Consider the following 111,895-nt stretch of genomic DNA (forward strand, 5'->3'; position numbering starts at 1 on the left):
GTCGTGCTGGAAGTTTCCAACACCGTCGAGCTGAAGATCCAGAAGGGCGCAATCGCCGCCACTCTGCCCAAGGGCACGCTGAAGGCCATCTGAGCCTCGCACTCCTTCCATCATTCACGGGGCGCGCAAGGCGCCCCGCGTCATAAGCGGGCGGCGTCATGCTCAACAAATACCCTCTGTGGAAATATCTGCTGATCCTGGCTGTGCTGGCGGTCGGCTTCATTTATTCCGCGCCCAACCTCTATCCGGACGATCCGGCCATTCAAATCAGCGGAGCGAGCACGGCCTTGCAGGTCGGACAGGCCGACCTGGACAGGGTCGGCAAGGCGCTGGCCGAGGCCGGCATCGCGGTCAAGGCATCCAGTCTCTCGGCGGAAGGCAAGGGCGGCCTGCTGCGGCTGACCAGGCAGGAAGACCAGCTGCCGGCTAAGGATGTGGTACGCAAGGCGCTCGGCGACGAGTACGTGGTCGCGCTGAACCTGGCGCCGACCACTCCTCCCTGGCTGCGTGCGCTGGGGGCCAGCCCGATGAAACTCGGTCTGGATCTCTCCGGCGGCGTGCACTTCCTCCTCGAAGTGGATATGGAGAAGGCGCTGGACGCCCGTCTGAAGGTCTACGAGAGCGAGGTGAAAAGCCTGCTGCGCAAGGAGGGCGTGCGTTATCGCAGCCTGCCGCAGGCCGAGGGGGGCATTCAGCTCGGCTTCACCGACCCGGCATTGCTGGAGCAGGCTCAGGGCCTGATCCGAAAGAGCTTCAACGATTTCCAGCTGACCCGTAGCGAACGCAACGGCATGCAGGTGCTGCGACTGGCACTGACCGAGGCCAAGCTGGCGGAAATCCGCGAATACTCGATCAAGCAGAACCTGACCACGGTGCGTAACCGGGTCAACGAGCTGGGCGTGTCCGAGCCGCTGGTGCAGCGCCAGGGCGCCAACCGCATCGTGGTCGAGCTACCGGGCGTGCAGGATACCGCCGAAGCCAAGCGGATTCTCGGCAAGACCGCCAACCTGGAATTCCGTCTGGCCGCCGAGCCCGACGCGCCGCGCTCCATGACCGAGGCCTTCGAGTTCCGGGAAGCGGGGCGCCCGGCCGTGCCGCTGGAGCGCAGCCTGATCATCACCGGTGACCAGGTGACCGATGCCCAGGCCAGCTATGACGAGAACGGCCGGCCGCAGGTGAACATCCGCCTGGACGGCCACGGCGGCGAGCTGATGAACCGGGCCACCCGCAACAACGTGGGCCGCAGCATGGCCGTTGTGTTCATCGAGCAGAAGCCGGTGACCCGCTACGTGAAGCAGATGGTCGACGGCGTCGAGAAGGAAGTGCCCGTCGAGACCTTCCGCGAAGAGAAGAAGATCATCAGCCTGGCGACCATCCAGTCGCCGCTCGGCAGCCAGTTCCGTATCACCGGCTTGAACGGCCAGGGCGAGTCTTCCGAGCTGGCGCTGCTGCTGCGCGCCGGTGGTCTGGCGGCGCCCATGTACTTCGCCGAGGAGCGCACCCTCGGACCGAGCCTGGGAGCGGAGAACATCCAGCTGGGCATCGATGCCTCGCTGTGGGGTTTCCTCTTCGTCTCCCTCTTCATGGTGGCCATCTACAAGTTCTTCGGTCTGCTGGCCACGGTGGCGCTGGCGTTCAACATGGTCCTGCTGGTGGCGCTGATGTCGCTGCTCGGTGCGACCCTGACGCTGCCGGGCATCGCCGGTATCGTGCTGACCATGGGCATGGCGGTCGACGCCAACGTGCTGATCTACTCGCGTATCCGCGAAGAAATCGGCAATGGTATGTCGATCCAGCGTGCCATCCACGAAGGCTTCGATCGCGCCTTCTCGGCGATTCTCGATGGCAACCTGACCACGCTGTTGGTGGGTGGCATCCTGTTCGTCATGGGGACCGGACCGATCAAGGGCTTCGCCGTGACCATGTCCCTGGGCATCGTCACCTCCATGTTCACCGCCATTATCGTGACCCGCGGCATGGTCAACCTGATCTTCGGTGGCCGCGATATCAAGAAACTCTGGATTTGAGAGGCTCGGCACGATGAAGCGTGTTATCAATTTCATGGGCATCCGCCATGCGGCGTTTGCCGTGACTCTGCTCCTGACGCTGGCCTCCCTCGCCAGCCTAGCGGTCAAGGGCTTGAACCTGGGGCTAGACTTCACCGGTGGTGCCCTGATCGAGCTGAGCTACCAGCAGCCCGTCGAGCTGTCATCGGTGCGCGGCCAACTGGAGAAGGCCGGCTATGGCGATGCCCTGGTGCAGAGTTTCGGCGCCACCACCGATGTGCTGGTGCGCCTGCAGGGCGAGGACCCGCAGCTCGGCAGCAAGGTGGCGGAGGCTCTGCGGCAGGCCGGTGGCGACAATCCGGTGATCGTCAAGCGCGTCGAGTACGTCGGTCCTGCGGTAGGCGAGGAGCTGCGTGATCAGGGCGGTCTTGGCATGCTGCTGGCTCTGGGCGGCATCCTGGTCTACGTGGCGTTCCGCTTTCAGTGGAAGTTCGGCCTGGGGGCCGTTCTCTCCCTGTTCCACGACGTCATTCTCACCCTCGGCGTGTTCTCCTTCTTCCAGCTGCCGTTCGATCTCACGGTCCTGGCTGCGGTCCTGGCGATCATCGGCTATTCGCTGAACGACACCATCGTGGTCTTCGACCGTATCCGCGAGAATCTCCGCCTGCTGCGCAAGACTGGCTTGATCGAGAACATCAACATCTCGACGAGCCAAACACTGTTGCGGACCATGGCGACCTCCATCTCCACCCTGCTGGCGATCCTCGCGCTAATGCTGTTCGGCGGCGAGCCGCTCTGGGGCTTCTCCCTGGCGCTGTTCATCGGGGTGATGGCCGGAACCTATTCCTCGGTCTACATCGCCAACATCACGTTGATCTGGCTGAAGCTGACCCGTGAAGATCTCATTCCGCCAGTCGTCGAAACCGAGGCCGATCAGCGCCCCTGACGGCAAGCGAAGCGGAACTGCCAAGCGGAACGGCAGTCCAACTGCCAGGCACCCGCCCTCGCGAGGGTGGGGCGTGTCGAGGCAGGAGAAGCTATGAACAAGTCAATGATCGTAGGCGCTGTGCTGGGGGCGGTGGGCGTTACGGCAGGGGGGGCCTTCGCCACCTACAAGATGGTCGACAAGGGGCCGGAATATGCCGATGTCCTGGCCGTCAAGCCGGTCAAGGAAACGATCAACACCCCGCGCGAAGTCTGCAAGGACGTCACCGTGACCCATCGGCGCCCGGTCAGGGATCAGCATCAGGTCACCGGTACCGTGATCGGCGCATTGGCCGGCGGCCTGCTGGGTAATCAGATCGGGCACGGCAGCGGCAGGACGATCGCCACGGTCGCTGGCGCGGCGGCTGGCGGTTATGCCGGCAACAAGGTGCAGGAAGGCATGCAGCAGCGTAATACCTACACCAGCACCGAAACCCGCTGCGATACCGTGACCGACACCAGCGAGAAGGTGGTCGGTTACGACGTCGAGTATCGCTTGGGTGAAAAGGTCGGTCAGGTGCGCATGGATCGTCAGCCGGGCTCGCGGATTCCAGTTCGCGACGGTCAGTTGGTGCTCGCCGGTGCTGCGCAAGAGACGGCCTCGCGCTAGCAGTTTCCCGTTTTCAACGCCATCGAGTCGAACGAGGGCCCCTGTCCTGCTCCCGCAGGGCTGGGGCCTGCTTCATTCCGCAGTGCAACCAGCATGATCGCTACGGAGACAGCGGCGGCCGTCAGCAACTGGCCGACCCTCTCCGAGCTCAAGCCCGGGGTACTGTCCAGTGCGCGCTCGATGAATCGCCTCGCGGTGCGATGCAGGCCATCCACCGGCTTGTACAGATTGTCCCGGCGGTTCGGCATTGTTTCAGGCTCTCCCATCTGGGCGCCGTAAGCCCTTCTGGCCATTATCCGGTCGAGTAGGCCGGGCCGCAGATGGTGCCGAGGATGGCCTCGATGGTGGCGCGGCCGAGTCAGGGCTCGCGCGGGGTATCAGTCGCGGTGCGGAGGATGGCCCTGGCGGCGACTTGGAAAGCATGAATGGGCGGTACCGGTTGAAGGCGCCGGGCTGTCTTGTTGCGCGCCCAGTCGAGCTGCGGCGTGTTGTGGGACGGTAGCTGCACCATGGTCAGGCGCACGTGGCTGTGCTCATGGGGGTGGACTGCATCCAGGGGAGTAGGCCGCAGTGCAGCACCGAGTGGGGCGGAAGAGAAGGAGCAAAGAAAAAGCCGCTCAGTGTGGGAGCGGCTTTCCAGGAGAAACGCTAGAGCCAGGTCGATCAGCGCTTCATCGACGGCGGCAGGTACGGCTGGATGGCGGTCAGGACGGCCTTGAAGCACTTGGTGTTGCCGGCCACGATATGGCCTTTCTCGAGGAATTCGTGACCGCCGGTGAAATCGCTCACCAGGCCGCCCGCTTCCTGGATCAGCAGGGCGCCGGCAGCCATGTCCCATTCGGACAGGCCGAATTCCCAGAAGGCGTCATAACGACCGGCGGCGACATAGGCCAGGTCCAGGCTCGCGGCGCCGCAGCGACGGATGCCGGCGGTCGGGCCGACCAGACTGCGGAACATGCCCAGATAGTTGTCGAGGTAGTCGGTCTGCTCGTTGCGGAACGGGAAACCGGTCCCGAGAAGGGCGCCTTCCAAACTCTTGCGCGGGCTGACGCGCAGGCGACGACCGTTGAGCGCCGCGCCGTGGCCGCGGCTGGCGGTGAACTCCTCCTGGCGCACGGGGTCCAGAACCACGGCATGTTCGAGGCGGCCGCGGTATTTGCAGGCGATGCTCACGGCGAAGTGCGGTACGCCGCGCACGAAGTTGGTCGTGCCGTCCAGCGGGTCGATGATCCACTGGTAATCGGCGCCATCGCCGCTGCCTTCCTTCTGTCCGCCTTCCTCGCCGAGGAAGCCGTGGTTCGGGTAGGCCTTGCGCAGGGCATTGATGATCGTCTGCTCGGCGGCGCGATCGACCTCCGTCACGTAGTCCTTGGCATCCTTCTCGTTGACCGAGATGACGTCCAAGCGCTCGATGGAGCGATAAATCAGTTCCCCTGCGCTGCGAGCTGCGCGCAGCGCGATGTTCAGCATGGGCTGCATGGCGTTCACCTGGTCAGTCAAAGAAAGCCGGCCATTCTATCAGAAAGCGATCCGTATGTACGGGCGTGCGTTGCACGAGGTGGTTCTGTAAGATTTGCTCCCTTTTGAACGTTGCGTGAGAGCGGGCATTGCTGCAGAACATTCGCGTGGTGCTGGTCAATACCAGTCATCCCGGCAACATCGGGGGGGCTGCACGGGCCATGAAAAACATGGGCCTTTCACGCCTGGTGCTGGTCGATCCCCTGGACTTTCCCAGTGGTGAAGCGGTCGCCCGTGCCTCCGGCGCCACCGATATCCTGGACAGCGCGCAGGTGGTGAAGACTTTGGAGGAGGCGCTGGTCGGCTGCAGCCTTGTCCTTGGCACCAGTGCCCGGGACCGGCGCATCCCCTGGCCACTGCTGGATCCCCGTGAGTGTGCGACGACCTGCCTGGAGCAGGCGGGGCAGGGTGGCGAGGTAGCGCTGGTGTTCGGTCGTGAGTACGCTGGGCTGACCAATGAGGAGCTCCAGCGTTGCCAGTTCCATGTGCACATTCCTTCCAATCCGGACTTCTCCTCGCTCAATCTGGCCACCGCGGTCCAGGTGCTCGCCTACGAGGTGCGCATGGCCTGGTTGGCGGCTCAGGGACTGCCGACCAAGCAGGAGAAGCTCGAGACAACTGCCATGCTCAATGCGCAGCCGGCCACCATGGATGAGATGGAGTTGTTCTACGGGCACCTGGAAAGCACTCTGGTGGAGATCGGCTTCCTCGATCCGCAGAAGCCGCGGCACCTGATGTCGCGGCTGCGTCGCCTGTATGGACGCTGCGGCATCAGCAAGCTGGAAATGAACATCCTGCGGGGCATTCTGACCGAAACCCAGAAGACTGCACGCGGCGAGTCGCACAAGCGGGGAGAACACTGATGTTCGAGCGCATGCGGGAAGACATCCAGAGCATATTCCATCGCGATCCGGCGGCACGTAATACCCTCGAGGTGCTGATCTGCTATCCGGGACTGCATGCCGTCTGGCTGCACCGGGTCGCCCACTGGCTGTGGTGCGCCGACTGGAAGCTGCTGGCGCGCCTGGTATCGCACGTCAGTCGCTGGTTGACCGGCATAGAGATCCATCCGGGGGCGAGGATCGGTCGGCGCTTTTTCATCGACCACGGCATGGGGGTCGTCATCGGCGAGACTGCCGAGATCGGCGACGACGTCACCCTCTACCACGGCGTGACCTTGGGCGGCACCAGTTGGAATAAGGGCAAGCGCCATCCGACCTTGGAAGATGGCGTGATCGTCGGTGCCGGCGCCAAGATCCTCGGTCCGTTCACCGTCGGTGCCGGGGCCAAGATCGGCTCCAATGCGGTGGTCACCCGGGAGGTTCCGGCTGGCGCCACCGCGGTCGGCATTCCGGGGCGGGTCATCGTCAAGCCCGATGCCGAGCAGCAGGCCAAGCGCCAGGCGATCGCCGAGAAGTTCGGTTTCGATGCCTATGGCCTTGGCCAGGAGATGCCGGATCCGGTGGCGCACGCCATCGGCCAGTTGCTCGATCACCTGCAGGCTGTGGACAATCGCCTCGAAGGCATGTGCGAAGCGCTCAAGGCGCTCGGCAGCGATTACTGCGCGAAGGAGCTGCCGGCTCTGCGCGAAGAGGATTTCGCCGGCGTGAAGGACGAAAGCGGCAAGCCGATGGTGTAATGCGTGAGCTTTTGTCGGTTTGCTAACATGGCAGGCGCTGGCTCAGGGAAATCTGAGTAAATCGATGGGTCTTATAGTTGACCTAAATACTCGGAAATGGCATGCTTGACGCAAATCCGCTCAGCGACCACCTGGTACCTGCCATGCGACTGACAACCAAGGGGCGTTACGCCGTCACTGCCATGCTCGACTTGGCACTGCATGCCCAGCATGGGCCTGTCTCCCTGGCCGACATCTCCGAACGCCAGGGCATTTCTCTGTCCTACTTGGAACAGCTGTTCGCCAAGCTGCGGCGCAATAGTCTGGTGATCAGCGTCCGCGGTCCCGGGGGTGGATATCAGCTGTCCCGCGACATGCAGGGCATCCAGGTCGCCCAGGTGATCGACGCGGTCAACGAATCGGTCGATGCGACCCGCTGCCAAGGCGAAGGCGACTGCCATCAGGGCGACGTCTGCCTGACCCATCATCTCTGGTGCGACCTCAGTCGCCAGATTCACGATTTTCTCAGTGGCATCAGCCTGGCCGATCTCGTCGCCCGGCATGAGGTCCAGGAGCTTTCGCAGCGCCAGGACAGCCACCATCGCGGTGGCCAATGCCGGACGCCACATGCGGAAAAGATTGAAGCGTCCGTCATCGAATGAGCAGGGCGCTTGCCTGATAGGAGAGTCCCATGAAGTTGCCGATTTACCTTGATTACTCCGCTACCACGCCGGCCGATCCGCGAGTGGCGCAGAAGATGTGCGAATGCCTGACCATGGACGGCAACTTCGGGAACCCGGCCTCGCGCTCCCATGTGTTCGGCTGGCGGGCCGAGGAGGCGGTGGAGAACGCCCGGCGTCAGGTGGCGGATCTGGTCAATGCCGATCCCCGGGAAATCGTCTGGACTTCCGGCGCCACCGAGTCGGACAACCTGGCGATCAAGGGCGTCGCACACTTCTATGCGAGCAAAGGCAAGCACATCGTCACTTCCAAAATCGAGCACAAGGCGGTTCTGGATACCACCCGCCAGCTCGAGCGCGAAGGTTTCGAGGTCACCTATCTGGAGCCCGGCGAAGACGGTTTGATCACCCCGGCGATGGTCGAAGCCGCGCTGCGCGACGACACCATCCTGGTGTCGGTGATGCACGTGAACAACGAGATCGGCACCGTCAACGACATCGCCGCCATCGGCGAGCTGACCCGTGTCCGTGGCGTGCTGTTCCACGTGGACGCGGCCCAGTCGACCGGCAAGGTGGATATCGACCTGGAAAAGATGAAGGTCGACCTGATGTCCTTCTCCGCGCACAAGACCTACGGGCCCAAGGGCATCGGCGCGCTCTACGTCCGGCGTAAGCCGCGGGTGCGTCTGGAAGCCCAGATGCACGGCGGCGGTCACGAGCGCGGCATGCGCTCGGGCACCCTGGCGACCCATCAGATCGTCGGCATGGGCGAAGCCTTCCGCATCGCCAAGGAAGAGATGGCGGCGGAGAACAAGCGCATCGCCGGCCTGAGCAGGCGTTTCTACGAGCAGGTCTGCGGTCTCGAGGAGGTCTACCTGAACGGTAGCCCCACGGCTCGGGTGCCGCACAACCTGAATCTGAGCTTCAACTACGTCGAGGGCGAGTCGCTGATCATGGCCCTCAAGGACTTGGCGGTTTCCTCCGGTTCGGCCTGTACCTCGGCCTCGCTGGAGCCTTCCTACGTGCTGCGTGCCCTGGGACGTAACGACGAGCTGGCGCACAGCTCGATCCGTTTCACCTTCGGCCGCTTCACCACCGAGGAAGAGGTCGATTACGCCGCGAGCAAAGTCTGCGAGGCGGTCAACAAACTGCGCGAGCTTTCGCCCCTGTGGGATATGTACAAAGAGGGCGTCGACCTTTCCAAGGTCGAATGGCAGGCCCACTGACAGGCTCCCGCAGCATCCGAGATCAACGAGGTATCGCACCATGGCATACAGTGACAAGGTCATCGACCATTACGAAAACCCGCGCAATGTCGGCAAGCTCGACGCCGAGGACCCTGACGTCGGCACTGGCATGGTCGGTGCGCCGGCCTGCGGCGACGTGATGCGCCTGCAGATCAAGGTCAACGAGCAGGGCATCATCGAGGACGCCAAGTTCAAGACCTACGGTTGCGGTTCGGCTATCGCTTCCAGCTCCCTGGCCACCGAGTGGATGAAGGGCAAGACTCTCGACGAGGCGGAAACCATCAAGAACACCCAGCTCGCCGAAGAGCTGGCCTTGCCGCCGGTGAAGATCCACTGCTCGGTGCTCGCCGAAGACGCCATCAAGGCTGCCGTTCGCGACTACAAGCAAAAGAAGGGTCTGCTCTGACCCGCTCTGCCGACTAAGGAGTTCCCATGGCCATCACGATGACCGAAGCCGCTGCCAAGCATGTGTGCCGCTCCCTCGAAGGGCGTGGCAAGGGCCTGGGTATTCGCCTGGGCGTGCGCACCACCGGCTGCTCGGGTCTGGCTTATGTCCTGGAGTTCGTCGACGAGGCGGCTGCCGAGGATCAGGTATTCGAGAATCACGGCGTGAAGGTCATCGTCGACCCCAAGAGCCTGGTCTATCTGGATGGCACCGAACTGGACTTCGTCCGCGAGGGACTCAACGAGGGCTTCAAGTTCAACAACCCGAACGTGCGTGGCGAATGCGGCTGCGGCGAGAGCTTCAACGTCTGAGGTCGCATCGTGGCTAAGCCGTGCTATTTCGCCCTTTTCGACCTGCAGCCGGGTTTTCGTCTGGATCTGAACGAACTGTCGGCACGCTATCGGGAACTGGCGCGGCAGACCCATCCGGATCGCTTCGCCGATGCGTCGGAGCACGATCGGCGGGTGGCCCTGGAAAGAGCTGCCCAGCTCAACGACGCCTACCAGACCTTGAGGAGCGCCTCGCAGCGCGCGCGCTATCTGCTGACCCTGCGGGGGCACGAGTTGCCGCTCGAGACGACGGTGCAGGACCCGGCCTTCCTCATGCAGCAGATGGAGTTGCGCGAAGAATTGCAGGATCTGCAGGAGAGCGCCGATCTGAGCGGGGTGGGCGCTTTCAAGAAGCGACTGAAACAGGCTCAGGACCGGCTGAACGACGGCTTCGCCGATTGCTGGGAAGATCCGGCACGGCGTGGAGAGGCCGAGCGCCTGGTACGGCGCATGCAGTTTCTCGACAAACTCTCCTCCGAGGTCCGTCAGCTCGAAGAGCGCCTCGACGATTAACCTTTCGCACCATCCTGATGGTGTGTCCGATACCAGATAGTTATGGCCTTACTGCAGATCGCTGAACCTGGACAAAGCCCGAAGCCTCACCAGCGCCGCCTGGCGGTGGGAATCGACCTGGGCACCACCAATTCGCTGGTCGCTGCGGTTCGTAGCGGTCTTGCCGAACCCTTGGCGGATGCCGACGGAGAGGTGATCCTGCCCTCGGCCGTGCGCTACTGCCCGGATCGCATCGAGGTCGGTCGGCAGGCCAAGGGCGCCGCGGCCAGCGACCCGTTGAATACCATCCTGTCGGTGAAGCGCCTCATGGGGCGCGGGATCGCCGACATCAAGCTGCTGGGCGAGCAATTGCCCTACCGCTTCGTCGAAGGCGAATCGCACATGCCCTTCATCGACACCGTTCAGGGGCCGAAAAGCCCGGTGGAGGTGTCGGCGGACATTCTCAGGGTGTTGCGACGTCGCGCCGAGGAGGCTCTGGGGGGCGAGTTGGTCGGGGCGGTGATCACGGTGCCGGCCTACTTCGACGATGCCCAGCGCCAGGCCACCAAGGATGCCGCGCGGCTGGCCGGCCTGAGCGTGCTGCGTCTGCTCAACGAGCCGACTGCCGCGGCCGTCGCCTACGGTCTCGATCAGAGCGCCGAAGGTGTGGTGGCTGTCTACGACCTGGGCGGCGGGACCTTCGATATTTCCATCCTGCGTCTGACTCGGGGCGTCTTCGAGGTGCTCGCGACCGGTGGCGACAGCGCCTTGGGCGGTGACGACTTCGACCATGCCATTGCTAGTTGGATGGTCGAGCAGGCCGGCCTGTCCACCGATCTCGGTCCGGGCGAGCAGCGCCATCTGCTGCAACTCGCCTGTGCGGCGAAGGAGTCGCTCACCGACAGCGATACGGTGTCCTTGAGTTACGGTGACTGGCAGGGCTCGCTCACCCGCGACGCCTTCGAGTCCCTGGTCGAGCCGCTGATCGCCAGGACCCTCAAGGCCTGTCGTCGTGCGGTGCGCGATGCCGAACTCGATGTCGAGGACGTCGAGGCCGTGGTGATGGTCGGCGGCTCCACCCGCGTGCCGCGGGTGCGTCAGGCGGTCGGCGAGCTGTTCGGGCGTGTGCCGATGACCGACATCGACCCGGATCAGGTGGTCGCCATCGGTGCGGCGATCCAGGCCGATACCCTGGCCGGCAACAAGCGGGCCGGGGACGAGCTGCTGTTGCTGGACGTCAACCCGCTGTCACTCGGTCTGGAGACTATGGGCGGGCTGATGGAGAAGGTGATTCCGCGCAATACCACCATTCCCGTCGCTCGCGCTCAGGACTTCACCACCTACAAGGATGGTCAGACGGCCATGATGGTTCATGTGCTCCAGGGCGAGCGTGAGCTGGTCAAGGACTGTCGATCCCTGGCTCGTTTCGAGCTGCGCGGCATTCCGCCCATGGTTGCCGGGGCAGCCAAGATCCGCGTTACCTTCCAGGTCGACGCCGACGGCCTGCTCAACGTGTCCGCCCGCGAGCTGGGCTCCGGCGTCGAAGCGAGCATCCAGGTCAAGCCGTCCTACGGACTGACCGATGGCGAGATCGCGCGGATGCTGCAGGACTCCTTCGCCCATGCCGGCGACGACAAGGAGGCGCGCGTGCTGCGCGAGCAGCAGGTCGACGCGCGGCGCCTGCTGGAGGCCGTGCAGAGCGCTCTGGATGCCGATGGCGAGCGTCTGCTGAGCGCCGAAGAGCGTACGGCCATCGAGGCGCAGATGCAGCAGTTGCGCGAGGTGATGGAGGGGCAGGACGGTGCCGCCATCGAGCAGCAGATCCAGCGTCTGAGTCAAATTACCGATGCCTTCGCCGCGCGGCGCATGAACGCCACGGTCAAGGCTGCGTTGTCCGGTCGTCGACTGGACGAAATCGAGGAGTGAGTGATGCCGCAGATCGTTTTTCTGCCCAATGAGGAACATTGCCCCGAAGGTAAGGTGGTCGAGGCGAAGAGCGGCGAGACCATTCTCGAGGCCGCCCTGCGCAACGACATCGACATCGAGCATGCCTGCGAGATGTCCTGTGCCTGCACCACCTGCCACGTGATCGTGCGCGAGGGTTTCGATTCGCTGGAGCCGTCCGACGAGCTGGAAGACGACATGCTGGACAAGGCCTGGGGGCTGGAACCGGAGTCGCGTCTGTCCTGTCAGGCCCGGGTCGCCGACGAGGATCTCGTGGTCGAGATTCCCCGTTACACCATCAATCAGGTTTCGGAAAAACATTGAGGGATGCGGTCGTGACTCTGAAATGGACCGATGTACAGGAAATCGCCATCCAGTTGGCCGATACCCACGCACAGATCGATCCCCGCTATATTAATTTCGTCGATTTGCATCGTTGGGTGCTGGCGCTGCCGGAGTTCGCCGACGATCCTCTGCGCGGTGGCGAGAAGGTCCTCGAAGCCATCCAGGCGGCCTGGATCGAGGAAGCCGATTGAAGGCTTAGTCGCCCTTATGCTTTTGTCTGGAACCCGCGTATAATCCGCGGGTTTTATTTTCTGCGTCAAAAACCGATCTTTTGGAGCTATCCATGGCCATTCAACGTACCTTCTCCATCATCAAGCCCGACGCCGTTGCCAAGAACGTCATCGGCGAAATCACCACCCGTTTCGAGAAGGCCGGCCTGCGTGTCGTCGCTTCCAAGATGGTCCAGCTGTCCGAGCGTGAGGCTGCCGGCTTCTACGCCGAGCACAAGGAGCGCGGCTTCTTCAAGGATCTGGTGGCCTTCATGACCTCCGGTCCGGTCATCGTCCAGGTGCTGGAAGGCGAGAACGCCGTGCTGAAGAACCGCGAGCTGATGGGCGCCACCAACCCGAAGGAAGCCGCTGCCGGCACCATCCGCGCCGACTTTGCCGTCTCCATCGACGAGAACGCCGTGCACGGTTCCGACTCCGAAGCTTCCGCTGCGCGCGAGATCGCCTACTTCTTCTCCGCCACCGAGCTGTGCGACCGCATCCGCTGATCGCGGTTGGTCGAGGGTGAATCCATGAGCGATGCAACCGGCAAAGTGAATCTGCTGGGGCTGACCCAGCCGCAACTGGAGCGTTTCTTCGAGTCCATCGGGGAGAAGCGTTTTCGCGCCGGACAGGTGATGAAATGGATTCACCACTTCGGCGTCGATGACTTCGACGCCATGAGCAATATCGGCAAGGCCCTGCGCGAAAAGCTCAAGGCCTCTGCCGAGATTCGCGGTCCCGAGATCGTCAGCCAGGACATCTCCAGCGACGGTACCCGCAAGTGGGTGGTTCGCGTGGCGTCCGGTAGCTGCGTCGAGACCGTCTATATTCCGCAGAACGGCCGCGGCACGCTTTGCGTGTCCTCGCAGGCCGGCTGCTCCCTGGATTGCAGCTTCTGCTCCACCGGCAAGCAGGGCTTCAACAGCGATTTGACCAGCGCCGAGATCATCGGCCAGGTGTGGATCGCCAACAAATCCTTCGGCACTGTCCCGGCCAAGATCGACCGCGCCATCACCAACGTGGTGATGATGGGCATGGGCGAGCCGCTGCTGAACTTCGACAACGTGGTCGCCGCCATGAACATCATGATGGACGACCTCGGCTACGGCATCTCCAAGCGCAAGGTCACCCTGTCCACCTCCGGCGTGGCGCCGATGATCGACAAGCTGGGCGAGGTGATCGACGTGTCCCTGGCGCTGTCTCTGCACGCACCCAACGACGCGTTGCGCAACGAGCTGGTGCCGATCAACAGGAAGTATCCGCTGGCCGTGGTTCTGGACGCCTGCAAGCGCTACATCTCGCGTCTCGGCGAGAAGCGTGTGCTCACCATTGAGTACACCCTGCTCAAGGACGTCAACGACCAGCCCGAGCATGCCGCGCAAATCGTCGAATTGCTGCAGGACGTGCCGTGCAAGATCAATCTGATTCCGTTCAACCCGTTTCCGCATTCCGGTTACGAGCGGCCGAGCAACAACGCCATCCGTCGTTTTCAGGACCTGTTGCATCAGGCCGGGCACAATGTCACGGTGCGGACCACCCGCGGCGATGATATCGATGCCGCTTGCGGTCAGCTGGTCGGCCAGGTGATGGATCGCACCCGGCGCAGCGAGCGCTATATCGCCGTGCGCGAACTCAGCGAAACGCCGACGGTCATGCAGCGCCGTCAAACTAATCTGAACTGAGGATGTTTATGAGCTCGCGCGTTGCGCTGCTGTTGTTATCCGCCAGTTTGCTGGTCGGCTGTGTTTCATCCGGTAAGGTCGATCCCCTGAAAACCGAGCAGGGTCGAAGAGAGGCGCGCGATGCCTATATTCAGCTCGGCATCGGTTACCTGCAGGAAGGCTCGACCGAGCGTGCCAAGGCGCCGCTGAAGAAGGCTCTCGAACTGGACTCGTCGAGCGCCGATGCCTACGCCGCCCTGGCCTTGGTGTTCCAGACCGAGATGGAGCCGGAGCTGGCCGACAAGAATTACCGTAAAGCATTGTCCCTGCGCGCTGACGATGCGCGAATCCTGAACAACTACGGGAGCTTCCTCTTCGAGCAGAAGCAGTATCAGGAAGCTCTCGAGCGCTTCCAGCAGGCCGCTGCCGATACCCTGTATGCGGGCCGTTCGCAGGTCTACGTCAATCTCGGCCTGACGTCGCTCAAGCTCGGGCAGCGCGACAAGGCCGCTTTCTATCTGCAGAAGTCCCTGCGCCTGGACTCCCTGCAGCCGAGAGCCCTGCTGGAGATGGCATCGCTGTCCTACGACATGAAGGACTATGTGGGAGCTCGCTCCTATTATCAGAGCTTCACCCAGCTGTCGGAACAGAATGCCCGCAGCCTGCTGCTGGGCATCCGGCTGGCGCGAGTCTTCCAGGATCGTGATCAGGAAGCCACGCTCGGTCTGCAGTTGAAGCGGCTTTATCCGGGAACCGAGGAATATCAGCAATACGTGTCGGAGCAGAGATGAATACGTCGCAGAACAACAGCGTGGCGCCGGCTCCTGGCAATCCGGGTGAAACCTTGCGCAAGGCCCGCGAAGCCCATGGCTGGACCCTCGCCGAAGTGGCCACCCAACTCCGCCTGAAGGCCCAGACCCTCAGCCAAGTGGAGGCCGGGGAATTCGACCGGCTGCCGGGGCATACCTTCGCCCGTGGCTATGTCCGCTCCTACGCCAAGCTTTTGGGGATGGATCCGGCCCAGATGGTGGCCGCTTTCGACCGGTACACCGGGACCGACGCCAAGGGCAGCGAGGTCCACAGCCTGAGTACCATCAAGCAGCCCATGCGTCTTCCCCAGAGCATCCTGCGCTTCGTCAGCTTCGCTCTGCTGCTCGTGCTGATCGGATTCGGGCTGCTGTGGTGGCAGGAGTCTTCGCAGTCGGGATCCGTCCTCAATGCACTCAGTCTCGAGCACATTGAAGTCGACGGGGCCGACGGCACCACCCAGATCCATCCGCTAGACGAGCCGCAGGAGCCCTCGGCCGAGCAGGACATGCAGCCGGTCGAGCCGACTCAGCCGCTAACCGCGGAGCAGGTGGCAGCCGCGGGCGAGCTTCCGGCTGCCGCCGAAGCGCCGGCCGAAGAGGAATCGGCTGCACAGGTGCCGCTCGCGCCCGTGACCGTCGCCGCGAGCGAGAAAGTGACAGCGATTGATAGGGCGCTAGGCCAGAAGCGGGTCGAAGAAGCGCCGGCGGTGGGGGCAGTCGCCGTCGTGCCGACCTCCGGGCAAGCGGCAGGTGCGGTTAGCGCCGTTGCTGTGGAAGCCCCGGCCAGCGCAAGCGAACCGCAAGTTCCGGCATCGGCTCCCGCCATGGGTGAGGGTACGCTGAGCATCAGCTTCAGCGCCGATTGCTGGATTCAAGTGACCGATGCCAGTGGCAAGGTCCTGCTCAGCGGATTGAAACGTGCCGGCGATGCAGTCGATCTGCGTGGCAAGGCGCCTCTGGGGGTTCGCCTCGGTTACGCCCGTGGCGCCCAACTCAGCTATAACGGCCAGCCGGTCGATGTCGCTCCTTTTGTTCGCGGCCAGACCGCGCGCCTGAAAGTGGGAAGTTAGCCTGATGCATAGCGAATCACCAATCAAACGTCGCCATTCACGCAAAATCTGGGTCGGCTCGGTACCGGTCGGCGGCGATGCGCCTATCGCCGTACAGAGCATGACCAACACCAGCACTCACGACGTCGACGCCACGGTGGCGCAGATCCGTCGCCTCGAAGCGGCGGGTGCCGACATCGTGCGCGTCTCGGTACCCGATATGGACGCGGCCGAAGCGTTCGGCAAGATCAAGCAGCAGGTCAAGGTACCGCTGGTGGCCGATATCCATTTCGACTACCAGATCGCCCTGCGCGTTGCCGAACTGGGCGTCGACTGCCTGCGCATCAACCCGGGCAACATCGGTCGAGAGGATCGCGTGCGTGCCGTGGTCGAGGCGGCGCGCGACAAGGGCATCCCGATCCGCATCGGCGTCAACGCCGGCTCCCTGGAAAAGGACCTGCAGAAGAAGTACGGCGAGCCGACACCGGAGGCGCTGCTCGAGTCCGCCATGCGCAACGTCGAGCACCTCGATCGCCTGAACTTCCAGGACTTCAAGGTCAGCGTAAAGGCATCCGACGTCTTCATGGCGGTGGCTGCTTACCGTCTGCTCGCCAAGCAGATCGAGCAGCCCCTGCACCTGGGCATCACCGAAGCCGGCGGTCTGCGCTCGGGTACCGTGAAGTCCTCGGTCGGTCTGGGCATGCTGCTGGCCGAAGGGATCGGCGATACCATCCGTATCTCCCTGGCCGCCGATCCGGTGGAGGAGATCAAGGTCGGCTTCGACATCCTCAAGTCCCTGCGCCTGCGTTCGCGCGGCATCAACTTCATCGCCTGCCCGAGCTGCTCGCGGCAGAACTTCGATGTGGTCAAGACCATGAACGAGCTGGAGCAGCGGGTCGAGGACCTGCTGGTGCCGCTGGACGTGGCGGTGATCGGCTGCGTGGTCAACGGTCCCGGCGAAGCCAAGGAAGCCAGCATCGGCCTCACCGGTGGCACGCCGAACAACCTAGTCTACATCGACGGCAAGCCGGCACATAAACTGAACAACGAAAATCTGGTGGATGAACTGGAGCAGCTGATCCGCCGCAAGGCGGCCGAGAAGGCCGAGGCTGACGCGGCCCTGATCGCGCGCAGCTGATCTTAAGGAATCGAATTGAGCAAGTCCCTGCAAGCCATCCGTGGCATGAACGACATATTGCCGGAGGAGACTCCCCTCTGGCGCTATTTCGAAGGTACGGTCGCCGGACTGCTGGATGGCTACGGCTATCGGCAGATCCGCATGCCGATCGTCGAGTTCACCGAGTTGTTCAAGCGATCCATCGGCGAGGTCACCGATATCGTCGAGAAGGAGATGTACACCTTCGAGGACCGCAACGGCGACTCCCTGACCTTGCGTCCGGAGGGCACCGCCAGCTGCGTGCGTGCCGTGCTCGAACACGGTATCACCGGTGGCGGGCAGGTGCAGAAGCTCTGGTACGCCGGCCCGATGTTCCGTCACGAGCGTCCGCAGAAGGGCCGCTACCGCCAGTTCCACCAGATCGGCGTGGAAGTCTTCAACCTCGCCGGTCCGGATATCGACGCCGAGCTGATCGTGCTCACCTGGCGCCTCTGGGGGCTGCTCGGCATCCGCGATGCGGTGACCCTGGAGCTCAACAGTCTGGGCACGGCCGAAGCGCGGGCACGCTATCGCGAGGCTCTGGTCGAGTACCTCTCGGCACGCGTCGAGGCCCTCGACGAGGACAGCCGTCGCCGCCTGACCAGCAATCCGCTGCGCATCCTGGACAGCAAGGTGCCGGAAACCCAGGCCCTGCTGGTGGATGCGCCGAAACTGGCGGATTACCTGGACGAGGAATCGCGGCTCCACTTCGACGGATTACGGGCCCGCCTCGACGCAGCCGGTATTCCCTATGTGATCAATCCCAAGCTGGTGCGCGGTCTGGATTATTACGGCAAGACCGTGTTCGAGTGGGTCACCGACAAGCTCGGGGCCCAGGGGACCGTTTGTGCCGGTGGCCGGTATGACGGCCTGGTTGAGCAGATGGGCGGCAAGCCGACCCCGGGCGTCGGTTTCGCCATGGGTATCGAGCGTCTGGTGCTGCTGCTGGAAACCCTGGAGAAGGTGCCGGCGGAGCTCGCCCGGCAAGTCGACGTCTATTTCTGCGCTTTCGGCGAGAGCGCCGAGCTGGCCGCGCTGACCCTGGCCGAGCGGCTGCGCGACGAGCTGCCGGGACTGCGTCTGCTGATCAACGCCGGCGCGGGCAGCTTCAAGAGCCAGCTGAAGAAGGCCGACAAGAGCGGAGCGCTTTATGCCCTGGTGCTGGGCGAGGACGAGGTGGGCCAGCGGGTCGTCGGCATCAAGCCGCTGCGTGAAAATGGCGAACAACAAAGCATCGGCTGGGACGCTCTGGGAGAGCACCTGGCAGCCTGCCTCCAGGCGTAAACCTTTCCTACAGGAGTATCAGGGTGACCTCGCGTACCGAAGAAGAAGAGCTGACGCAACTCAAGGATTGGTGGCAGCGCAACGGCAAGCCCTTGCTTAGCGGCGGGATTCTGGCGCTGGCGGTGGCGTTCGGCTGGCAGGCCTGGCAGAAATACCAGACCAACCACGCGCAAGGCGCTTCCATGGCCTATCAGCAACTGCTCGAGTTGAGTCTGACTCCGAAGCCGGATGCGGCCAAGGTCGCCGAACTGGGCAACCGTCTGAAGGCGGACTATGCCGGCAGCCACTATGCCCAGTATGGCAGCCTGTTCGTCGCCAAGGTGGCGGTCGAGAGCGATCGGCTGGATGATGCTGCCGCGGAGTTGCAGGCGATCGTCGACAAGCCGGCGGACGAGGCCCTCGGCGAACTGGCTCGCCAGCGTCTGGCCAGGATCAAGGCCGCGCAGGGCAAGGTCGAAGAGGGGCTCAAGCTACTCGAGGGCAAGGTCGAGCCGGCCTTCTTGCCCGGCCGCGAGGAGGTCAAGGGCGATCTTCTGGTGCAGCTCGGTAACCTGGATGCGGCGCGTGCGGCTTACGAGAGCGCCAAGGCCGCGCTCCCGGAGGAGGCTGCGGTCGGCACCCTGCAAATGAAGCTCGACGATCTGGCCAAGGGAGATGCGTGACGTGAGGAGCTGGAAGTACGCCCTAGTACTTGGCTTGGCCGCGCTGGTGGTCGGCTGCAGCAGCAAGGACACCAAGGAGCTGCCGCCGGCCGAGCTGCCCAAGTTCACGGCGGAAGTCCAGCTCAAGGAGGAGTGGAGTCGCTCCGTCGGGGTCGGCCAGGGCAAGACCTACAACATGCTCCAGCCGGCAGTCGATGGTGACACCATCTTCGCCGCGGATGTGGAGGGCAAGATTGTCGCCCTCGACCGTTACACCGGTAAGGTGCGCTGGAGCAAGAACCTCAAGCGGCCGATCTCCGGCGCGGTCGGGGCGGGCTACGGTCAGGTACTGGTCGGCACCCTGCAAGGCGAGGTGATCTCCCTGGACTCGGCCAGCGGCGAAGAGCAATGGCGCACGCGAGTCACCAGCGAGGTGCTGGCGGCTCCGGCGACCAACGGCGACGTGGTCGTCGTGCAGACCCAGGACGACCGCCTGATCGCCCTCGAGGCGGCCAGCGGCAACCACCGCTGGATCTACGAGAGCACGCCGGCCGTACTGACCCTGCGCGGCACCAGTACGCCGATCGTCACCAATCAGCTGGCCATCGCCGGCCTGTCCAGCGGCAAGGTCATCGCCTTGGATACCCGCCGCGGCCTGCCGATCTGGGAGCAGCGCGTGGCGATTCCGACCGGCCGTTCCGAACTGGAACGGGTGGTGGATATTGATGGCAATCTGCTGCTTTCCGGTGGCACCTTGTACGTGTCGGCCTATCAGGGGCGTGTCGAGGCCCTCGATCTGGAGAGCGGCCGTCCGTTGTGGCAGCGCGAGGCCTCCAGTTACGGTGGCGTGGCGCAGGGCTATGGCAGCGTCTATGTCAGCCTCGCCAGCGGCACCGTCGAAGCCATCGACGAGCGTTCCTCCTCGGCCCTGTGGAGCAACGACGCGCTGGCGCGTCGCCAGCTGTCGACGCCGGCAGTGTTCTCCAGCTATGTCGCGGTGGGCGACAAGGAGGGCTATCTGCACCTGCTCAGTCAGGTCGATGGCCGCTTCGTCGGTCGCATCCACGTCGACAGGCATGGCCTGCGCGCTCGGCCCCTGGTGGTCGGCGACTGGCTGTACGCCTACGGCAACGGCGGTGAACTGGTCGCTCTGACCATCCGCTGAGTCGTCATGCCGTATCTGCCGGGACGGCCAGGCTGTACCGGCTCATTGTCCGGCCGCTGCCCCCGCGCAGCGGCCGTTGTGTTTTCTGAATATTGCAGGTGAGAGCCTTATGGTTCCCGTAATTGCCCTGGTGGGCCGTCCCAATGTCGGCAAGTCGACACTGTTCAATCGCCTGACCAAGACCCGCGACGCCATCGTCGCCGAATACGCCGGTCTGACCCGCGATCGCCAGTACGGCGAGGCCAAGTGGCAAGGCCGTACCTACATCGTCATCGACACCGGGGGCATTTCCGGCGACGAGGAGGGAATCGACGCCAAGATGGCCGAGCAGTCGCTGCAGGCCATCGAGGAGGCCGACGCGGTCCTGTTCATGGTCGACTCCCGCGCGGGCATGACCGCCGCCGACCAGATGATCGCCGAGCACCTGCGCAAGCGGAACAAGCGCAGCTTCCTGGTGGCGAACAAGGTCGACACCGTCGACCCCGACATCGCCCGCGCCGAGTTCAGCCCGCTGGGCCTGGGCGATGCGCTGCCGATCGCCGCGGCCCACGGGCGTGGCATCAACGCCATGCTGGAGCAGGCTCTCGGCATCTTCCCGAAGGACAACGCCGAAGAGGGTGAGGAAGAGGGCGAGGCCGAAGTGGTCGCCGAGGGCGAGGAGCCCAAGCGCATCCCCGGTCCGAGCGAGAAGGATGGCATCAAGATCGCCATCATCGGTCGGCCCAACGTCGGCAAATCGACCCTGGTCAACCGGATGCTCGGCGAGGAGCGAGTGATCGTCTACGATCAGGCCGGCACCACCCGCGACAGCATCTACATCCCCTTCGAGCGCGGCGAGGAGAAGTACACCCTGATCGACACGGCCGGCGTGCGCCGCCGCGGCAAGATCTTCGAGGCGGTCGAGAAATTCTCGGTGGTCAAGACCCTGCAGGCGATCCAGGACGCCAACGTGGTGATCTTCGTGATGGATGCCCGCGAGGGGGTGGTCGAGCACGACCTCAACCTGCTCGGCTTCGTCCTCGAGACCGGTCGCGCCCTGGTCATCGCCTTGAACAAGTGGGACGGCATGGACTCGGGCCAGCGCGATTACGTGAAGACCGAGCTGGAGCGTCGGCTGTCCTTCGTCGACTTCGCCGACATCCACTTCATCTCTGCGCTGCACGGCACCGGCGTCGGCCATCTGTACAAGTCGGTGCAGGCCTCGTTCCAGTCGGCGATCACCCGCTGGCCGACCAGCCGCCTGACCCAGATCCTCGAAGATGCGGTGCAGGAGCACCAGCCGCCGCTGGTCAACGGTCGGCGCATCAAGCTGCGCTACGCCCACTTGGGCGGTGCCAACCCGCCCTTGATTGTGATCCACGGCAACCAGGTGGAGGCCGTGCCGAAATCCTACTCGCGCTATCTGGAAAACACCTTCCGGCGCGTGCTGCGACTGGTCGGCACGCCGATCCGGATCGAGTACAAGGGTGGCGAGAACCCCTACGAGGGCAAGAAGAACAAGCTCACCGAGCGCCAGGTGAACAAGAAGCGCCGCCTGATGAGCCATCACAAGAAGGCGGAAAAGAAGCGCAGGGACAAGAAACGCTAACAGCGGGGGAGCGGAGCGATGATCGCGAGCAAGCTGCCGAACGTCGGCACCACCATCTTCACCACCATGTCCCAGCTCGCCGCGCAGACCGGCGCCATCAACCTGTCCCAGGGGTTCCCGGACTTCGACGGACCGCAGGCGCTGCGCGAGGCGGTCGGCCGCCACGTGATGGCCGGCCACAACCAGTACGCACCGATGACCGGCCTGCCGGCGCTGCGCGAGCAGGTGGCGGCGAAGATCGCCCGCAGCTATGGCCGCCAGGTGGACATGGACGCCGAGGTGACCATCGCTCCCGGCGCCACCGAGGCGATCTTCTGCGCGGTGCAGGCGCTGGTGCGTCCGGGGGACGAGGTGATCGTCCTCGACCCCTGCTACGACAGCTACGAGCCCTCGGTGGAGCTGGCCGGCGGACGCTGCGTGCACGTACCGCTGGCGCTGCCGGACTTTTCCATCGACTGGCAGCGCCTCGCCGATGCCATCGGTCCACGCACCCGCCTAATCATCCTCAACAGCCCGCACAACCCCAGCGGCGCGCTGATTTCCCATGCCGAGCTGGATCAGCTGGCCGCGCTGATCCGCGACCGCGAGATTTTTCTCATCAGCGACGAGGTCTACGAGCACCTGGTGTTCGACGGCGTGCGGCACGCCAGCGTACTGGCCCACGAGGAGCTGTATGAGCGTGCCTTCGTGGTCAGCTCGTTCGGCAAGACCTATCACGTCACCGGTTGGAAGACCGGCTACGTGGTGGCGCCTCCGGCGCTGTCCGCCGAGCTGCGCAAGGTCCACCAGTTCGTCACTTTCTGCGGCGTCACCCCGTTGCAGTGGGCGCTGGCCGACTACATGATCGCCCATCCGGCGCACGTCGACGAGCTGCCAGCCTTCTACCAGGCCAAGCGCGACCTGTTCTGCGACCTGCTGGGCGGCTCGCGCTTCGCCTTCCGGCGCACCCCGGGCACCTATTTCCAACTGGCCGACTACTCGGCGATCCGCGACGATCTGAACGACGTGGAGATGTCCCTGTGGCTGACCCGCGAGCACGGCGTGGCGACCATCCCGGTGTCGGTGTTCTACCGGGAGCCGCCCAAGGACCTGCGCTTGGTGCGCTTCTGCTTCGCCAAGCGCGAGGAGACCCTGCGTCAGGCGGCGGAGAAGCTGTGCCGGGTATGACTGGTAGGGTGGATAACCGCACAGCGTTATCCACCGCCGAACACCTTGGTGGGCAATCGCTGCGCGAGTTGCCCGCCCTACGTCTGCCGACGACCAAGGATTTGCGGAGACTATCCATGCGTGACTTGACCGCCTTGCCCGACCTCGAGCTGGCCCTGGTGCAGACCTCCCCGGTCTGGCAGGACCCCGCCGCCAACCACGCCCACTTCGGCCGGCTGCTGAAGCAGGCGGCGGGCGCCGATCTGGTGATCCTGCCGGAGATGTTCAGCACCGGCTTCTCCATGGACGCCGCGGCGCTGGCCGAGGAAGAGGACGGCCCGACCCGCGCCTGGCTGCTCGGGCAGGCCGCGCGACTGGGTGCCGTGGTCGTCGGCAGCGTCATCACCCATTCCGCCGACGGCAGCTACCGCAACCGACTGTACTGGGCCCGTCCGGACGGCAACTGCGCCCACTACGACAAGCGCCATCTGTTCCGCATGGCCGGAGAGCACGAGCACTACGCCGCCGGACAGGAGCGCGTGCTGCTCGAGCTCAAGGGTTGGCAGGTGCGCCCGCTGGTCTGCTACGACCTGCGTTTCCCCGTGTGGAGCTGCGACCCGCACGACACCGATCTTCTGCTCTACATCGCCAGTTGGCCGGCGGCGCGACGCAACGCCTGGAACCGCCTGCTGCCGGCGCGCGCCATCGAGAACCTGTGCTACGTGGCCGCCGTCAACCGCATCGGCGAGGACGGCAAGGGCTATCCCCATGCCGGCGACAGCCAGGTCCTCGACTTCCAGGGCGACCCCCTGGCGGCTGCGGAGAGTGCCGAGGGCGTGTTCCGGGTGACGCTCTCGGCCCAGGCCCTGGCCAAGTACCGCACGCGCTTCCCGGCCTACCGGGATGCCGACGAGTTCGAGCTGAAGCTCTGACCGCGACAGGCGGACGCACTCGCCCGTTCGCCCCTCTCCGGGCTATGGTTGAGCGGAAACGCATTCCGCCGTCAGGAGCCGCCATGAAGACCCCATTGCCGCTTGCCGATGTCTACGCCGTCCTCGAACCCGGTCCGGTGCTGCTGCTCGGCACCGCGCAGGACGGGCGGGCCAACCTGATGCCGATGTCCTGGCACTGCATGCTGGAGTTCGAGCCGCCCCAGGTCGGCTGCGTGGTCAGTGCCGGGAACCACTCCTTCGCCGCGCTGGAGGCGACCGGCGAGTGCGTGCTCAACGTGCCGACCGTGGAGCTGGCGCAGCAGCTGGTGGGCTGCGGCAACAGCCACGGTGATCATCTCGACAAGTTCGCCCGCTTCGGCCTGACCGCTGTGCCCTCGACCCAGGTGGCGGTGCCGCGGGTCGAGGAGTGCTACGCCAACCTCGAATGCCGGGTGATCGACCGGCAACTGGTCGGCCGCTACAACTTCTTCGTCCTGGAAGTGCTCAAGGCTTGGCACGATCCGACGGTCACGGCTCCGCGCACCCTCCATCACCGCGGCTACGGCAAGTTCATGGTGGCGGGCGAGGAGCTGCAGCTGGATTCGGCCATGCGCTGAGCGCCGGCTAGCGGGCAGAAGCGCCGGGCCGCGGTAGCGCGGCGATCTGCCGGTCCTGCAGCCGGCTCAGGCCGAGCATGGCTGCGCTGGCGCCGATCAGGGCGAGGAACATGTCCGACTGGGTATCCCAGGGATCGCCCTGGGTGCCGAGGAAGTCGGTCGCGCCCTGGCCGGCGAGCAGCGCCACCCACCATTCGATCAGCTCGTAGCCGGCGCTGATCGCCAGCGCCACGCAGATCGCCAGGAAGGCCAGCATGCGGCCGTGGGCGACGAAGCGGCCGCGCAACAGGATTTCCCGTGCCACCAGCGCCGGCACCAGGCCCTGCATGAAATGGCCGATCTTGTCGTAGGGATTGCGGCCGAGGTCGAACAGCTCCTGCAGCCAGAAGCCCAGCGGCACCCGCGCGTAGGTGTAGGCGCCGCCGAGGATCAGCACCAGGGCGTGAAGGGCGATCAGTCCGTAGAGCAGGTCGGTCAGCGGGAAGCGGCGGTAGGTGAGCAGCAGCAGCGGCCCGGCCAGCAGCACCGGCGCGACCTCCAGCAACCAGGTCGCCCGGTCGTAAGGGCGGATGCCGGAGGCGATGAGGGCGGCCAGGACTGCCAGACCGAGTGCCGCGTGAAGGCTGCGTCGCTGCATGCCGTTACCTGCCCGATTGCTGGAGATGGGCCTGAGTTAGCACCCGTGCGGCGGACTTGGCAAGGGCGGGCGCGCAACAGCCGGCTAGTTGGCCATCTCCCGTCCGGAGGCGTGCTGGTGGCTGGCCAGGCTCCGCTTCTTGCCGCAGCTGCTCAGGTCGACCGGGCCGACATGGGGGTTGGCGTTGCCCTGCACGCAGGCGATGTTCTGGTTGCGCCAGCGCTCCCACTCGGTGACCGGATACTGGCGGCTCCAGGCGTCGAAGAGGCGTTGTTCCTGCTTCGAGAGGCGCAGGTCGTAGCGCTCGCTCATGTACAGATAGGTGCGGGCGATGGCGCCGCGGCTGTATTCGGCCGGCATGGCGGTGCGCTGCTTGAAGTCGACGACGAAGGGACAGGAGCCGTACTGGGTGGGCTTCTCGGCCAGCATGCCGAAACCGAAGTTGTTGCGGTCGCCGTTCACCTCGCCGACCACCGGCACCAGATTGTGCAGGTCGGCCTCGGCCTGGCTGAACTGCGGGTCGTTGGCCGTGCAGTTCTTGCGTCCGCCCTGCTGCCAGCACTGGCGCTGGTGGCCGATCACCCAGGCCGGAACGATGTGCTCCCACTCGACGCGACCGGCCCGGTTGGCGTTCTTGCGCGGCACGTAGCCGCAGCTGGCGAGGTCGATGCGGTTGCCCTGGTACTTGCAGCCGCAGTAGAAGTCCACCGGCCGTTCGGCGTAGATCTTCCAGGCAGCTTTCTTCGCTTCCTTGAAGGTGTGCGGGGCATCGGCGTGGGCGAGGGAAAAGGGCAGCAGCGGCAGCAGGAGCAGGGCGTGGCGGAACATGGGCTTCTCGACAGGAAACTGTGAACTGCGTCCCTGCTCGAAAGCGCCCATGTTAGCGCTGCGCTGGCAAAAAACCAGAGTAAAAACAAAGATTTGAACAAATCAGTCGGAATTGGACGAACGGTCGCCCCGGCGCCGTACCGGGCAGACCGCCCCGAGGAAGCGGAGGACCCTGGAGCTTTCCGGAAGAATGAAAAAGGGGATGCCGATGGCATCCCCTTTTTCATTCGCCGACGGACTCAGGCGGCCCGGGCGGCGGCTTCGCGCAGGGCACGGTTGAGGGCGCTGAACAGGGCGCGGAAGCTCGCCGTGGTCAGGTTCTCGTCGATGCCGATGCCGTGCAGCGGGCGCTGGCCGTCGAGGCGGATCTCCACGTAGGCCGCGGCCTTGGCGTTGCTGCCGGCACCGATGGCGTGCTCGTGGTAGTCCATGATCTCCACCCGGACCGGCAGGCTGGCGACCAGGGCCTCCAGCGGGCCCTTGCCGATACCTCGCCAGTGTTCGCTGCGGCCCGCGGCGGCGACCTCCACGTCCACCGCGCAGGTGCCGTGCTCCTCCTGCAGGCGATGGCCCTTGAGCGCGTAGGGCGCCGTGGCCTTCAGGTATTCGCCTTCGAGCAGGGCATGGATCTGCCCGGCGCTCATCTCCAGGCCGAGGCGGTCGGTCTCCTTCTGCACCACCTGGCTGAACTCGATCTGCAACCGGCGCGGCAGGCTGATGCCGTATTCCTGCTCTAGCAGGTAGGTGATGCCGCCCTTGCCCGACTGGCTGTTGACGCGAATCACCGCCTCGTAGCTGCGACCGATGTCCGCCGGGTCGATGGGCAGGTAGGGCACTTCCCAGACTCCGTCCGGGTCCTGCCGGGCGAAGCCCTTGCGGATGGCGTCTTGGTGCGAGCCGGAGAAGGCGGTGTGCACCAGGTCGCCGACGTACGGATGGCGCGGATGCACCGGCAACTGGTTGCATTCCTCGACCACCTTGCGCACCGCGTCGATGTCGGAGAAGTCCAGCTCGGGATCGACGCCCTGGGTGTAGAGGTTCAGCGCCAGGTTGACCAGGTCGACGTTGCCGGTGCGCTCGCCGTTGCCGAACAGGCAGCCCTCGACGCGGTCGGCGCCGGCCATCAGGCCCAGCTCGCTGGCGGCCACGCCGGTGCCACGGTCGTTATGGGTGTGCAGGCTGACGATCACGCTGTCGCGCTTGGCGACATGGCGGCAGAACCACTCGATCTGGTCGGCGTAGACGTTCGGCGTGGCCGCCTCGATGGTCGCCGGCAGGTTGAGGATCAGCCTGCGCTCCGGCGTCGGCTGGAACACCCCGATCACCGCGTTGCATACCTCCACCGCGAAGTCGGTCTCGGTGGAGCTGAACACCTCCGGCGAGTACTCGAAGCGCCAGTCGGTTTCCGGATTGGCCTCGGCCAGGCGCTTGATGACCTGCGCGGCATTGACGGCGATCTGCACCACCCCGGCCTGGTCCTGGTTGAAGACGATGCGGCGGAAACTCGGCGCGGTGGCGTTGTAGTAGTGGACGATGGCCCGCTTCGCCCCCTTGAGCGACTCGAAGGTGCGAGCGATCAGGTCCTCGCGGGCCTGGGTGAGCACCTGGATGGTCACGTCGTCGGGGATGTGGCCTTCCTCGATCAGGCTGCGCACGAAGTCGAAGTCGGTCTGCGAGGCCGAGGGGAAGCCGACCTCGATTTCCTTGAGGCCTACCTGCACCAGGGTCTGGAAGAAGCGCAGCTTCTTCCCCGCGTCCATCGGCTCGATCAGCGACTGGTTGCCGTCGCGCAGGTCGGAGCTGCACCAGATCGGCGCCCGGTCGATGACCTTGTCCGGCCAGGTGCGGTCGGGCAGGCGAAGCGCGGGGAAAGGGCGGTATTTCTTCGACGGGGTCTTGAGCATGGTCATGGCGGGCCCTTGGTTCGATCTGGAGAATTGTCTGGAAACGGCGTTTGCCGTCTGTCGATGGCCCGGAACACTAGCGATCACGAATTAAACTGGCAAGCAATGTCGAAAAATTGGTGGATTCTGTCTTTTGTGGCGGATTTTGAGCGGATTCTTTCCGGATCCGGCGAAAAGATTCCGCTTGCTTGCTATGGCTTTTTGCGGCCTCATGTCGCCGCATCCGGCCGGCGGCGCGCGGTGATCGCGCCGCTCGTACACACTGGGAGTTTCGCGTGACACGGAAAGGGAACACGACGACGGCAGTCTGGCTTGGCTTGTTCGCCATGCTGATGATCCATGCCGGTCCGCTGTTCTCCGCCGTGCAGGCCCTGCGGGCCCAGTCGTTCGCTCCCGGCCTGACCCAGGCGGTCGACGGACATTCGCACCATCCGAACGCCCACGCCCACGCCCACGCCCATGGCCAGGCCGCGAGCAGGGCGCCCGCCGCTTCCGCCGTCCACCATCATCACCGCAGCAAGGCGTCGTCCGAGCCGGCCTGGGTGTCGGGCCTGACGCTCTGCGGCTATTGCGAGCTGCTCACCCTCAACCCGCCGCTGACGCTCTCCCTGGACCTGGCGCTGCCCTGGTACGCACCGACCTTCTTCGAGCCCTTGCCGGAAAAACCGCTGCAGCCGGCGTTTCGCCGTGGCAGCGGGCATCCCCGGGCTCCCCCGTTGTTCCACGTCTGACCGGCCTTCCGGCCGCCTTCCCGAGCGCCTGATCCGCCCGAGCGTACTGCGGCGCCGAGACTCGTCTCGCGCCTGCATACGTCTGTGCGAATCGCGCCCCCGGTCGTGCGCGCCGTCCAGAAACCGACAATGTGGAACAACGACCTAGATGACCTGCCATGCTTCCCGCTGGGCGGCGCATTCGCGCCCGTCCGGCCGCTTCACCCTCAACGCTTTCCGCCGTCGCTGGCTGCCGGGGCACGCGACCCTGCTCGGCCTGCTCGCCGGCGCCTCCGTGCAGGCGGCCGAACTGAAGCTCTACGACGAGAGTGCCGAGTACTACGAGATGTCGCCCCTGGTCATCACCGGGGTGGCGCCGCAATCGCCCTTGAAGGTGGTGACCGATCCCCGCGTCCCGCGCCAGCCGGTGCCGGCCAGCGACGGCGCCGACTACCTGAAGACCATTCCCGGCTTCGCCGCCATCCGCAACGGCGGGGCCAACGGCGATCCGGTGTTCCGCGGCATGTTCGGTTCGCGGCTGAAGCTGCTGACCAACGGCGGCGAGATGCTCGGCGCCTGCCCGGGGCGGATGGACGCGCCGAGTTCCTACATCAGCCCGGAGAACTACGACCAGCTCACCGTGATCAAGGGCCCGCAGACCGTGCTCTGGGGCCCCGGCGCCTCGGCCGCGACCATCCTCTTCGAGCGCGAGCCGGAGCGTTTCAGCGAACTGGGCGGGCGCCTCAACGCCACCCTGCTGACCGGCTCCCACGGCCGTTTCGACCAGCGCGTGGATGGGGCGGTCGGCGGCGAGAAGGGCTACATCCGCGTGCTGGGCAACCATTCCAAGTCCAACGACTACCACGACGGCAGCGGTCACCGCGTGCCCTCGAGCTGGGACAAGTGGAACGCCGACGTGGCGCTGGGCTGGACGCCGGACGAGGACACCCTGCTGGAGCTGACCGTCGGCGGCGGCGACGGCGAGGCGCGCTATGCCGGGCGCAGCATGGACGGCAGCCAGTTCCAGCGGGAGAGCGTCAACCTGCGCTTCAAGAAGGAAAACATCGGCGAGGTGTTCCGCAAGATCGATGCGCAGGTCTATTACAACTACGCCGACCACGTGATGGACAACTTCAGTCTGCGTCATCCCGACCCGAACGCCTCCATGGCCTCGATGCGCAATCCCATGGCCAGCAACGTCGATCGCCGCACCCTCGGCGGCAGGCTGAGCGGCACTTGGGAATGGCGGGCATTCGAGCTGGTGGCCGGGGTCGACACCCAGACCAACGTGCATCGCAAGCGGCAGTCCAGCTACGACATGATGACCGGCACCTATACCGACTACGACCGTTTCAGCCAGAACAAGGACGCCGAGTTCCACAACTACGGCCTGTTCAGCGAGCTGACCTGGCGGCTGGACCAGCAGCAGCGGCTGATCGGCGGCGGACGCATGGACCGTGCCGAGGTCAGGGACTACCGGCTGACCCAGACCAGCATGAACCCGATGACCATGAAGTCGCAGACCTGGGCCAACCCCAGCGCCGGCGAGCGTCGCCACGACATGCTGTTCAGCGGCTTCCTGCGCTACGAGCGGGATCTGCGCAGCATCCCGGCCACGGCCTACGTCGGCATCGGCCACTCCGAGCGCTTCCCCGACTACTGGGAGCTGTTCTCCGCCAGCCCCGGCCCGGTGGGCAGCATCCAGGCGTTCCAGACGGTCAAGCCGGAGAAGACCACCCAGCTCGACTTCGGCCTGCAGTACCACCGCGGGCCGCTGGAGGCCTGGGCCTCGGGTTACGTCGGGATGGTCGACGACTACATCATCTTCAACTACGTGCCGGGGATGATGGGCATGACCCGCACCATGGTCGACAACATCGACGCCCGCATCGCCGGCGGCGAGCTGGGCGCCGGCTATCGCTTCAACAGCAACTGGAAGGCCGACGCGAGCCTGGCCTACGCCTGGGGCGAGAACATCAGCGACAACCGGCCGATGCCGCAGATCCCGCCGTTGGAGGGCCGCTTCTGGCTGACTTACGAGCGCGGCAACTGGAGCTCGACCGGCCTCTGGCGAGTGGTGGCGCCGCAGCACCGGGTGGCCGTGGGGCAAGGCAACGTGGTCAGCAAGGACTTCGGCAACAGCTCCGGCTTCGCCGTGCTGTCGTTCAACAGCGCCTATCGCCTGAACCGCAATTTCAAGGTCAGCGCCGGGGTCGACAACCTGCTGGACAAGACCTACAGCGAGCACCTCAACCTGGCCGGCAACTCCGGGTTCGGCTTCCCCGCCGACACCCGGATCAACGAGCCGGGGCGCACCTGGTGGACGCGGCTGGACATGAGCTACTGAGGGGAACCCGGGGCTGAGGGAATGACCATCGGGGGATGGCCATCCCGCTTTCCCGGGACATAGGTTGGCGCCAGGGATGCGGCTCGGGGACGTGGCCCCCGGAGCAGGGGCAGGGACGCCGCCTGCTGGGATCGTTGCAGTCGATCTCGTCGGGGAGCCCGTCATGGGGCTGCGTTCCGGTGCCAACCGGTGACCGCTCCGCGCAACGCGGAGCGGTCCGATTTGCGAATCCGCCCGGCGGTTTGCCGCCGTCCTTCCTCGACGAGACGTTATCCCCGTCGCTTCAGCTCTCTTCCAGCAACGCCTGCACGCTCGATCGGGCCGGGCGGTCCGCCGGCCACTGGTGCAGGTCGGCGCCGGACGGGCGCTGGTACACGCGCAGGCCGAACTCCGGCAGGATCGCCAGCAGGTGCTCGAAGACGTCCGCCTGGATGGCCTCGTACTGCGCCCAGGCCACCGTGGTGGTGAAGCAGTAGATCTCCAGCGGCTGGCCGTCCACGCTCGGGCTGAGCAGGCGGACCAGGAGGGTCATGTCCTTGTGGATGTCGGGACGGCTGCGCAGGTAGCGCTCGACGTAGGCACGGAAGCTGCCGAGGTTGGTGATGCGGCGGGTGTTCACCGGGTCCTGGCCGCGCTCGATGATCTTGGCGTTCCAGGCCTCGATGTCGCGGCGCTTCTCCTGCAGGTACTCGTCGAGCAGGCTGAAGCGGTGCAGCCGCTGGCGCTCCTCGGCATCGAGGAAGTGCACGCTCTGCAGGTCTAGGTACAGGCAGCGCTGGATCCGCCGCCCGCCGCTTTCCTGCATGCCGCGCCAGTTCTTGAACGGGTCGCTGATGAAGCGCTTGGTCGGGATGCTGGTGATGGTCATGTCCCAGTTGCGGATCTTGACCGTGTGCAGGGCCACGTCGAAGACCTCGCCGTCGGCGTTCAGGTTGGGCATCTCCACCCAGTCGCCGACCCGGACGATGTCGTTGGAGACGATCTGGATGCTGGCCACCAGCGACAGGATGGTGTCCTGGAAGATCAGCATCAGCACCGCCGCCATGGCGCCGAGCCCGGACAGCAGGATCAGCGGCGACCGGTCGATCAGGGCGGCGATGACCAGGATGGCGGCGATGGAATAGACGCCGATCATGATCACCTGCAGGTAGCCCTTGATCGGCTTCAGCCGGGCTCCCGGGCGCAGCAGGTAGAGCTCGTTGGCCGTGCGCATGGCCGCGCCGATCGCCAGCGCCAGGCTCAGGACGATAAAGGCGCTGCCGACGTTGCCGACCACGGTCACCACCGCCTTGGGCAGGCCGGGCACCAAGTCCACGCCGTTGGCCAGGATGAGCGCCGGCACCACGTTGGCCAGGCGGCGGATCACCCCGTGCTTCTCGATGTGCACCTGCCGGCCCAGGGTGGTGGTGTTGAGCAGCCGGTACAGCCCGCGCACCAGGATGCGCTTGACGATCCAGTTGGCCAGCCAGGCGACGAAGACCAGCAGGCCGCTGGCGGCGAGGGTTTGCAGCGGGGGATGGGTATGCAGCCAGCTCAGGGCGCCGGCCAGTTCCTCTTGCATGACGACTCCTTGCTCTGCGCAAGCACCGGGCTGCGCCTGTGGCCGACCTTACCAGATCGGCGGGTGGGCCTCATGGTCGACGGCGGCGGTCGGTGCGTTGCCGTGCGTCGGGCGAGCGGATGGCCAAGCGGCCTTTCGCTGGCTCGCCGCTTGCCGCGGGTGGCGGCGTGACTAGGCTTTCGTCACCGTCGGCTTGCGGCCTGCAGGCTCGCTCTCCTTCCTCCGGCGCTGCGTGCCGATTTTTCCGATGGCCGGGCCGACGCACGACCAGCAGATGCCTTCACTGTGAAACCGCGGGTGAATGCCATGACTCAGCAGAGAATTTTCACCATCGATACCACTGCCGATCTGACCCTCGAAGGCGGCCCCGGCGACGACGTGCTCCAGGGCCTCGCCGGCAACGACACGATCTACGGCCGCGGTGGGGACGACTGGCTGCGGGGTGGGCCGGGCAACGATTTCATCATCGGCGAGGCCGGCGACGACTGGATCATGGGCGAGAGCGGCAACGACTTGCTGGAGGGCTACGAGGGGGACGACCGCGTCGAAGGCGGCGACGGCAACGATCACCTGGGCGGTGGCCTTGGTTCCGACCTGCTGATCGGCGGCCCCGGCGACGACGATTACGTGTACTACGAGGACGACGAAATCGTCGAGGAGGAGAATGGCGGCATCGATCATGTGACCGTCTATACGCCGCGCGACTACACCCTCGGCGACAACCTGGAAAACCTGACCCTGAAGGGGAACGACACGGCCGTCGGTCGCGGCAACGAGCTCGACAACCGGATCGTCAACGACAACCCCAACGAGGCGCAGCTCTACGGGCGCGCGGGGAACGATACCCTGATCGGCTACACCGAGAGCGATCGCCTGGACGGCGGCAGCGGCAACGATGTGCTCGATGGCCGGGAAGGCCGCGACCGCCTGATCGGCGGGGCTGGCCACGACACCCTCAGCGGCGGAGCCGACGGCGATACCTTCGTGTTCGGCTCGGCCAGGGAGATCGGTCTGGAGGCGGGCGAGCGGGACGTCGTCACCGACTTCGTGCCGGGTCTCGACCGGCTGGATCTCTCCCGCCTGGATGCCGACTGGTCCACGGCCGAGAACGACGGCTTCGACGAGCTGCTCCCCGCCACGGCCGACTTCACCGAGGCTGGGCAGCTGAAGCTGGAGGACGGCGTCCTCTACGGCAACCAGGACGCCGACAGCGAGGCCGAGTTCGCCCTCGAACTCACCGGCGTCACCCAACTGGACATGGCCGATATCGTCGCCTGAGGCGGGAGGTATCGCCACCCGCCGGGCTTCCCGTCACAGCGTCAGGGTGAAGCGTCCGACCAGCGCCCCGGGCAGGGTCCTAGAGCCGCTCTGCCGCGCGCCGTAGGTGCCGGCCGGCAGGATCGTCTCGGGCTCGCGGGTAAGGGCTTCCAGGTGCGGGCCGAGGAAGCTGAACAGCGAATCGTCGAAGCGCATGGTCTCGACCGGGGCCTGGATTCGGCCGTCCTCCACCCAGAAGGTGGCGAAGCGAGTCATGCCGGTCAGGCGCCCGGCCGGGCGGTCGGAGAAGTTGGTGTACCAGAGATTGCCGATGTACAGGCCGGTGTCCAGGCGGCTCAGGACGTCGCCCTCGTCCAGTTCGCCGCCCGCCACCCGCGGCGACAGCGGACATTCGTGGGCGCCGGCGCCGTTGGCGGTGAGGCCGTATTCGGCGGCGCTGCGCGAGCCGATCAGCCGTTCGCCCGGCAGGCCCGCAGCGAGCAGGCGCAGATCCCGGCGCGGGCCTTCGCTGGTGAAGGCCGGGGCCAGGCCGCCGGCGATCCGCTCGTCGAGGGTGAGCAGCGGGCTGAGCGTCGCCTGGCCGGCGTACAGGCGCTGCAGGGGGCTGGCGCCGCTGGCCAGGGCCTGGGCCGAGAAGCCGCCGCTGAGCAGGTCGAGGATCTCGTCCAGCGCCGCCGGGGCCAGGTAGGCCCGGTAGTCGCCCGGCGCCAGGGTCAGCGCCGGGCGGCCGAGGTATTCCAGTCGCTCGCGCGCCGAGGCCATGCGCCGGGCGAAGGCCGGGGCGTCCCAGTGCTGGCCGGCATAGGCGCACTTGACCGCCTGGCCGTTGCCGTGGAACAGGCTCCAGTCGAAGTTGAAGCTGCTGGCCGCGTGCCAGCCGAGGGCGCCCCAGGAGCTGGCGAAGCCCCGGTACTGCGGACCGGCGGCGTAGATGCCGACCAGATCGAGGCCCGCTGCGGTATCGGCGATCTGCTCGACGATCTCCGCGCCGTCCGGCAGCGCGCCTGCCTGCGCACTCTCGCTCTGCCACGCTTCCCGGTCGGCGCGCAGGTAGGGATCGGGGGCCAGCGCCGGCACCAGCGCGCGCAGCCGTTCCAGGGCGTGGCGCAGGCGGTCGCGGTCTTCCCCGGCGACGCCGGTCAGGGCCAGCTCGAAATCGGCATGGCGCTCGCCGAGGTAGAGGGCGAGGGTGGCGTACGCCTGGCGCACCTGCCCGGCCTGGCGCACCCGCACCCGGTTGAAGCGCACGAACTCCGAGACCTCGGCGCGGTAGTCCAGGGTGAAGTCCTCGCCGGCGTGCAGCAGCGGTCGCAGGCTGGCGAGCAGGTCGTGGAAATGCTCACGGGCGTTCATCAGGCGGCCCCTCCGAAAACGTCGACGTTCCTGAATACGCAGGCCGGCGAGGCGTGCCCGACGCGCACCGCCTGGTTCGGCTCGCCCTTGCCGCAGTAGGGCGTGCCGAGCACCTCGACGGTGGAGGCGTCGCCCACCGCGGCAAGGCTGCGCCAGAAGCGCGCGGAAATCCCGCGGTAGTTGGGGTTCTTCACCACGCCCTGGAGTTCGCCGTTCTCGATCAGCCGGCCCCATTCGCAGCCGAACTGGAACTTGTTGCGGGCGTCGTCGATGGACCAGGAGCGGTTGGTGCTCATCAGAATGCCGCGTTCGATGCCGCCGATCAGCTGCGCCAGGCTCCGGTCGCCCGGCTCGACGTTGAGGTTGGCCATGCGGTCGATGGGCGCGCGGTTCCAGCTGCAGGCGCGACTGCAGGCCACCCCCGGCAGGGCGGTGCGTCGTTGCGACAGGGCGCCGCCCAGCGGGCGCTGCAGGATGCCGCGGCGGATCAGGTATTCGCGCTGCGCCGGGGTGCCGTCGTCGTCGTGGCGGTAGCTGGCCAGCTCCTCGGGGCGACCGGGGTCGAAGGTGACGTCGAGCAGCGGCGAGCCGTACTGGTAGCGGCCGAAGTCCTCGGGGCGGACGAAGCTGGTGCCGGCATAGTTGCGCTCGTCGCCGAGGATGCGGTCCAGCTCCAGCGGATGGCCGATGGATTCGTGGATCTGCAGGACCATCTGGTCGGGCATCAGCAGCAGGTCGAGGGGGCCGCTGGGGGTGTTGGGGGCGAGTAGCAGTTGCAGCGCCTCGTCCGCGATGCGCGGCGCCGCTCCGATCAGACCGAGGCGGTCGATCACCTCGGCGCCGCCCTGCTGGCCGAAGTTGAAGCCGCCGAGGCTGCGGGTCTGGCTGTCGTGGCCGTCGCTGGTGGTCACGCTCAGGGCCGGGTAGACGAAGCGCTGGGCCCGCCGCAGGCAGGCGCCGGCGCTGTTGAGGTAGATCTGTTCCACGCAGGCGACGCCGAGTTCGGTGCTCCAGTCCACCAGTCGCGCATCCCGCGGCACCCGCGCCGACTCGGCGCCGAGCACTTCGAACCAGTGCGCCGGGCCGGCCAGCGGCCGCTCGTAGCCGGGTGTCACGTCGTCCGCCGCGCCGGTCGGTACCGCCAGCTCGCGCACCTCCAGCAGCGCGTGCCCGGCCAGGGCGCGGGCCAGATGCTCGGCCCGTTCCAGGGCCGCCTGCAGCCCGGCCTGGGTCAGATCGCTGGTGGCCGCGTAGGCTTCGACGCCGGCGATGCGCGCCGTCAGCATGGCGCCGCGGTCTTCCGCGAAGGTAGGTGGCAGGGCGACGTTGCGGCGCACCCGGTAATGCTCGCTGAGTTCGCGAACGTGCCGCAGCGACCAGAAGTCGGCGCTGCCGCGCAGGGCGGCGAACCGGCGCGACAGCTCGGAGGCGGATTCGAACATGAGTGGGTCCTGTGCGGGCGGAGACTGGTCGCATTGTAGCGAGCCGCGGGCGCGAACCGGACGCCGGCGCGCGTCTGGAAGGCAGCGCCCGGCTCCGGGCGATCAGCGGCTGAACTGGCCGATGAAGATCGCCGGGTCGACCCGGGCGTCGTTCAGGCTGACGTTCCAGTGCAGGTGCGGCCCGGTGGCCCGGCCGGTGGCGCCGACCCGGCCGAGCACGGCGCCGCGGGGCAGTTCGTCGCCGACCTTCACCTCGACCCGGGACAGGTGGCAGAACATGCTGATCAGCCCCTGGCCGTGGTCGACGAACACCGTCCTGCCGTTGAAGAAGTAGTCGCCGACCAGGGTCACCCGGCCGGCCGCCGGGGCCTTGACCGGGGTGCCGGCCGGCACGGCGAAGTCCAGCCCGGAGTGCGGGTTACGCTCCTCGCCGTTGAAGAAGCGGCGCAGGCCGAAGGGGCTGGAGAGGGGCCCGGCGACCGGCTTGTCGAACAGCAGGTTGCTCGGCTGGCGAGGCTCGAAGCGCCGGTAGGCGTCGGTCTGCTCGGCCAGTTCGCGCTCGATGCGTTTCAGGTCGTCGGGGTTTGGGCTGACCTGACGCCGGTTCTTCAGGGTGATGCGCTGCTCGCGGTAGTGGCGGGGCTCGACCCGGAAGGCGAGCGAACGGCCGTCCGCCTCGATGCGCTGCTCGCCCGGCTTGACCGTCAGCGGGATGCCGACGATGGCGAGCCAGCGTCTGCCGTCCTCACGGACCGTCAGCAGCGGTCGGCCCTGGTAGCGAGCCTGCGGCGCCGAGGGGCCGTCGCCCAGGTCGACGACCGCTACGCCGCCGGGGACCGGCTTGTCCAGCAGGCGGCCGAGGAAGCCCTCGGCGTGGGCGGGCAGGGCGAGCAGCAGGGCACAGCAGGCGGCGAACAGGCGGGACATGGCGGACTCCGATGGATGGTTCAGAGCGGGCTGGGGAAGCGTTCGGCCAGTTGCTGCTGCCACAGGCCTTCCAGGGAGGGCGGGGCGGTCGGGCCGTAGAGCGCCGCCGGCTGGCCGTGATGCCAGGCCCACAGCTGGTCGCCGTAATCGTAGTGCCACCATTCGCTGGGCAGGTTGCTGAAGCCGGCCGCGAGCATGGCGTTGTGCAGCAGCCGGCGGCGGTCGCGGATGGCCAGCGCGGCGCTGTCGCCGGCGGTTACCGTCTCGTAGTGGGCGCTGAACGAGCGCGGGCCGACCTCGTCGAAGCGCGAGCCCATGTCCAGCCAGCGGCCCTGGGCGTCGCACAGGGTCACGTCCACCGCGCCGCCGGTCAGGTGCGGGCTCGGCGCCAGCGGATCGCGGCTGGGCGGCGAGACGAACTGGCGGGTCAGGCGCTGCAGGGTCGCCGCGTCGGCCTGCGGGTGGTGCCGGGCCATGGCCGCTTCCAGGGTGCGGTACAGGTGCTGCTGCACGGCGATCGGCCGCCAGGCGTCGAGCACCACCAGCATCAGGCCGTCCGGCAGGCTTCCGGCGGCGCGCAGCAGGCGCTCGAAGACCTCGAGACGCACCTGGCAATCCTCGACCGCGTCGGGGATGCCGAGGTGGCGGTAGGCCGGGTAGACCCGCAGTGCGGGCGACAGGCGCAGGGTGCACAGCGCCTCGCCGCATTCGGCCACGGGGATGCGGGCGACCTGCGCCCAGTCGGGTTCGGCGAAGGCCGGGATCGGCCGGTTCGGCTCGTGCATGGATTCAGTCCGGCTGTGGCGGGGAGACGGCCTCGACCCGCAGGTCCAGCTCGCCCTCGGCGAGGCGCGCGTGCAGACGCTGGCCGGGAACGGTCTGGGCGGCGGCGCGGATCGCCCGGCCGTGCTCGTCGAGGAGGATGGCGTAGCCGCGGCTGAGGGTGGCCAGCGGGCTGACGGCGTTCAAGGTCTGTGCCAGGGCCTGCAGGCTTTGGCGGCGGTCCTTGAGGGTCGCGTCCATGGCCCGCGGCAGCGCGGCGGCGAGGTGGTCGAGGCGCTGGCGCAGCATCTTCAGCTGGCGCTCCGGGTGCTGCGCGGAGAGGCGGGTTTCCAGGCGCGCCAGGCGCTCGTGGGCGCTGCACAGGCGGCGGTCGATGGCGCGGGCCAGGCGCTGCTCCAGGTCGTCGACGCGCTGGGACTGCTGCAGCAGGCGTTCGCGGGGATGGCGCAAGCGCCGGCTCAGGCTTTCCAGGCGCAGCCGCTCCCGCTGCAGGCGCTGCTCGAGGCACAGCCGCAGGCGGCGCTGCAGGCCTTCCAGGCGCAGGCGCAGATCGTCGCTGTGCGGCGCCAGTAGCTCGGCGGCGGCCGAGGGGGTGGGCGCGCGCAGGTCGGCGACGAAATCGGCGATGGACACGTCGGTCTCGTGGCCGACCGCGCTGACGACGGGCGTCCGACAGGCGGCCACGGCGCGGGCCACGGCTTCCTCGTTGAAGCACCAGAGGTCCTCCAGCGAGCCGCCGCCGCGGGCGAGGATCAGCGCGTCGAAGCCCTGCCGGTCGGCTAGTTCGAGGGCGCGGACGATCTGCGCGGTGGCATCAAAGCCCTGCACGGCGGTGGGGACCAGGGTCAGCTCCACCTGCGGGGCGCGGCGGCGGAACACGGAAACGATGTCGCGGATCACCGCGCCTGTCGGCGAGCTGACGATGCCGACGCGCCGCGGGTGAGCCGGCAGCGCCCGCTTGCGCTCGGCGGCGAACAGGCCCTCGGCGGCGAGCTTTTCCTTGAGCGCCTCGAAGGCCAGGCGCAGGGCGCCGTCGCCGGCCGGCTCGATCAGGTCGAGGATCAGCTGGAAGTCGCCGCGCCCTTCGAACAGCGAGACCTTGCCGCGCACCCGCACCGCCAGTCCGTCGCGCAGGGCCTGACGCACGCGCAGGGCGTTCTGCCGGAACAGGGCGCAGCGCACCTGGGCGTTCTTGTCCTTGAGGGTGAAGTAAACGTGGCCGGAGGCGGGGAGGGCGAGGTTGGAAATCTCGCCCTCCACCCAGACCCGGGCGAACACGTCCTCCAGCAGCAGGCGGGCGCGGCCGTTGAGCTGGCTGACGGTGAGGACCTCGCGGTCGAGATCGAGACGCTGGAAGGGATCTGTGAGCATGGCCGGCATGATAAAGGCTTTGTCCGGCGGGCCATAGGCCGAGCGCGATGGGAGAGCTGGGTGACGTCGCGGGAGCCTCCCGAGCGCAGATAGATCTGCTCCTGCCGGGCGCGATTCATTAAGCTGCGCAGCTTTTCCGTGCCGAGGCCATCCCATGGGCGACCAGCAGTTCATCATCGTGCCGCAGATTTCCTCTTACCCCGGCCCCGAGGCCGGCGCCCGCAAGATCCTGCGCTGGCTGGTGGCGCGCGGCATCGTCGAGGCGCAGTCGTCGCGCTGCGGGCGCGGCGCCAGCGGCCTCGGGCATGCGATGGCTCCCGGCGCCGCCCGGGTGCTGGACCTGCCGGCCGGCGTCGAGCTGCCCCTCGGGCAGCCGCGCAACGGCCTGGAGATCGTCACCGAGCGCTGCATCTACACGCCCGTCGGGGGCTTCGAGGGGCGCGCCCGCTGCCCCGAGTGCCGCGCCGAGGTGGGCGAGGTGCTGCTCGAGCATCTGGAGGAATGGATGCCGGGCGAGACCGACAACTTCGCCTGCCCCGCATGCGGCTTCGAGGATGACATCAACGGCTTTCCCTTCAGCCAGCCCTGCGCCTTTTCCGATCTCGGCTTCATCTTCAACAACTGGCCGGGGCGCTATTTCGTCCGCGCCTTCCTCGAGGAATTCGCCGAGCGGCTCGGCTTTCCCCTCACCCAGGTGCAGGTGAAGCTGTAGTAGGGGCCTGTTACCCTCTGCCGCCAGGCTTGGCCGATACTGGTCCGATATTTCCCCACGCGGAGCGAGAACGATGGCTGCGAAAAAGATCCTGATGCTGGTCGGCGATTATGTCGAGGACTACGAGGTGATGGTGCCGTTCCAGGCGCTGCTCATGGTCGGGCACGTGGTGCACGCGGTCTGCCCGGGCAAGAAGGCGGGCGAGCGGGTGCGTACCGCCGTCCACGACTTCGAGGGCGACCAGACCTACAGCGAGAAGCCCGGGCACAACTTCGCCCTCAACTTCGACTTCGAGGCGGTGCGGGCCGCCGACTACGACGCCCTGGTGGTGCCGGGCGGCCGGGCTCCTGAGTACCTGCGCCTGAATCCGCAGGTGCTGGAGCTGGTGCGCGGGATCGCCGGCGCCGGCAAGCCGATCGCGGCCATCTGCCACGGCGCCCAGCTGCTGGCCGCCGCCGGCGTGCTCGAGGACCGCGCCTGCAGCGCCTACCCGGCCTGCGCGCCGGAGGTCGGCCTGGCCGGCGGGCGCTACGTGGATATCCCGGTCGACCAGGCGCACACCGACGGCAACCTGGTCACGGCGCCGGCCTGGCCCGCGCATCCGGCCTGGCTGGCGGCCTTCCTCGAGGTGCTCGGCACCCGCATCGAGCTGTAATCCGCCTCGACGACGGCTCCCGCACTCCGGCGTGGGAGCCTCGGCGGGTACGATCACGCACCGGAGGAGAGCAACCATGTGCGAGCTGTACGTCAAGGCCGATCCGATCCTCTACGAGTCGCGCTCGCGCTCCCTGCGCATCCGCGGCGTGGTCACCACCCTGCGCCTGGAGAACCAGTTCTGGGACGTCCTGCGCGAGATCGCCGAGGTCGACGGCATGACCACCAATCAGCTGATCGCCAAGCTGTACGAGGAGGTCATGGACTACCGCGGCGAGGTGGTCAACTTCGCTTCCTTCCTGCGGGTCAGCTGCAGCCGCTATCTGGCCCAGCGGCGCGAAAGGCCCCAGGGCCTCAGCCTGGTCGGCGGGCGCAACGCCTGAGCCTCCTGCCACGTTGAGCGCGGCCGTCGCCGACGGTATAATGCCGCGCTTCCATTTTTTCCCGCCTGGGAGCTCCCCGTCATGCTGCGTATCAGTCAAGAAGCCCTGACTTTCGACGACGTTCTTCTCATCCCTGGATATTCCGAGGTTCTGCCCAAGGATGTCAGTCTCAAGACGCGCCTGACCCGCGGCATCGAACTCAATATTCCGCTGGTATCTGCCGCCATGGATACCGTGACCGAGTCCCGCCTGGCCATCGCCATGGCCCAGGAAGGCGGCATCGGCATCATCCACAAGAACATGACCATCGAGCAGCAGGCCGCGGCGGTGCGCAAGGTCAAGCGCTACGAGTCCGGCGTGGTCAAGGACCCGATCACCATCGACGCCGACGCCAGCGTGCGCGACCTGTTCGAGCTGACCCGGCAGAACAACATCTCCGGTGTGCCGGTGCTGTCCCAGGGCGACCTGGTGGGCATCGTCACCTCCCGCGACGTGCGCTTCGAGACCCGCCTGGACGCCAAGGTGCGCGAGCTGATGACGCCGAAGGAGCGCCTGATCACCATCAAGGAAGGCGCGGACAAGGAAGAGGCCCGCCGGCTGCTGCACCAGCACCGCATCGAGCGCGTGCTGATCGTCGACGACGCCTTCCGCCTGAAGGGCATGATGACCGTCAACGACATCGAGAAGGCCAAGGCCTACCCGCTGGCGTGCAAGGACGAGCAGGGCCGCCTGCGCGTCGGCGCGGCGGTGGGCACCGGTCCGGAAACCCCGGATCGCGTCGCGGCGCTGGTCGCCGCCGGGGTCGACGTGGTGGTGGTGGATACCGCCCACGGCCACTCCAAGGGCGTGATCGACCGCGTGCGCTGGGTCAAGCAGAACTTCCCGGAAGTCCAGGTGATCGGCGGCAACATCGCCACCGGCGAGGCCGCCCTGGCGCTGGTCGAGGCCGGCGCCGACGGCGTCAAGGTCGGCATCGGCCCGGGCTCTATCTGCACCACCCGCATCGTCGCCGGCGTCGGCGTGCCGCAGATCAGCGCCGTGGCCAACGTCGCCGCCGCTCTGCAGGGTACCGGCGTGCCGCTGATCGCCGATGGCGGCATCCGCTTCTCCGGCGACCTGTCCAAGGCCGTCGTCGCCGGTGCCTACAGCGTGATGATGGGCTCCATGTTCGCCGGCACCGAGGAGGCGCCGGGCGAGGTCGAGCTGTTCCAGGGCCGCTCCTACAAGTCCTACCGCGGCATGGGTTCGCTGGGCGCGATGGCTCAGTCCCAGGGTTCCTCGGATCGCTACTTCCAGGATTCCGCCGCCGGCGCCGAGAAGCTGGTGCCGGAGGGCATCGAGGGCCGCGTGCCGTACAAGGGTGCCCTGAGCGCGATCATCCACCAGCTGATGGGCGGCCTGCGGGCCTCCATGGGCTACACCGGCTGCGCCGACATCGAGGAGATGCGCACCAAGCCGCAGTTCGTGCGCATCACCGGCGCCGGCATGGCCGAGTCCCACGTGCACGACGTGCAGATCACCAAGGAAGCGCCGAACTACCGCGTCGGCTGAGCAGTCGACTGACTGCCGCGAGGCGGCGAATCGGTTTCCGATTCTATGATTGACGGCACGGGGCTGGTTGATTCAGCCCCGTGCCGTTTGTGAATTCCGTTACGAGAGACGGCCATGGCCCATCAAGACATCCACGCCCACCGCATCCTGATTCTGGATTTCGGTTCCCAGTACACCCAGCTGATCGCCCGGCGAGTGCGCGAAATCGGCGTCTACTGCGAGCTGCACCCGTTCGACATGAGCGATGCCGACATCCGTGCCTTCAAGCCGCGCGGGATCATCCTCGCCGGCGGTCCGGAGTCCGTGCACCAGGCCGATAGCCCGCGCGCACCGCAGGCGGTGTTCGACCTCGGCGTGCCGCTGCTGGGCATCTGCTACGGCATGCAGACCATGGCCGAGCAGCTCGGCGGCAAGGTGGAAGGCTCCAACGTCCGCGAGTTCGGCTACGCCCGCGTCGACGTGGTGGGCAAGGCGCGCCTGCTGGACGGCATCGAGGATCACGTCGACGAGGACGGCGTCCTCGGTCTCGACGTCTGGATGAGCCACGGCGACAAGGTCACCGAGATTCCCCAGGGCTTCCACGTGCTGGCCAGCACCGCCAGCTGCGCCATCGCCGCCATGGCCGACGACAAGCGCCACTACTACGGCGTGCAGTTCCACCCGGAAGTGACCCACACCAAGCAGGGCGGTCGCATCCTGTCCCGCTTCGTGCGCGAGATCTGCGGCTGCGAGGCGCTGTGGACCCCGTCCAACATCGTCGAGGACGCCATCGCCCAGGTGCGCGCACAGGTCGGCAGCGCCAACGTGCTGCTCGGCCTTTCCGGCGGGGTCGACTCTTCGGTGGTCGCCGCGCTCTTGCACCGCGCCATCGGCGATCAGCTGACCTGCGTGTTCGTCGACAACGGCCTGCTGCGCCTGCACGAAGGTGACCAGGTGATGGCCATGTTCGCCGAGAACATGGGCGTCAAGGTCATCCGCGCCAACGCAGAGGAACAGTTCCTCGGCAACCTGGCCGGCGTCTCCGACCCCGAGCAGAAGCGCAAGATCATCGGCCGCACCTTCATCGAGGTGTTCGATGCCGAGGCGGCGAAGCTGGAAAACATCAAGTTCCTCGCCCAGGGCACCATCTACCCGGACGTGATCGAGTCGGCCGGCGCCAAGACCGGCAAGGCCCACGTGATCAAGTCCCACCACAACGTCGGCGGCCTGCCGGAGGACATGAACCTCAAGCTGGTCGAGCCGCTGCGCGAGCTGTTCAAGGACGAGGTGCGCAAGATCGGCCTGGAGCTGGGTCTGCCCTACGACATGGTCTACCGCCACCCGTTCCCCGGCCCGGGCCTGGGCGTGCGCATCCTCGGCGAGGTGAAGAAGGAATACGCCGACCTGCTGCGTCGCGCCGATCACATCTTCATCGAGGAGCTGCGCAACTTCGACTGGTACCACAAGACCAGCCAGGCCTTCGTGGTGTTCCAGCCGGTGAAATCGGTCGGCGTGGTCGGCGACGGCCGCCGCTACGCCTGGGTCGTCGCCCTGCGTGCGGTGGAAACCATCGACTTCATGACCGCCCGCTGGGCGCACCTGCCCTACGAGCTGCTGGAGAAGGTGTCCAACCGCATCATCAACGAGATCGAGGGCATCTCCCGCGTCACCTACGACGTGTCGAGCAAGCCGCCGGCGACCATCGAGTGGGAGTGAGCGCCGCCTTCGGGCGGTGAGCGCAAGGGCAGCCTAGGCTGCCCTTGTGTTTTGGGACGGCCGGTCGTCGGGCAGTGGTCGCGCCGGCGAAAGTCCGGCATGCTGGCTTGCTGTATTCGCGCTCGGAACCCTTTGCATGTCGATCTGGAATTCTCCCTTGGCGCGCATGAAATCCGTCGCCCTGGGGCTTCTGCTCCTGGCCGCGCTCCTGTACGTGCTGGCCTCCCGCATGGCGGCGGCGCATCCGGCCTGGGGCTATCTGGCGGCGTTCGCCGAGGCGGCGATGGTCGGTGCGATCGCCGACTGGTTCGCGGTCACCGCCCTGTTCCGCCATCCGCTGGGCCTGCCGATTCCGCACACGGCGATCATCCCGCGCAAGCAGGCGCGCCTGGGCCGGAACCTGGCCGACTTCATCTGCACCCACTTCCTCACCACGCCCCAGGTCATGGCCAAGCTGCAGTCCTTCGACGCGGCCGGGCGTCTGGCCGGTTGGCTGGGCAAGCCGGAGCACGCCACGGCGGTCGGCGAGCATCTGGTCGGCATCGCCCGCTACGGCGTGGGCGCCCTGCGCGACGAGAGGGTGCGGCAGTTCATCCAGCGCACGGCGACCGCCAAGCTGCGCGAGGTGGATCTGGCTGTGGTCAGTGGCCAGTTGCTCGACGTACTGACCAGCGAGGGGCGCCATCAGGCCGTCCTCGACGAGGTGCTGGCCCAGCTCGATGCCTGGCTGCAGAGCGAGGCGACCCAGCAGCGTATCGCCGCCAGCCTTTCCGCCCAGTTCAGCTCGCTGCGCTTCCGCCTGTTCGGCAAGGACATCCCGCTGGACGAGAAGGCCGGCCAGTGGTCGGCGGACAAGGTGGTGCGCCGGGTCTCGGCGCTGATCGGCGAGGTCAGCCGCGACCGCGAGCACGAGTTGCGCGGGCAGTTCGACGCCTGGATGGCCGGCTTCATCGAGCGGCTCAAGGCCGATCCGGACTTCCGTCTCAAGGGCGAGCAGATCCGCGAGCAACTGCTCGCCCATCCGCGGGTCGCCGGCTATCTGCGCGGCCTGTGGGACGAACTGGTGGACTGGCTGCAGGCGGACCTGGCCGATCCGGAGTCGAGCCTGCGCCGGCGCCTGATCCAGCTCAGCCTGCGCCTGGGCGCGGCGCTGACGGCGGATGCCGAGATGCGTCGCTGGATCAACGAGCAACTGCTGGAGGTGACGCCCTCCCTGGTGGAGCGCTATCGCGACAGCATCGGCCGTTACATCGCCGAGCGGGTGGAGGCCTGGGACAGCGCCGAACTGGTCGGCCAGCTGGAGCGCGTCGTCGGCCGGGACCTGCAGTTCATCCGCATCAACGGCACCCTGGTCGGCGGCCTGGTTGGCCTGCTGCTGCATGCGCTGAGCCAGTTGGCGGGGCTGGGCTGAGGGTCCGGTCGGGCGTCGTCGCATTTCGCGCGCAGGAGGTTCCTGCGCTTTTTGTGGGACTGTATGAAGAACCTGAAAATCATCGATCGCAGCCAGGACGAGCGCTTCATGCGCGAGGCTCTGGCGCTGGCCGCCGAGGGGGCCGCATTGGGGGAGGTGCCGGTGGGCGCCGTGCTGGTGCAGGACGGCGAGATCGTCGGGCGCGGTTTCAACTGTCCGATCTCCCGCCACGACCCCAGCGCCCATGCCGAGATGGTGGCGATCCGGGTCGCCGCCGAAGCCGTGCGCAACTACCGTCTGCCCGGCAGCACGCTCTATGTGACCCTGGAGCCCTGCAGCATGTGCGCCGGGCTGATCGTGCATTCGCGCATCGCCCGGGTGGTCTACGCGGCGACCGAGCCGCGCGCCGGCGTCGCGGTCAGTCGCGGCGATTTCTTCGGGCAGGCGTTCCTCAACCACCGGGTGATGGTCGAGGGCGGACTGCTGGGGGAGGAGAGCGGGACGCTGCTCAGGGCGTTCTTCAAGGCTCGCCGCGGCTGAGCTAGCGCGGCGCTTGCTTGGGCGCCTCGGTCTTCGACACGCCGGGCACGTGCATGCCGCTTTCGGCGAGGCGCGAGCCTTCCAGCTGCGTCTGGGTCACCCAGGTGAGGATGTCGTAGTAACGCCGGATGTTGGCGACGAAGTGCACGGTTTCGCCGCCGCGGGCGTAACCGTAGCGGGTCTTGCGGTACCACTGCTTCTCCGAAAGGCGCGGTAGCATCTGCTTTACGTCCAGCCACTTGTCCGGGTTGAGTCGCTCGGCCTGGGCCAGCTTGCGCGCGTCGTCGAGGTGGCCGATGCCGATGTTGTAGGCGGCCAGGGCGAACCAGGAGCGATCCGGCTCCCTGATGCTGTCCGGCAGGCTCTCGTAGACGTGCAGAAAATACTTGGCCCCGCCGTTGATGCTCTGCTTGGGGTCCAGCCGGTTCGATACCCCCATCGCCTCGGCGGTGCCCTGGGTCAGCATCATCAGGCCGCGGACGCCGGTCTTGGAGGTGGCGTCGGGTACCCACTGGGACTCCTGATAGCCGACGGCGGCGAGCAGGCGCCAGTCGATCTTGTGCCGCTTGGAGGCCTCGTGGAAGTGCTGCTCGTAGCGCGGCAGGCGTTGCTGCAGGTGCTGGGCGAAGGTGTAGGCGCCCACGTAGCCGAGCACGTCGACATGGCCGTAGTAGCGGTCCTTGAGCTGCTGCAGGAAACCTTCCTTCTGCGCATTGACGAGGAAGCCGTTGATCTTCTCCAGCAGGCTGCGATCGTTTCCGGCGGCCACCGCCCAGCGCAGCGGACGGGGATCGCCGAGGTCGAAGGCGACGCGGACCTTGGGGAAGTATACCTGGTTCATCGCCAGCTCGTTGGAGTCCACCAGGGTCACGTCGATCTGTCCCTCGTCGACCATGCGCAGCAGGTCGACGACCTCCAGATCGGCGGTTTCCTGATATTTCAGTTGCGGCAGGCCGGCCTTCAGCTGGGCCAGCTGTTCGGCGTGGCTGCTGCCCTTGAGCACCAGGATGCGCTTGCCCACCAGGTCTTTGGGCTGGTTCGGCCGCTGCTGACCCTGGCGGTAGACGACCTGGGGCGTTACCTCCATGTAGGAGCGGGAGAGCAGCGCCTGGCGGGTATGGGCCCGGCTGGCGACCAGGCCGGCAGTGGCCAGCTCCGGCCCGTTGGGCTGGTTGAGCTGGGTGAAGATGGCGTCGAGATTGTCGGCCGGTTCGATCCGCAATCCGACCCCCAGTTCGTCGGCGAAACGCTTGACCAGCTCGTATTCGAATCCGGCCTCGCCGTTACGATCCTCGAAGTAGGTGGTCGGACTGTTGCGCGTGACCACGCGCAGCACTCCTTCCTTCTGGACGCGCTCCAGGGTCGAAGGCTGCGGAGACTCGCTACACCCCATGATCATTAGGAAGAGCACGGACGACAGCAGTCGATGGGCGAAGCGTGTGCGTAGTGCGGATAGGGATATCATTCGCGCAGTATACGCAATGGCGTGGTGACGCCATATCTGGACAGGCGTTGGGGCCTCTGATAATGAGCGGCAGGCGCGACGCGCCTGGGCGACTTACGGTCGTATCGGGTAGCGCTCCTTAGCCTATGACGGCCTGATGCGTTAGAATACCCGGTTTCAAAGCTCCCCTTCGAGGCTGTTCCGACGATGTTGATCCTGCGCGGCGCTCCCGCCCTTTCTGCCTTCCGTCATGGCAAGTTGCTCGAGCAATTGACCCAGAAGGTCCCCGCTGTCAGCGGGCTCTACGCCGAGTTTGCCCACTTCGTCGAGGCGTGCGCCGCACTCTCCAGCGACGAGGATAAGGTGCTGGCCCGGCTGCTCAAGTACGGTCCCAGCGTGCAGGTGCAGGAGCCTGCGGGCCGCCTGTTCCTGGTCCTGCCGCGTTTCGGCACCATTTCGCCCTGGTCGAGCAAGGCGACCGACATCGCCCACAACTGTGGTCTGGCCAAGATCGAGCGGATCGAGCGGGGCATCGCCTACTACGTGTCCGGTGAGCTCGGCGAGGCCGAGGCCGAGCTGATCGCGGCGCAGCTGCACGACCGCATGACCCAGCAGGTGCTGGGCGATCTGGGGCAGGCCGCCAGGCTGTTCCAGCATTCCTCGCCCAGGCCGCTGACCGCCGTGGACGTCCTCGGCGGCGGTCGCGCCGCGCTGGAGCGGGCCAACGTCGATCTGGGCCTGGCCCTGGCCGAGGACGAGATCGATTACCTGGTGAAGAGCTTCGGCGAACTGGGGCGCAATCCCCATGACATCGAGCTGATGATGTTCGCCCAGGCCAACTCCGAACACTGCCGGCACAAGATCTTCAATGCTAGCTGGGACATCGACGGCGAAGCCCAGGACAAGTCCCTGTTCGGCATGATCAAGAACACCTACGAGATGCACCGCGAGGGCGTGCTGTCCGCCTACAAGGACAACGCTGCGGTGATCGAGGGCTTCACGGCCGGGCGCTATTTCCCGAATCCGCAGAGCCGCCAGTACGGCGCCAGCCAGGAGTCGGTGCACATCCTGATGAAGGTGGAGACCCACAACCACCCGACCGCCATCGCCCCGTTCCCCGGCGCCTCCACGGGCTCCGGCGGCGAGATCCGCGACGAAGGCGCCACCGGCCGCGGCGCCAAGCCCAAGGCCGGCCTGACCGGTTTCACCGTCTCCAACCTGAACATCCCCGGCTTCGAGCAGCCCTGGGAAGAGCCGTACGGCAAGCCCGAGCGCATCGTCACCCCGCTGGACATCATGATCGAGGGCCCGCTGGGCGGCGCCGCGTTCAACAACGAATTCGGCCGCCCGGCGCTGACCGGCTATTTCCGAACCTTCGAGCAGAAGGTCGCCACCCCGCGCGGCGAGGAAGTGCGCGGTTACCACAAGCCGATCATGCTCGCCGGCGGCATGGGCAACATCCGCGCCGAACACGTGCAGAAGGGCGAGATCGCGGACGGCGCCAAGCTGATCGTGCTGGGCGGCCCGGCCATGCTGATCGGCCTGGGTGGCGGTGCGGCCTCGTCGATGGCCACCGGTGCCAGTTCGGCCGACCTCGACTTCGCCTCGGTGCAGCGCGACAACCCGGAAATGGAGCGCCGCTGCCAGGAGGTCATCGATCGCTGCTGGCAGCTGGGCGAGGCCAACCCGATCAAGTTCATCCATGACGTCGGTGCCGGCGGTCTGTCCAACGCCTTCCCCGAGCTGGTCAACGACGGCGGTCGCGGCGGCCGCTTCGAGCTGCGCAACGTGCCCAACGCCGAGCCGGGCATGAGCCCGCTGGAAATCTGGTGCAACGAGTCCCAGGAGCGCTACGTCCTGTCCGTCGATGCGGCCGACTTCGAGCGCTTCAAGGCCATCTGCGAGCGCGAGCGCTGCCCGTTCGCGGTGGTCGGCGAGGCTACCCTGGAGCGCCAGTTGACCGTCGCCGACAGCCATTTCGGCAACAAGGCCGTGGACATGCCGCTCGACGTGCTGCTCGGCAAGCCGCCGCGCATGCACCGCAGCGTCAGCCGCGAAGCGGCGCTGGGCGATGATTTCTCCGGCGAGGGGCTGGATATCCAGGATGCGGTCGGCCGTGTGCTGCACCATCCGGCGGTCGCCAGCAAGAGCTTCCTGATCACCATCGGCGACCGCACCATCACCGGCCTGGTCGCCCGCGACCAGATGGTCGGCCCCTGGCAGGTACCGGTGGCTGATTGCGCCGTCACCGCGACCAGCTTCGACGTCTATACCGGCGAAGCCATGGCCATGGGCGAGCGTACCCCGCTGGCCCTGCTGGACGCCCCGGCTTCCGGGCGCATGGCCATCGGCGAGACCCTGACCAATCTGGCCGCCGCGCGCATCGAGAAGATCTCCGACATCAAGCTGTCGGCCAACTGGATGGCCGCGGCCGGTCACCCGGGCGAGGATGCGCGTCTGTACGACACGGTCAAGGCGGTCGGCATGGAGTTGTGCCCGGCGCTGGGCATCACCATTCCGGTGGGCAAGGACTCGATGTCGATGAAGACCCGCTGGCAGGAGGAGGGCGCGGAGAAGAGCGTCACCTCGCCGCTGTCGCTGATCGTCACCGGCTTCGCGCCGGCTGTCGACATCCGCCAGAGCCTGACTCCGCAGCTGCGCCTCGATAAGGGCGAAACCGATTTGATCTTGATCGACCTCGGCCGCGGCAAGAACCGCCTGGGCGGGTCCATCCTCGCCCAGGTCTACGGCCAGATCGGTCGGCAGGCGCCGGACGTCGACGATGCCGAGGATCTCAAGGCCTTCTTCGCGGTGATCCAGGGACTGAACAAGGATGGCCTGCTGCTGGCCTATCACGATCGCTCCGACGGCGGCCTGCTGGTCACCGTGCTGGAAATGGCTTTCGCCGGCCACTGCGGCCTCAGTCTGTGCCTCGATGCGCTCGCCGATGGTCATGACGGCCTCGCCGCCCTGCTGTTCAACGAGGAGCTGGGGGCGGTGATCCAGGTGCGTCAGGACGCTACGGCGGAGGTGCTGGCGCAGTTCAGCGCGGCCGGTCTGGGCGACTGCGTGGCGGTGATCGGCAAGCCGGTCAACGGCGCCGATGTGGCTATTTCCTACAACGGCGTGGCGGTGTTCGGCGGCGAGCGGCGCATGTTGCAGCGCCAGTGGAGCGAGACCAGCTATCGCATCCAGCGCCTGCGCGACAACGCCGAATGCGCCGAGCAAGAGTTCGACGCGCTGCTCGAGGAGGACAACCCCGGCCTGTCGGTCAAGCTCGGCTTCGACGTCAATCAGGACATCGCCGCGCCCTACATCAAGAAGGGCGTGCGGCCGAAGGTGGCGATCCTGCGTGAGCAGGGCGTCAACGGTCAGGTGGAAATGGCCGCGGCCTTCGATCGCGCCGGCTTCGCCGCCATCGACGTGCACATGAGCGACATCCTCGCCGGACGCGTCGATCTGGGCGACTTCAAGGGGCTGGCCGCCTGCGGCGGTTTCTCCTATGGCGACGTGCTCGGCGCCGGCGAGGGCTGGGCCAAGTCGATCCTGTTCAACAACCATGCGCGGGACGCCTTCCAGACCTTCTTCGAGCGCAACGACAGCTTCGCCTTGGGCGTGTGCAACGGTTGCCAGATGATGTCCAACCTGCACGAGTTGATTCCCGGCACCGAATTCTGGCCGCATTTCGTACGCAACCGCTCGGAGCAGTTCGAGGCTCGTGTCGCAATGGTTCAGGTACAGGAGTCTCCCTCGATCTTCCTGCGCGGCATGGCCGGCTCGCGTCTGCCGATCGCCATCGCCCACGGCGAGGGACATGCCGAGTTCGAGAGCGAGGAAGCGCTGCTCGAGGCCGACCTGTCCGGTACCGTGGCGTTGCGCTTCATCGACAATCACGGCAAGGTTACCGAGCGCTATCCGGCCAACCCCAATGGCTCTCCCCGCGGTATCACCGGTTTGTGCAGCCGCGATGGCCGCGTCACCATCATGATGCCGCACCCGGAACGGGTATTCCGCGCCATGCAGAATTCCTGGCGCCCCGACGAGTGGCAGGAAGATGCAGGCTGGATGCGCATGTTCCGCAATGCACGGGTCTGGGTGGGCTGATCGGTCCGCTCCTTGGACTGTCTTGAGGTGCGCTCGGCGCACCTCTTTCGGTCTACCTCAGGCGAGCCGGCGCTTCCTGGCGGCACGGCCTGCCTCTCTCATCTGCTTGTCTCGCTTCGCGGAGATTCCAATGTACAAGCTTTGCTTTTATGTGCCGGAGAGCCATCTGGAGGCGGTAAAGGAGGCCGTGCTTGCCGCCGGTGGCGGGCGCATCGGAGCCTACGACAGTTGTTGCTGGCAATCCCTGGGGCAGGGGCAGTACCGACCGCTGGAGGGCAGTCAGCCTTTTCTCGGGCAGACCGGTCGTTTGGAGCGGGTTGCCGAATGGAAGGTGGAGATGGTGGTGGCTGACGAGAGGATCCACGATGCCGTGAAGGCATTGAAGAGCAGCCACCCGTATGAAACGCCCGCTTACGATGTATGGCGGCTATCGGATATGGTGTTCTAGCTCCCTGGATGGTATCCATGCGCTTGGTGCGGGGTGGGTAACTTTCGCTGATTAGAGATCGTCAACATATTGTAAAGAAACGGCAGTATATGCTGCGGCTGCTTTATCGGCCTGATCATGGTCGACTCTCTCCCGTTGCGCGGTAATCCTGCAGATGAGCTGAAGCTGGCTGGTCTCGGTGCCGATAAGGACTTGGGTGTCTTCTTTTGTCGTCAGACCGTTTCGCTTGTTAGCCGCTGTTCGGGTGATCGCCCGGCCGTGACCAATGCTTTGCCCATCGTTGACGGGGTCGTTCGACTCCGGACGACTTCGTATGCAGATTTAGGAGGTTGCGTTTGTTCTCAGAAACCGTTTCCAGCTCCTGTGCGGCGGAGCCACGCAAGGTCCGCATAGCGGCTTGGGGCCTGTCGGCCGCGTTGGCACTGTTCGTCGGCAACGCTTTAGCCTTCAGCCTAGATGATGTGACGGCGAAAGCTCAGGCGCTTGCCGGAAAGGCCTACAGCGTGCCCAAGAGCAATCTGCCGAGCGTCTTCCGTGAAATGAAGTTCGCCGACTACCAGCAGGTTCGCTTCAGGATGGACAAGGCCTACTGGTCCAACGAGCAAACGCCTTTCAAGCTGGGCTTCTATCACCAAGGCATGCACTTCGATGTACCGGTGCGGATCAACGAAATCACTGCGACGGGAGTCCACCGGATCAAGTATGACCCTTCCTATTTCGACTTCGGCAATCTGACTCTCGATCAGGCGGCACTACAGGGCCTCGGCTTCGCTGGCTTCAAGGTGATCTACCCGTTGAACCGTGCGGACAAGCAGGATGAGCTGATCACACTGCTCGGCGCCAGCTACTTCCGGGTCATCGGCAAGGACCAGGTGTACGGCCTGTCTGCTCGTGGTCTGGCCATCGACACGGCGCTGCCTTCGGGCGAGGAGTTTCCGCGCTTTCGCGAGTTCTGGGTCGAACACCCAGCTCCCGATCGCCGTAATCTGGTGATCTATGCCCTGCTGGACTCGCCGCGGGCGACCGGCGCTTACCGCATGGTGGTGACGCCGGGCAAAGACAGCACCGTGGAGGTCCAGGCCAAGGTGTTCCTGCGCGATAACGTCGGCAAGCTGGGTATCGCCCCGCTGACCAGCATGTATCTGTTCGGGCCGAACCTGCCGAGCCCGACGGTCAATTACCGACCCGCACTGCATGATTCCAATGGTCTGGCCATCCATGCCGGTAATGGCGAATGGCTGTGGCGTCCGCTGAACAATCCCAAGCACCTGGCAGTGAGCAGTTTTGCTATCGAGAATCCACGGGGCTTCGGTCTGCTGCAGCGTGGCCACGAGTTCAGCCAGTACGAGGATCTCGACGACCGCTACGATCTGCGCCCGAGCGGCTGGATCGAGACCGTCGGCGACTGGGGCAAGGGCAAGGTCGAACTGGTCGAGATCCCCACCCCGGACGAGACCAACGACAACATCGTTGCCTTCTGGACCCCGGAGACCCTGCCGCAGCCCGGTCAGCCGCTGGAGTTCCAGTATCGCCTGCACTTCACCCTGAACGAGCCGGCGCTGCATGACCCGGCCCTGGCCTGGGTCAGCCAGACCCGTCTGTCCACCGGCGATGTCAAGCAGTCCAACCTGATCCGCCAGCCCGACGGCAGCACGGCCTATGTCGTCGATTTCGAAGGGCCGGCCCTGGCCAAGCTGCTTCCCGACGCCCAGGTGACCGCTCAGGTGAGTCTGGACGATAACGGCGAGCTGGTGGAGAACAATCTTCGCTACAATCCGGTCACACAGGGCTGGCGGCTGACAATGCGGCTGAAGGTCAAGGACCCGGCCAAGCCGGTGGAGATGCGTGCCGCCCTGGTCGACGGCCAGACACCGTTGTCGGAAACCTGGAGCTATCAGTTACCTGCCCATGAATAAAACCATCGAACGGGCTTCCCTGCAGGCCTACCTCGAGCAATTGCCACTCTCCGCAGACCAGCGACAGGCGCTGGCCAGCGAGGCCGCCACGACGGACGACAGCCTGACCGGCGTGCATCGTGGTCTAGGGCAGGCCTCGGCCGGCCCCGTCGCATCGGAAACCCAGGCGGTGCTCGATTCCGTCGAGGCGCGGCTGAAGCTGGGTTGGGGCGACGCGCTGGAGGAGGGCGATCTGCTCGCTACGGACCGCCAGGGGCGCGTCTACATCAAGAGCACGCCGCCGATTGTGCGCACGCCGATGATTCCCGAACCCTGGCGCACCAACCCGCTGGCGCGCTGGTGGGAACGCCTGCTCGGGCGCCGGGACGGGGCTGAACCCGATTCCGAGGAGGCCGACGCCAAAGCCCTCTGGCGCAAGGTCGCCGCGATGCGGCGCTCCGTTCTGGTCGTCCTGATGGTGGTGCAGACCTGTGTTGCCACCTGGTACATGAAGTCCGTACTGCCCTACCAGGGCTGGGCCCTGGTGGATCTTCAGGAGGTCTATCAGCAGAGTTTGCTGGAGTCGGCGCGGCAGATCCTGCCCTATGTGGTTCAGACGAGCATCCTGTTGCTGTTCGCCCTGTTGTTCTGCTGGGTCTCGATGGGCTTCTGGACCGCTCTGATGGGCTTCTGTCAGTTGCTCAAGGGGCGCGACAAGTACAGCATTTCCGCCAGCACCGTGGGCAACGAACCCATCGAGCGCGGGGCACGTACCGCCCTGGTGATGCCGATCGCCAACGAGGACGTGCCGCGGGTGTTCGCCGGCCTGCGTGCGACCTACGAGTCCCTGGCCGCCACCGGTCAGCTCGATCACTTCGATTTCTTCATCCTCAGCGACAGCAACGATCCGGACATCTGTGTCGCAGAGCAGCAGGCCTGGCTCGATCTCTGCCGTGAGGTGAAGGATTACGGTCACATCTTCTATCGTCGCCGGCGTCGGCGTGTGAAGCGGAAGAGCGGCAACATCGACGATTTCTGTCGTCGCTGGGGCGACTCCTACCGCTACATGGTGGTGCTGGACGCCGACAGTGTGATGAGCGGCGACTGCCTGGCCGGTCTGGTTCGGCTGATGGAGGCCAATCCGAATGCCGGCATCATCCAGACTGCGCCGAAGGCTTCCGGCATGGACACCCTCTATGCGCGCCTGCAGCAGTTCGCGACCCGGGTCTACGGTCCGCTGTTCACCGCCGGCTTGCATTTCTGGCAGTTGGGCGAATCCCACTACTGGGGCCACAACGCGATCATCCGTCTCAAACCGTTCATTGAGCACTGCGCCCTGGCTCCGCTGCCGGGCAAGGGCTCCTTCGCCGGTGCCATCCTGTCCCACGATTTCGTCGAGGCGGCACTGATGCGGCGTGCGGGGTGGGGCGTATGGATCGCTTACGACCTGCCGGGCAGTTACGAAGAGCTGCCGCCGAACCTGCTGGACGAGCTCAAGCGTGACCGCCGCTGGTGCCATGGCAACCTGATGAACTTTCGGCTGTTCCTGGTGAAAGGCATGCACCCGGTACACCGTGCGGTGTTCCTGACCGGGGTGATGTCCTATCTGTCGGCGCCCCTGTGGTTTCTCTTCCTGATCCTGTCGACGGCCCTGCTAGCCATCCACACCCTGATGGAGCCTCAGTATTTCCTCCAGCCGGGGCAGCTGTTCCCGCTATGGCCGAGATGGCATCCGGAGGAGGCGATCGCCCTGTTCTCCGCGACCCTGACGCTGTTGTTCCTGCCCAAGATACTCAGCGTGCTGCTGGTCGCCATCAAGGGTGCCAAGGAATATGGCGGCACCGTCCGGCTGGTCGCCTCCATGCTGCTGGAAACCCTGTTTTCCATGCTGCTGGCGCCGGTGCGCATGCTCTTCCATACCCGGTTCGTCGCCGCTGCTTTCCTCGGCTGGTCTGTGCAGTGGAAATCCCCGCAACGTGACGACGATGCCACGCCTTGGAGTGAGGCCCTGCGCCGGCATGGCTCGCAGATCGCCTTGGGTATCGCCTGGACTGCCGGAGTGGCCTGGCTGAACCCCGACTTCCTCTGGTGGTTGGCTCCCATCGTGGTCTCGCTGGTCCTTTCGGCGCCGGTATCGGTGATCACCAGTCGCACCAGTCTGGGGTTGGCTGCGCGCAACAAGGAACTGTTCCTGATCCCCGAAGAATACGCGCCGCCGCGCGAACTGGTAGCCACCGACGACTATCGTCAGCGGAACGAGTCCAGGCTCTGGAATCAAGGCTTCCTGCGCGCTGCCGTGGACCCGCTGGCCAACGCTTTGGTCTGTGCCATGTCCCGTGCGCGGCATGCCAAGCAGGTGCCTGCCGCCGATAGTCTGCGTCAGGAGCGCCTGGCCAAGGTGCTCAAGGCCGGTCCGCGGCAAGGCGCCCAGGATGAGCGCTGGCGTTTGCTCGACGATCCGGACGGCATGGCTCGGCTGCATTACAGCATCTGGCGGGACGACAACCAGCAGTCCTGGCGCGAGGCTTACCGCGAGCTGGTTGGCGACGGTGATTCCCTCGTTTGAAAGGGGAGAGCGGTTAGCCGGTCGGAGTGGCCGGCATCGCATGAATGAGCGCCCGCAGATGATGCGGGCGTTTGTTTTTTCGAGGGTGTCAGGGGCGGATTTCGATCAGGGTGCCATCCTTGACCAGCGACCAGACTTCGCTCATGTCCGAGTTCTTCAAGGCGATGCAGCCTTCGGTCCAGTCCAGTCCCTGAAAGTACCATTCGGGATATTCGACATCCAATGGCGTGCCATGCAGCATGATCATGCTGCCGGGCGTCACGCCGTCGGCGCGGGCCTGCGCCAGGTCACTGACGTTCGGGTAGGAGATATGCATCGACAGGTTGTACTTGTCACTGGTCTTGCGCCAATCGATCCAGTACAGCCCCTCTGGCGTGCGGTGGTCACCCTCTTGGCGTTTCGGCCCACGTGGCTGTTTGCCCAGAGAAACCCGATAGGTCTTCACCGTTTCTCCCCGGCTCAGCAGATGCAGCTTGCGCTCGGATTTCACCACTAGCACCTTGTCGACGATTTTTCCTTCGGGGGCAGGCATAACGCTGGCCTGTGTCAGGCCGGCAAGTAACAGGCAAAAAGTGGCTATCAACCAGCGCATCGAGATATTCCAGTCTGGGCGGTTAGTCTTGTTGGAGTCGGTTGGAGGATAAGGCTGCAATGGACTCATTGCGCACCGGATAGGCCTGCCGGACGCGGTCCATGAAAAAATATTCTAGGGTATGCCTGGTGGTCGGGAAAGCCAGTTCGCCCCAGGGAATGTCTTCCTGATTGAACAGCTTTACTTCGAGGCTTTCCGCTCCGACGGCATATTGTGCATCGGGCAGCTGGCCGCGGAAGAAGACATGTACCTGATGAATGTGCGGCAGGTCGAACAGGAGGTACAGATTGAGCTGCTGCACGTGGGCTCCGGCCTCTTCTAGCGTTTCCCGCGCAGCTGCCTGCTCCATGGTTTCTCCGTTCTCCATGAAGCCGGCGGGCAGCGTCCAGAAGCCCAGGCGCGGCTCGATGGCGCGCCGGCATAGCAGCACGCTCTCACCCCATACTGGCACGCATCCTGCTACGATCAGCGGGTTCTGGTAGTGAATGGTCAGGCAGCTGGAACAGACGAAGCGTGGCCGGTTGTCATCGCGCGGAGTCTGCCATGTCACTGGACTACCGCATTGGTTGCAGAATTTCATGTGCTTTTCTCTGAGGGTTGCTGCGCGGAGCCCGAAGCATCCTGCATATGGTCAGGGATGCTGGCAAGATGCCTTGGTGCCTGGGCATGACAGAACTTTTGGAACACCGGATGGATCATGCCATGATGAAAACGGAGCTAAAGCAAGATATAGAGAATGATCATGCAGGATGATCTAGTCCAGCGCGTGCACAACTATTCGCCCAGGCTATTGGAGGTCGACGGCTGTTTCCCCGAGGCTGCGGTCCTGGTGCCGATCACGCGCAGCGAAGAGCCCGAACTGGTACTCACTCTGCGGGCGAGCGGCTTGTCCACACATGGTGGTGAAGTGGCCTTTCCCGGAGGGAGGCGCGACCCCGAAGATCCCGATCTGATCCACACCGCCCTGCGTGAGGCGGAGGAGGAGATTGGCCTGCCTCCTGGTCTGGTCGAGGTGATCGGTCCCCTCAGCCCCGTGGTGTCCCGTTATGGCATCTGTGTGACTCCCTATGTCGCCCTCATTCCTGATTATGTGGAGTACCGGCCCAATGATGCCGAGATCGCTTCGGTATTCAGTGTTCCCCTGGACTTCCTGCGGCAGGATCCTCGCGAGACGACCCACCGCATCGACCATCAGGGACGAAGCTGGTACGTCCCCTGTTATCGATACGGGCCTTACAAGATCTGGGGGCTGACGGCGATCATGGTCGTCGAACTGGTCAATCTGCTTTTCGATGCCGGGATCGAAATGCAGCATCCGTCACCGACTTTCATTCCGCTGAGCTGAGACGGGGCGAACGACCCGGGCCGACGCTTTGGGCGTCTTGTTCGGCGTTGCTCATTGGGGGCAGAATGCCCGGCCATTCGCCCGCCACCATTCGAGCAGGAAGTATTGATGAGCGACGAGAAACCAGTGGCCTCTCCCTGCGTCCATGTCTGTGCGCTGGACGAAGAGGATGTCTGTGTCGGTTGCCAGCGCACAGCGAGCGAGATCGAGTGCTGGGGACGCCTGGATAACGTCGAGCGTCGTCGAATCCTGGCCCTTTGCATCGAGCGGGCCCGTACCAAGGGCCAACTGCTGTAACCGTACAAGGCCGGAACGCCTCTCCCTGTCCCTTTGAAGGAAATTCCCATGCCCCGTATTGGAACCCCGCTGTCGCCGAGCGCGATCCGTGTCTTGCTGTGTGGCTCTGGCGAGCTCGGCAAGGAAGTAGTGATCGAGTTGCAGCGCTTCGGCGTAGAGGTGATTGCCGTTGATCGCTACGCCGATGCTCCCGCCATGCAGGTTGCACACCGCAGCCATGTGATCGATATGCTCGATGGCGCCGCCCTGCGTGCGCTGATTGAGCAGGAACGCCCTCATTACATCGTGCCCGAGATCGAGGCCATCGCCACGGCGACTCTGGTCGAGCTCGAAGCGGAGGGGTTCACCGTGATACCCAGTGCGCGGGCCGCCCATCTGACCATGAATCGCGAGGGTATCCGTCGTCTGGCCGCTGAGGAACTGGGGCTTCCGACTTCTCCCTATCGATTCGCCGATACCTTCGACGAATACCGGGAGGCCGTCGAGGCGCTCGGCTATCCCTGCGTGGTGAAGCCGATCATGAGCTCGTCGGGTAAGGGGCAGAGTCTTCTCAAGGGGGCGGACCAGCTGCAGTCGGCCTGGAGTTACGCTCAGGACGGCGGCCGTGCCGGCAAGGGGCGGGTGATCGTCGAGGGCTTTATCGATTTCGACTACGAGATCACTCTGCTAACCATTCGCCATGCAGGAGGCACCACTTTCTGTGCGCCGATCGGCCATCGTCAGGAGAAGGGGGACTACCAGGAGTCCTGGCAGCCGCAGGCGATGAGTGACAAGGCGTTGAGCGAGGCCGAGCGCATCGCCCGTACGGTCACCGAGTCGCTTGGCGGCCGTGGCCTCTTCGGAGTCGAGCTTTTCGTCAAGGGCGATCAGGTCTGGTTCAGCGAGGTTTCGCCGCGTCCTCACGATACCGGACTGGTCACGCTCATATCGCAGGATCTCTCGGAGTTCGCCTTGCACGTGCGTGCCATCCTTGGTCTGCCGATCCCGGCGATCCGTCAGTTCGGACCATCCGCTTCGGCTGTTGTCCTGGTCGAGGGCAAATCCCAGCAAACCAGCTTTGGCAACCTGTCGGCGGCTTTGGCCGAACCCGATACCGCTTTGCGTCTGTTCGGCAAGCCGGAGGTCTCCGGGCAACGGCGCATGGGTGTGGTACTGGCGAGGGATGAAGCGATCAAGGATGCGCGGCAGAAAGCGATGCGTGCTGCTCAGGCGATCAAGGTGGGGCTATAGGCGTAGTATTCGTCTTCCTGAGGTGGCAGGTCAGTCGTCTTTCGAGGCGATGGCCTCCGCTGGCAAGCTTCGCACGTCTCTCCCGCGGTTTCGTCGCCTGTGGGGGCTCGAAGCGTTCAGGCCTGCCCCCTCTTTCGAGGGGCGTCCGAACTTCCATGGATGGTTTGGGGCGGGTCTTGCCGCCAGGGCACTTGCGATCGGTTGGGCAGGATCTGGCTGCATCCGAGGAAAGTGCCGAGCCCGGCAGCGATCGGTCAGGAAAATGGGTGAGAACTCTCTGCGGGTTCCCTAGATGTGCAGGATGAACTCGCGCACCAGCTTGCTGCCAAAGTAGCCCAGCATCAGCAGGCAGAAGCCGCTCAGGGTCCAGCGAATCGCCGTTTGTCCGCGCCAGCCGAGACGGTGACGGCCGATCAACAGTGCCGAGAAGACCAGCCAGGCGAGCACAGCCAAGAGCGTCTTGTGTACCAGATGCTGGGCGAACAGGTCTTCGAGAAATAGCCAGCCGGAAATCAGCGATAGCGAGAGCAATATCCAGCCGGCCCAGAGGAAACCGAACAGCAGGGATTCCATGGTTTGCAGCGGTGGGAAATTGCGAATCAGTTTCGAGGGGTGCTTGTTCTTCAGTTGGTGATTCTGCAATAGGAGCAACAGGGATTGGAGCATGGCGATGGTGAGCATGCCATAGGCAAGGATCGACAAGAGGATATGGGCGAGTATCCCGGGCTCTTCGTCGATCCCCTGCAAGGTTCCGACTGGCATGAACTGGGCGAGCAACACCGTTATCCCGCCCAGCGGCAGGAGCAGGAGGAGCAGGTTTTCCACCGGTATGTGCCAGCAGGCAAGCAGAGTCAGTGTGATAACGGCGGCAGCGATCAGGCTTGAAGCATTGAAGAAATGCAGGGTCAGCGTTCCGGCTGGGCTGAGCAGTTGGGGGGCTAGGCTCAGGCCATGGGCGACCAGTGCGGCCAGACAGAGCAGGATTAGCAGACGTTTGTCCGGCAGCGAGTGTCGGACCAGGCCTAGGCCTTGGTAGAGGGTGGCTAGGGCGTAGAGGCCGGCGGCGGTGAGGCTGGTCAGCAAGGGGTGCATAAGTCCGTGTTAGGCAAGCCCGAAAGAAACGCAGTGTGGCATACAACCGGAGCTCAAGAAAGACTGCCGGCTGTGTCGGGATGGGCTATTCGTTTATAATCCGCGACCGCAGTCAGCTCACCCCTTGGTTCCGCAGAGCCTGAAAGGAACGCGCATGTTCGAAAACCTTACCGACCGTCTCTCCCATACCCTTCGCCTCGTCACCGGTAAAGCGAAGCTGACCGAGGAAAACATCAAGGATACCCTCCGCGAAGTGCGTATGGCCTTGCTCGAGGCCGACGTTGCCTTGCCCGTGGTCAAGGAGTTCGTAAACAGGGTCAAGGAACGTGCCGTCGGTACCGAGGTATCGAAAAGCCTGACACCGGGGCAGGCCTTCGTGAAGATCGTCCGTGCCGAGCTGGAAGAGCTGATGGGGGCTGCCAACGAGGATCTGGCGCTGAACGTGGCCCCGCCAGCCGTGGTGCTAATGGCTGGTCTGCAGGGGGCGGGCAAGACCACTACCGTGGGCAAGCTGGCCCGCTTCCTGAAAGAGCGCAAGAAGAAATCGGTGTTGGTGGTTTCCGCCGACGTCTATCGACCGGCTGCCATCAAACAGCTGGAGACCCTCGCAGGCGAGGTGGGTGTCACCTTCTTCCCTTCCGATACGAGTCAGAAGCCGGTGGACATCGCCCAGGCTGCGATCCGTGAGGCGAAAGTTAAGTTCATTGATGTAGTGCTGGTGGATACCGCTGGCCGCCTGCACATCGATGCGGACATGATGGAGGAGATCAAGCTTCTCCATGCGGCGATCAAGCCGGCCGAGACCTTGTTCGTGGTCGATGCCATGACCGGCCAGGATGCAGCCAATACCGCCAAGGCTTTCGGTGATGCGCTTCCGCTGACCGGCGTGGTACTGACCAAGGTCGACGGCGACGCCCGCGGCGGGGCGGCCTTGTCGGTACGCCATATCACTGGCAAGCCGATCAAGTTCATCGGTATGGGCGAGAAAAGCGAGGCGCTCGAGCCTTTCCATCCGGAGCGCATCGCCTCCCGTATCCTTGGCATGGGGGATGTGCTCAGCCTGATCGAGCAGGCCGAGCAGAACCTTGATCGTGAGAAGGCGGAGAAGCTCACCAAGAAACTGAAGAAAGGCAAGGGCTTCGATCTGGAAGACTTTCGTGATCAGCTGCAGCAAATGAAGAATATGGGTGGGCTTGGCAGTCTGATGGACAAGCTGCCCATGCTCGGCGGCGTGAATCTCGGTCAGATGGGTAATGCTCAGACCGTGGCCGAGAAGCAGTTCAAGCAGATGGAGGCGATCATCAATTCGATGACGCCGAACGAGCGCCGCGATCCAGAAATGATCAGTGGCTCGCGCAAGCGCCGTATCGCGCTCGGCTCAGGCACTCAGGTGCAGGATGTCGGTCGGCTGATCAAGCAGCACAAGCAAATGCAGAAGATGATGAAGAAGTTCACCAGCAAGGGCGGCATGACCAAGTTGATGCGCGGCTTGGGCGGCATGCTGCCGGGTGGCGGGGTTCCGAAACTCTAGGGGTATGCGTGCCCTTGGGGGATGGGTCTTTGGTGTTGTGTTGGCCGTGCAATGCTGCGTAAGGCTCTTTCCCATAAAAGCCATTTGCAAATCTGTTGATATTCTTTAAAATATGCGGCCTTTCGGGCCTTGAGCCCAAGTATGCAATCTAGTTTTGCAGCACCGACTACAGGAACGATGTTCACATGGTAACCATCCGTCTTGCCCGCGGCGGCTCCAAAAAGCGCCCCTTCTATCATCTGACCGTGACCAACAGCCGCAATGCGCGCGACGGTCGCTTCGTCGAGCGTATCGGCTTCTTCAACCCGATCGCTTCGGGCGCTGAAGTGAAGCTGTCCGTGAATCAAGAGCGCGCTGCCTACTGGCTGAGCCAGGGTGCGCAGCCGTCTGAGCGTGTTGCTCAGCTGTTAAAGGAAGCAGGCAAGACTGCTGCCTGATCGATATGAGCGCGACGCCTGCTTCCGCCGAGGATCTGATCGTCCTTGGCAAAATCACATCGGTGCATGGCGTTCGCGGCGAGGTGAAGATTTATTCCTTCACCGACCCCATCGACAACCTGCTGAATTATCGCCACTGGACGCTCAGGCGTGGCGGCGAAGTGCGGCAGGTCGAGCTGGTCCAAGGACGTCTGCAAGGCAGGCTCCTGGTCGCCAAGCTAAAGGGGCTTGATGATCGTGAAAAGGCTCGTGCCTTTGCCGATTTCGAGATTTGCGTGCCCCGAAGCTTATTGCCCCAGTTGGCTGATGGCGAGTACTACTGGCACCAACTCGAGGGGTTGAAAGTGGCCAACCAGGACGGGCACTTGCTCGGCCAGGTCGACCATCTGCTTGAAACCGGCGCCAACGATGTGATGGTGGTGAAGCCCTGCGCGGGTAGTCTGGATGATCGGGAGCGGCTGCTGCCCTATACGGAGCAGTGCGTGCTTTCGGTCGATCTGGATGCCGGCGAAATGCGGGTGGATTGGGATGCGGATTTCTGACCATGCAGGTCGAGGTCATCAGCATCTTTCCGGAGATGTTCGCCGCCATTACTGAATATGGTATCACCAGCCGTGCAGTGAAGCAGGGCTTGCTCAAGCTGAACTGCTGGAATCCTCGGAGCTTCACCGAGGACCGCCACCAGACGGTGGATGATCGTCCTTTCGGCGGAGGTCCGGGGATGGTGATGAAGATCCAGCCTCTGGAGCGTGCGCTGGACGCTGCCAAGCAGGCAGCCGGAGCGCATGCAAAGGTGATCTATCTGTCGCCGCAAGGCCGTCAGCTGAAACAGCAGGCGGTTCGCGAACTGGCGCAGCAAGAGGCCTTGATCCTCATCGCGGGTCGCTATGAGGGTATAGACGAACGTGTCATCGAAGCGTACGTCGACGAGGAATGGTCGATCGGCGACTACGTACTGTCCGGTGGCGAACTGCCGGCCATGGTGCTGATCGATGCTGTGACACGGCTGCTGCCCGGAGCGTTAGGGCATGCAGGCTCTGCCGAGGAGGACTCGTTCACTGACGGCCTACTCGACTGTCCGCATTACACCCGCCCTGAGGTGTATGAGGGCAAAGGTGTTCCCGAGGTGCTGCTCAGCGGCAACCACGAACACATCCGGCGCTGGCGCTTGCAGCAGTCCCTTGGACGGACCTGGGAACGTCGCACCGATCTTCTGGATAGCCGCTCGCTTTCTGGAGAAGAGCAAATGCTGTTGGCGGAATACATTCGCCAGCGGAACGATAGTTAACGTATCGATGGCAAACCTGAGGTTTGTCTTAGGAGCACTCAGATGACCAACAAGATCATTCAGCAGCTCGAAGCTGAGCAGATGAACAAAGAGATTCCGGCGTTCGCCCCGGGCGACACCGTGATCGTTCAAGTGAAGGTGAAGGAGGGCGACCGTCAGCGCCTGCAGGCCTTCGAAGGTGTGGTCATCGCTAAGCGCAACCGCGGCCTGAACAGCGCCTTCACCGTGCGCAAGATCTCCAATGGCGTTGGCGTGGAGCGTACTTTCCAGACCTACAGCCCGCTGGTCGACAGCGTTACCCTGAAGCGTCGCGGTGACGTTCGCAAGGCCAAGCTGTACTACCTGCGCGATCTGTCCGGCAAAGCTGCTCGCATCAAGGAAAAACTGGCCTGATTCATACGCCAGTATCGGGAAGATCGAAAAAGCAGCCATCCGGCTGCTTTTTCTTTGCCTGTCTGATAGCGGGCAGCGCCGATAACCAGCTTGCTGGCTCGGCTGTGCATCAAAACGATAGTCTGCGCAGAGCGGTGGCGGGGCCCCGTCCATCTGGGAAAACGTGATATTCCCAAGGAGCAAGGACTTCGGTGTCGTAGAGTCTTGTGGCGCGGCTTTCTGCCTTGTTGTCACGGGCTAGGAAAATCGAGCGGTTCCGGTCCTGCCGATTTTTCCTTGCTAAAAAACGAGAGGCGGTCCGAGGCTTCTGTGCCAATGTCCAAGCCGCTGCTCGACCGGCATTGCCTGAACGCTCCGAGGACGCCTGAGCCTGACCTTCATGGATCATCCGCAGATTGATCGCTTTCTCGATACCCTTTGGCTGGAGAAGGGGCTGTCGGCACACACACAAGCTGCGTATCGCAGTGATCTAGCATTATTCAACGGCTGGCTGCAGGAGCGCGGTCTGGATCTCGTCGATGTGGGGCGCGAGCTGATCCTTGATCATCTGGCCTGGCGCCTGGATGCCGGCTACAAGTCGCGCTCGACGGCGCGCTTTCTGTCCGGTCTGCGTGGCTTCTACCGTTACTTGCTGCGTGAGGGCGTGATAGCGGTCGATCCCACCCTTCAGATCGCGATGCCGCAGCTGGGGCGTGCCCTCCCAAAATCCCTCTCCGAGGCCGATGTCGAATCATTGCTGACGGCGCCCGATCCCGACGACCCGATCGGTCTGCGTGACCGGACCATGCTAGAAGTGCTCTATGCCTGCGGCCTGCGCGTCAGCGAGCTGGTCGGCCTGACTCTCGAGCAGGTGAATCTGCGGCAGGGCGTGGTGAGGGTATTCGGCAAGGGTAGCAAGGAGCGCCTGGTGCCCCTGGGTGAGGAGGCGATCAGCTGGGTGGAGCGCTACGTGCGGGAAGCCCGGCCGCTGCTGCTCGGAGGGCGACCGAGCGATGTCCTGTTTCCCAGCTTGCGGGGCGAGCAGATGACCCGTCAGACCTTCTGGCATCGCATCAAGCATCACGCCCGTGTGGCCGGCATAGGCAAGACCCTGTCGCCCCACACCTTGCGCCATGCCTTCGCGACCCATCTGCTCAACCATGGCGCCGACCTGCGCGTGGTGCAGATGCTGCTCGGGCACAGCGATCTGTCGACCACCCAGATCTACACTCATATCGCCAGGGCACGCCTGCAGGAGCTGCATGCGCGGCATCATCCGCGCGGTTGATCTCGGACCGGGACTCTGCTCGCCGTCCCGATATCCTGCCTGTGATAGGCTCTGTCGATTCGCATCCTCGTTTCGGAGTATTCATGCGCGTTTCCTCCCTTTTCGCTGTCGCAGCCCTCGGCCTTGCGGGCTCCCTGGCTTTCGCCGCCGAGCCCGAGCAGGTCATTCGCAAGACGCTGCAGGACATGCAGCCGAATCTGCCCATCGAGTCCATCGCCGCGAGTCCGATGGCCGGGCTCTATCAGGTTCAGCTGAAGGGCGGCCGTCTGCTCTACGCGAGCGCCGACGGCCAGTTCGTGATGCAGGGCAACCTGTACCAGATCAAGGACGGCAAGCCGAGCAACCTGACCGAGCTGGCGGAAACCCGGGCGGTGGCCAAGACCATCGATGCCATCCCGGCCAGCGAGCTGGTGGTGTTCTCACCTCGGCAGCCGAAGACCCACGTCACCGTATTCACCGATACCGACTGCCCGTATTGCCAGAAGCTGCACCGCGAAGTCGCGGAGCTGAACCGGCTCGGCATCGAAGTGCGCTATGCCGCCTTCCCGCGCCAGGGCATCGGCTCTCCCGGCTATAAGGAGCTGGTCAACGTCTGGTGCGCCAAGGATCGCCGTGAGGCCATGAACGAGGCCAAGTCCGGGGACAAGCTGCCGGAGGCCCAGTGCGAGAACCCAGTGGCCAAGCAGTTCGCGCTTGGGCAGATGATCGGCGTCCAGGGCACCCCGGCCATCATTCTGGCCAATGGTCAGATGATCCCGGGCTACCAGCCGGCCTCTCAGCTGGCCGAAGCGGCGCTGAAGGCGCAGGCTGCCGTCGACTGACGGCCTTGCCGGCGGAGCGGACTCCGTCTAATGCAGTAACAGGTCGGCGAGCCGCCATTGCGGCTCGGGCTCTTTGCGAGGAGATCCCATGCGCCTCGAAGGCTCCTGTCACTGCAGCGCTGTGCGTTTCTCCTTGGAGTCCGTGCAGCCCTATCCGTTCATGCGCTGCTATTGCTCTATCTGCCGTAAGACGGCAGGGGGCGGTGGCTATGCGATCAACCTGGGCGGCGATTACAGGACCCTGACCGTCGAAGGACGCGAACATCTGTCGGTCTATCGTGCCCGCATTGCCGACGAAGCCACCGGCAGGATCGAGCTGAGCTCCGGTCATCGATATTTCTGCAAGCACTGCGGCAGCGCGCTCTGGCTCTGGGACCCGAACTGGCCGGAGCTGGTCCACCCGCACGCTTCGGCCATCGACAGCGAGCTGCCGGTGCCGCCCGAGCACACCCATCTGATGCTGGCCTACAAGCCGGCCTGGGTCGAAGTGCAGCGACAGGCGGGTGACCGTTTCTTCGACGGGTACCCGGACGAGTCCCTGGCCGAGTGGCACGAGAGACTGGGCTTGACCGCCGATTGAGACGGTCGGGCCGACGCCGGTCGCTGCGCCAATTGACTAAAGTCTGATCGCTTCGTAATGTGCGGCTCTTTTCTGCGGTCGGGGTGCGCCCGGCCGTTTTCTGCTGTGAGATGGGGAGTTTCAGCGTGAAACCGGTCAAAGTAGGCCTTTGTGGACTGGGTACCGTCGGTGGCGGCACCTTCAATGTGCTCAAACGCAACGCCGAGGAGATCGCCCGCCGTGCCGGGCGCGGGATCGAAGTCGCCCAGATCGCCATGCGTAGTGCCAACCCGAAATGCGATATCTCCGGTACCCCCATCACCGAAGATGTCTTCGCGGTTGTGGACAACCCGGAGATCGATGTCGTCGTCGAGCTGATCGGCGGCTACACCCTGGCCCGAGATCTGGTGCTCCAGGCCATCGAAAACGGCAAGCACGTGGTCACCGCCAACAAGGCGCTGATCGCCGTGCACGGCAACGAGATCTTCGCCAAGGCCCGCGAGAAGGGCGTGATCGTCGCCTTCGAGGCAGCCGTGGCCGGCGGCATCCCGGTGATCAAGGCAATTCGCGAGGGGCTGGCCGGCAACCGCATCAACTGGCTGGCCGGCATCATCAACGGCACCGGTAACTTCATCCTCAGCGAGATGCGCGAGAAGGGCCGGGCCTTCGACGACGTGCTCAAGGAAGCCCAGGCGCTGGGCTATGCCGAAGCGGACCCGACCTTCGACGTCGAGGGCATCGACGCGGCGCACAAATTGACCATCCTTGCTTCCATCGCCTTCGGCATCCCGCTTCAGTTCGACAAGGCCTACACCGAAGGCATCACCCGGCTGACCAGCGCCGACGTCGGCTACGCCGAGGCCCTGGGCTACCGCATCAAGCACCTGGGCGTGGCCCGTCGCACGGAGGAGGGCTTCGAGCTGCGCGTGCACCCGACCCTGATTCCGGCCGACCGACTGATCGCCAACGTCAACGGCGTGATGAACGCGGTGATGGTCAACGGCGACGCCGTGGGCTCGACACTGTTCTGCGGCGCAGGCGCCGGCATGGAGCCGACCGCTTCGGCGGTGGTGGCCGACCTGGTGGACGTGGTGCGCGCCATGACCTCCGATCCGGAGAACCGTGTGCCGCACCTAGCCTTCCAGCCGGATGCCCTGTCCGACCACCCGATCCTGCCGATCGGCGCCTGCGAGAGTGCCTACTATCTGCGTATCCAGGCCAAGGACCATCCGGGCGTGCTGGCCCAGGTGGCGAGCATTCTCTCCGCGCGCGGCATCAACATCGAGTCGATCATGCAGAAGGAAGCCGAGGAGCAGGACGGCCTGGTGCCGATGATCCTGGTCACGCACCGGGTTCGCGAGGAGCGCATCGACGACGCCATCGCCGCCCTGGAGGCCCTCGAAGGCGTGGCCGGCAAGGTCGTGCGCATCCGCGTCGAACAACTGAATTGAACCGATGGCGGGTCCCGGCGACCCGCCGCCCACAGCGAAGGTTTGAATAAATGCGCTATATCAGCACCCGCGGCCAGGCTCCGGCCCTGAATTTCGAAGACGTCCTGCTCGCCGGCCTGGCCAGCGACGGCGGTCTTTACGTGCCGGAAAACCTGCCGCGCTTCACCGTGGAGGAAATCGCCTCCTGGGCTGGCCTGCCGTATCACGAACTGGCCTTCCGGGTGATGCGCCCGTTCGTCGCCGGCAGCATCCCGGACGCGGACTTCAAGCAGATCCTCGAAGAGACCTATGGCGTGTTCGCCCACAGCGCCGTGGCCCCGCTGCGTCAACTGAGCGGCAACGAGTGGGTGCTCGAGCTGTTCCATGGCCCGACCCTGGCCTTCAAAGACTTCGCCCTGCAACTGCTCGGCCGCCTGCTCGACTACGTGCTGAGCAAGCGCGGCGAGCGCGTGGTGATCATGGGCGCCACCTCCGGCGACACCGGCTCCGCGGCCATCGAAGGCTGCCGCCGCTGCGAGAACGTGGACATCTTCATCCTGCACCCGCACAACCGCGTCTCAGAGGTGCAGCGCCGGCAGATGACCACCATCCTCGGCGACAACATCCACAACATCGCCATCGAAGGCAACTTCGACGACTGCCAGGAGATGGTCAAGGCCAGCTTCGCCGACCAGGGCTTCCTCAAGGGCACGCGGCTGGTGGCGGTCAACTCGATCAACTGGGCGCGGATCATGGCCCAGATCGTCTACTACTTCCATGCGGCCCTCCAACTCGGTGCGCCGCACCGTTCGGTGGCCTTCTCGGTGCCGACCGGCAATTTCGGCGACATTTTCGCCGGGTATCTCGCGCGCAACATGGGGCTGCCGGTCAACCAGCTGATCGTCGCCACCAACCGCAACGACATCCTGCACCGCTTCATGAGCGGCAACCAGTACGACAAGGACACCCTGCACCCGACCCTGTCTCCGTCCATGGACATCATGGTCTCCTCCAACTTCGAACGTCTGCTGTTCGATCTGCACGGACGCAACGGCCAACTGGTGGCGCAGCTGCTGGACGGCTTCAAGACCACCGGCAAGCTGTCCGTCGAGGACGACCGCTGGACCGAGGCACGCAAGCTGTTCGACTCCTTGGCGGTCGACGACGAGCAGACCTGCCGGACCATCGCCGAAGTCCGCGAGGAGTGCGGCGAGCTGCTCGATCCGCACACCGCCATCGGCGTGCGGGCCGCCCGCGAATGTCGGCGCAGCCTAGCCATCCCCATGGTCATCCTGGGTACCGCGCATCCGGTCAAGTTCCCCGATGCGGTGGAGAAGGCCGGCATCGGCCTGGCCCCGGCACTGCCGCCGCATCTAGCCGACCTGTTCCAGCGGCCCGAGCGCTGCACAGTGCTGGCCAACCAGCTGAAGGCCGTGCAGGAGTTCGTCAGCCAGCATGGCAATCGCGGCAAGCCGCTCTGAGCCCCAAGAAACCCGCCTTCCGGCGGGTTTCGTTTTTCCGGACGGGCAACAGCGCGCCTGAAACTTTCCCCGTTCCGCCGGGGTCACTTATCGGCCATGGGCAGAATTCCAATAACTCGAGGTATTGACATGGATAGCACGAGCGAACTGCTGATCGAGGCGCTGGCGCCTTACAAGGTAAGCATGGGAACGGCTCGCCCGGATGGAAGCCGGCTGCTGACGTTATGCGACGCAAAGGGAGACGTGATGCTCGAACGCCTGGTCTACCGGGCCGAGCTGGTGGACAGACGCCTGCTCATCGATGTGGTCGACGGACTCCATCGCGACGTGCGCATTCTGGAAGGACGTCTCGATCCCAGAGTGATCGCTGCCCTGGAGCACGGACAATGCACCAAGCAGTGCGCATCGTTCTGATGGCGATGCGAGACAGGAAAGCCCCGCGGAGATGCGGGGCTTTTCGTTTCTGCCAGTGCCGGCCTCCCCATCTCGCCTGTATCCTCGGCTTCGGCAAGCCGCCACCGGCTCCAGCGGCCGGACCGCTCCGGGGGCACTGGCAAATAGCAATATGGCACAGGTAGAGTGGGGCAATCCGGAACCATCGAGCCAATGATTGGCGGCCGGCCAGAACAGCCTCCTGTGCCGTCCGGCGCCCCGGCTGGCTGCCGGTGCTTGCCTTGCGTGCATCGCCTATGACTCTGCATCTGCCCACGCTTCTGTTGCTGGACATCTATGTGCTGACCCTGCTCGGCGGTTTGATGCTGCATGCCTGGTGGCGAAGCGCCAATGAACCGACCCTCGGTTATATGGCCGGCATGCTCCTGCTGGCGGCGCTGGGGGCTCTGGTGATCAGCCTGCGCGGAATCGGCGTGGACGGCCTGTCCATGGTGTTCGGCAACCTCCTGATGCGCCTGGCGACCGGAATGGGCTGGGCGGCGATGCGGGTGTTCGTCGGTCGGCGGCCCTGGTGGCCGGGCGTCACTGGCGGTGCTCTGCTATGGGGGCTGCTGTGCCTGTGGCCATACTTCCACGAGTCGTTGACTTTGCGGGTGATCGTGGGAACCCTGATCTCCGTTGTTTACACCGCGCTGGCCATCTGGGAACTGTGGATCGCGCGCCGGCAGGTGGGAGCTAGCGTGGCGCCTGCCATCGGGATGCTGTCGTTCCATGCGCTGTTCTGCATCGGCCTAGTGTTGCTGTACCGCGGCCAGACCATCGAGCCGACCTGGACCAGCGAGAGTGGCGGCTTCCTGATCTGGCGTCTCCTGGAAAACTTTCTGATCTCCATCGGTATCGCCTTCGTCACCCTGGCCATGGTTCGCGAGCGTGCCGAGCAGCGTTATCGCGTCGTGTCCGAGCGCGATCCGCTCACTGACATCGGCAATCGCCGGGCCTTCACCGAAACCGCCGTGGCCCGGCTTGCCCGCTGTGCCACCGAGGGGCGGCCGGCAGCCTTGCTGCTCTGCGACCTGGACCATTTCAAGCGGATCAACGACGGTCACGGCCATGCCACGGGCGACACCGTGCTCATCGCCTTCGGCCAAGTGCTGGCGTTGGGTATTCGCCAGCATGATGTCTGCGGGCGAATCGGTGGCGAGGAGTTCGCCTGCCTGTTGCCGGGCGCCGATCCGGCGGTGGCCGTGCAGGTAGCCGAGCGCATCCGGCAGAAGTGTGGCGAGCTGCATTTCGAGGAGCGGGTGCGGATCAGCGTCAGCATCGGCGTGGCCTCGGCGGAGCGAGTCGGCTACGACCTGTCGCGTCTGCTGGCGTCGGCCGACCGGGCGCTGTACCAAGCCAAGGCCAACGGCCGCGATCGGGTCGAATTGTTCGGCGGCTGACCGGCGGCCTCCGCGGGGTTACACTTGCCGCCCCTCGGATCGGATGATGCCCGCCATGGCTCTGCAAGCCACCCCCTACAAAGTCGAACTCAACCTCACCGACCTGGATCGCGGGGTCTACGAGAACCTGCGCTTCACCGTCGCCCGCCATCCCTCGGAGACCGAGGAGCGTCTGGCGGTGCGCCTGATCGCCTATGCGCTCTGGTACCACGAGCAACTGGCCTTCGGCCGCGGCCTGTCCGACGTGGACGAGCCAGCGCTGTGGGAGAAGAGCCTCGATGGGCGGGTGCTGCACTGGATCGAGGTCGGGCAGCCGGATGCCGAGCGCCTGACCTGGTGTTCGCGCCGCGCCGAGCGCGTCAGCCTGCTGGCCTACGGCAGTCTCAGAGTCTGGCAGGGCAGGGTAGTGGACGCGGTGAAGGGGCTGAAGAACCTCTCCATCGCTGCCGTCGGGAGCGAGGCGCTGGCCGAGCTGGCCCGTGACCTGCCGCGCAGCATCCAGTGGGCCATGATGATCAGTGACGGCACCCTGTTCGTCACCGACGAGCGCGGCCAGCACGAGATTCCGCTGGAATGGCTGCTCGGCGAGCGCTGATCGCCGGAGTACGCACTTTCGCAACAGCCTCTTTGAGTACCGATCAGCCATGCGCATCGAGCCCCGTCCACTTCCCGAAACCCTGCCCGACCTGGGCGACCTCCCGCCGCTGCTGACCCGGCTATACGCCGCCCGCGGCGTGCAGTCGGCCGCCGAGCTGGACAAGGGGCTAGCACGGCTGATGCCCTACTCGCAGCTCAAGGGTATCGAGGCGGCGGTGGATCTGCTGGTCGAGGCGCTGGAGAAGCGCCAGCGCATCCTTTTCGTCGGCGATTTCGATGCCGACGGCGCCACCGCCAGCACGGTCGGCGTGCTCGGCCTGCGGCTGCTCGGCGCTGCCCAGGTGGATTACCTGGTGCCGAACCGTTTCGAGTACGGCTACGGTCTAACCCCGGAGATCGTCGCCGTGGCCCTGGAGCGTCGGCCCGATCTGCTGGTGACGGTGGACAACGGCATCTCCAGCATCGACGGCGTGGCCGCGGCCAAGGCCGCCGGGCTCAAGGTGCTGGTCACCGATCACCACCTGCCGGGCCGGGAGCTGCCGGCGGCGGACGCCATCGTCAATCCCAACCAGCCGGGCTGCGACTTCCCGAGCAAGGCCCTGGCCGGGGTCGGGGTGATCTTCTACGTGCTGCTGGCGCTGCGCGCCCGGCTGCGCCAGCGGGACTGGTTCGCGCGGCGCGGCATCGCCGAGCCGAACCTGGCCGAACTGCTTGATCTGGTCGCCCTCGGCAGCGTCGCCGACGTGGTGCCGCTGGACGCCAACAACCGCATCCTGGTTCACCAGGGCCTAGCGCGCATCCGCGCCGGCCGGGCCCGGCCCGGATTGCGCGCGCTGCTGGAAGTGGCCGGGCGCGATCATCGGCGGATCACCTCCACCGATCTCGGCTTCATCCTCGGCCCGCGCCTGAACGCGGCCGGACGGCTGGACGACATGTCCCTCGGCATCGAATGCCTGCTCTGCGAGGACGAGCCCCTGGCCCGCGACATGGCCGTGCAACTGGACGCCCTCAATCAGGACCGCAAGGCCATCGAGCAGGGCATGCAGCGCGAAGCCCTGGCCCAGCTCAGGGACCTGCCGACGGAGCAGCTGCCGTTCGGTCTCTGCCTGTTCGAGCCGGATTGGCACCAGGGGGTGATCGGCATTCTCGCCTCGCGCCTCAAGGAGCGTTACCACCGTCCGACCATCGCCTTCGCCGATGCCGGCGATGGTCTGCTGAAGGGCTCGGCGCGCTCCATTCCCGGATTCCACATCCGCGACGCGCTGGATGCCGTGGCTGCGCGCCATCCGGGGCTGATCAGCAAGTTCGGCGGGCACGCCATGGCCGCCGGCCTGTCGCTGCCGCAGGCCAACTTCGGCGCCTTCAGCGCAGCCTTCGATGCCGAGGTGCGCCGCCAGCTCGCCGAGGAGGATCTGGCTGGGCGTCTGCTCTCCGACGGCCAGCTGGGAGCCGAGGAGTTCCACCTGGAGCTGGCCCGAGCCCTGCGCCAGGCCGGGCCCTGGGGCCAGCATTTCCCCGAGCCGCTGTTCCACGGCGTGTTCGAGATCGTCCAGCAGCGCCTGGTCGGCGAGCGCCACCTGAAGATGGTGCTGCGCACCGAATGCGGCAGCCGGCAGCTGGACGCCATCGCCTTCAACGTCGACCGCGAGCAGTGGCCGAACCCGACCGTACGCTGGGCCGAGCTGGCCTACAAGCTGGACGTCAACGAATTCCGCGGGCAGGAGAGCGTGCAGCTGCTGGTGACGCATCTCGCGGCGCGCTAGCGGAGCGGGCGCGGCCGGACGAAAGCGTCTTTAATGGAGTATGTTCATAGGCTCCCCAGACGTGACGAGAACCGCCATGACCCGACTTTTCCAGCCCTACACCCTGCGCCAGCTGACCCTGCCCAACCGCATCGCCGTATCGCCCATGTGCCAGTATTCGGCGAAGGACGGTCTGGCCAACGACTGGCATCTGGTGCACCTGGGCAGCCGGGCGGTGGGGGGTGCCGGTCTGGTGCTGATCGAGGCTACCGCAGTCGCCCCCGAGGGGCGGATCTCGCCGCTGGATCTGGGGCTCTGGTGCGACGAGCAGATCGAGCCGCTGCTGCGCATCACCCGCTTCATCGACGCCCAGGGCTCGGTGCCCGGCATCCAGCTGGCCCATGCCGGACGCAAGGCGAGCACCTGGCAGCCCTGGCTGGGCAAGTCGGGCAGCCTGTCCATCGCCGAGGGCGGCTGGATTCCGCTCGGCCCTTCGGCGATCCCCTTCAGCCCCCGCCATACGGTGCCGACCGAGCTCGACGAGGCGGGAATCGCCCATGTCGTCCAGTGCTTCGTGCAGGCTGCCGAGCGCGCCCTGGCCGCCGGCTTCAAGGTGGCCGAGGTGCACGCCGCTCACGGCTATCTGTTGCACCAGTTCCTCTCGCCGCTCTCCAACCAGCGCCGTGACCAGTACGGCGGTAGCTTCGACAACCGTATCCGGCTGCTGCTGGAGGTCACCCGGGCGGTGCGGGAGGTCTGGCCGGAGCAGTTGCCGCTGTTCGTCCGCCTGTCGGCCACCGACTGGGTGGAGGACGGTTGGAATCCGGACGAGACGGTGGAGCTGGCGCGCCGCTTGAAGTCGCTGGGCGTCGATCTCGTCGACGTATCCTCCGGCGGTACCTCACCCAACGCGGAAATCCCCGTCGGTCCTGGCTACCAGACCCGCTTCGCCGAGCGGGTGCGCCAGGAGGCGGGCGTCGCCACCGGCACCGTGGGCATGATCACCGAGGCGGCCCAGGCTGAGCACATCCTGCGCACCGGCCAGGCCGACCTGATCCTGCTCGCCCGCGAGCTGTTGCGCGACCCCTACTGGCCGCTGCATGCCGCCGACTTCCTCGAAGACAGATCGGTGCCCTGGCCGGCCCAGTATCTCCGGGCGACCCATCCCGGCACGCCGGCGCGACAGGTGCCCGACTCGGACTGAGGCTGCCGGCGTCTCGCGCGCTCGCACCCGGTTCGCTTCAAAGACGAACGAAGTCGACCTACGGGATGAGCTTGCGAGGCGAGTCGGGTATACTCGCGGGCTTTTCCCAAGTTTTAGCCGTGAGTGCCGTCTGCCATGGAAATCAATCCGATCCTGAACAGCATCAAGGACCTTTCCGAACGCACCCAGACCATTCGGGGGTATCTTTGACTACGATCACAAGCGTGATCGCCTGACCGAAGTCGAGCGCGAGCTCGAAGACCCGAACGTCTGGAACAACCCGGAATACGCCCAGAACCTGGGTCGCGAGCGCGCCCAGCTGGCGCAGATCGTCGAGACTCTGGACGAGCTGGACGGCGGTCTGGCCGATTCCGGCGATCTGCTGGAAATGGCGGCCGAAGAGAACGACGAAGCCGCGGTGAACGACGTCGCCGTCGAGGTCGAGCGTCTACGCGGCATCCTCGAGAAGCTGGAGTTCCGCCGCATGTTCAGCGGCGAGATGGACGCCAACAACGCCTACCTGGACATCCAGGCCGGCTCCGGCGGCACCGAGGCCCAGGACTGGGCCAACATGCTGCTGCGCATGTACCTGCGTTGGGCCGACAAGCACGGTTTCGATACCGAGATCGTCGAACTCTCCGAGGGCGAGGTGGCCGGCATCAAGAGCGCCACCGTGCACGTGCGCGGCGAGTACGCCTTCGGCTGGCTGCGTACCGAGATCGGCGTGCACCGCCTGGTGCGCAAGAGCCCGTTCGACTCCGGCAACCGCCGCCACACCTCGTTCTCCGCGGTGTTCGCCTCACCGGAAATCGACGACAACATCGAGATCGAGATCAACCCGGCCGATCTGCGCATCGACACCTACCGCTCCTCGGGCGCCGGTGGCCAGCACGTGAACACCACCGACTCGGCGGTGCGGATCACTCACCTGCCGACCAATACCGTGGTGAGCTGCCAGAACGAGCGTTCCCAGCACTCGAACAAGGACCGTGCCATGAAGATGCTGCGGGCCAAGCTGTACGAACTGGAAGTGCAGAAGCGCAACGCCGCCTCCCAGGCCCTGGAAGACAGCAAGTCGGACATCGGCTGGGGTCACCAGATCCGCTCGTACGTGCTCGACCAGTCGCGCATCAAGGACCTGCGTACCGGTATCGAGAACAGCAACTGCGATGCGGTGCTGGACGGCGATTTGGACGAGTTCATCGAGGCCAGCCTCAAGCAGGGCCTGTAACCGAGCATTTTTCGAAGGTTGGGCCGCGTCGGCCGTGACGCGACCCAACGGCTGGGCCGGAGTCTGGCCCGTCACATTTGGAACCAACGACGACCATGAGTGAACAACCGCTGAACGAGCATGCCCTTCACGAGGAAGAAAACCGCCTGATCGCCCTGCGCAAGGAAAAGCTTGCCGCCGAGCGCGCCAAGGGCAACGCCTTCCCCAACGACTTCCGCCGCGACAGCCTGGCCGGCGAACTGCAGAAGCAGTATGCGGACAAGAGCAAGGAAGAGCTGGAGGCAGCGGCCATTCCGGTCAAAATCGCCGGTCGCATCGTGCTCAACCGCGGTGCCTTCATGGTCCTCCAGGACATGAGCGGACGCATCCAGGTCTACGTGGACCGCAAGAGCCTGCCGGCCGAAACCCTGGAAGCCATCAAGCACTGGGACCTGGGCGACATCATCGCCGCCGAGGGCACCCTGGCCCGCTCCGGCAAGGGCGACCTCTATGTGCACATGAGCAACGTGCGTCTGCTGACCAAATCGCTGCGCCCGTTGCCGGACAAATTCCACGGCCTGACCGATACCGAACAGCGCTACCGCCAGCGCTACGTCGATCTGATCGTCAACGAGGAAACCCGCCAGTCGTTCCGTGTGCGTTCGCAGATCATCGCCCACATTCGCAAGTTCCTCGCCGAGCGCGGCTTCCTCGAGGTCGAGACGCCGATGCTGCAGACCATCCCCGGCGGCGCCGCGGCCAAGCCCTTCGAAACCCACCACAACGCGCTGGACATGCCGATGTTCCTGCGCATCGCGCCCGAGCTGTACCTCAAACGTCTGGTGGTCGGCGGCTTCGAGAAGGTCTTCGAGATCAACCGCAACTTCCGCAACGAAGGCGTCTCGACCCGGCACAACCCCGAGTTCACCATGCTCGAGTTCTACCAGGCCTATGCCGACTACGAGGACAACATGGACCTCACCGAGCAGCTGTTCCGCGAGCTGGCGCAGCTGGTGCTGGGGACCACCGACGTGCCCTACCAGGGCAAGGTGTTCCACTTCGGCGAGCCGTTCGCCCGGCTGTCGGTGTTCGACTCCATCCTCAAGTACAACCCGGACATCTCCGCCGAGGACCTGCAGGACCTCGACAGGGCCCGTGCCATCGCCAAGAAGGCCGGCGCCGACGTTAAGGGCTTCGAAGGCCTGGGCAAGCTGCAGACGCTGATCTTCGAGGAACTGGTCGAGCACAGGCTGGAGCAGCCGACCTTCATCACCCGCTACCCCTTCGAAGTTTCGCCGCTGGCGCGCCGTAGCGACGACGATCCGAGCGTCACCGACCGTTTCGAGCTGTTCATCGGCGGCCGCGAGATCGCCAATGCCTACTCCGAGCTGAACGACGCCGAAGACCAGGCCGAGCGCTTCCACCAGCAGGTCAAGGACAAGGACGCCGGCGACGACGAAGCCATGCACTTCGACGCCGACTTCGTGCGCGCCCTGGAGTACGGCATGCCGCCGACCGCGGGCGAGGGTATCGGTATCGACCGTCTGGTCATGCTGCTGACCGACGCCCCGTCGATTCGCGACGTCATCCTGTTCCCGCACATGCGCCCGGAACTCTGACGAGCAACGCTCCGTCCGAAAATGCCCGCCCCGTGCGGGCATTTTTTATGGGCGAATGGTTCTTCGAGGCCCTGCATCTTGGCCGGAAGAAGACTCTCTGATGGCATTTGGATAGCGTTCGCGCCAGTTGGTCCCGCAGGTAGAACGGCCTTCCGCATTCTTTTCTCTTGCAATATGCTTGAAGTTCCACCCATGGGAAATTGCCGTTCAATGGATTGCTTCCCAAGGAGAAAGTCCTAACAATGGAACCAGGTCTTAGTTGGAAAAGGATGCCCGTCTTGACCCATTTCAGCATGATGCAGGAGAGCGCTGCCCGGGTGGCCAGCGCTGTTGCCGACAGTGTCCAGTACCATGGCCGCAAGGCCAGCCGTCGCGGTAGCGAGCAACGCCGTCAGGCGATTCTCGATGCGGCCATGCGCATCATCGTCCGCGATGGCGTGCGTGCCGTACGCCACCGGGCGGTGGCTGCCGAGGCACAGGTACCCCTATCCGCCACCACCTACTACTTCAAAGACATCGACGATCTGCTGACGGATACCTTCGCCCAGTTCGTCGAGCGCAGTGCTGCCTATAAGGCAGGCTTCTGGGATCGCACCCAGGGCTTGCTGCTCGAACAGGTCGGCAAGCTGGACGGTAGCGTCGAGTCACGCCGCCAACTGGCCGAGGAAATCGCCCGACTGGCGGTGGAATACGTCCACGATCAGCTGCAGAACCGACGCAGCGAAATGGTCGCCGAGAGCGCCTTCCAGCAGGAGGCGCTGCTCAACCCACGGCTGCACGAGATGGCGCGGGCTCACCGCAAGATCCTGCAGCAGGGGGTGATCCATTTCTTCCACGTCCTCGGCTCGCAGCATCCGGAGCAGGATGCGCGGGTACTGACCGGCATCATCGGGCGCATGGAGTACCAGGGCCTGCTGGAAGGGCCTGAGCATCTGGATCGCGAGGAGATGATGTCCATCCTCAGGCGCTATATGCATCTGGTGCTGGGGCTCTGACGATGCCCGGACGGGAAGGGACGGGCATAGCGTCTCGCCTGTCGCCGGATCGGTTTCGCTGACGAAGTCGTTGCCGCGCATGCGGGCAGGCATCGACCTGCCAGCGACGCGCGGCGAGGTTTGCCCGGGGTGCTGGTCGAAACGTCGCCACGGTGGCCGTTCGCATCGCAAGCTGTACTGGACAAAGCCCTCGCTTATCTGGACGATCCTGCCAACGTTTTATCGAGGTGGCGCGTTCGGGGCGCGTCGTCCAGTGAGAGTTCGATGAGCAGTAGACGCAAGAACGACGATTACCTGCAGATCATCCGCAGCCTGTCCGATCGCCTGGTAGAGGCGCAGACGCCGATCCGGGTTCTGGATGCGGTCAAGTGGGACGACAGCATCCGCGATGGCTTCTTCGCCGGAGGCTTCCGCAAGCTTCCGGCGGTCGACCGGGCCTATTACGAGAGCCGGCCGCTGTCCTTCGACTCGGTGGCGAAGAAGCAGGAATTCCAGGTCATCGAGCGGGACATCACCCGCCAGCTCGGCCAGTTCAATCCGGTCGGCCAGATCATGCGGCGGATGTGCAGGGAGTACCGCATGGTCATCCGCATGCTCGAGGCGCGTGGCACGGCGGACTTCGGCCTGATTTCTGAGGAGCTCTATGGCGCCGCCTCGGATGCCTTCCATGCCGGCGACCCGACCCTGGCGGACCTCGGCCTGATGCTGTCCGACTACCTGAACAACATCGCCGACCGCGGCGACCTGAAGGACGAGCCGAAGAACCTCGCCGCCAGCGATGCCGTGAGCATGCTGCAGGACCGCCTGAATCGGGTGTTCGGCGAGGAGGAGAGCGTGATCCGGGTGTTCGAGTCCGACGGCATCGTCGCCGACGCCGCTGCGGGCGCCGACTACATCAAGATCCGCCGCGACGCCATGTTCAACGCCCGAGATGTGCGGGCGCTCGAGGTACACGAGGGGCTGGTGCACGTCGGCACCACCCTGAACGGTCTCAATCAGCCGATCTGCACCTTCCTGGCCAAGGGCCCGCCGTCCTCCACAGTGACCCAGGAGGGCCTGGCCATTCTGATGGAGGTGATCGCCTTCGCATCCTATCCGACCCGGCTGCGCAAGCTGACCAACCGTACCCGTGCCATCCACATGGCCGAGCAGGGTGCCCATTTCCTGGAGATCTTCGACTTCTTCCGCGATCAGGGCTACAGCGCCGAGGACAGCTACGGCAACACCAGCCGGGTGTTCCGCGGCTCGACGCCGGAAGGCATGCCGTTCACCAAGGATCTGTCCTACCTCAAGGGCTTCATCCTGATCTACAACTACATCCAGCTGGCAGTCCGCAAGGGCAAGCTGGAGCAGATCCCGCTGCTGTTCTGCGGCAAGACCACCCTGGAGGACATGCGCATCCTGCGCCAACTGGTGGACCAGGGCGTGGTGGTGCCGCCGAAGTATCTGCCGGAGCAGTTCCGCGACCTCAACGCCCTGTCCGCCTGGATGTGCTTCTCCAACTTCCTCAACCACCTGAGCCTGGACCGCATCGAAGCGGACTACGCGAACATTCTTTGATTCGGCGAGGTCGTGCGGGCCCGGCCTGGTCGCCTGGCCTGCAGCCAGAAAGGAAATCCCATGTCCAGTCATCAGCTCGACTACGAAATTCTCGGCGCATCGGCGCAAACGGTGGAGATCATCCTCGATCCCGGCGAGACGGTGATCGCCGAGGCCGGGGCGATGAATTACATGACCGAAGGCATCCGCTTCGAGACCCGCATGGGCGACGGCTCCGAGGGTGGCGTGCTGGGCAAGCTGTGGGGCATGGGCAAGCGCATGCTCACCGGCGAGTCGCTGTTCTTGACCCACTTCTCCAACCACGGCAAGGGGCAGGCCCGGGTCGCCTTCGCCGCACCCTATCCTGGCACCGTGGTACCGGTGGATCTGAGCCGGGTCGGCGGGCGGCTGGTCTGCCAGAAGGACAGCTTCCTCTGCGCCGCCCACGGCACGCAGATCGGCATCAGCTTCAGCAAGCGCATCGGCGCCGGCTTCTTCGGCGGCGAAGGATTCATCCTCCAGAAGCTGTCCGGCGACAGCCTGGTCTTCCTGCACGCCGGTGGCACGGTGATCCGCAAGGAGCTCAAGGACGAGACCCTGCGCCTGGACACCGGCTGCCTGGTCGGCTTCACCGACGGCATCGATTACGACATCGCTCTGGCCGGCGGCCTGAAGAGCATGCTGTTCGGCGGCGAGGGCATTCTCCTGGCGACCCTCAAGGGCACCGGCAGCGTATGGATCCAGAGTCTGCCGTTCTCGCGCCTGGCCGAGCGGGTCTACGAGGCGACTTGGCAGGCCCGCGAAGACCAGCTCGGCGGCGGCAAGTGATGGTCGTGCGATCGCTGCTGCGGCTGGCTCTGCTGGCTGCGGCGCTGCTCGCGAACGGCTGCAGTTCGCTGCTCTTCTATCCGGTCTCCGGCCTGCCCCTGACGCCCGCCAAGGCCGGGCTGGAGTTCCGCGATCTCTACCTGGAGGCCGCCGATGGTACGCGCCTGCATGCCTGGTGGCTGCCGGCCAAGGCAGGGCAGGAGGTGAAGGGCACGGTGCTGTACCTGCACGGCAACGGCGGCAACCTGGCCTGGCACCTGGGCGGCAGTTGGTGGCTGCCTGAGCAGGGCTGGCAGGTGCTGATGCTGGATTACCGCGGCTACGGTCTGTCCGAGGGCTCGCCCAGTCTGCCGGCGGTCTATCAGGACGTGCAGGCGGCTTTCGCCTGGCTCACGCAGGCGCCCGAGGTGCAGGGCAAGCCGCTTGTACTGCTCGGGCAGAGCCTGGGCGGTGCGCTGGCCGTGCATTACCTGGCGGCGCACGAAGAGGACCGGGCACGGCTCAGTGCCCTGGTGCTCGACGGCGTGCCTGCCAGCTACCGGGAGGTGGCGCGCTATACGCTCGGCAACGCCTGGTTGACCTGGCCGTTGCAGGTGCCGCTGTCTTGGCTGGTGCCGGATGGGGACAGCGCCGTCCGGGCCATGCCGAAGCTGGACGGCCTGCCCGTGCTGATCTACCACAGCATCGACGATACCCTAGTGCCCCTTTCCAATGGCGTACGCTTGTATCAAGCTGCGCTCCCGCCGCGCATCTTCCAGCCGACCCGCGGCGGCCACGTGCAGACTTTCTCCGAGCCCATCTGGCGGCAGGTGATGCTGCGCTTCCTCGCCGACCCGCAGCGTTTGAGCGGTCTGAAGCGGCTGGTCGAATTACCCGTTGAAGAGAGTTCCCCATGAGCGTGAGCAATCCCATCCCCCTGATCCTCACCGCCGTCGGCAGCGTCATCGGCACGGTGGCGGTCCTCGGCTACTACGGTTATCTGCACATGGCCAGGCCGGAAGATGCCTTGCTGTTGGCGGATTTCACCATGCTCAAGACCATCCCGGGCGAGGACTACCGGGTGAGCCTAAAACCGGCACGGCAGGTGGCTCAGTGCGTGGATGGCGTGGTGGTGCTGTTCGACACCGAGCAGAAGGGACTCACCGGCGTGCTGGTCAACGACCAGAAGCAAGCCGTGCGTTGCATGGGGCAGGAGCCCCCTCAGGTCGAGCGATGAAGATCGAGGTCTGGCAGGGCGACCTGACCACCCTGGCGGTGGATGCTGTGGTCAATGCCGCCAATTCCAGCCTGCTCGGCGGCGGTGGGGTGGATGGCGCCATCCACCGCGCGGCGGGGCCGGAGCTGCAGGCCCACTGTCGTGGCCTCGGTGGCTGCCCGACCGGCGAGGCGCGGCTTACGCCGGGCTTTCGTCTGCCGGCGCGATACGTGATCCACGCGGTGGGGCCGGTCTGGCAGGGAGGGGGTAAGAGCGAGGCGGAGCTGCTCGCCGCCTGCTATCGGTACGCCCTGGCTCTGGCCGAGTCGCACAAGCTCTCCAGCATCGCCTTCCCGGCGATCAGCTGCGGCATCTACGGCTATCCCGCGGAACAGGCCGCGGCCATCGCGGTGGCCGAGCTGCAGAAGCCCCGACCGGGGGACAGCTCTCTGCGCCGGGCCCTGCTGGTGGCGTTCTCCGCCGACATGGCGGAACTCTACCGGCGCCTGCTCGAGGCACGCGCCGAGCCTCAGTGACTGGCGCCTTCGCTTTGTGCGGTCAATTTCTGCAGATAGCGGCGGGACAGGGCGAGAAAGCGCGGCGTCGGGCCGATATCCTCGTATAGCGGATCGCCCTGCTCGTCGGTGGCGACGATCTGGCTGCCCGGCACATAGGGCATGCTGGCCTCCACTTCCTCCAGCGCCGCACTGATCAGTTCGCCGAGCAGCTCCTCGGTGTTGCGCTTGGGATACATCTCCGTCAGGGCAGCTAGCCGCGCCGCTGCTTCCACGTCCAGGTGGATCTGGTAGCGGTTGCTCGTCAGACGGCCCCTGGCGTTGCGCTCCCAGTGATGGATGAGTTCGCGAATCTTCATGAAGCCTCTCCTGCATTCGAGGTTGATCGAACGCAATATCCGCAAGCCTGTGCTGAATATATCCAAGAGCCTGCTAGATTCAGCCTAGCTCAGGTTCGCTATAAGCGCAGCGCTGCCATCAGCGAAATGCCGGCATGCTGGCTCCCTTGCCTCTGAGCCGTGATTTTCCGTTTCGTTCAATGGACCGCCGCACTTTCGCTCCTGGAGGGCACCATGCTGGAGATCGACGCTCGTCTGCGCGAGGACGTCCACCTGCTGGGGGAACTGCTCGGGGAATGCATTCGCAACCAGCACGGAGAAACCTTCTTCGACAAGATCGAACGCATCCGTCTGGGCGCCAAGACGGCCCGGCGCGGCTCGGCAGAAGGGGCGGAGCAGCTGACTGGCACGCTGGACAGCCTGCGGGAGGAGGAGCTGCTGCCGGTCGCCCGGGCCTTCAACCAGTTCCTCAACCTGGCCAACATCGCCGAGCAGTACCACGAGGTGCGTCGTCGCGGCACGGAGGAGCCGGTGCCCTTCGCGGACCGTGCCCTGCCCGAGCTGCTCGGCCGCCTGCTGGCCGGCGGGCATTCGGCGGACGCGCTGGCCCGGCAGCTCGGTCGGTTGGATATCGAGCTGGTGCTCACCGCCCATCCCACCGAGGTGACTCGCCGCACCCTGATCCGCAAGTACGAGGCCATCGCCGCGCAGTTGGGCGCCCTGGACCACCGCGACCTGTCGCCGGACGAGAACGCCGAGATCCGCGCGCGCTTGCAGCGCCTGATCGCCGAGGCTTGGTACACGGACGAGATCCGGCGCGCCAAGCCGACCCCAGTGGACGAGGCCAAGTGGGGCTTCTCGGTGTTCGAGCATTCGCTGTGGCAGGCCGTTCCGGCCTTCCTGCGCAGCGTCGACCGGGCGCTGCAGCAGGCCACCGGACTTCGTCTGCCGCTGCAGGCGGCGCCGATCCGCTTCGCTTCCTGGATGGGCGGCGACCGCGACGGCAATCCCAACGTCACCGCACAGGTGACCCGCGAGGTGCTGCTGCTGGCGCGCTGGATGGCGGCCGATCTCTACCTGCGGGACATCGACCAGCTGGCCGCCGAGTTGTCCATGCAGGAGGCGAGCGACGAGCTGCTGGCCCGGGTGAGCGATCGCCGAGAGCCATACCGGGCCCTGCTCAAGCGACTGCGCGAACGCCTGCGTGCCACTCGCGGCTGGGCTGCGGCCCTGCTGCAGGGCGAGCAGCCGCGAGCGGATTCGGTGCTGCAGGACAATCGCGACCTGCGGGAGCCGCTGGAGCTGTGCTATCGCTCTCTGCATGCCTGCGGCATGGGCGTGATCGCCGACGGTCCGTTGCTCGATTGCCTGCGCCGGGCGGCCACCTTCGGGCTGTTTCTCGGCCGCCTGGATATCCGCCAGGATGCCACCCGGCATAGCGAGGCGCTCAGCGAGATCACCGAATACCTGGGGCTCGGCCGCTACGCCGAGTGGGACGAAGAGGCCCGTTGCGCCTTCCTGCAACGGGAACTTGACAGCCGCCGGCCGCTGCTGCCGGCTAGCTTTCCGGCCTCCGCCGAGACCGCCGAGGTCCTCGCCACCTGCCGCGAGGTGGCGGCGGCCCCGGCGGCGTCGCTGGGTTCCTATGTCATCTCCATGGCCAGGGCGGCTTCCGACGTGCTGGTCGTGCAGCTGCTGCTCAAGGAGTGCGGACTCGCCCGGCCGATGCGTGTGGTGCCCTTGTTCGAGACCCTGGCCGACCTGGACAACGCCGGCCAGGCCATCGACCGGCTGCTCGGCCTGCCGGGCTATCGCACGCGGCTGCAGGGCCTGCAGGAAGTGATGATCGGCTATTCGGACTCGGCCAAGGATGCCGGCACCACCGCGGCCGCCTGGGCGCAATACCGGGCCCAGGAGGCCCTGGTGGAAGTGTGTCGCCGCCATGGGGTCGAGCTGCTGCTGTTCCACGGTCGCGGCGGAACCGTCGGTCGCGGCGGCGGACCGGCCCATGCGGCGATCCTCTCGCAGCCGCCGGGCTCGGTGGCCGGACGTTTCCGCACCACCGAACAGGGGGAAATGATCCGTTTCAAGTTCGGTCTGCCGAATGTCGCGGTGCAGAATCTCAACCTCTACCTGGCCGCCGTGCTGGAGGCGACGTTGCTGCCGCCGCCGGCGCCCGAGCCGGCCTGGCGGGCCCTGATGGACCGGCTGGCCGAAGATGGCCTGAGCGCCTATCGCGCCGTGGTTCGCGAGCATCCGCAGTTCGTCGATTACTTTCGCCAGGCCACTCCGGAACAGGAGCTGGGGCGCCTGCCGCTGGGTAGCCGCCCGGCCAAGCGCCGTGCCGGTGGTGTCGAGAGCCTGCGGGCGATTCCCTGGATCTTCGCCTGGACTCAGACCCGCCTGATGCTGCCGGCCTGGCTGGGTTGGGAGACGGCCCTGGACAACGCCCTGCAGCGCGGGGAGGGCGAGCTGCTGGCACAGATGCGCCAGCGCTGGCCGTTCTTCGACAGCCGCATCCACATGCTGGAGATGGTCCTCGCCAAATCCGACGCTGGCATCGCCTGGCTCTACGACGAGCGTCTGGTGGAGCCTGCCCTGCGGACATTGGGTCAGCATATGCGCGGCAGATTGTCGCAGGCGTGCGCTGCTGTCCTGAGCCTGACCGGGCATACACGACTGCTGGGACAGAGTCCGGAAACCCTGGCGGCCTTCAGCGTGCGCAATACCTATCTGGACCCCTTGCACCTGTTGCAGGTCGAACTGCTGGCTCGCTACCGACGCCAGGAAGAACCGGCCGACACCCCGCTGGAGCAGGCGTTGCTGGTCACCGTGGCGGGAATCGCCGCCGGTCTGCGCAATACGGGCTGAGAGGGGCGATCCGCTTGCCGACGGGCTTCGGAGAAGGCCTGCGGCGACCCTGAACCATCGCTGCCTCATTCGCTGGCGACGGGGCGCGCGGTCGTCCTGCGACGGTCCGTGCCTTGTGCGCCATGCTGTCAGCTGTGTATCTTGAAGAGCCTTTTTGGCTGCCGAGTGGCGCCGAACGATTCACTGATTGGCCTTGCAGGCGAATCCAAGTTTTTAATAATCAGTTAAGGAGCTACATCGATGCGCGTGATTCTGCTGGGAGCGCCCGGTGCCGGCAAAGGCACCCAGGCCCGTTTCATCACCGAGAAATTCGGCATTCCGCAGATCTCCACCGGCGACATGCTGCGTGCGGCAGTCAAGGCTGGCAGCCCACTGGGCCTCAAGGTCAAAGGCGTAATGGAAAGCGGCGGGCTGGTTTCCGACGATATCATCATCGACCTGATCAAGGAGCGTATCACCCAGCCAGATTGCGCCAAGGGTTTCCTCTTCGACGGTTTCCCGCGCACCATCCCGCAGGCCGAAGCCCTGCGCGAAGCCGGGGTCGATATCGACAATGTGCTGGAAATCGCCGTGGATGACGAGGAGATCGTCGGGCGCCTGTCCGGCCGTCGGGTCCATGCGGCTTCCGGCCGTGTCTACCACACCGAGCACAACCCGCCGAAAGAGGCCGGCAAGGACGACCATACCGGCGAGGAGCTGATCCAGCGCGAGGACGACAAGGAAGAGACCGTGCGTCACCGCCTTTCCGTCTATCATTCCCAGACCAAGCCGCTGGTGGACTTCTACAAGAAGCTCGCCGCCGAAACTGGCAAGCCGAAGTACTCCTGCGTCGAAGGCATAGGTTCGGTAGAGGAAATCACCGCCAAGGTGCTCGCTGCCCTCGGCTGATTCCGTCCCGGCATGTACGACGGCCCGCCTCGTGCGGGCCGTTCGCGTTTTGGGGCGGACGATCGACCCCGTCCTGGCAGCGCCAATGGCGTCCGGGGCGTTTATAATGCCTGCCTTTTTTCTGTACCGGATCGCCCGATGACCACTCTGCTGGCCCTGGATACCGCCACCGAAGCCTGCTCCGTCGCCCTTTTGCACCGGGGCAGCGTCCTCAGTCATTACGAGGTGATTCCGCGCCTGCATGCCCAGCGTCTGCTGCCGATGATCCAGGGCCTGCTGGACGAGGCGGGGATCGCCCTGTCGGCGCTGGACGCCATCGCCTTCGGCCGCGGGCCTGGCGCCTTCACCGGCGTGCGCATCGCCATCGGCGTGGTTCAGGGGCTGGCCTTCGCGCTCGAGCGGCCGGTGCTTCCCATCTCCAACCTGGCGGTGCTGGCCCAGCGCGCCCATCGCGAGCAGGGAGCCAGCCGGGTGGCGGCGGCCATCGATGCGCGCATGGACGAGGTCTACTGGGGCTGCTATCGCCTGGAGGGCGGTGAGATGCGTCTGGCCGGCGCCGAAGCCGTGCTGCCGCCGGAACAGGTCGACCTGCCGCGCGCGACCGAGGGCGACTGGTTCGGCGCCGGCACCGGCTGGGGCTATGCGGCGCGCATGCCGGTTTCCGTCGCCGCCCAGGATGCCAGCCTGCTACCCCATGCCCTGGACCTGCTGACCCTGGCCGGCTTCGCCTGGCAGCGAGGCGAGTGCGTACCGGCCGAGCAGGCCCAGCCGGTCTACCTGCGCGACAAGGTCGCCACACCCAAGGCCTAGGGCCGTGAAGCTGCCGTATTACCTGGGCTGTCCCTCCTGGAGCGATGCGGCCTGGCGTGGTCGGCTCTATCCCCAGGGGGCGCCGGCAGGCGATTACCTCGGGCTGTATGCCCAAGTCTTCAATGCCGTGGAAGGCAACACCACCTTCTATGCCCAGCCCTCGCCCGACACCGTGCAGCGCTGGGCTCAGCGCATGCCGGCGGAATTCCGCTTCTGCGCCAAGCTGCCCCGGGATATCAGCCATTCGGCGGATCTGCGTCAGCAACTGACGGCCAGCGAGGCCTTCCTCGCGCTGCTGGCGCCCTTGGGCGAGCGGGTCGCGCCGCTCTGGCTGCAGCTGCCGGCCAGCTTCGGGCCGGCGCGCCTCGGCGAGTTGGCCTGGTTCATCGGGCAACTGCCGCGCCCGCTGGCGGTGGAGGTGCGCCATCCGGCGTTCTTCCAGCGCGGCGAGGAGGAACGGGGGCTGAACCGTCTGCTGCGCGACGCCGGCGTCGAGCGTCTGTGCCTGGACTCCCGGGCGCTGTTCAGCTGTCCTGCCGACACGCCGGCCGTGCGCCATGCCCAGGCCAAGAAGCCGAGGTTGCCGCCGCGCCCGGCGGCCTTCACCGATTTTCCCCAGGTGCGTTTCATCGGCCATCCCGAGCTGGCGGCCAACGATCCGTTCATGGCGCCCTGGCTGGACAAGGTCGCCGCCTGGATCGAGGAGGGCAGGCGTCCCTACGTCTTCCTGCATACTCCGGACAACGTGCTGGCTCCGGATCTGGCCCGGCGCTTCCACGAGCAGTTGCGAACTCGCCTGCCGGGGCTACCGGCCCTGGCGGAGGTCGCCGACGACAGGCCGCAGCTGGATCTGCTCTAGGCACTCGGCGCAACCAAGCCAGGTTTCGGTTGCCCATAGAGCATGAAAGTCGTTCGCTGGCTCTTGCTGATCGCCCTGCCGGTCGCTCCGGTCGTCGCCCTCCGGTGCGGCTGGCTGGATATTCCGCCGCGCTGGAATCCCTGGGCGCCGCTGGATGTGCGCGAGCCGCCGAATCTGCTCACCTCTTTCAAGCAGTGGCGGCTGGCGTACGACCCCAAGCGTTGCGCCGCGGCGCTGGCCACTTCCTCGCTGCGTTATGTCCCTCTGCCCGACAGCCATCCGCAACCGGGTTGCCGGATCGAGAACGCCGTGCGCCTGCAGTCCTCCCACGTCGCCTTCAATGCCGACTTCAGCGCTACCTGCCCGCTGGCCGTAGCCTATGCGCTGTTCGAGCGGCATGGCCTGCAGACGGCTGCCGAGCAGGTCTTCGGCCAGCTGGTGGTGAAGGTCGAGCATTTCGGCAGCTTCGCCTGCCGCAACATCGCCCGCAGCGACCGGCGCAGCCAGCATGCCGGTGCCAACGCTCTGGATATCGCCGGTTTCCGCCTGCGCGACGGCCGACGCATCACCCTGGCCCGCGACTGGGCGGGCGACGGCGAGCGGGCGCGCTTCCTGCGACTGGTCCACGGCGCTGCCTGCCGTTACTTCAATATCGTGCTCGGGCCGGACTACAACGAGGCCCACCGCGACCACCTTCACGTGGGCATGGGGGCCTGGCGGCTGTGTCGATGATTCCCATCCTGGCGCTGTCTCGGCCGGGTGTGAAACCTCGTCGGCGCTGGCACAATGCGCGCCCCGAGAGAATCTTGTGAGCGCTTTCGATGATCGATGAGACTTCCGCGGTACGCGTGCGGGTCGAGGCCCTGACCCCGGCCCTCGCCGGGGATGCCGCGCACTGGGCGCAGCGGTTGGGGCTCGCGCAGGAGGGAGCGGCGGACTTCGCCCTGCAGCTGGCCGAGTCGGGCCTGCAACTGGCCGAGCTGGGGCCGCAGGCGCCTGGGCCGGTGCGGGTCGATTTCGTCGAGGGCGCGGTGGCGCATCGGCGTCTGTTCGGCGGCGGCAGTGGACAGATGATCGCCAAGGCGGTGGGAGTGCAGCCGGGCGTGCGGCCGCGGGTGCTCGATGCCACCGCCGGGCTCGGGCGGGATGCCTTCGTCCTCGCCTGCCTGGGCTGCGAGACGACCCTGATCGAGCGCCAGCCGCTGATCGCCGCGCTGCTCGAGGACGGTCTGGTGCGCGCCGCCTGGGATGTGGAGGTCGGCCCCATCGTCGCGCGCATGCGCCTGCTGCAGGGCGACGCCATCGAGCTGATGCGCCGCTGGCAGGGCGAGCCGCCCCAGGTGATCTACCTCGATCCGATGTTCCCCCACCGCGACAAGAGCGCGCTGGTGAAGAAGGAAATGCGCCTGTTCCGCCCGCTGGTGGGCGACGATATGGATGCTCCCGCGCTGCTCGAGGCCGCTCTGGTCCTCGCCAGCCACCGGGTGGTGGTCAAGCGCCCGCGCAAGGCGCCGATCATCGACGGGCCCAAGCCCGGCTACAGTCTGGATGGCAAGTCCAGCCGCTACGATATCTATGCATTGAAGGCGCTGAAGGCATAGGCCGCGAAGGGCAGGGCGCCCCGCCTTGCCAGGCGGCCGAGGGAGTTCTTATAGTCCGCCGGCATTCCTCTGTCCGTTGCAGGCGGTCGCGCATGGTGCCGGGCGGGCAGCTCCGGGCGATAGAGTACCTCGCAATCTTGTCTCCAGGCCTGGATCGCTCAGGCTTTCGCCCGCCGAACGGACTGGATGAGGCTCAGGCTGCCGGCTGCATCCCCGCCGGCGCGCGGGCTTTAACGCACGGATGAGAGTTCATGATCGAGATTCAGAATCTGACCAAGCGCTTTGCGCAGCATACGGCGGTGGACGGTCTGTCCTTCCGCGTTCGGCGGGGCGAGGTGCTGGGCTTTCTCGGTCCCAACGGGGCCGGCAAGTCCACCACCATGAAGATGCTCACCGGCTTCCTGGCTCCGAGCTCCGGCACCGCGAGCATTCTCGGCTTCGACATCCTGCGGCAGACGCGCAAGGCCCAGCGGCAGATCGGCTATCTGCCGGAGGGAGCGCCCTGCTACGGCGACATGAGCGTGCGCGGTTTCCTCGGCTTCATCGCCGAGGTGCGCGGCTACCGTGGCGCCGAGAGGCGGCGGCGGATCGACGCAGCGGTGGCCCGGCTGGAGCTGGAGAGAGTCCTCGGTCAGACCATCGAGACCCTGTCCAAGGGTTTCAAGCGTCGCGTCGGTCTGGCCCAGGCGATCCTTCACGAGCCGCCGGTGCTGATCCTCGACGAGCCCACCGATGGCCTCGATCCGAACCAGAAGCACCAGGTGCGCGAGCTGATCCGGAGCCTGTCCCAAGACCGGATCATCATCATCTCCACCCACATCCTCGAGGAGGTCTCGGCGGTGTGTTCCCGCGCGGTGGTCATCGCCGCCGGCAGGCTGGTCGCCGACGGCACGCCACTGGAGCTGGAAAGCCGCTCGCGCTACCACCAGGCGGTGACTCTGGTCGGGGGTGAGGCGCTCGACCAGGCGGCGCTGGCGGCGCTGCCGGGCGTCGCGGGGGTCGAGCGCAATGCCTTGGAGGGCAGCCTGACCGTGCTGGCCAGGCCGGGCGAGGTGATCTTCCCGCAGGTCAACGCGCTGATCCATCAGCGCGGCTGGCAAGTGCGCGAACTGGACGTGGAGCGCGGCCGCCTCGACGAGGTGTTCCGCACCCTGACCCGGGGGGACGCGGCATGAGGCAGCTACCGGCAGTCTTCAAGCGCGAGCTGGGCAGCTATTTCGCTACCCCGCTGGCCTACGTGTTCATCGTCATCTTCCTGGTCCTCTCCGGGGTGTTCACCTTCTACCTGGGCGGCTTCTTCGAGAGCAATCAGGCCAGCCTGACGCCCTTCTTCAACTTCCATCCCTGGCTCTACCTGTTCCTCGTGCCGGCGCTGGCCATGCGCCTGTGGGCGGAGGAGCGCAAGTCCGGGACCATCGAACTGCTGATGACCCTGCCGATCGGCCGCTTCGAGGTGGTCGCCGGCAAATTCCTCGCCGCCTGGGTGTTCGCCGGGCTGGCCCTGCTGCTGACCTTTCCCATGGTGCTCACCGTCAACTACTTGGGCGAGCCGGACAACGGCGCCATCGCCACCGGCTATCTCGGCAGTTGGCTGCTGGCCGGCGCCTACCTGGCGATCGGGTCGTGCATGTCGGCGCTGGCGAAGAACCAGGTGATCGCCTTCATCCTCGCGGTCTGCCTGTGCTTCCTGTTCATCGTCAGCGGCTTTCCGCTGGTGCTGGACGCCTTCAGCGCCTGGGCGCCGCAATGGCTGCTGGATGCGGTGGCCTCGCTGAGCTTCCTGGTCCGCTTCGATGCCATCAGCAAGGGCGTGGTCGACCTGCGCGACCTGCTCTACTTCCTCTCCCTGATCGCCGCCTGGCTGGCCGCCACCGTGGTGGTGGTCGATCTGAAGAAGGCCGACTGACATGAAGAAGATCCTCCATTCCGGTGCCGGGCTGCTGCTCATCGCCCTGGCCTTTCTCGCCTTCAACATCCTGTCCGGCCAGCTGTTCGGCAACGCCCGTCTGGATCTGACCGAGCAGAAGCTCTACACCCTCTCGGAGGGGACCGGGCGCATCCTCGAAGGGCTGGATCAGCCGATCGACCTCTACTTCTTCTACTCGGACAAGGCCACCAGGGATCTGGCGCAGCTGCGCAACTACGCCCGCCGGGTCGAGGAGATACTCAAGGCCTACCAGCGCGCCGCGGACGGCAAGCTCAGACTGCACATCGTCGACCCCGAACCCTTCTCCGAGGACGAGGACAAGGCCGCCGAATTCGGTCTGCAGGCGGTGCCGCTGAACCAGACGGGCGAGCAGGTCTACTTCGGTCTGGCCGGGACCAACGCGGAGGGCGACCGCCAGGTCGTGCCGTTCTTCCCCTTGGATCAGGAGGAGTTCCTCGAGTACGAGATCAGCCGTCTGGTGCACAGTCTGGCCCATCCCCAGTTGCCGGTCGTCGGCGTGCTCTCCGGGCTGCAGATGAACGGCGGTTTCGATATGGCGTCGGGCCAACCGACGCCGCCGTGGATGGTGATGGAGGAAATCCGCCAGCTGTTCCACATCGAGAGCCTGGAGTCCGGCATCGACCAGATCCCCGAGGATGTCTCGGTGCTGTTGCTGGTGCACCCGAAGAACCTGCCGGAGCAGACGCTTTACGCCATCGACCAGTTCGTCCTGCGCGGCGGCAAGCTGCTGGCCTTCGTCGACCCGTTCAGCGAAGCGGATAGCGGTGCGGGCATGCTGTCCGGCGAGGGGGGGGAGGGCAGGTCCTCGGATCTCGAACCGCTGTTCAAGGCCTGGGGGCTGCGTCTGCGCCCCGGCGAGGTGCTCGGCGACGGAGCCTACGCCATGACCGTCGGCATGGGGCCGGGCCAGCGGCCCGTCCGTCACGCCGCCTGGCTCGACCTGCCGGCCGAGGCTCTGGACCAGCAGGACGTCAGCACCGCCGGGCTGGAAAGTCTGACCGTCGCCAGCGCCGGCATTCTCGAACCGCTGGAGCGCGCCAGTACCCGCTTCTTGCCGCTGATCCGCAGCTCCCGCTACGCCATGCCGTTCGACGCCGCACGGCTCGAGGCGCTCGACGATCCGGAGGCGCTGATCCGCGAGCTGCAGCCGACCGGCGAGCGTTACGCCATTGCCGCCCGCATCAGCGGCCCGGTGAAATCGGCCTTCCCGAACGGTATCGAAGGACGCAAGGACGGGCTCAGGGAGGCGGAGAACGTCAACCTGATCGTGGTCGCCGACACCGATCTGCTGACCGACCGCATGTGGGTGCAGGTGCAGGACTTCTTCGGGCAGCGCATCCCGCAGCCCTTCGCCGACAACGGCGGCTTCGCGGTCAATGCACTGGACAATCTGGCCGGCTCCGATGCGTTGATCAGCGTGCGCTCGCGTGGCCGGTTCAGCCGTCCGTTCGAGGTGGTCGAGGCCTTGCAGCGTGATGCCGAAGTCCGCTTCCGCGCCAAGGAACAGGTGCTCCAGCAGCGGCTGGCCGACACCGAGCAGAAGCTCGCAGCCCTGCAGCGCGGCGAGGACCCGTCCAAGGCACTGGAGTTGACGCCCGAGCAGCAGGCGACCGTGCAGCAGTTCCTGCAGGAGAAGCTGCGCATCCGCAAGGAACTGCGCGAGGTCCGTTATCAGCTCAATGCCGATATCGAGGCCCTCGGGCGCACCCTGAAACTTCTCAATATCGTCTTGATTCCGCTGGTTCTCACGCTCGCAGTGCTGGCGGCCTGGTTGTGGCGGCGGAGGAGTCGAAGGTAGATCGTCAGGTCTCTCGCAGGCCGCTTGGGGCTATCGCCGGGTAAATGGCGATAGAAAAATGTAGAGAAACGGGGCGTCGGGATTTGTCTCGAAAAGGCCCGTAAATTGACGGGAATGCCCGTTCTAGAGCCATTTCTCAGCTTTGGAAAAAAGTCCTTTCCCGAAATGAGACTTGCTTTATACTCGGGTAGAACGGTGGTTCCAAGGATGCGCCTTCTTATCCCCAGGCTGATTGGAGACAAGAACGTTCCTCGGCCCCTGACGGTGCCTTGGTAGGGCAGAAAAAATAAAATTGCATGTTGGAGAGTGTGGTAATGGCAGATCGTGAGGTCGGAACCGTCAAGTGGTTCAATGATGCCAAAGGCTATGGATTCATTCAGCGCGAGAGCGGCCCGGACGTGTTCGTCCATTACCGCGCCATCCGCGGCGAAGGTCATCGCTCCCTGATCGAAGGTCAGAAGGTGGAGTTCTCGGTGATCCAGGGCCAGAAAGGCTTGCAGGCGGAAGACGTCTCCAGGGTGTGAAGTTAAAAAACGAAAAGGCCCGTCATCGACGGGCCTTTTCGTTTTTGTGCGGAACTCCCACTGCCGATCGCTCGCCCGGCTTCATGGGCCACTTCAGGCGGTCCGCCAGATGAATTCCTGTTCGCCTTCGCGGTTGATCTTGATCCAGCGATCGGCGTCCTCTTCGCCCTCTTCCTCCTGCCAGCCGCCCGGCGCACAGCGGATCTCGACGCCCAGTGCGGCGTGGGCGGCGCGGGCGAAGGCCAGATCGTCCTCCCAGGGCGTTTCCTCGCTTTCGATGAGCAGGCAGTGCCACTTGCCCACGGCATTGGGCAGCCAGGTCACCGGTGCGCCGTTGGCGGTCGCGCATTTGAAGGTCTGGCCCTTCTGCAGCCAGGGCGTGCAGGAACCGAGCGCCGCGTTCAGCCAGTCGCTGACGGCCTGCTGATCGCTGTCCTTGAGGTAGATCTCGACATCGGGTTGGCGCATGGGTATTGGGCTCTAGAGTTTGACGATCCAATCGTAGCGTATGGCTACCCTGACTTCGAATGACTCCTCGATCACTTTGGCGCGTCGTTCGGCATTGGCCCGCCAGCCATGGGGAGTCATCGCCAGCAGATCGGCGCGCGCCTCGGCGCTGTCCAGCTGCAACGGATAGCACAGGGTTTCGCTGTGGGCCAGTTGCATCCCGGGTGGAATCAGTGCCAGGTGCTTCTCGTCGTCGTAGTCGCGGACCTCGTCATACAACCGGCCGCGCAGCTCCAGCAGGTGCTCGCGGGTCGGTCCCATGCGCAGCAGGCCGCCTCCGGGGGCGAGCAGGCGGCTGGCCTCCTGCCAGTCCAGAGGGCTGAAAACGCTGGCCAGGAGGTCGCAGCTGGCGTCGGCCAGCGGTATCCGGGCCATGCTCGCGACCAGCCAGGTCAGTTGCGGCGCCCGGCGACAGGCACGCTTGACCGCTTCGCGGGAGATGTCGAGGGCATAGCCATCGGCAGCCGGCAGGGCCTCGGCGAGCCTGGCGGTGTAGTAGCCCTCGCCGCAGCCGATGTCCAGCCAGCGCGAGGGCGATCGTTCGGCGGCCAGTTCGGCCAGGCGCCGGGCGAGGGGAGCATAGTGCCCGGCATCGAGAAAGCGCCGGCGTGCCTCGACCATGGCGGCGTTGTCGCCAGGATCGCGGCTTTTCTTGTGCTGTACCGGGAGCAGGTTCAGATAGCCCTGGCGCGCACGGTCGAAACGATGGCCCTGGGGGCATTGCACGCCATTGTCCAGCTGGTGCAGCGCCTCGCTGCAGATCGGGCAGATAAGCATGGGTTACTCGGCCAACAGGCGAACCATCGTCTGGTAATAGATTTCCGTGAGCAGGTCCAGATCGCTGGCCAGCACCCGTTCGTTGATCTGGTGGATGGTGGCGTTGACCGGACCGAGCTCGACGACCTGGGTGCCGAGGGTGGCGATGAAGCGCCCGTCGGAGGTGCCGCCGCTGGTCGAGGGCGTGGTGTCGCGGCCGGTCACGGCGCGGATGCTGGCGGATACCGCATCCAGCAGCGCGCCCGGCTCGGTGAGGAACGGCAGGCCGGACAGCGACCAGTCGATCTGCCAGTCGAGCCCGTGCTTGTCGAGGATCGCCGCGACGCGCCGTTGTAAGTCCTCGACACTGGACTCGGTGGAGAAGCGGAAGTTGAACAGCGCGCTCAGCTCGCCGGGAATCACATTGGTGGCGCCGGTTCCGGCGCTGATATTGGAGATCTGGAAGCTGGTCGGCGGGAAGAAGGCGTTGCCGGCGTCCCAGTGCTCGGCCGCCAATTCGGCCAGCGCCGGTGCGGCCAGATGGATCGGGTTCTGCGCCAAGTGCGGATAGGCCACGTGACCCTGCTTGCCGCGGATGCGCAGGCTGCCGTTGAGCGAGCCGCGCCGGCCGTTTTTGACGATATCGCCGACCTGAGAGGTGCTCGACGGTTCGCCGACGATGCACCAATCCAGCCGCTCGCGGCGTTCGGCCAAGCGCTCCACCACCGCCTGGGTGCCATGCAGGGCCGGCCCTTCCTCGTCGCTGGTGATCAGAAAGGCGAGGGCGCCCTTGTGTCGTGGATGGTCGGCGACGAAGCGCTCCACCGCCACGATCATCGCCGCCAGACTGCCCTTCATGTCCGCTGCCCCGCGGCCGCAGAGCATGCCCTCGGCATCGATCCGCGCTTCGAACGGCGGGTGCTGCCAGGCGTTCAGCGGGCCGGTCGGCACTACATCCGTATGCCCGGCGAAACAGAGTACCGGACCCTCCCCACCGCGGCGGGCCCAGAAGTTCTCCACGTCTTCGATGCGCATCCGTTCGACACCGAAACCGGCCGCTGCCAGACGCTGCATCATCAGATCCTGGCAGCCCTCGTCCAGAGGGGTGACGGAAGCCCGGCGGATCAGCTCGCAGGCCAGCTCGAGGGTCGGGGATAGGGTAGTCATGAGGGCTCCGGAGCAGGATCGGACAAAACCTTACGTTCGTATGTTAAAGCAAAGTCTGAACTTTGTCGGTAAATCAAGGTCTTAAGCGACCATTATGCCGTCGTTCCCAAGCAGGGCGCATGACCACGTGAGTAATTTCACACCCTTCTCCAATACCTGCCGCGCCCGTAGCTTTATGAGAGTTGGTTCTGCTTTCGGGCGCTAAAGCCCGCGTATCTTTCTCAATCATTTTTCGTCATGACAGCAGTAGAGGCAATTATGTCGTCAAAAGGCAGTTCCAAAGGCAATGTCATCGGTAACGGCAAGGTCAACGCCCCTCAGGGCGACAGCCCGATCTACGATTGGCTCACTGCCAACGGTGGTTACAACCAGGTCCTGGGCACGACCGGTGCCGATACCTTGACTTATGCCGATCCCTTATTGACTAGCGTTACCAACGACGTTTTCGTTGGTGGAGCCGGTGATGACGTGATGGATGGCGGCGAAGGCCTGTTCGATACCGTCGACTACTCGTCGGGCAGCGCCAAGAAGGTAACGGTCGACCTGGTTGCCGGAACCGCCAAGGGCGAAGGCAACGATACGCTGATCAACATCGAGAACGTGATCGGTTCCAAGGGTAGCGACTCCATCACCGGAAGTGCCAGTGACAACATGCTCGACGGCGGTAACGGCAACGATAAGCTGGTCGGCAACGGCGGCAACGACACCCTCTATGGCGGTGCCGGTAACGACAGCATCGTCGCCGGCTTCGGCAACGATTACATCGATGCGGGCGTCGGCAACGACAACATCAACGCCGGCGATGGCGACAACGATATCTATGCTGGCGTGGGCAACGACAGGATCGTGGCCGGTCTGGGCAACGATTACATCGATGCGGGCGTCGGCAACGACAACATCGCCGCCGGCGACGGCGACAACGAAATCTATGCCGGTGCGGGTAACGATCGGGTTGTTTCCGGCGCAGGCGAGGATCTGATCCATGCCGACGACGGCAATGACAACGTAACCGCTGGCGCCGGGGACGACACCGTCTACGCCGGTGCCGGTAACGACCGGGTAACCGGCGATGCCGGCAACGACTGGTTGTACGGCGAGGCTGGCAAGGACAACCTGATCGGTGGCGACGGCGACGACATCCTCGACGGCGGTAGCGATGCGGACAACCTGTCGGGCGGTCTCGGCAACGACACCTACTATGTCGATACCCTCAAGGACCGGGTGGTGGAGAAAGCCGGTGAGGGTGAAGACACCGTGGTTTCCAGCTTCTCCTACAGCCTGGCCAAGCTGGCCAATGTCGAGAACCTCACCCTCAGCGGCGACGCCGACATCAATGCTACCGGCAACGCCAGCGACAACGTGCTGGTCGGCAACAGTGGCGACAACGTGCTGGATGGCCTGGCCGGTAACGACATCCTGGTCGGCGGCCTGGGGGCCGATACCCTGATCGGCGGTGCCGGCAACGATACCTTCGTGTTCGACAACCTGGGCGTCGGCGGTATCGATACCATCAAAGACTTCACCAGCGGTAGCGACCTGCTGCAACTGGACTCCACCGTATTCGCTCCGCTGACCGCTCTGGGCGGCGTTCAGGCCGGCAACCTGGTGATCGGGGACAGTTCGGTAGGGGCGGTGAGTGCAGCGGATGCCGATGACTATCTGCTCTTCGACGCCAATACCGGCATCCTGTCCTTCGATGCCGACGGCTCCGGTCTCGGTGCGGCTGTGGAGATCGCCCAGGTGGGTGTTGCGAGCCTGAGCGCCACCGACTTCGTGGTGGTCTGATCGCACTTGCCCCAGGCAAAAAGGGGGGGCTGCCGGATGGCAGCCCCCCCTTTTTTCTTTATGGGGATGTTTTCTCAAGGGCGAATTGGCCTGGCCGATAAAGCCTCAAGAGCCCCAGAAGTACATACGAAAGGGAATAGCTGAACTCCGATACCTGGCTCTTGGCCGGCTTTCTGAGAGCTAGTTCCGCTTTTCTGTATGTGGGCACACGTATTCTTGTCCGGCTGTCAGTCCATATTAAGTAGGAGCAAAGCTAATCATGGCAGAAATGAGCAATGGGAAGGTCAACAGCACTCTGCATGACAGCCAGATTTATACCTGGCTTTCTGCCTATGGCGGCTTCACGGAGGTTCTGGGTACGACTGGTGCCGATATCTTGATTGGCACTTCCGGTACCGATGTCTTCGTCGGTGGGGCTGGCAATGATGTAATAGATGGCGGCGAGGGCCTGTTGGATACCGTCGATTACTCGTCCAGCGGCACCAAGAGAGTAGCGGTTAACCTATCTACTGGAGCCGCCAAAGGGGAAGGTAACGATGTGCTCTTCAATATCGAGAATGTGATTGGCTCAAAGGGCAGTGATTCCATTGTCGGCAATGCTTTTGACAATGTGCTCGATGGTGGAGAGGGCAACGATCAGCTCGCTGGCAAAGGTGGTAATGACACGATTCTAGGCGGTGCCGGCAACGATAGAATTAGCGCGGACTATGGAAACGATTACATCGACGCTGGTAGTGGTAATGACAACATTCTTGCAGGCGATGGCGATAATGCGATCTTTGCAGGAAGTGGCAACGATAAAGTCCTCGCTGGTTTTGGGGACGATATCATCGATGCAGGAATAGGTAACGACAATATTCTGGCTGGTGATGGTGACAATATCGTTCTGGCTGCTGATGGTAACGATAGGGTCGTCACGGGAAGTGGATGGGATTCGATTGACGCCGGTGCTGGTAATGACAACGTGAGCGCGGGCGCCGGTGCTGATTTCATTCTCGCTGGTGCTGGTAACGACAGCCTGAATGGTGGTGACGGCGACGATTGGATTTTTGGTGAAGCTGGTAAAGACAATATCGTCGGCGGTAATGGCGACGATGTAATTGATGGCGGCGGTGATGCAGATAATATGGTCGGGGGCGCCGGTAACGATCTTTACTTTGTCGATACAGCCAAAGACAAGGTCATCGAAAAGAGCGGCCAGGGAACAGAGGACACCATAGTTTCAACTTTCTCCTATAGCCTAGCGAAGCTGGGCAATGTTGAGAATCTCATCCTCAGCGAAACTGCTATCGATATGAACATCGCCGGCATTGGTAACGCTGCTGAGAATGAGCTCTATGGCAATAGCGGCAATAACTTGCTGGATGGCAAATCTGGTTCGGATATCCTTGTGGGTGGTCTTGGGGCTGATACTCTGATTGGTGGCCTGGGGGATGATTTCTTCGTCTTTGATAACCTGGGTGAAGGTGGACTCGATACTCTCGTCGACTTTGCCAGCGGCAGTGATCTGCTGGTGCTGGACGCCTCCGTATTCGCTCCGCTGACCGCCCTAGGCGGCGTTCAGGCCGGCAACCTGGTGATCGGGGACAGTTCGGTAGGGGCGGTGAGTGCAGTGGATGCCGATGACTATCTGCTCTTCGACGCCAATACCGGCATCCTGTCCTTCGATGCCGACGGCTCCGGTCTCGGTGCGGCGGTGGAGATCGCCCAGATTGGTGCTGTTAGCCTGAGCACTGCCGATTTCATGGTCGTCTGATCGGGGGTGCATGATGCGAAAGGGGCTGCCAACCGGCAGCCCCTTTTTCGTTCGTCCAGTTTCAGACCGGAACAGCTGCTGCCGTTTCCTCTTTCGGCCTGGGACGCGAGGAGAGCAGAGCCATGACCAGAGCGGCCAGGTAGGGAAGCGACTGGACCAGCAGGACCACTACCCAGAAGATCACGTCCGCGCTCGGGAATCCTTGCACCAAGGCGATTCCCGCAGCGGCCCCCCACAGCAGAAGCATGACGAAAACCTCCTCGCGGGCTTCGGCGATGGCCAATAGGACGCCATGATTGGCGGCCATCTTCGGGGTGCGGAAGAACGGAATGCTGCTGGTGAAGAAGCCGAACAGCACTGCCTTGGCGATGGTGTGCGACAGCGCCAGACCGGCGATGGCGGCAAAAAGGGCGTCCTTCAGATCCACCCCTACTGCGCGTCGATAGAGGAAGAGGATCTTGCCGACCTTGAAGGCGAACAGCGCCAGGGGCGGGATGGCGAAGATCAGCAGCGGCGGATCGACCCGCTGCGGCACGATGATCATCGCCGCCGACCAGAGCAGGGCACCGATGGTGAAGAAGATGTTCATCCCGTCGGCGATCCAGGGCAGCCAGCCGGCGACGAAGTGGTAGCGCTGGCCGCGGGTCAGGTGGCTGCCCTGGCCCAGCAGCAGGCTCCGGGCATGCCTCTTCATGATCTGGATGGCGCCGTAGGCCCAGCGGAAGCGCTGCTTCTTGAAGTCGATGAAGGTGTCCGGCATCAGCCCCTTGCCATAGCTGCGCTCCGAATAGGCCGCGGAAAGCCCCTTCTCGAAGACGCGCAGACCCAGCTCGGCATCCTCGGTGATGCACCAGTCGGCCCAGCCCAGTTCGTCCATCACCGAGCGCCGGATCATGGTCATGGTGCCGTGCTGGATGATGGCATCGCGGTCGTTGCGGGTGATCATGCCGATGTGGAAGAACCCCTTGTATTCGGCGTAGCAGAGCTTCTTGAAGGCAGTCTCACGGTCGTCGCGGTAATCCTGCGGCGATTGCACCACGGCGATCTGCGGATCGGCGAAGTGCGGCACCATGTGCTTGAGCCAGTCGCGCTCGACACAGTAATCGGAATCGATCACCGCGATCACCTCGGCGTTGGATGCGGTGTGCTTCAACACATAGTTGAGCGCGCCACCCTTGAAGCCGGCCAGCGGGGCGACATGGAAGAACCGAAAGCGCGGGCCGAGGCGCGCGCAGTGTTCTTCGAGGGGCTTCCAGACCGCCGGGTCCTTGGTGTTGTTGTCGATCACCAGCACCTCGTAATCCGGGTAATCCAGGCGGGCGAGGGCGTCCAGGGTCTGCTTGACCATCTCCGGCGGCTCGTTGTAGCAGGGCACGTGCACCGAAACCTTGGGCCGGAAGGCCAGGTCGGCGGTGACCGGTGGGAAGGGGCGGCGACGCTTGAGCATCCATACCGTCTCGGCCAGTTCGTGGGCTTCGGTGAGCAGCACGATGAACACGCCGAGCGCGCCGAGGGCGAGTAGGCAGCCGACGGTGACGCTGAACCAGGTGCTGTACTGCTGGCTGTAGTCGTAGCCGATCCAGACCAGGATCGAGCCGCAGGCGAAGGCGACGAAGGTCAGGAAGGTCCGGCCGCGCTGGCTCAGCGAGCTGCTGTCGATCAGCAGCAGGGCCAGGGCCAGGAGGGCGAGCACTACCGAGCCGATGGCCAGCAGGCGCCATTGGGGGATGGCCACCACCGGCCCCTCGAAGGCGAACTTGGGCTGGCGCTGGAAGTTGTAGACGCCCCAGTAGGCGCCCACGGAGCCTTCGTCGTCGGTTTTCCAGGGCTGGTCGAAGGCCTCGATCACGAAGTAGTTGTAGCCCTGGGCGTTGAGGGCGTTGACCAGGGTGCGCAGATAGATCGCCTGGTTCGCCGGGGAGGCTTCGGCGCCGCCGCGGGTGCGGCCGTTGCTCGGCCAGCCGACTTCGGAAAGCAGCAGCGGTTTCTTCGGGAAGAGCTTCTTCAGGTCGCGGGCACGGTCGAGAACGAACTTGGTCGAGTCCTTCATCGGCACGAACTCCCAGTAAGGCAGGATGTGCGCGGCGATCAGGTCGACATGCCGGGCGAGCTGCGGGTATTGCTCCCAGATGTGCCATTGTTCCGAGGTGGTCACCGGGACCTTGACCGCCGCCCGAACCCGATCGATGTAGGCGATCAGGGCCTCCGGGGGGATTTCCTCGCGAAACAGCGCCTCGTTGCCGACCGTGACCCGCACCACGCTGCGCGAGCCGTTGGCCAGCTCGATGGCCTTGGCGATTTCCTGCTCGTTGCGCTCGATATCGCCGCTGATCCACACCCCGAGCGTCACTCGCATGCCGAACTCCTCGGCCAGCCGCGGTATGTCGGCCTGGGTCCCGGCGACCGAATAGGTGCGGATGTTGTTGGTCTGGCGGCTGAGCAGCTCCAGGTCGGAGCGGATTTCCTCGTCGCTGGGGTAGACGTTCTCCTGCGGGTTCTGTCCGGGACGGAACGGTGAGAAGGAGTAGCCGGAGATCTGGTCGGGCCAGTCCGGCGCGCTGACCGGCAGGTTGTAGAGCGCCCAGAAACCGGTGAACAGCGCTGCCACCGCCACCACCACCACGAGGTTGAGTCCGAATTTGCGCGATGACATGGGTGCATGGGTTCCGAGAGGTGGAACGGGGAGGCCGGTGGAGCCAGCGAGACCTTCTCCTGCAGCCTGCCCCCGCGTTGGATTCATGCCAGCCCGTTCGACGCGGGCTTTCTCGCGTTGGGCAATATGCCGCCAGAGAAGTTCGGCGGGCTAATCCTGACTCGGTATGGGGATTGCCGAGCAGCGCTTCTATCCGTCGGCGTTCGGGCCGATAATGCGCGCCCTAGCGAGGGTATGCTCATGAGTACTGAAGATCTGCGTTTCGGTGGAATCGCCCGCCTGTACGGCCGGGATGGCCTGGCCCGGCTCGCCGCGGCGCACGTCGCGGTGGTCGGTATCGGCGGGGTCGGCTCCTGGGCGGCGGAGGCGCTGGCACGCAGCGGGGTCGGGGAGATTTCCCTGTTCGATCTGGACGATGTCTGCATCACCAACACCAACCGCCAGATCCATGCCCTGGAAGGGGCGGTGGGCCGGCCGAAGGTGGAGGCGATGGCCGAGCGCATCCGCGCCATTAACCCGGCCTGCCGGGTGCACGCAGTCGCCGACTTCGTCACCCGCGAAACCATGGCCGACTACATCACCGAGGGGCTGGACTTCGTCGTCGACTGCATCGACAGCGTGGCGGCCAAGGCGGCGCTGATCGCCTGGTGCAAGCGGCGCAAGATCGGCATCGTCACCACCGGCGGGGCCGGCGGGCAGATCGATCCGACGCAGATCCAGATCACCGACCTGAACAAGACCTTCAACGATCCGCTGGCCGCCAAGGTGCGTTCGACCCTGCGGCGCGACTACGGTTTTTCCCGCACCCCAGGCCGCCACTACAGCGTACCCTGCGTATTTTCCGCCGAACAGCTGCGCTATCCCAAACCGGACGGCACGGTGTGCCAGAACAAGGGCTTCGTCGGCGAGGGGGTGAAGCTGGACTGCGCCGGCGGTTTCGGTGCCGTGATGATGGTCACCGCCAGTTTCGGCATGGCTGCGGCGGCGAAGGCGGTGGACAAGCTGGTCGCCGGGGCCCGGCGACCAGCGGAGCGCACGAGTCTGGAGGCTTGATGTTCGCGCCGGGCCGGCGCGAATCGCTCCAGTGTCCTAGCGGTGCTGCGCGATCAGCTCGCGCATCCGCTGCAGCACGGCGTTCAGGCCGTTGCTGCGCGAAGGCGAGAGCTGGCGGGACAGGCCGAGCCGGGCGAACCAGTCGGCGACATCCACCGCCGCCAGCTCCCCGGCATTCAGGTCGTCGACCCGTGCTATCAGTAGCGCCAGCAGGCCCCGCAGTAGCCGGGCGTCGCTCGCGGCGCGGAACCGCCAGCGGTCGTCCCGCAGCTCGCCTATGAGCCAGACCTGACTCTCGCAGCCCTGCACCCGGTTGCCCTCGCAGCGCTCGGCTTCGCTCAGCGACGCCAGGCGTTCGCCCCATTGCATCAGCAGCCGGGCACGCTGTTCCCAGCCATGGCACTGGTCGAAGGCGTCGAGGGCCTCGGCGGCAGTTTGCGGCAGGCTCATCGCAATAGCTCCAGGGCGTAGTTCAGGGCGGCGAAGAAGCGCTCCAGGTCATCCCCTTCGCTGTAGAGTCCCAGCGACACCCGCACTGCCCCCGGCAGGCCGAGGCGGCGCAGCAGCGGCATGGCGCAGTGCTGGCCGGCACGCACGGCGATGCCCTGCTCGCTGAGCAGGTGGGACAGGTCCGCGTTGTGCACCCCTTCGACCACGAAGCTCGCCAGGGCGATCTGCGGCTCGCCCAGCAGGTGCAGACCGTCGAAGCGGCGCAGACCGGCGAGCAGGCGAGCGTGCAGGGCAGCCTCGTGGGCGGCCAGCGCATCGCCATCCAGGCCGTCGAGGTAATCCAGCGCGGCGCCCAGGCCGATGGCCGTGCCGATCGCCGGGGTGCCGGCCTCGAAACCGAGCGGTGCCGGACGGAAGCGGGCGCTGTGGTAGTCGGCCTGTGCCACCATCTCGCCGCCGAACTGCCAGTGGTGCAGGCGCGAAAGCGCCTCGCTTCGGCCGTAGAGCACGCCGATGCCGTCCGGGCCATAGAGCTTGTGCCCGGAGAACACGTAGAAGTCGCAACCCAGCGCGTCGAGGTCATGACGGCCGTGGACCACACCCTGGGCGCCGTCGACCACGGTCAGCGCACCCTGGGTGCGGGCCATGGCCAAGAGCGGCGCCAGTGGCTGCCAGCGACCGAGAACGTTGGACAGCTGGCTGACGGCGAGCAGGCGGGTGCGTGGGCTGATCAGGCGTTCGGCCTGTTCGAGGTCGATATCGCCGGCGGCGTCCAGCGGCAACACCACCAGCTCCAGGTTGCGCCGTTGCGCCAGCTGCTGCCAGGGCAGCAGGTTGGCGTGGTGTTCCAAGGCGCTGATGACGATCTGCTCGCCGGGCCGGAATTCCACCTCCAGGCCGTACGCCAGTAGGTTGAGGGATTCGGTGGCGCCGCGGGTGAAGACGATCTGGCTGGCGCTCTCGGCGTTCAGCCAGGCGGCGATCTTCGCTCGGGCCCCCTCGAAGGCCAGAGTGGCACGTTCGCCGGGCGCGTGCTGGGCGCGGTGCACGTTGGCGGCGCCGCCGGCGTAGTAGTCGAGCAGGGCGTCCAACACCGCCTGCGGCTTCTGCGCGGTGGCGGCGCTGTCCAGGTAGGTCTGGCAGCTTTCACTGAAGGCGGCGAAGGCCGGGAAGTCGGCGCGCCAGGGAGAGGAGAGGGACATGGTCGGCGCTGCTGTTGATGAAGGAGGCCGGCGGGGGCGCCGGCGATCGCTGTTCGGAGTGGCGCAGTCCAGTGTAGGAGCGAGCTTGCCTGCGATCCAGGCTGATCGGGCACATCGCCAGCAAGCTGGCTCCTACGTTCGGGCACTGCGACTCAATTGTGCGCGTGCAGCGCCTCGTTCAGCTCGATGGCCGACTTGTGGGTCTTGCACTCCACCGCGCCGGTCTGCGAGTTGCGGCGGAACAGCAGGTCGGGCTGGCCGGCCAGGTCGCGGGCCTTGACCACCCTGACCAACTGGTTCTGCTCGTCGAGCAGGTTCACCTTGGTGCCGGCGGTGACGTACAGGCCGGATTCCACGGTGTTGCGGTCGCCCAGCGGGATGCCGATGCCGGCATTAGCACCGATCAGGCAGCCTTCGCCCACCGAGATGACGATGTTGCCGCCGCCGGACAGGGTGCCCATGGTCGAGCAGCCGCCGCCCAGGTCCGAGCCCTTGCCAACGAACACGCCGGCGGACACGCGGCCCTCGATCATGCCCGGGCCCGCGGTGCCGGCGTTGAAGTTGATGAAGCCCTCGTGCATCACGGTGGTGCCTTCACCCACGTAGGCGCCCAGGCGGATACGCGCCGTGTCGGCGATGCGCACGCCGCTCGGCACGACGTAGTCGGTCATCTTCGGGAACTTGTCCACGGAGAAGACTTCCAGCAGCTCGCCCTTCAGACGTGCCTCCAGCTGGCGCTCGGGCAGCTCGGCGAGGTCGATGGCGCCGTGACTGGTCCAGGCCACGTTGGGCAGCAGCGGGAAGATGCCGGCCAGGTTCTGTCCGTGCGGCTTGACCAGGCGGTGGGACAGCAGGTGCAGCTTGAGATAGGCCTCGGGGGTGGAGGTCAGCGCCGCGTCCTCGGCCAGCACGGTGGCCACCAGAGGCTTGTGGCTCTCTGCCAGGCGGGTGAGCAGGGCGGCCTGGGCCGGGTCGATGCCTTTCACGGCGTTGGCCAGCAGGGTGGCCTGGTCGTTGCTGATGGCGATCGCCTGATTGCCGTCGGTATAACCGAGGATCGGCGCGACTGCGGCGACCAGTTCGGCCGACGGCTCGTGCAGCGGTTGCGCGTAATAGACTTCCAGCCAGGCGCCCTGGCGGTTCTGGGTGCCTATACCGAAGGCCAGGCTGAACAGGGTAGTGGACATGGGTGATTCCTTGTTGCTGATTCGAATGGCGCCGGCTCAGGCCAGCACCGTGGAATAGAGTTCCGGCTTGAAGCCGATCAGGGTGCGATCGCCGAGGTCGAGGACCGGGCGCTTGATCATCGAGGGCGCGGCCAGCATCAGGTCGATGGCCTTGGCCTGATCGAGGTCGGCCTTCTGGGCGTCGTCCAGTTTGCGGAAGGTGGTGCCGGCGCGGTTCAGCACGGTCTGCCAGCCATGCTCGGCGCACCATTTCTCCAGGGAGGCGCGGTCGATGCCGGCGCTCTTGTAGTCATGGAAGCGGTAGGTCACGCCCTGCTGGTCGAGCCAGGTGCGGGCTTTCTTCATGGTATCGCAGGCCTTGATGCCATAGAGGACCGGAATGCCGTCAGTCATTGTCTGTCTGAGCCGTCGGAGGGGATGACGGGGAATTATGCCACTTGTTTAAAAAAACCGGATGACGGTTCTCGTTGCGATTGCTCCCGGAGGTAAACTGGGGACGACCCAGGCAGTTCCCTTTCCCTCGATGCAACTTCTCCATACCATTCTGATCATGCTGCTGGTCGTCGGCGGCACGCGTATCGCTGCGCAGTTCTTGCCCGTTCCGCTGCCGATCATCCAGATTCTCAGCGGCGCCCTGCTGGCGCTGCCGGCCCTCGGCCTGCACGTGCGGCTCGACCCGGAGCTATTCCTCCTGCTCTTCATCCCGCCGTTGCTGTTCGTCGACGGCTGGCGCATGCCCAAGGGCGAATTCCGCCGCCTGCGCACCCCCATCCTGCTGCTAGCCTTCGCTCTGGTGCTGTTCACCGTATTGGTCGCCGGCTGGCTGATCCATCTGCTGCTGGCGGATGTGCCGCTGGCCGTCGCCTTCGCCCTGGCAGCGGTGCTCTCGCCCACCGATGCGGTGGCGGTGTCGGCGATCGCCCGCAATCGGCTGCCGCGCACGCTGATGAACATCCTCCAGGGCGAGGCGCTGATGAATGACGCCTCGGGCCTGGTGGCGTTCAAGTTCGCCGTGGCCGCTGCACTGACCGGCATTTTCTCCCTGGCCGATGCCAGTCTGAAATTCGTCCTGGTGGCGCTCGGCGGGCTGCTGGTCGGCGTCGCGCTCGGCTATACGCTGAGCCGCGTGCGGGCCTGGATGATCGCCCGCGGCTGGGAGGACCCGGCGCCTCACGTGATGTTCATGCTGCTGCTGCCGTTCGCCGCCTACGTACTGGCCGAGCATCTCGGCGTGTCGGGCATCCTGTCGGCGGTGGCGGCGGGCATGGTACAGAGTCGGCTCGATCTGCTGCCGCGGCAGACCACCACGCGCCTGCTCAATCGCAGCGTCTGGCATCTGCTCGAGTTCACCTTCAACGGGCTGATCTTCCTGCTGCTCGGCCTGCAATTACCAGACATCGTCAAAGCCGCGGCCAGAGGGGCGCAGGGGAGCGTCTGGCTGACCGCTTGCCAGCTGGCGTTCTACGTGCTGGCGGTATTCTTCATCCTGCTGTCGCTGCGCTTTCTGTGGATGTACGGCTATTGGCGGATCTCCAGCGCGCTGCGCCACTGGCGCGGCCTTCCCAGTGCGGTCGACGGCCAGTCGCCGATTCGGCTGGCCGCGTTGCTGTCGCTCGGCGGGGTGCGCGGCGCGGTGACTCTCGCCGGTGTCCTCTCGCTGCCGCTGTTGGGTAACGGAGAAGCCTTCCCCGAACGGGATCTGCTGATCTTCATCGCCGCCGGGGTAATCCTGCTGTCGCTGCTGGCCGCCAGCGTCGGCCTGCCTCGCCTGCTTGCAGGCCTGCCGCCGGACAACGAGGATGCCCGCCTGAGCGAGCGGCAGCGGCATTGGGCGAGGACCGTCGAGGCGGCGATCCGTGCCCTGGAGGCGCAGGCCGAGGATGCTTCGCTGGATGCGGAGGGAATGGCCCTGGCGACCGAGGTCAAGGCCAAGATCATGGCCGAGTACCGCCAGCAGCTGGAGCAGGACAGCTCCGGCGAGGCGCGGACACGGATGCGGCAGATGGATGAGCTGGAGCAGCGTCTGCGTCTGGAGGCCCTGCGGGCCCAACGTCTCGAACTGTACCGCCTGCGCCGCGAGCACCAGGTGGACGACGATCTGCTCGGAGAGATCCTGCGCGATCTGGATATCAGCGAAGCACGCTTGCAGCGCGGCTGAAGGCGCGGGTCGCCCCGCGCCGACAGGCTTCAGCCGGCGTTCACGAAGTCGCGGATACGCCCGGCGGCTTCCACGCATTCGGCCCGCGGGGCGACCAAGGCCATGCGCACGCGGTTGGCTCCGGGGTTGAAGCCGTCCACTTCGCGCGAGAGGAAGGAGCCCGGCACCACGGTCACGTGCTCGCGGGCGAACAGCTCGCGGGTGAAGACCGTATCGTCCGCCGGCGTTCTCGGCCAGAGGTAGAAACTGCCGTCCGGCCGCTTCACATCCAGCACCGGCTGCAGGATATCCAGCACCGCATCGAATTTCTCCCTGTAGAGCACCCGGTTGGCGCTCACGTGGGCCTCGTCGTTCCAGGCGGCGATGCTGGCCAGTTGGGTCTGCACCGGCATGGCGCAGCCGTGGTAGGTGCGGTAGAGCAGGTATTTCTTCAGGATCTCGGCGTCGCCAGCGACGAAGCCGGAGCGCAGACCCGGCAGGTTGGAGCGCTTGGACAGGCTGTGGAACACCACGCAGCGGGAGAAGTCGCTGCGGCCGAGCTCGGCGCAGGCGGTCAGCAGGCCGGGCGGCGGGTTCTGCTCGTCGAAATAGAGCTCGCTGTAGCACTCGTCGGCAGCGATCACGAAGTCGTGTTCGTCGGCCAACGCGATCAGCTTCTTCAAGGTATCCAGCGGCACCAGGGCGCCGGTGGGGTTGCCCGGCGAGCAGATGAAGAGAATTTGGCAGCGCTGCCACACCTGCGACGGAACCGCGTCGAAATCGGGGTTGAAACCGTTTTCCTCGGTGCACGGCAGGTAGTGGGGCGTGGCGCCGGCGAGCAGGGCCGCGCCCTCGTAGATCTGGTAGAAGGGGTTCGGGCTGATCACCAGGCCACTGCGCTCGCGCTCCACCACCGCCTGGGTGAAGGAGAACAGCGCCTCGCGGGTGCCGTTCACCGGCAGCACGTGGCGCGCCGGATCGAGCCAACCGGCCGGCACCCGAAAGCGCCGCTCGCACCAGTGGGCGATGGCTTCGCGCAACATCGGCAGGCCGAGAGTGGTCGGGTAGACCGAGAGCTGGTCGAGATTGGCCGCCAGGGTTTCGGCGACGAAACTCGGCGAGCGGTGCTTGGGTTCGCCGATGGACAGGGCGATAGGGGCCTTGTCGGCCGGCGGCTGCACTCCGGCGAGCAGCGCGCGGAGCTTCTCGAAAGGGTAGGGTTGCAGCAGGTTCAGGGCGTTGTTCATTTTTTCTTGGCTTCGGCTTCAGTCCGGTCAGATGCTGATCTGGCTAGGCTGGGGGCTATGGTTCTCGGCATCCGATAGCTGCTCGACGATCGCCTGCTGCAGGCGTATGCAGAGCTCCGGGTCGGACAGCGGCTGGTTGTTCGCATCGGTGACCAGGAAGACGTCCTCGACCCGCTCGCCCAGGGTGCCGATCTTGGCGTTCTGCAGCGACAGGTCGAACTCCAGGAAGATCTTGCCGAGGCGCGCCAGCAGACCGGGGCGATCGGGCGCAGTCAGTTCGAGAATGGTCACCGGACG

The 111,895-nt window shown here is 65.4% G+C and carries 105 protein-coding genes (2 of these 105 only partly in view); 80 read left to right on the plus strand and 25 right to left on the minus strand.

What is annotated here, in order from left to right; genetic code table 11:
- The 4 genes from yajC to ACFOJE_RS00830 all read left to right on the plus strand — a co-directional run.
- Positions 1-93 carry the 3' end of a preprotein translocase subunit YajC gene (gene yajC, locus ACFOJE_RS00815; RefSeq protein ID WP_377812322.1) on the plus strand. 243 nt of this gene lie to the left of the window's left edge, so 93 of the gene's 336 nt are visible here — the last part of the coding sequence; its start codon lies off the left edge, out of view; it ends in the stop codon at positions 91-93.
- A gap of 65 nt (positions 94-158) precedes the next feature.
- Positions 159-2,027, plus strand: a complete 1,869-nt coding sequence (gene secD / locus ACFOJE_RS00820; RefSeq protein WP_377812323.1) for a protein translocase subunit SecD — start codon at positions 159-161, stop codon at positions 2,025-2,027.
- A gap of 13 nt (positions 2,028-2,040) precedes the next feature.
- Positions 2,041-2,952 (plus strand): protein translocase subunit SecF, encoded by a 912-nt coding sequence (secF, locus tag ACFOJE_RS00825; protein ID WP_377812324.1) that lies wholly within the window; start codon positions 2,041-2,043, stop codon positions 2,950-2,952.
- Between the two features lie 93 nt (positions 2,953-3,045).
- Entirely contained in the window at positions 3,046-3,600 is a 555-nt protein-coding gene (locus tag ACFOJE_RS00830; RefSeq protein WP_377812325.1) for a glycine zipper 2TM domain-containing protein, read from the plus strand.
- A 663-nt stretch (positions 3,601-4,263) separates the two neighbouring features.
- Here ACFOJE_RS00830 and suhB read toward each other — a convergent pair.
- Entirely contained in the window at positions 4,264-5,079 is an 816-nt protein-coding gene (suhB, locus tag ACFOJE_RS00835) for a type III secretion system regulator SuhB (RefSeq protein ID WP_377812326.1), read from the minus strand.
- Positions 5,080-5,207: 128 nt separating this feature from the next.
- On the opposite strand from suhB, the gene trmJ reads away from it, so the two are divergent.
- From trmJ to ACFOJE_RS00945, 22 genes are all read left to right on the plus strand, one after another.
- Positions 5,208-5,981, plus strand: coding sequence for a tRNA (cytosine(32)/uridine(32)-2'-O)-methyltransferase TrmJ (gene trmJ / locus ACFOJE_RS00840; RefSeq protein WP_377812327.1), 774 nt, complete (start codon positions 5,208-5,210; stop codon positions 5,979-5,981).
- A complete protein-coding gene (gene cysE / locus ACFOJE_RS00845; RefSeq protein ID WP_377812328.1) occupies positions 5,981-6,757 on the plus strand; it encodes a serine O-acetyltransferase in 777 nt (258 codons plus the stop codon). Before trmJ ends, cysE begins: the two co-directional genes overlap by 1 nt.
- Before the next feature lie 143 nt (positions 6,758-6,900).
- Complete coding sequence (gene iscR, locus ACFOJE_RS00850) at positions 6,901-7,398, plus strand: Fe-S cluster assembly transcriptional regulator IscR (protein WP_377812329.1); 498 nt, start codon at positions 6,901-6,903, stop codon at positions 7,396-7,398.
- 29 nt (positions 7,399-7,427) lie between these two features.
- The gene (locus ACFOJE_RS00855; protein WP_377812330.1) at positions 7,428-8,642 is read left to right on the plus strand and encodes an IscS subfamily cysteine desulfurase; all 1,215 of its coding nucleotides are present in this window, start codon (positions 7,428-7,430) and stop codon (positions 8,640-8,642) included.
- Positions 8,643-8,682: 40 nt separating this feature from the next.
- On the plus strand, positions 8,683-9,069 hold the full coding sequence (gene iscU / locus ACFOJE_RS00860; RefSeq protein ID WP_377812331.1) for a Fe-S cluster assembly scaffold IscU: 387 nt from the start codon (positions 8,683-8,685) through the stop codon (positions 9,067-9,069).
- A 26-nt stretch (positions 9,070-9,095) separates the two neighbouring features.
- Complete coding sequence (iscA, locus tag ACFOJE_RS00865) at positions 9,096-9,419, plus strand: iron-sulfur cluster assembly protein IscA (RefSeq protein ID WP_377812332.1); 324 nt, start codon at positions 9,096-9,098, stop codon at positions 9,417-9,419.
- Positions 9,420-9,428: 9 nt separating this feature from the next.
- Positions 9,429-9,950, plus strand: coding sequence for a co-chaperone HscB (gene hscB / locus ACFOJE_RS00870; protein ID WP_377812333.1), 522 nt, complete (start codon positions 9,429-9,431; stop codon positions 9,948-9,950).
- Between the two features lie 42 nt (positions 9,951-9,992).
- Positions 9,993-11,855 carry a Fe-S protein assembly chaperone HscA gene (gene hscA, locus ACFOJE_RS00875; protein WP_377812334.1) on the plus strand — a complete coding sequence of 621 codons (1,863 nt, stop codon included), beginning with the start codon at positions 9,993-9,995 and terminating at the stop codon, positions 11,853-11,855.
- A 3-nt stretch (positions 11,856-11,858) separates the two neighbouring features.
- On the plus strand, positions 11,859-12,197 hold the full coding sequence (fdx, locus tag ACFOJE_RS00880) for an ISC system 2Fe-2S type ferredoxin (protein WP_377812335.1): 339 nt from the start codon (positions 11,859-11,861) through the stop codon (positions 12,195-12,197).
- Between the two features lie 11 nt (positions 12,198-12,208).
- Complete coding sequence (iscX, locus tag ACFOJE_RS00885; protein WP_377812336.1) at positions 12,209-12,409, plus strand: Fe-S cluster assembly protein IscX; 201 nt, start codon at positions 12,209-12,211, stop codon at positions 12,407-12,409.
- A 92-nt stretch (positions 12,410-12,501) separates the two neighbouring features.
- Positions 12,502-12,933: a nucleoside-diphosphate kinase gene (ndk, locus tag ACFOJE_RS00890; RefSeq protein ID WP_377812337.1), complete on the plus strand. Its 432-nt coding sequence runs from the start codon at positions 12,502-12,504 to the stop codon at positions 12,931-12,933.
- Positions 12,934-12,957: 24 nt separating this feature from the next.
- Positions 12,958-14,109 (plus strand): 23S rRNA (adenine(2503)-C(2))-methyltransferase RlmN, encoded by a 1,152-nt coding sequence (gene rlmN, locus ACFOJE_RS00895; RefSeq protein ID WP_377812338.1) that lies wholly within the window; start codon positions 12,958-12,960, stop codon positions 14,107-14,109.
- 8 nt (positions 14,110-14,117) lie between these two features.
- Complete coding sequence (gene pilW / locus ACFOJE_RS00900; protein WP_377812339.1) at positions 14,118-14,879, plus strand: type IV pilus biogenesis/stability protein PilW; 762 nt, start codon at positions 14,118-14,120, stop codon at positions 14,877-14,879.
- On the plus strand, positions 14,876-15,967 hold the full coding sequence (locus tag ACFOJE_RS00905) for a RodZ domain-containing protein (protein ID WP_377812340.1): 1,092 nt from the start codon (positions 14,876-14,878) through the stop codon (positions 15,965-15,967). Before pilW ends, ACFOJE_RS00905 begins: the two co-directional genes overlap by 4 nt.
- A 4-nt stretch (positions 15,968-15,971) precedes the next feature.
- The gene (gene ispG / locus ACFOJE_RS00910; protein ID WP_377812341.1) at positions 15,972-17,084 is read left to right on the plus strand and encodes a flavodoxin-dependent (E)-4-hydroxy-3-methylbut-2-enyl-diphosphate synthase; all 1,113 of its coding nucleotides are present in this window, start codon (positions 15,972-15,974) and stop codon (positions 17,082-17,084) included.
- A gap of 15 nt (positions 17,085-17,099) precedes the next feature.
- The gene (gene hisS, locus ACFOJE_RS00915) at positions 17,100-18,386 is read left to right on the plus strand and encodes a histidine--tRNA ligase (protein WP_377812342.1); all 1,287 of its coding nucleotides are present in this window, start codon (positions 17,100-17,102) and stop codon (positions 18,384-18,386) included.
- A 23-nt stretch (positions 18,387-18,409) separates the two neighbouring features.
- Positions 18,410-19,048 carry a YfgM family protein gene (locus tag ACFOJE_RS00920; RefSeq protein WP_377812343.1) on the plus strand — a complete coding sequence of 213 codons (639 nt, stop codon included), beginning with the start codon at positions 18,410-18,412 and terminating at the stop codon, positions 19,046-19,048.
- Complete coding sequence (gene bamB, locus ACFOJE_RS00925) at positions 19,041-20,192, plus strand: outer membrane protein assembly factor BamB (RefSeq protein WP_377812344.1); 1,152 nt, start codon at positions 19,041-19,043, stop codon at positions 20,190-20,192. Before ACFOJE_RS00920 ends, bamB begins: the two co-directional genes overlap by 8 nt.
- Before the next feature lie 109 nt (positions 20,193-20,301).
- On the plus strand, positions 20,302-21,780 hold the full coding sequence (gene der / locus ACFOJE_RS00930) for a ribosome biogenesis GTPase Der (protein WP_377812345.1): 1,479 nt from the start codon (positions 20,302-20,304) through the stop codon (positions 21,778-21,780).
- Between the two features lie 18 nt (positions 21,781-21,798).
- The gene (locus ACFOJE_RS00935; protein WP_377812346.1) at positions 21,799-22,947 is read left to right on the plus strand and encodes a pyridoxal phosphate-dependent aminotransferase; all 1,149 of its coding nucleotides are present in this window, start codon (positions 21,799-21,801) and stop codon (positions 22,945-22,947) included.
- 116 nt (positions 22,948-23,063) lie between these two features.
- Entirely contained in the window at positions 23,064-23,858 is a 795-nt protein-coding gene (locus ACFOJE_RS00940) for an amidohydrolase (RefSeq protein WP_377812347.1), read from the plus strand.
- A gap of 83 nt (positions 23,859-23,941) precedes the next feature.
- Complete coding sequence (locus tag ACFOJE_RS00945; RefSeq protein ID WP_377812348.1) at positions 23,942-24,475, plus strand: flavin reductase family protein; 534 nt, start codon at positions 23,942-23,944, stop codon at positions 24,473-24,475.
- 7 nt (positions 24,476-24,482) lie between these two features.
- On the opposite strand, the gene ACFOJE_RS00950 is transcribed toward ACFOJE_RS00945, so the two are convergent.
- From ACFOJE_RS00950 to leuA, 3 genes are all read right to left on the minus strand, one after another.
- Entirely contained in the window at positions 24,483-25,112 is a 630-nt protein-coding gene (locus ACFOJE_RS00950) for a DUF2238 domain-containing protein (protein WP_377812349.1), read from the minus strand.
- An 84-nt stretch (positions 25,113-25,196) separates the two neighbouring features.
- Positions 25,197-25,940: an endonuclease gene (locus ACFOJE_RS00955; RefSeq protein WP_377812350.1), complete on the minus strand. Its 744-nt coding sequence runs from the start codon at positions 25,938-25,940 to the stop codon at positions 25,197-25,199.
- Between the two features lie 239 nt (positions 25,941-26,179).
- Positions 26,180-27,850, minus strand: a complete 1,671-nt coding sequence (gene leuA, locus ACFOJE_RS00960) for a 2-isopropylmalate synthase (protein ID WP_377812351.1) — start codon at positions 27,848-27,850, stop codon at positions 26,180-26,182.
- 269 nt (positions 27,851-28,119) lie between these two features.
- Here leuA and ACFOJE_RS00965 point away from each other — a divergent pair, with 269 nt between their 5' ends.
- Positions 28,120-28,575, plus strand: a complete 456-nt coding sequence (locus tag ACFOJE_RS00965; RefSeq protein ID WP_377812352.1) for a DUF2946 family protein — start codon at positions 28,120-28,122, stop codon at positions 28,573-28,575.
- A gap of 148 nt (positions 28,576-28,723) precedes the next feature.
- Positions 28,724-30,901 carry a TonB-dependent copper receptor gene (locus tag ACFOJE_RS00970; RefSeq protein WP_377812353.1) on the plus strand — a complete coding sequence of 726 codons (2,178 nt, stop codon included), beginning with the start codon at positions 28,724-28,726 and terminating at the stop codon, positions 30,899-30,901.
- Positions 30,902-31,184: 283 nt separating this feature from the next.
- Here the strand turns inward: ACFOJE_RS00970 and ACFOJE_RS00975 are convergent, their stop codons facing one another.
- Complete coding sequence (locus ACFOJE_RS00975; protein WP_377812354.1) at positions 31,185-32,462, minus strand: mechanosensitive ion channel family protein; 1,278 nt, start codon at positions 32,460-32,462, stop codon at positions 31,185-31,187.
- A gap of 306 nt (positions 32,463-32,768) precedes the next feature.
- On the opposite strand from ACFOJE_RS00975, the gene ACFOJE_RS00980 reads away from it, so the two are divergent.
- Positions 32,769-33,740, plus strand: coding sequence for a calcium-binding protein (locus ACFOJE_RS00980; RefSeq protein WP_377812355.1), 972 nt, complete (start codon positions 32,769-32,771; stop codon positions 33,738-33,740).
- 33 nt (positions 33,741-33,773) lie between these two features.
- Here ACFOJE_RS00980 and ACFOJE_RS00985 read toward each other — a convergent pair whose 3' ends face one another.
- From ACFOJE_RS00985 to xseA, 5 genes are all read right to left on the minus strand, one after another.
- Positions 33,774-35,093 carry a TldD/PmbA family protein gene (locus tag ACFOJE_RS00985; protein ID WP_377812356.1) on the minus strand — a complete coding sequence of 440 codons (1,320 nt, stop codon included), beginning with the start codon at positions 35,091-35,093 and terminating at the stop codon, positions 33,774-33,776.
- Positions 35,093-36,535 carry a TldD/PmbA family protein gene (locus tag ACFOJE_RS00990; protein ID WP_377812357.1) on the minus strand — a complete coding sequence of 481 codons (1,443 nt, stop codon included), beginning with the start codon at positions 36,533-36,535 and terminating at the stop codon, positions 35,093-35,095. Before ACFOJE_RS00990 ends, ACFOJE_RS00985 begins: the two co-directional genes overlap by 1 nt.
- Positions 36,536-36,637: 102 nt before the next feature.
- Positions 36,638-37,462 carry a peptidoglycan DD-metalloendopeptidase family protein gene (locus ACFOJE_RS00995; protein ID WP_377812358.1) on the minus strand — a complete coding sequence of 275 codons (825 nt, stop codon included), beginning with the start codon at positions 37,460-37,462 and terminating at the stop codon, positions 36,638-36,640.
- A 20-nt stretch (positions 37,463-37,482) separates the two neighbouring features.
- Positions 37,483-38,247 carry a M15 family metallopeptidase gene (locus ACFOJE_RS01000; protein ID WP_377812359.1) on the minus strand — a complete coding sequence of 255 codons (765 nt, stop codon included), beginning with the start codon at positions 38,245-38,247 and terminating at the stop codon, positions 37,483-37,485.
- 4 nt (positions 38,248-38,251) lie between these two features.
- On the minus strand, positions 38,252-39,616 hold the full coding sequence (gene xseA / locus ACFOJE_RS01005) for an exodeoxyribonuclease VII large subunit (protein WP_377812360.1): 1,365 nt from the start codon (positions 39,614-39,616) through the stop codon (positions 38,252-38,254).
- A gap of 154 nt (positions 39,617-39,770) precedes the next feature.
- Between xseA and ACFOJE_RS01010 the strand changes: the two genes are divergently transcribed.
- From ACFOJE_RS01010 to tadA, 7 genes are all read left to right on the plus strand, one after another.
- Positions 39,771-40,328: a sugar ABC transporter ATPase gene (locus tag ACFOJE_RS01010; RefSeq protein ID WP_377812361.1), complete on the plus strand. Its 558-nt coding sequence runs from the start codon at positions 39,771-39,773 to the stop codon at positions 40,326-40,328.
- Positions 40,329-40,401: 73 nt separating this feature from the next.
- Positions 40,402-40,983: a DJ-1/PfpI family protein gene (locus tag ACFOJE_RS01015; RefSeq protein ID WP_377812362.1), complete on the plus strand. Its 582-nt coding sequence runs from the start codon at positions 40,402-40,404 to the stop codon at positions 40,981-40,983.
- A gap of 76 nt (positions 40,984-41,059) precedes the next feature.
- Complete coding sequence (locus ACFOJE_RS01020) at positions 41,060-41,365, plus strand: ribbon-helix-helix domain-containing protein (protein ID WP_377812363.1); 306 nt, start codon at positions 41,060-41,062, stop codon at positions 41,363-41,365.
- An 81-nt stretch (positions 41,366-41,446) separates the two neighbouring features.
- Positions 41,447-42,916 carry an IMP dehydrogenase gene (gene guaB, locus ACFOJE_RS01025; protein ID WP_377812364.1) on the plus strand — a complete coding sequence of 490 codons (1,470 nt, stop codon included), beginning with the start codon at positions 41,447-41,449 and terminating at the stop codon, positions 42,914-42,916.
- Between the two features lie 114 nt (positions 42,917-43,030).
- A complete protein-coding gene (gene guaA, locus ACFOJE_RS01030) occupies positions 43,031-44,611 on the plus strand; it encodes a glutamine-hydrolyzing GMP synthase (protein WP_377812365.1) in 1,581 nt (526 codons plus the stop codon).
- 136 nt (positions 44,612-44,747) lie between these two features.
- Complete coding sequence (locus ACFOJE_RS01035; protein WP_377812366.1) at positions 44,748-46,022, plus strand: DUF445 domain-containing protein; 1,275 nt, start codon at positions 44,748-44,750, stop codon at positions 46,020-46,022.
- Positions 46,023-46,085: 63 nt separating this feature from the next.
- Complete coding sequence (tadA, locus tag ACFOJE_RS01040; protein WP_377812367.1) at positions 46,086-46,562, plus strand: tRNA adenosine(34) deaminase TadA; 477 nt, start codon at positions 46,086-46,088, stop codon at positions 46,560-46,562.
- Position 46,563: 1 nt separating this feature from the next.
- On the opposite strand, the gene mltF is transcribed toward tadA, so the two are convergent.
- Positions 46,564-48,027, minus strand: a complete 1,464-nt coding sequence (mltF, locus tag ACFOJE_RS01045; RefSeq protein ID WP_377812368.1) for a membrane-bound lytic murein transglycosylase MltF — start codon at positions 48,025-48,027, stop codon at positions 46,564-46,566.
- 186 nt (positions 48,028-48,213) lie between these two features.
- Between mltF and purL the strand changes: the two genes are divergently transcribed.
- From purL to mdoH, 4 genes are all read left to right on the plus strand, one after another.
- Positions 48,214-52,110, plus strand: coding sequence for a phosphoribosylformylglycinamidine synthase (purL, locus tag ACFOJE_RS01050; RefSeq protein WP_377812369.1), 3,897 nt, complete (start codon positions 48,214-48,216; stop codon positions 52,108-52,110).
- A 130-nt stretch (positions 52,111-52,240) separates the two neighbouring features.
- Positions 52,241-52,558 (plus strand): NGG1p interacting factor NIF3, encoded by a 318-nt coding sequence (locus ACFOJE_RS01055; protein ID WP_377812370.1) that lies wholly within the window; start codon positions 52,241-52,243, stop codon positions 52,556-52,558.
- A 389-nt stretch (positions 52,559-52,947) separates the two neighbouring features.
- Complete coding sequence (locus ACFOJE_RS01060; protein ID WP_377812635.1) at positions 52,948-54,474, plus strand: glucan biosynthesis protein G; 1,527 nt, start codon at positions 52,948-52,950, stop codon at positions 54,472-54,474.
- Positions 54,467-57,019: a glucans biosynthesis glucosyltransferase MdoH gene (gene mdoH, locus ACFOJE_RS01065; protein ID WP_377812371.1), complete on the plus strand. Its 2,553-nt coding sequence runs from the start codon at positions 54,467-54,469 to the stop codon at positions 57,017-57,019. The genes ACFOJE_RS01060 and mdoH overlap by 8 nt, the downstream gene beginning before the upstream one ends.
- 88 nt (positions 57,020-57,107) lie before the next feature.
- Here mdoH and ACFOJE_RS01070 read toward each other — a convergent pair whose 3' ends face one another.
- Both ACFOJE_RS01070 and ACFOJE_RS01075 read right to left on the minus strand, forming a co-directional pair.
- Positions 57,108-57,611 (minus strand): L,D-transpeptidase family protein, encoded by a 504-nt coding sequence (locus ACFOJE_RS01070; RefSeq protein WP_377812372.1) that lies wholly within the window; start codon positions 57,609-57,611, stop codon positions 57,108-57,110.
- Between the two features lie 22 nt (positions 57,612-57,633).
- Complete coding sequence (locus ACFOJE_RS01075) at positions 57,634-58,191, minus strand: NUDIX hydrolase (RefSeq protein ID WP_377812374.1); 558 nt, start codon at positions 58,189-58,191, stop codon at positions 57,634-57,636.
- 162 nt (positions 58,192-58,353) lie between these two features.
- Between ACFOJE_RS01075 and ACFOJE_RS01080 the strand changes: the two genes are divergently transcribed.
- From ACFOJE_RS01080 to purT, 3 genes are all read left to right on the plus strand, one after another.
- On the plus strand, positions 58,354-58,956 hold the full coding sequence (locus ACFOJE_RS01080) for a CoA pyrophosphatase (protein WP_377812636.1): 603 nt from the start codon (positions 58,354-58,356) through the stop codon (positions 58,954-58,956).
- A gap of 108 nt (positions 58,957-59,064) precedes the next feature.
- On the plus strand, positions 59,065-59,253 hold the full coding sequence (locus ACFOJE_RS01085; protein WP_377812375.1) for a DUF1289 domain-containing protein: 189 nt from the start codon (positions 59,065-59,067) through the stop codon (positions 59,251-59,253).
- 48 nt (positions 59,254-59,301) lie between these two features.
- Positions 59,302-60,483, plus strand: coding sequence for a formate-dependent phosphoribosylglycinamide formyltransferase (gene purT, locus ACFOJE_RS01090; RefSeq protein WP_377812376.1), 1,182 nt, complete (start codon positions 59,302-59,304; stop codon positions 60,481-60,483).
- A gap of 288 nt (positions 60,484-60,771) precedes the next feature.
- Here purT and ACFOJE_RS01095 read toward each other — a convergent pair whose 3' ends face one another.
- On the minus strand, positions 60,772-61,575 hold the full coding sequence (locus tag ACFOJE_RS01095; protein ID WP_377812377.1) for a cytochrome C assembly family protein: 804 nt from the start codon (positions 61,573-61,575) through the stop codon (positions 60,772-60,774).
- Positions 61,576-61,729: 154 nt separating this feature from the next.
- Between ACFOJE_RS01095 and ffh the strand changes: the two genes are divergently transcribed.
- The 23 genes from ffh to ACFOJE_RS01210 all read left to right on the plus strand — a co-directional run bounded on the left by ffh (position 61,730) and on the right by ACFOJE_RS01210 (position 84,082).
- Complete coding sequence (gene ffh, locus ACFOJE_RS01100) at positions 61,730-63,106, plus strand: signal recognition particle protein (protein WP_377812378.1); 1,377 nt, start codon at positions 61,730-61,732, stop codon at positions 63,104-63,106.
- Between the two features lie 185 nt (positions 63,107-63,291).
- Complete coding sequence (gene rpsP / locus ACFOJE_RS01105) at positions 63,292-63,543, plus strand: 30S ribosomal protein S16 (protein WP_377812379.1); 252 nt, start codon at positions 63,292-63,294, stop codon at positions 63,541-63,543.
- Between the two features lie 5 nt (positions 63,544-63,548).
- On the plus strand, positions 63,549-64,085 hold the full coding sequence (rimM, locus tag ACFOJE_RS01110) for a ribosome maturation factor RimM (RefSeq protein WP_377812380.1): 537 nt from the start codon (positions 63,549-63,551) through the stop codon (positions 64,083-64,085).
- 2 nt (positions 64,086-64,087) lie between these two features.
- A complete protein-coding gene (trmD, locus tag ACFOJE_RS01115) occupies positions 64,088-64,831 on the plus strand; it encodes a tRNA (guanosine(37)-N1)-methyltransferase TrmD (protein WP_377812381.1) in 744 nt (247 codons plus the stop codon).
- A gap of 42 nt (positions 64,832-64,873) precedes the next feature.
- Positions 64,874-65,224, plus strand: coding sequence for a 50S ribosomal protein L19 (gene rplS / locus ACFOJE_RS01120; protein ID WP_377812382.1), 351 nt, complete (start codon positions 64,874-64,876; stop codon positions 65,222-65,224).
- A 379-nt stretch (positions 65,225-65,603) separates the two neighbouring features.
- A complete protein-coding gene (gene xerD, locus ACFOJE_RS01125) occupies positions 65,604-66,491 on the plus strand; it encodes a site-specific tyrosine recombinase XerD (protein WP_377812383.1) in 888 nt (295 codons plus the stop codon).
- An 83-nt stretch (positions 66,492-66,574) separates the two neighbouring features.
- Positions 66,575-67,312 carry a DsbC family protein gene (locus tag ACFOJE_RS01130; RefSeq protein ID WP_377812384.1) on the plus strand — a complete coding sequence of 246 codons (738 nt, stop codon included), beginning with the start codon at positions 66,575-66,577 and terminating at the stop codon, positions 67,310-67,312.
- An 88-nt stretch (positions 67,313-67,400) separates the two neighbouring features.
- The gene (locus ACFOJE_RS01135) at positions 67,401-67,892 is read left to right on the plus strand and encodes a GFA family protein (protein ID WP_377812385.1); all 492 of its coding nucleotides are present in this window, start codon (positions 67,401-67,403) and stop codon (positions 67,890-67,892) included.
- Between the two features lie 125 nt (positions 67,893-68,017).
- Positions 68,018-69,322: a homoserine dehydrogenase gene (locus ACFOJE_RS01140; protein WP_377812386.1), complete on the plus strand. Its 1,305-nt coding sequence runs from the start codon at positions 68,018-68,020 to the stop codon at positions 69,320-69,322.
- Between the two features lie 50 nt (positions 69,323-69,372).
- The gene (gene thrC, locus ACFOJE_RS01145) at positions 69,373-70,782 is read left to right on the plus strand and encodes a threonine synthase (protein WP_377812387.1); all 1,410 of its coding nucleotides are present in this window, start codon (positions 69,373-69,375) and stop codon (positions 70,780-70,782) included.
- A gap of 129 nt (positions 70,783-70,911) precedes the next feature.
- Positions 70,912-71,196, plus strand: a complete 285-nt coding sequence (locus tag ACFOJE_RS01150; RefSeq protein ID WP_377812388.1) for a DUF3509 domain-containing protein — start codon at positions 70,912-70,914, stop codon at positions 71,194-71,196.
- A gap of 275 nt (positions 71,197-71,471) precedes the next feature.
- On the plus strand, positions 71,472-72,617 hold the full coding sequence (locus tag ACFOJE_RS01155) for a GGDEF domain-containing protein (RefSeq protein ID WP_377812389.1): 1,146 nt from the start codon (positions 71,472-71,474) through the stop codon (positions 72,615-72,617).
- Positions 72,618-72,672: 55 nt separating this feature from the next.
- The gene (locus ACFOJE_RS01160) at positions 72,673-73,212 is read left to right on the plus strand and encodes a YaeQ family protein (RefSeq protein WP_377812390.1); all 540 of its coding nucleotides are present in this window, start codon (positions 72,673-72,675) and stop codon (positions 73,210-73,212) included.
- Positions 73,213-73,261: 49 nt separating this feature from the next.
- The gene (recJ, locus tag ACFOJE_RS01165) at positions 73,262-74,977 is read left to right on the plus strand and encodes a single-stranded-DNA-specific exonuclease RecJ (RefSeq protein WP_377812391.1); all 1,716 of its coding nucleotides are present in this window, start codon (positions 73,262-73,264) and stop codon (positions 74,975-74,977) included.
- 76 nt (positions 74,978-75,053) lie between these two features.
- Positions 75,054-76,160 carry an NADH:flavin oxidoreductase/NADH oxidase gene (locus ACFOJE_RS01170; protein WP_377812392.1) on the plus strand — a complete coding sequence of 369 codons (1,107 nt, stop codon included), beginning with the start codon at positions 75,054-75,056 and terminating at the stop codon, positions 76,158-76,160.
- 135 nt (positions 76,161-76,295) lie between these two features.
- A protein-coding gene (prfB, locus tag ACFOJE_RS01175; protein ID WP_377812393.1) for a peptide chain release factor 2 occupies positions 76,296-77,391 on the plus strand; the annotation gives its coding sequence in 2 pieces (ribosomal slippage) (positions 76,296-76,367 and positions 76,369-77,391; 1,095 coding nt in all).
- A 95-nt stretch (positions 77,392-77,486) separates the two neighbouring features.
- Positions 77,487-78,989, plus strand: coding sequence for a lysine--tRNA ligase (gene lysS, locus ACFOJE_RS01180; protein ID WP_377812394.1), 1,503 nt, complete (start codon positions 77,487-77,489; stop codon positions 78,987-78,989).
- 293 nt (positions 78,990-79,282) lie between these two features.
- The gene (locus ACFOJE_RS01185; protein ID WP_377812637.1) at positions 79,283-79,984 is read left to right on the plus strand and encodes a TetR/AcrR family transcriptional regulator; all 702 of its coding nucleotides are present in this window, start codon (positions 79,283-79,285) and stop codon (positions 79,982-79,984) included.
- Between the two features lie 264 nt (positions 79,985-80,248).
- A complete protein-coding gene (locus tag ACFOJE_RS01190) occupies positions 80,249-81,544 on the plus strand; it encodes a flavohemoglobin expression-modulating QEGLA motif protein (RefSeq protein ID WP_377812395.1) in 1,296 nt (431 codons plus the stop codon).
- A gap of 60 nt (positions 81,545-81,604) precedes the next feature.
- Positions 81,605-82,351, plus strand: a complete 747-nt coding sequence (locus ACFOJE_RS01195) for a TIGR00266 family protein (protein WP_377812396.1) — start codon at positions 81,605-81,607, stop codon at positions 82,349-82,351.
- Positions 82,351-83,247, plus strand: coding sequence for an alpha/beta hydrolase (locus tag ACFOJE_RS01200; protein WP_377812397.1), 897 nt, complete (start codon positions 82,351-82,353; stop codon positions 83,245-83,247). Before ACFOJE_RS01195 ends, ACFOJE_RS01200 begins: the two co-directional genes overlap by 1 nt.
- Positions 83,244-83,567: a hypothetical protein gene (locus tag ACFOJE_RS01205; RefSeq protein WP_377812398.1), complete on the plus strand. Its 324-nt coding sequence runs from the start codon at positions 83,244-83,246 to the stop codon at positions 83,565-83,567. Before ACFOJE_RS01200 ends, ACFOJE_RS01205 begins: the two co-directional genes overlap by 4 nt.
- The gene (locus tag ACFOJE_RS01210; protein ID WP_377812399.1) at positions 83,564-84,082 is read left to right on the plus strand and encodes an O-acetyl-ADP-ribose deacetylase; all 519 of its coding nucleotides are present in this window, start codon (positions 83,564-83,566) and stop codon (positions 84,080-84,082) included. Before ACFOJE_RS01205 ends, ACFOJE_RS01210 begins: the two co-directional genes overlap by 4 nt.
- On the opposite strand, the gene ACFOJE_RS01215 is transcribed toward ACFOJE_RS01210, so the two are convergent.
- Positions 84,076-84,420 (minus strand): pilin assembly protein, encoded by a 345-nt coding sequence (locus ACFOJE_RS01215; protein WP_377812400.1) that lies wholly within the window; start codon positions 84,418-84,420, stop codon positions 84,076-84,078. The two genes, ACFOJE_RS01210 and ACFOJE_RS01215, sit on opposite strands and share 7 nt — an antisense overlap.
- A 213-nt stretch (positions 84,421-84,633) precedes the next feature.
- On the opposite strand from ACFOJE_RS01215, the gene ppc reads away from it, so the two are divergent.
- From ppc to ACFOJE_RS01265, 10 genes are all read left to right on the plus strand, one after another.
- Complete coding sequence (gene ppc, locus ACFOJE_RS01220; RefSeq protein ID WP_377812401.1) at positions 84,634-87,270, plus strand: phosphoenolpyruvate carboxylase; 2,637 nt, start codon at positions 84,634-84,636, stop codon at positions 87,268-87,270.
- Positions 87,271-87,510: 240 nt separating this feature from the next.
- Positions 87,511-88,158 carry an adenylate kinase gene (adk, locus tag ACFOJE_RS01225; protein ID WP_377812402.1) on the plus strand — a complete coding sequence of 216 codons (648 nt, stop codon included), beginning with the start codon at positions 87,511-87,513 and terminating at the stop codon, positions 88,156-88,158.
- 138 nt (positions 88,159-88,296) lie between these two features.
- Positions 88,297-88,968 (plus strand): tRNA (adenosine(37)-N6)-threonylcarbamoyltransferase complex dimerization subunit type 1 TsaB, encoded by a 672-nt coding sequence (gene tsaB / locus ACFOJE_RS01230; RefSeq protein WP_377812403.1) that lies wholly within the window; start codon positions 88,297-88,299, stop codon positions 88,966-88,968.
- A gap of 4 nt (positions 88,969-88,972) precedes the next feature.
- The gene (locus tag ACFOJE_RS01235) at positions 88,973-89,827 is read left to right on the plus strand and encodes a DUF72 domain-containing protein (protein WP_377812404.1); all 855 of its coding nucleotides are present in this window, start codon (positions 88,973-88,975) and stop codon (positions 89,825-89,827) included.
- A gap of 42 nt (positions 89,828-89,869) precedes the next feature.
- Complete coding sequence (locus ACFOJE_RS01240; protein WP_377812405.1) at positions 89,870-90,559, plus strand: extensin-like domain-containing protein; 690 nt, start codon at positions 89,870-89,872, stop codon at positions 90,557-90,559.
- 89 nt (positions 90,560-90,648) lie between these two features.
- Complete coding sequence (locus ACFOJE_RS01245; protein ID WP_377812406.1) at positions 90,649-91,428, plus strand: class I SAM-dependent methyltransferase; 780 nt, start codon at positions 90,649-90,651, stop codon at positions 91,426-91,428.
- Between the two features lie 251 nt (positions 91,429-91,679).
- Positions 91,680-92,603, plus strand: coding sequence for an ABC transporter ATP-binding protein (locus ACFOJE_RS01250; protein ID WP_377812407.1), 924 nt, complete (start codon positions 91,680-91,682; stop codon positions 92,601-92,603).
- Positions 92,600-93,334, plus strand: coding sequence for an ABC transporter permease subunit (locus ACFOJE_RS01255; protein ID WP_377812408.1), 735 nt, complete (start codon positions 92,600-92,602; stop codon positions 93,332-93,334). Before ACFOJE_RS01250 ends, ACFOJE_RS01255 begins: the two co-directional genes overlap by 4 nt.
- A gap of 1 nt (position 93,335) precedes the next feature.
- Positions 93,336-95,174, plus strand: coding sequence for a GldG family protein (locus tag ACFOJE_RS01260; RefSeq protein WP_377812409.1), 1,839 nt, complete (start codon positions 93,336-93,338; stop codon positions 95,172-95,174).
- Between the two features lie 314 nt (positions 95,175-95,488).
- Entirely contained in the window at positions 95,489-95,698 is a 210-nt protein-coding gene (locus ACFOJE_RS01265) for a cold-shock protein (RefSeq protein WP_039802587.1), read from the plus strand.
- Positions 95,699-95,791: 93 nt separating this feature from the next.
- On the opposite strand, the gene ACFOJE_RS01270 is transcribed toward ACFOJE_RS01265, so the two are convergent.
- Genes ACFOJE_RS01270 through dapE form a run of 3 tightly spaced genes read right to left on the minus strand, consistent with a single transcriptional unit; the run spans position 95,792 to position 98,128 of the window.
- Positions 95,792-96,166 (minus strand): hypothetical protein, encoded by a 375-nt coding sequence (locus ACFOJE_RS01270; RefSeq protein WP_377812410.1) that lies wholly within the window; start codon positions 96,164-96,166, stop codon positions 95,792-95,794.
- A gap of 12 nt (positions 96,167-96,178) precedes the next feature.
- Positions 96,179-96,982, minus strand: a complete 804-nt coding sequence (locus ACFOJE_RS01275; protein WP_377812411.1) for a putative RNA methyltransferase — start codon at positions 96,980-96,982, stop codon at positions 96,179-96,181.
- 3 nt (positions 96,983-96,985) lie between these two features.
- Entirely contained in the window at positions 96,986-98,128 is a 1,143-nt protein-coding gene (dapE, locus tag ACFOJE_RS01280) for a succinyl-diaminopimelate desuccinylase (RefSeq protein WP_377812412.1), read from the minus strand.
- A gap of 258 nt (positions 98,129-98,386) precedes the next feature.
- On the opposite strand from dapE, the gene ACFOJE_RS01285 reads away from it, so the two are divergent.
- Both ACFOJE_RS01285 and ACFOJE_RS01290 read left to right on the plus strand, forming a co-directional pair.
- A complete protein-coding gene (locus tag ACFOJE_RS01285) occupies positions 98,387-99,913 on the plus strand; it encodes a calcium-binding protein (RefSeq protein ID WP_377812413.1) in 1,527 nt (508 codons plus the stop codon).
- A gap of 259 nt (positions 99,914-100,172) precedes the next feature.
- Positions 100,173-101,669 carry a calcium-binding protein gene (locus ACFOJE_RS01290; protein WP_377812414.1) on the plus strand — a complete coding sequence of 499 codons (1,497 nt, stop codon included), beginning with the start codon at positions 100,173-100,175 and terminating at the stop codon, positions 101,667-101,669.
- 61 nt (positions 101,670-101,730) lie between these two features.
- Here the strand turns inward: ACFOJE_RS01290 and ACFOJE_RS01295 are convergent, their stop codons facing one another.
- Positions 101,731-104,322 (minus strand): glycosyltransferase, encoded by a 2,592-nt coding sequence (locus tag ACFOJE_RS01295; protein ID WP_377812415.1) that lies wholly within the window; start codon positions 104,320-104,322, stop codon positions 101,731-101,733.
- A gap of 240 nt (positions 104,323-104,562) precedes the next feature.
- Here ACFOJE_RS01295 and tcdA point away from each other — a divergent pair, with 240 nt between their 5' ends.
- Positions 104,563-105,375, plus strand: coding sequence for a tRNA cyclic N6-threonylcarbamoyladenosine(37) synthase TcdA (tcdA, locus tag ACFOJE_RS01300; RefSeq protein WP_377812416.1), 813 nt, complete (start codon positions 104,563-104,565; stop codon positions 105,373-105,375).
- A gap of 36 nt (positions 105,376-105,411) precedes the next feature.
- Here the strand turns inward: tcdA and ACFOJE_RS01305 are convergent, their stop codons facing one another.
- From ACFOJE_RS01305 to ACFOJE_RS01320, 4 genes are all read right to left on the minus strand, one after another.
- On the minus strand, positions 105,412-105,825 hold the full coding sequence (locus ACFOJE_RS01305; protein ID WP_377812417.1) for a SufE family protein: 414 nt from the start codon (positions 105,823-105,825) through the stop codon (positions 105,412-105,414).
- Entirely contained in the window at positions 105,822-107,027 is a 1,206-nt protein-coding gene (locus ACFOJE_RS01310; protein ID WP_377812418.1) for an aminotransferase class V-fold PLP-dependent enzyme, read from the minus strand. Before ACFOJE_RS01310 ends, ACFOJE_RS01305 begins: the two co-directional genes overlap by 4 nt.
- Positions 107,028-107,179: 152 nt before the next feature.
- On the minus strand, positions 107,180-108,214 hold the full coding sequence (gene dapD, locus ACFOJE_RS01315) for a 2,3,4,5-tetrahydropyridine-2,6-dicarboxylate N-succinyltransferase (RefSeq protein ID WP_377812419.1): 1,035 nt from the start codon (positions 108,212-108,214) through the stop codon (positions 107,180-107,182).
- 36 nt (positions 108,215-108,250) lie between these two features.
- Complete coding sequence (locus ACFOJE_RS01320) at positions 108,251-108,607, minus strand: ArsC family reductase (RefSeq protein ID WP_377812420.1); 357 nt, start codon at positions 108,605-108,607, stop codon at positions 108,251-108,253.
- A gap of 130 nt (positions 108,608-108,737) precedes the next feature.
- Here ACFOJE_RS01320 and ACFOJE_RS01325 point away from each other — a divergent pair, with 130 nt between their 5' ends.
- On the plus strand, positions 108,738-110,372 hold the full coding sequence (locus tag ACFOJE_RS01325) for a Na+/H+ antiporter (protein ID WP_377812421.1): 1,635 nt from the start codon (positions 108,738-108,740) through the stop codon (positions 110,370-110,372).
- Positions 110,373-110,401: 29 nt separating this feature from the next.
- Here ACFOJE_RS01325 and dapC read toward each other — a convergent pair whose 3' ends face one another.
- Both dapC and ACFOJE_RS01335 read right to left on the minus strand, forming a co-directional pair.
- Positions 110,402-111,598 (minus strand): succinyldiaminopimelate transaminase, encoded by a 1,197-nt coding sequence (gene dapC, locus ACFOJE_RS01330; RefSeq protein WP_377812422.1) that lies wholly within the window; start codon positions 111,596-111,598, stop codon positions 110,402-110,404.
- Positions 111,599-111,625: 27 nt separating this feature from the next.
- On the minus strand, positions 111,626-111,895 hold the final stretch of the coding sequence (locus tag ACFOJE_RS01335) for a [protein-PII] uridylyltransferase (RefSeq protein ID WP_377812423.1). 2,436 nt of this gene lie beyond the right edge of the window; only the last 270 of its 2,706 coding nucleotides appear in the window; the start codon falls outside the window, past its right edge; it ends in the stop codon at positions 111,626-111,628.

This window comes from Azotobacter bryophylli (genome assembly GCF_042643485.1).
In the GTDB taxonomy this organism is placed as follows: Bacteria; Pseudomonadota; Gammaproteobacteria; order Pseudomonadales; family Pseudomonadaceae; genus Azotobacter; species Azotobacter bryophylli.

Excerpts from the sequence above, each read along its gene's own strand:
- secD (WP_377812323.1), top strand. The coding sequence starts at position 159 with ATGCTCAACAAATACCCTCTGTGGAAATATCTGCTGATCCTGGCTGTG.
- secF (WP_377812324.1), top strand. The coding sequence starts at position 2,041 with ATGAAGCGTGTTATCAATTTCATGGGCATCCGCCATGCGGCGTTTGCC.
- ACFOJE_RS00830 (WP_377812325.1), top strand. The coding sequence starts at position 3,046 with ATGAACAAGTCAATGATCGTAGGCGCTGTGCTGGGGGCGGTGGGCGTT.
- suhB (WP_377812326.1), bottom strand. The coding sequence starts at position 5,079 with ATGCAGCCCATGCTGAACATCGCGCTGCGCGCAGCTCGCAGCGCAGGG.
- cysE (WP_377812328.1), top strand. The coding sequence starts at position 5,981 with ATGTTCGAGCGCATGCGGGAAGACATCCAGAGCATATTCCATCGCGAT.
- iscR (WP_377812329.1), top strand. The coding sequence starts at position 6,901 with ATGCGACTGACAACCAAGGGGCGTTACGCCGTCACTGCCATGCTCGAC.
- ACFOJE_RS00855 (WP_377812330.1), top strand. The coding sequence starts at position 7,428 with ATGAAGTTGCCGATTTACCTTGATTACTCCGCTACCACGCCGGCCGAT.
- iscU (WP_377812331.1), top strand. The coding sequence starts at position 8,683 with ATGGCATACAGTGACAAGGTCATCGACCATTACGAAAACCCGCGCAAT.
- iscA (WP_377812332.1), top strand. The coding sequence starts at position 9,096 with ATGGCCATCACGATGACCGAAGCCGCTGCCAAGCATGTGTGCCGCTCC.
- hscA (WP_377812334.1), top strand. The coding sequence starts at position 9,993 with ATGGCCTTACTGCAGATCGCTGAACCTGGACAAAGCCCGAAGCCTCAC.
- fdx (WP_377812335.1), top strand. The coding sequence starts at position 11,859 with ATGCCGCAGATCGTTTTTCTGCCCAATGAGGAACATTGCCCCGAAGGT.
- ndk (WP_377812337.1), top strand. The coding sequence starts at position 12,502 with ATGGCCATTCAACGTACCTTCTCCATCATCAAGCCCGACGCCGTTGCC.
- rlmN (WP_377812338.1), top strand. The coding sequence starts at position 12,958 with ATGAGCGATGCAACCGGCAAAGTGAATCTGCTGGGGCTGACCCAGCCG.
- pilW (WP_377812339.1), top strand. The coding sequence starts at position 14,118 with ATGAGCTCGCGCGTTGCGCTGCTGTTGTTATCCGCCAGTTTGCTGGTC.
- ACFOJE_RS00905 (WP_377812340.1), top strand. The coding sequence starts at position 14,876 with ATGAATACGTCGCAGAACAACAGCGTGGCGCCGGCTCCTGGCAATCCG.
- ispG (WP_377812341.1), top strand. The coding sequence starts at position 15,972 with ATGCATAGCGAATCACCAATCAAACGTCGCCATTCACGCAAAATCTGG.
- bamB (WP_377812344.1), top strand. The coding sequence starts at position 19,041 with ATGCGTGACGTGAGGAGCTGGAAGTACGCCCTAGTACTTGGCTTGGCC.
- der (WP_377812345.1), top strand. The coding sequence starts at position 20,302 with ATGGTTCCCGTAATTGCCCTGGTGGGCCGTCCCAATGTCGGCAAGTCG.
- ACFOJE_RS00935 (WP_377812346.1), top strand. The coding sequence starts at position 21,799 with ATGATCGCGAGCAAGCTGCCGAACGTCGGCACCACCATCTTCACCACC.
- ACFOJE_RS00940 (WP_377812347.1), top strand. The coding sequence starts at position 23,064 with ATGCGTGACTTGACCGCCTTGCCCGACCTCGAGCTGGCCCTGGTGCAG.
- ACFOJE_RS00945 (WP_377812348.1), top strand. The coding sequence starts at position 23,942 with ATGAAGACCCCATTGCCGCTTGCCGATGTCTACGCCGTCCTCGAACCC.
- ACFOJE_RS00950 (WP_377812349.1), bottom strand. The coding sequence starts at position 25,112 with ATGCAGCGACGCAGCCTTCACGCGGCACTCGGTCTGGCAGTCCTGGCC.
- ACFOJE_RS00955 (WP_377812350.1), bottom strand. The coding sequence starts at position 25,940 with ATGTTCCGCCACGCCCTGCTCCTGCTGCCGCTGCTGCCCTTTTCCCTC.
- leuA (WP_377812351.1), bottom strand. The coding sequence starts at position 27,850 with ATGACCATGCTCAAGACCCCGTCGAAGAAATACCGCCCTTTCCCCGCG.
- ACFOJE_RS00970 (WP_377812353.1), top strand. The coding sequence starts at position 28,724 with ATGACCTGCCATGCTTCCCGCTGGGCGGCGCATTCGCGCCCGTCCGGC.
- ACFOJE_RS00975 (WP_377812354.1), bottom strand. The coding sequence starts at position 32,462 with ATGCAAGAGGAACTGGCCGGCGCCCTGAGCTGGCTGCATACCCATCCC.
- ACFOJE_RS00980 (WP_377812355.1), top strand. The coding sequence starts at position 32,769 with ATGACTCAGCAGAGAATTTTCACCATCGATACCACTGCCGATCTGACC.
- ACFOJE_RS00985 (WP_377812356.1), bottom strand. The coding sequence starts at position 35,093 with ATGAACGCCCGTGAGCATTTCCACGACCTGCTCGCCAGCCTGCGACCG.
- ACFOJE_RS00990 (WP_377812357.1), bottom strand. The coding sequence starts at position 36,535 with ATGTTCGAATCCGCCTCCGAGCTGTCGCGCCGGTTCGCCGCCCTGCGC.
- ACFOJE_RS00995 (WP_377812358.1), bottom strand. The coding sequence starts at position 37,462 with ATGTCCCGCCTGTTCGCCGCCTGCTGTGCCCTGCTGCTCGCCCTGCCC.
- ACFOJE_RS01000 (WP_377812359.1), bottom strand. The coding sequence starts at position 38,247 with ATGCACGAGCCGAACCGGCCGATCCCGGCCTTCGCCGAACCCGACTGG.
- xseA (WP_377812360.1), bottom strand. The coding sequence starts at position 39,616 with ATGCTCACAGATCCCTTCCAGCGTCTCGATCTCGACCGCGAGGTCCTC.
- ACFOJE_RS01010 (WP_377812361.1), top strand. The coding sequence starts at position 39,771 with ATGGGCGACCAGCAGTTCATCATCGTGCCGCAGATTTCCTCTTACCCC.
- ACFOJE_RS01015 (WP_377812362.1), top strand. The coding sequence starts at position 40,402 with ATGGCTGCGAAAAAGATCCTGATGCTGGTCGGCGATTATGTCGAGGAC.
- ACFOJE_RS01020 (WP_377812363.1), top strand. The coding sequence starts at position 41,060 with ATGTGCGAGCTGTACGTCAAGGCCGATCCGATCCTCTACGAGTCGCGC.
- guaB (WP_377812364.1), top strand. The coding sequence starts at position 41,447 with ATGCTGCGTATCAGTCAAGAAGCCCTGACTTTCGACGACGTTCTTCTC.
- guaA (WP_377812365.1), top strand. The coding sequence starts at position 43,031 with ATGGCCCATCAAGACATCCACGCCCACCGCATCCTGATTCTGGATTTC.
- ACFOJE_RS01035 (WP_377812366.1), top strand. The coding sequence starts at position 44,748 with ATGTCGATCTGGAATTCTCCCTTGGCGCGCATGAAATCCGTCGCCCTG.
- tadA (WP_377812367.1), top strand. The coding sequence starts at position 46,086 with ATGAAGAACCTGAAAATCATCGATCGCAGCCAGGACGAGCGCTTCATG.
- mltF (WP_377812368.1), bottom strand. The coding sequence starts at position 48,027 with ATGATATCCCTATCCGCACTACGCACACGCTTCGCCCATCGACTGCTG.
- purL (WP_377812369.1), top strand. The coding sequence starts at position 48,214 with ATGTTGATCCTGCGCGGCGCTCCCGCCCTTTCTGCCTTCCGTCATGGC.
- ACFOJE_RS01055 (WP_377812370.1), top strand. The coding sequence starts at position 52,241 with ATGTACAAGCTTTGCTTTTATGTGCCGGAGAGCCATCTGGAGGCGGTA.
- mdoH (WP_377812371.1), top strand. The coding sequence starts at position 54,467 with ATGAATAAAACCATCGAACGGGCTTCCCTGCAGGCCTACCTCGAGCAA.
- ACFOJE_RS01070 (WP_377812372.1), bottom strand. The coding sequence starts at position 57,611 with ATGCGCTGGTTGATAGCCACTTTTTGCCTGTTACTTGCCGGCCTGACA.
- ACFOJE_RS01075 (WP_377812374.1), bottom strand. The coding sequence starts at position 58,191 with ATGAAATTCTGCAACCAATGCGGTAGTCCAGTGACATGGCAGACTCCG.
- ACFOJE_RS01080 (WP_377812636.1), top strand. The coding sequence starts at position 58,354 with ATGCAGGATGATCTAGTCCAGCGCGTGCACAACTATTCGCCCAGGCTA.
- ACFOJE_RS01085 (WP_377812375.1), top strand. The coding sequence starts at position 59,065 with ATGAGCGACGAGAAACCAGTGGCCTCTCCCTGCGTCCATGTCTGTGCG.
- purT (WP_377812376.1), top strand. The coding sequence starts at position 59,302 with ATGCCCCGTATTGGAACCCCGCTGTCGCCGAGCGCGATCCGTGTCTTG.
- ACFOJE_RS01095 (WP_377812377.1), bottom strand. The coding sequence starts at position 61,575 with ATGCACCCCTTGCTGACCAGCCTCACCGCCGCCGGCCTCTACGCCCTA.
- ffh (WP_377812378.1), top strand. The coding sequence starts at position 61,730 with ATGTTCGAAAACCTTACCGACCGTCTCTCCCATACCCTTCGCCTCGTC.
- rpsP (WP_377812379.1), top strand. The coding sequence starts at position 63,292 with ATGGTAACCATCCGTCTTGCCCGCGGCGGCTCCAAAAAGCGCCCCTTC.
- rimM (WP_377812380.1), top strand. The coding sequence starts at position 63,549 with ATGAGCGCGACGCCTGCTTCCGCCGAGGATCTGATCGTCCTTGGCAAA.
- trmD (WP_377812381.1), top strand. The coding sequence starts at position 64,088 with ATGCAGGTCGAGGTCATCAGCATCTTTCCGGAGATGTTCGCCGCCATT.
- rplS (WP_377812382.1), top strand. The coding sequence starts at position 64,874 with ATGACCAACAAGATCATTCAGCAGCTCGAAGCTGAGCAGATGAACAAA.
- xerD (WP_377812383.1), top strand. The coding sequence starts at position 65,604 with ATGGATCATCCGCAGATTGATCGCTTTCTCGATACCCTTTGGCTGGAG.
- ACFOJE_RS01130 (WP_377812384.1), top strand. The coding sequence starts at position 66,575 with ATGCGCGTTTCCTCCCTTTTCGCTGTCGCAGCCCTCGGCCTTGCGGGC.
- ACFOJE_RS01135 (WP_377812385.1), top strand. The coding sequence starts at position 67,401 with ATGCGCCTCGAAGGCTCCTGTCACTGCAGCGCTGTGCGTTTCTCCTTG.
- thrC (WP_377812387.1), top strand. The coding sequence starts at position 69,373 with ATGCGCTATATCAGCACCCGCGGCCAGGCTCCGGCCCTGAATTTCGAA.
- ACFOJE_RS01150 (WP_377812388.1), top strand. The coding sequence starts at position 70,912 with ATGGATAGCACGAGCGAACTGCTGATCGAGGCGCTGGCGCCTTACAAG.
- ACFOJE_RS01155 (WP_377812389.1), top strand. The coding sequence starts at position 71,472 with ATGACTCTGCATCTGCCCACGCTTCTGTTGCTGGACATCTATGTGCTG.
- ACFOJE_RS01160 (WP_377812390.1), top strand. The coding sequence starts at position 72,673 with ATGGCTCTGCAAGCCACCCCCTACAAAGTCGAACTCAACCTCACCGAC.
- recJ (WP_377812391.1), top strand. The coding sequence starts at position 73,262 with ATGCGCATCGAGCCCCGTCCACTTCCCGAAACCCTGCCCGACCTGGGC.
- ACFOJE_RS01170 (WP_377812392.1), top strand. The coding sequence starts at position 75,054 with ATGACCCGACTTTTCCAGCCCTACACCCTGCGCCAGCTGACCCTGCCC.
- lysS (WP_377812394.1), top strand. The coding sequence starts at position 77,487 with ATGAGTGAACAACCGCTGAACGAGCATGCCCTTCACGAGGAAGAAAAC.
- ACFOJE_RS01185 (WP_377812637.1), top strand. The coding sequence starts at position 79,283 with ATGATGCAGGAGAGCGCTGCCCGGGTGGCCAGCGCTGTTGCCGACAGT.
- ACFOJE_RS01190 (WP_377812395.1), top strand. The coding sequence starts at position 80,249 with ATGAGCAGTAGACGCAAGAACGACGATTACCTGCAGATCATCCGCAGC.
- ACFOJE_RS01195 (WP_377812396.1), top strand. The coding sequence starts at position 81,605 with ATGTCCAGTCATCAGCTCGACTACGAAATTCTCGGCGCATCGGCGCAA.
- ACFOJE_RS01200 (WP_377812397.1), top strand. The coding sequence starts at position 82,351 with ATGGTCGTGCGATCGCTGCTGCGGCTGGCTCTGCTGGCTGCGGCGCTG.
- ACFOJE_RS01205 (WP_377812398.1), top strand. The coding sequence starts at position 83,244 with ATGAGCGTGAGCAATCCCATCCCCCTGATCCTCACCGCCGTCGGCAGC.
- ACFOJE_RS01210 (WP_377812399.1), top strand. The coding sequence starts at position 83,564 with ATGAAGATCGAGGTCTGGCAGGGCGACCTGACCACCCTGGCGGTGGAT.
- ACFOJE_RS01215 (WP_377812400.1), bottom strand. The coding sequence starts at position 84,420 with ATGAAGATTCGCGAACTCATCCATCACTGGGAGCGCAACGCCAGGGGC.
- ppc (WP_377812401.1), top strand. The coding sequence starts at position 84,634 with ATGCTGGAGATCGACGCTCGTCTGCGCGAGGACGTCCACCTGCTGGGG.
- adk (WP_377812402.1), top strand. The coding sequence starts at position 87,511 with ATGCGCGTGATTCTGCTGGGAGCGCCCGGTGCCGGCAAAGGCACCCAG.
- tsaB (WP_377812403.1), top strand. The coding sequence starts at position 88,297 with ATGACCACTCTGCTGGCCCTGGATACCGCCACCGAAGCCTGCTCCGTC.
- ACFOJE_RS01240 (WP_377812405.1), top strand. The coding sequence starts at position 89,870 with ATGAAAGTCGTTCGCTGGCTCTTGCTGATCGCCCTGCCGGTCGCTCCG.
- ACFOJE_RS01245 (WP_377812406.1), top strand. The coding sequence starts at position 90,649 with ATGATCGATGAGACTTCCGCGGTACGCGTGCGGGTCGAGGCCCTGACC.
- ACFOJE_RS01250 (WP_377812407.1), top strand. The coding sequence starts at position 91,680 with ATGATCGAGATTCAGAATCTGACCAAGCGCTTTGCGCAGCATACGGCG.
- ACFOJE_RS01255 (WP_377812408.1), top strand. The coding sequence starts at position 92,600 with ATGAGGCAGCTACCGGCAGTCTTCAAGCGCGAGCTGGGCAGCTATTTC.
- ACFOJE_RS01260 (WP_377812409.1), top strand. The coding sequence starts at position 93,336 with ATGAAGAAGATCCTCCATTCCGGTGCCGGGCTGCTGCTCATCGCCCTG.
- ACFOJE_RS01265 (WP_039802587.1), top strand. The coding sequence starts at position 95,489 with ATGGCAGATCGTGAGGTCGGAACCGTCAAGTGGTTCAATGATGCCAAA.
- ACFOJE_RS01270 (WP_377812410.1), bottom strand. The coding sequence starts at position 96,166 with ATGCGCCAACCCGATGTCGAGATCTACCTCAAGGACAGCGATCAGCAG.
- ACFOJE_RS01275 (WP_377812411.1), bottom strand. The coding sequence starts at position 96,982 with ATGCTTATCTGCCCGATCTGCAGCGAGGCGCTGCACCAGCTGGACAAT.
- dapE (WP_377812412.1), bottom strand. The coding sequence starts at position 98,128 with ATGACTACCCTATCCCCGACCCTCGAGCTGGCCTGCGAGCTGATCCGC.
- ACFOJE_RS01285 (WP_377812413.1), top strand. The coding sequence starts at position 98,387 with ATGTCGTCAAAAGGCAGTTCCAAAGGCAATGTCATCGGTAACGGCAAG.
- ACFOJE_RS01290 (WP_377812414.1), top strand. The coding sequence starts at position 100,173 with ATGGCAGAAATGAGCAATGGGAAGGTCAACAGCACTCTGCATGACAGC.
- ACFOJE_RS01295 (WP_377812415.1), bottom strand. The coding sequence starts at position 104,322 with ATGTCATCGCGCAAATTCGGACTCAACCTCGTGGTGGTGGTGGCGGTG.
- tcdA (WP_377812416.1), top strand. The coding sequence starts at position 104,563 with ATGAGTACTGAAGATCTGCGTTTCGGTGGAATCGCCCGCCTGTACGGC.
- ACFOJE_RS01305 (WP_377812417.1), bottom strand. The coding sequence starts at position 105,825 with ATGAGCCTGCCGCAAACTGCCGCCGAGGCCCTCGACGCCTTCGACCAG.
- ACFOJE_RS01310 (WP_377812418.1), bottom strand. The coding sequence starts at position 107,027 with ATGTCCCTCTCCTCTCCCTGGCGCGCCGACTTCCCGGCCTTCGCCGCC.
- dapD (WP_377812419.1), bottom strand. The coding sequence starts at position 108,214 with ATGTCCACTACCCTGTTCAGCCTGGCCTTCGGTATAGGCACCCAGAAC.
- ACFOJE_RS01320 (WP_377812420.1), bottom strand. The coding sequence starts at position 108,607 with ATGACTGACGGCATTCCGGTCCTCTATGGCATCAAGGCCTGCGATACC.
- ACFOJE_RS01325 (WP_377812421.1), top strand. The coding sequence starts at position 108,738 with ATGCAACTTCTCCATACCATTCTGATCATGCTGCTGGTCGTCGGCGGC.
- dapC (WP_377812422.1), bottom strand. The coding sequence starts at position 111,598 with ATGAACAACGCCCTGAACCTGCTGCAACCCTACCCTTTCGAGAAGCTC.